Origin of the sequence: Methylotenera mobilis 13, from assembly GCF_000384255.1 — a bacterium.
Taxonomy (GTDB): domain Bacteria; phylum Pseudomonadota; class Gammaproteobacteria; order Burkholderiales; family Methylophilaceae; genus Methylotenera; species Methylotenera mobilis_B.
Genome location: NZ_KB913035.1, coordinates 1454632 through 1569974 on the forward strand (window position 1 = coordinate 1454632; position 115343 = coordinate 1569974).

A 115343-nucleotide genomic window follows, 5' to 3' on the forward strand; every position below is an offset into this window, starting at 1 on the left:
TTTTTATTGGTGTCTCTTGTCATTACCTCGTTAGTGAAAAAACTTAGGTTTCAAACTGGCGAGTCTATGGCGGCATATAAGCGTGCAGATTTCGCAAAACGATTAGCCGAACACTTAGCGATTGCAGATGACATCAATACTCTTTTTCAAGAGAGTTGCCACCTTTTAAGTGCTGAGTTTGAAACAAAAGTTTTGATTGGCATGTTAGATAGTGAAAGCAAATTTGTCACCAATTCAGATCAAAATGAGATTACTTTGCCCACGCATAATGCGATGAGATGGGTTGCTGACAATGGAAAACCAATCGGTCCTTTTACTGGTAATTGGGAAGCATCTGAATATTGGGTGATTCCATTTAATCGATTACCCAGTAAAGATCCTGTTTTAATTGTAAGCAATGTTGGGGCAGGGGCTAGTTTAGCTACATTGAATGCGATTAAGTATTCGGTTGACCAGATTGCGATGGCTTATCAACGACTTAACAACTTAGAACGTGCAAAAAAGGCAGAGCTTATTGCACAGGAAGAGGCGATTCAAAATGCCTTACTTGCGTCAATAGCCCATGACATGAGAACGCCGTTAACCTCTATTTTAGGCGCCGCCACAGCGTTAGGCCAAAAGAACGTAAAGTTAAGTGAAAGTCAGAATGAGCATTTAACCGCACTAATTGCATCGCAAGCCCAGCATTTGGCAACGACTACTGAAAATATACTTTCATTAATACGCCTTGAATCAAGTACCTCAAACACCATTCCAATGGCGCTAGAATCCCCAGAGGAAATCATTGGGATCGTATTGAAGTTATATAAAGATCGTGGTGATGATTTAAACTTTAATGTGACGATCAACGAACAAGAGTTATTGATATATGCAAATGCTAATCTGTTGATTCAGGCATTAATCAATCTTATCGATAATGCGAAATTATCTAATCTGTCTTCAAATGTTCAAGATGCCATTCAAATTGAGGTTGGTAAAAAGGATCATCGTATTTACATCAGTATTTTGGATAGTGGGGAAGGCTTTAGTGATGATTTCAATATCACAAGGATTAAAAAATTCTCGTCAACTCGCAGTAAAGGGTTTGGCCTAGGTTTACCTATCGTTCAAGCAATTGCTAATGCACATCATGCCGATTTAATGATTAGTAACCGTGATATTCATGGTGCATGTGTCACATTGAGCTTTACCATACCAGAAATCGATACAATTTATGCTTGATAAAGAATTAATATTGATTGTAGAAGATGATTTACAAATCAGCGAGTTTTTACAATTTAGCTTGGATGCTCACGGTTTTAAAACAACGCATGCGGCTTTTCTTACAGATGCAATTGATTTATTTCAACACCAAAAACCTAAGCTGATTTTATTGGACTTAAACCTCCCCGATGGCGATGGTTTGAGTTTTATTCAACATGTCAGATTAAACTCAGACATACCGATAATCGTATTGTCTGCACGCCAATCTGAAGAAGAAAAAGTAGATTGTTTTAATGCAGGTGCTGACGATTATCTTGCAAAACCCTTTGGTGTTAACGAACTTATTGCTCGGATTAAAACGTCTCTAAAACGTTTATCGATGATGTATTTACGCGATGATGTTTTTAAAGTTGATGATTTGGAAATAGATGTATTTAATGCGAGTGTTTCTCTGAACTCACAACAGTTACATCTCACCCCAATTGAGTTTAAGCTGTTATTTATATTAGCTAAAAGGCCAGGTAAGGCATTTACGCACCGTCAGTTATTGACCGAGGTTTGGGGGGCTGAGTACGTGAATGATGTTCATTATTTGCGTATTCACATGGGTAGGCTTCGTGCGCGCTTGGAAGCTAACCCAGCCTCACCACGATATATTCTTACAGAGGCTGGTATCGGCTATAGATTAGCGGCTTCATAAATATTAGTTGTTTGTTTATGTGATTGATATGTGCTCAATGATGTAATGGTATTTCTTATCATCATTACATTACTATTTATTACTCACTATGACAACTCAATCTAAAAGTATTGGCGCACTAACACTAGGTGCAATTGGCGTGGTTTACGGGGATATTGGTACCAGCCCACTCTACACCATTAAAGAAATTTTTGGAGAGTCTACAGGCATCGCGCTTACACATCCAAACATAGTAGGTGCAATTTCTGCTGTGTTTTGGGCATTAATGTTTATTGTGACTTTGAAATACATCGTATTGGTGCTTCGCGCAGATAACAGGGGCGAAGGCGGTGTGATGGCGCTATTGGCACTAGCTGCCTCTTCAGCAAGAAACAAGCTAGGCAAAAAGACCTTTATGTTGGGGCTCGGTGTGATGGGCGCAGCGTTGTTTTATGGTGACAGTATATTAACCCCTGCAATTTCGGTACTATCCGCAGTTGAAGGTTTAGAAATTGTTGCACCAGGCTTATCACATTATGTTTTGCCAATTTCAATTACGATTCTAATCGCCTTATTTCTGTTTCAAAAACATGGAACAGAAATGGTAGGTAAGTTTTTTGGGCCAATTGTCATTTTATGGTTTGTTGTGCTGGGCAGTATTGGTGTATCAAACATTATTGATAATCCACAGATACTTCACGCGATTAATCCAATACATGCGTACGAATTTCTAACTTCACGCGGTGCAGGTATTTTTCTGGCAGTTGGGACTGTTGTCCTTGCGGTCACTGGTGCTGAGGCTCTATATGCTGATATGGGGCACTTTGGTAAGCCTGCAATTCGTTTCGCTTGGGTAGGGCTAGTGTTTCCAGGGCTAGCACTTAACTACTTAGGCCAAGGTGCATTATTGCTTACGACCCCATCTGCTGTCAGCAATCCATTTTATTTATCATTTCCTAGTGAATTGCTTATTCCAGCGGTAATCCTTTCGACGCTTGCTACGATTATTGCGTCACAAGCTGTTATTTCAGGTGCGTACTCTATTACAAGGCAAGCCATACAGCTTGGGTTTCTTCCTAGAATGAGAATCCTTCATACATCTGCAACAGAGTCTGGTCAGATCTATGTGCCAGCTGTTAACTGGGGATTGTTGGTTGCTGTCATACTCACGGTAATGTTCTTCCAGAACTCATCTGCAATTGCAGCAGCCTATGGGATAGCCGTGACAGGGACGATGTTAATTACCTCAATACTGACCTATTTTGTGGTGCGAAATATTTGGAAGTATCCTTTATGGCTTGCGGCTGGTGCGACAAGTATATTCATTGCGCTGGATGTGATGTTGCTAGCTTCGTGCTCGGTGAAGTTTTTCAAAGGTGGTTGGTTCCCAATTGCGCTTGCAGTGATCATGGTGGTCATCATGTGGACATGGAAGCAAGGAAGAGAAACGCTTTTAAGCAGCATTCATAATGATGATCCTAAACTAGATGATTTCATTAAAAGTATTGCTGGCAGCGATATTGCTCGTGTTGAAAGAACGGCCGTATATCTCTCTGCTAATGTCGATAATGTGCCACAAGCGCTGATGCATAATCTAAAGCATAATCAGGTGCTACATCAAACTAATTTAATTATTACAGTAGAGTTTACAGATGAGCCTAATGTACCAATGGAACAAAGGGTTGATATAAAAGCGTTAGAGGCTGGTTTTTGGCAATTTAAACTATATTTTGGGTTTATGGATACACCCGATGTACCGAAAGCTTTACTGGGTATTCACATTCCTAATGTATCGATTGATGCATTCACGACGTCTTATTTTCTTAGTCGCGAAACAATTATTTCTGGGCATGGTGGGGCAATGGCAAAATGGCGTGACGATCTTTTTGTGTTCATGTCTCGCAACTCAGGAAGTGCGGTCGATTTTTTTAATATACCAAGTAATAGCGTGATTGAATTGGGATCAAGAGTGCATATTTAAGATTAAAAGTAAGTTTAATGATTGGATGTCAACATGAGTGATAAACCAGACGTTACAGAATCTGAAATTAGTTGTTTAGAAATGGTTCGCAATGGCAACTATCTGAATGTTGCCTCAGCTTGTAATGAAGTAGAAACGTTAGTAGCAAAAGGATATGTTTCTAAAGTCGCTTTAGTTGGCATGCCGCTGATGCAACGCCATTATGATTATGTGTTGTCAGTTCCAGGCTTGATTGTGTTGAGACAATATAAACCATAGTTTCGAATGAGTAGGCCATCTTTAAAAACAGTATTAAATTTCTTTGGATAATGATGGGTTAACTAAAGCTTAAGATTTGATTGGCCGTGACTTAATCGCAATGATTGCACCAGACATAATAATGATGCACATGCCAACAATACTTAGTGTATCTGGTACATGATTAAATACCAGCCAACCAAGTACGCCAGCCCATATCAGTTGTAAGTAATTCATTGGTGCAAGTAGTGAGGCTGGCGAGTGGCGATAGGCTGCCGTATACAGAAAGTGGCCAATTCCTCCCGTCATGCCCATGCTAAGAAAGAGTAATGCGTCCCATAGGCTTGGTGTTGGGCCGTACCATGACCATGGCAGAAATATACCGTATGCAACAGAGCCAATGAATGCTGAGTAAAACAGCATTGCTACGGTTAGTTCTGTTGTGACGAGAACGCGCGAGAGTAGTTGATAGACGACCAGTGCGCCTACAACAACAAATGCATAAATTGTCCCAGTGGTATCTAATCCACTGTCTGGATGGACAATGAGTAGCACTCCCAAGAAACCAATCACGGCAGCAACCCAGCCAAACAAACGGATACGTTCACCTAGAAAAACCCCCGCAGATAGCACGACTAGCATCGGACCAAGAAACACAATCGCAGTTGTTTCAGCCACAGGCATGCGTTGCAAGGCCAACCCCATAAATAGCGATGCTATTGCGAGTGAGGCACCGCGTACTATGACTAAGCCCGTGTGTTTTGTTTGGAGAAGTTTCATGCCCTGGCTAGGCGCTAATAACACAATCATCAGTATGCAGTGTGTGATGTAACGAATTGCAATGACCAGTAGCACGTTGTAATGCGTAACCAGATACTTGGTTGTGGTATCCATGCATGCAAAGAGAAAGAGCGCTGATACAAACAGAAGTACACCTTGAAAAGGGTGGCTGACTTTATTCATTAAGTATTTCTAGAAAGTTATATTTTTAATTAAGCATCTAATCGTAGCATATAGATTAAATGAGGCGTGTTGTTACTGTAACTTAAGCTAGTACTTGCTTAGCATCATGACTTTGCTCATTAAAACTAGCACAGCCTACAGAGACGATTACTTAAAAGATTCCCCAAGTATTTTAATATATACGTGATTGATTTAGCTGTTATGAATAATGATTATTCGCTCAAATATGTATATTTACAGATTCAAAAAGATGCTAAATATAAATTGATAGAGTCCGATTAAACCTGATTATTTGAAGACAGCGCTAACGTCCTTACAACCGAAAAGTAGTATGATTAAACCGCAATATTTTCAATTAATTTGGAGAACAAAAATGAAAAAAATATTAATAGCCATGTTGATGACTGCCTTTTGTTTTGCGGTAAATGCAGAAACTCAGCAAGATAAAATGAAAACCTGTAATGCAGATGCGGGCAAAAAAGAATTGAAAGGCGACGAGCGTAAAGCCTTTATGAAAGACTGTTTATCTGCCAAGCCAGCACCAGCGCTGACATCACAACAAGATAAGATGAAAACTTGTAATGCAGATGCTGGGAAAAAGGAGTTAAAGGGTGATGAGCGTAAAGCTTTTATGAAAACTTGCTTATCTGCCAAGCAGGAGCAACCAGCCGTCTCTCAGCAAGATAAAATGAAAACTTGTAACGCAGATGCAGGCAAAAAAGCGTTAAAAGGTGATGAACGTAAAGCCTTCATGAAAACATGTCTTTCATCAAAATAGTCTTGTAATAAGTGGTTAATTAACTGGCCTTGATCAAAAGACTTACCCCAGAGAGTAACTAAGAAGCGCTTTCAGGGGGGCTATATTACTGAACCATTCAATTGTTGGGCACAGTTCAATTAATTATTGAACTGTGCTTAATGGAGGAGATTTTTTCGTTTTGGTAAATAGTCTGCTATAACAAAAAAAGCTGAAATTAAGGCAAAAATCCAACCTGTTTCCACATGTGCTGGGCTATTGCCTGCGGATGGAAGTTTGTTAATTGCAGCTAAAAATTTTGTTTGCAAGTCAGCCCTAACGTAATTTGCATTAATATCACTTACAACTTCTTTTAAATACTCTTCACGTAATGCGGATAGGTAGTATTCGTGAGGGTCGCTAGCAATTGAGTCATCTCGTTTTCCTACAGAGTCTTCGTTCACTATTTGGCTTGGTTCTATTTTAGTTGCGTATTGTGACCAGTAACCAATGATCTCATCTTTACTATTAAACTTAGGGATTGGAGACGGCTCTTGTGAACCTATACCAGCTAATAACCAACTAGTACTTCCTTGCATAGGCTGTAGATCAATTTTAGTAATGGCGTTTAATGGTGCTGCTTCATCACCATCCGTTAAAAAGATAATTTTAGTTGGTTCAGGGAGTGTTAAAGAAACGCTACCTGCATCGATTAAGCCTAATCTGAGATGGCTACTTCCACGCCATGCCATACGCCATTCAAGGTGTTTTAATGTATCTTGAATCACTCCAAAGTTCTCACATATTTCAATAGGCACATAGAGTGGGACAACTTCAGCGTTAGCAAACAATGCGATGCTCACTTTAGTACCACATGGAAGTTCTTTAAGACTCATGCTGATTAATTGTAAAGCGTAGTTTAATCTGCTTATTGGTCGTTTATTCATATGCATGTCTTTAACATTCATGCTCTGTGTGATATCAATGACAAACATGTAATTATTAACATTAAGCGAAAGTGGTATTTTAGGATTGACCATAGCAATTGCTAAGCCAATCAGAGCTAACCATAAATATAATCCACGGTGAATAAAATATAAGTGCAAGTAACTCATACATGCATCATGCTTTACTCTGAGTGCTCAATAGCGTCATCAGTATTTTTCAAAACGGATCGTTAAGTTTTTTGGAATGTAGCGCGAAAGATAAATACAGATGCTTTGCCAAATCCATAGCTGGTGGTAAGGATGCTGGCAAATAAGTAGTACTTGAATATATCTGGTGGAGGTGAGGTTGGGCTATCTAGTGATGGAAAAACTGCCATGAGAAAAAATAAACTAGAGTTAGTAAATGCTCCAATCACCATTGCCCAATTTACATGCCACGGTAAAGGCACCTTGGCTGCATATATCCCTAGTATTAAAGCTGTCATTAGCAAGAAGTCAATATGCGCCTGTAGTAAACGTGTGAACTTACCAACAAAAATATCTTGTAATGGATATACCCCAAAATTTAATCCAACCATACACCATGCCAATATTAATGCCATGATTAACCACATTGCAGCACCGCGGATTAGCACAATATTGCCAGCATGTTTGTCGTTCTGATAGTCCATCAAGTTCTCCTAAGTCATCAATTGATTCAGTGTGAAGATTAATCAAATTGCATTGATCAAACTTGATTTGAATGGATGAAAAACTTGACTGTAACGGTGTTTTGAAAATTTACACCGCTTAAGTAATAAGGTTATGATATTGAAGGGAGTGCACAATGGAGTAATTAAATGAGTCAGCCAGATTTAGATCTACAGCCTCTGGTTAATAGCCCAATTAGGTTATCAACAGAAGATATTCCTGCATCCAATAGGCAAGCGTGGCTTAGCGAAGTTATCGGCCGGGAGTATGCCAATGTAAAAATCACGCCGCCTAAAAAAGGTAAGCTGTTTAATGAAATGCTTATTTATCCTTGGCAGGACTTGCGGCTCTCTGTGATACACTCAAACAGCATCAACATCGAGCGACTACCCAAAGAGCCCCATTACAACAGCCAAGATAACTACTTTGGTGTTGTTTTGCTTTCAGGTAAATATCTACTGGAGCAAAATAATCGTGAAGTTTACCTACAGCCTGGTGAGATGACGATTTATGATGCAACACTTCCTCATCGCATTTATTGCCCCGAAAGCTTTTCTAAGCTCATCATATCGATTCCTCGCAAACAAATGCGAGAAAGGATGGCTGGCGTTGAGCATTGCACTGCATTAAAAATGAAATGTGATGTCGGTATAGGCGCAGTTACCTCACGTTATATTCAATCGGTTGCGGCGGAGGCGAGTTGTATGCCATCAGCAACTTTTAGTGCGGCCTCTGATAGTGCTTTAGACTTATTTACTCTCGCTTTAAATAGTGTCATCCCACAACATATACAGCTTTCCAGAAGTCGCTCATTATCGTTATATCGAGTTAAAGATTTCGTAAAACGTAACTTATCGAATCCGGCACTTGATAGTGTACGTATTGTTCAAGGTACAGGATTGTCTGAGCGATACATTAATGAGTTGTTTCATGATGAAGATACATCATTAATGCGTTATGTTTGGAAGCAGAGGTTAATGAATTGCTATCGAGATTTGGCTAATCCTAATTTTGTTACTAAACAAGTTTCTGAGATTGCATTACGTTGGGGATTTAATGATTTTTCTCATTTTAGTCGTGCGTTCAAGCAGCAGTATGGCGTCACACCAAGAAGTGTGAAAGTGCTTAATTAGTTAATATAAAAAATATAATAGTTTATATTAAACAATAATATATTTATTTTTATTAAAGTGTTTTATTTAGATTTTATTGTGGAAATGGTCACTATATATTGATTAATAGTTAAGCATGCTGAATTTAGCAGTGTTTATTATTGATGAGCAATTTTATTGGTGTTGACTAAGTTACTTTTGATATTGATATAAAAAAACGACCGCATATGCAGTCGTTTTTAGCAAGACTTTTTCAGTGGGTCAAGCCAAACTAGGAGGAAAGACGAGGGTTTCGTCTTACACTAGCTGTTAGGCTTGCTGAAGTTAACTATTAGTTAACTTTGTCTTTAAGTGTTTTGCCTGCTTTAAACACAGGAGCATTACGTGCAGCGATTTCAATCGCTGCGCCTGTAGAAGGATTGCGACCTGTACGAGCAGCTTTTTTAGTAACTTGGAATGTACCAAAACCTACAAGGGCAACATTGTCACCAGCTTTCAATGTGTCACCAACAGTGCTAATGATTGCATCTAGTACACGGTTTGCATCAGCTTGTGTTACACCAGCTTCTGCAGCTACTTTTGCTACTAATTCAGATTTGTTCATGTGAATATCCTAAATATGGTTAAGAAATTATCCCCAGCCCTTATTGGGCAAGGGGTAGGAGGGAATACATCGTAGCACTAATTTATATTAGTCGGCTAATTGCTTTGTAAAAAAAGATGAAAAAATAATGAAAAATTGAAGATTTGACACGATATTGCTACTTTCTGTGCTGGACTCTCAATTGAAAGTCACGATTTTAGTGCAATTATTACTCTCGCTTACTCTAAATCCCAGTATGGTTCAGTGCCGAAGCGTTCGATTAAAAAGTCTATCAGGACGCGAATTTTTAATGGCAAGTTCCGCTTTGGCAGATACAGTGCATATACGTGTTGATGCACAGGAATATATTCTGACAACACAGATTTTAAACGTTTGGCTTGAATGTCTTTACCAATAATAAACGTTGGTAGTAATGCTAAACCAAATCCGCCTAACACGACTTGCGATAAAGCTTCGTCATCATTGATACGTAATCTACCCGATACTGGCACAGAAACTTCACCCCCTGGTCCATTAAAGCGCCATAAGCCCTTATCTCCAGAGTGAATGTAATCTAGGCAGTTGTGGTTAACGAGGTCCTGTGGAAGAAGCGGGGTGCCGAACTCTTCAAAATAATCAGGCGTAGCGCATAATTTACGTCGTATCGGCGCTAACTTTCTGGCAACCAAAGCTTGTGGCAAGTCACGAGTAACACTGATGACAACGTCATAACCCTCTTCAGTTAAATCAACCACGCGGTCAGTAATCGTCATGTCAATATCAAGTTCTGGATAATGGCGCAGAAAATCACCTATCGCTGGCGCAATATGTAGCGTTCCGAATGCAACTGATGCAGCCACCTTAAGCACTCCGCGGGGTTGCGCGTTCAGACTGTCAATCATCTTATGGGCTTGATCTGCTTCGTAGCTAATGCGTGTGCAATAGTCAAAAAAAGCAGTGCCTACTTCAGTTAAGCTTAGGTGCCGTGTGCTTCGATTAAGCAAACTGGCCCCAAGCGATTGTTCTAGTTTTGAAACCGCTTTACTCACGGATGATCGTGAAACACCAAGCTTTCTAGCTGCAGCTGAAAAGCTTTGTTCGTTCACGACATGGGCAAAAGTAATCATCAGATTTAAATCATACATAGTGTCATTGTAGCGCTAAGGGAAACAATTATGTTCAATTGTATGGACTAATTTAATTGATACGTAAAGATTAATATTGAGCCTTGCCAATAGATGTGGCGTATTAATTTTGTATGGTATGGATATCACGATGGAACTAGAAAATTTAATCATTTCAGATAAGGATTTTGTTCGATTATCTAAGCTAGATAATCATGGATTGTTGAGCTATGAGTTGAGCCGGGCAGTTGTCGTGCCAGAAGACCAAGTGCCGCCAAATGTCGTAAGAATGAACACCCGAGTGGTCTATTTAGATGAAAGTAACGGCATTAGTCGAGAGGTGGAGTTAGTGTTTCCAGAAGACGTAGATTTAGATGTCGGGAAAATTTCAGTGCTGTCACCAGTGGGTTCAGCGTTGCTTGGGCTTGAGGAGGGGCAAACGATTGATTGGTCATTCCCTAACGATCCTTCTCGACGCCTGAGAGTCATGAGTGTTGCTAAAGTAAATACATAGGAGAATAAAATCATGAACAAAACATTAGATAACGCAGCAATATTTGTCACAACTTATATTGTTTTTATGTTGCCGACTTATGTTTTGCCGTACTTGCGGACGAGTCCAGCTTCGCTTCATGGTCTAGATGATGCTGGTGCTAATGTGTTTAGTTTTACGTTTTTTATCCATTTAGCCTCAATGATTTTGCTGTGTTGGGTATGTTTAGTAAGGGGAGCAATGGTAGGTAAAAACTGGTTGTTCTTATTACCAGTGGTTGCGTTTGCTTTTGAGTTTATTTCAAAACTGAGTGTTATCCCCTATATTCCAACGATGTATCACATATTGGCAATTATCGTTGGAGCGACTTCGGCTAATATTTCAGTGCCAGATAAATTAACCAGATACAGTAATGATTGAAGTTAAATGATTTAAGCTAGTAGATGACATCTTTGTTTAAGCGTTGCTCAATTTAATCATCAAATCGAGCAACGCTTAAGATTATTCAGTGTGATATGAAACTATGTATTGCATGATGCCTAGTTTTTATTAGGCAGATGCGTACATACTTTTCAGCTTAGTCTCGAACTCATTTACAGGCAAGGGTTGGCTAAACAAATACCCCTGACAGAGGTTACATTTATGTTTCTCTAAAAACGCACGCTGACTCTCTAATTCAACGCCTTCAGCTATTACTTCTATTCCTAAGTTGTTTGCCATACCAATGATGGTTTGTACTACAACAGCATCTCTTTCATTCATACTCATATTACGTATAAAAGATTGATCTATTTTTAACTGATCTAGCGGTAATTTTGTTAAGTAAGACAATGACGAGAATCCAGTCCCAAAGTCGTCCATTGAAAAGCGCACACCAACGTCTCTGAGCGCATGCATTTTAATAATCGCTTCTTCAACGTTATCTAGTACTAGGCTTTCAGTAAGTTCTAATTTAAGTTGGCTAGTTTTAATTTGATGGCGGGTTAACATTTCGCTTACTTGATAAACGAAATTAGGGTCATGAAATTGGCATGCGCTGACATTGACTGCTATTTGTAAATCACGTGTCATGGGCTCACTTTCCCATGATTTAATCTGTTTACATGCAGCCTCCATTACCCATTGCCCAATTGGGATAATGAGACCAGTTTCTTCGGTTAATGGAATAAATTGCAAAGGGGGCACTAATCCTTTTTGAGGATGTTGCCAACGAATTAGCGCTTCTGCACCGTGTACCTTCCCAGCGTGATCTACTTGCATCTGATAGTAGAGTCTAAATTGATTTTCTTTAATCGCTAACCTTAAATCGTTTTCTAATGCTGTCCGTGCTTCTAATGCCGCCTGCATGGTCGGATCGTAAAAGCGCAATGTGTTCCGCCCAGCATTTTTTGCTTGGTACATGGCGATATCAGCCCGTTTCAGTAACTCATCTACTGTAATGGCTTGGTTGCAAAATAAGCAAATGCCAATGCTGGCGGAAGTGTGATGTAGGTAGCTGTCGAGATAATAAGGTAGATTAATCACTGAAATGATTTTGGCGGAGACTGTTTCCGCTTGGACGGCTGCTTGAGATGGGTCTTCACTGAGATCTTGTAAGATGACAACGAACTCATCACCACCTAATCTTGCAAGCGTGTCACCTTCACGCATACAGGTTTGTAGGCGTTTAGCGACTTCTATAAGTAACAGATCACCAACACTATGACCTTTAGTGTCGTTCAGAGTTTTAAAATGGTCTAAGTCGATAAATAACAATGCACCATGATTCTGATGTCTAGCACTTACTGCCAAAGTATGTTGCAGGCGGTCTATTAAAAGTAATCTATTAGGCAAGTTGGTGAGTAGGTCGTAGTAGGCTAGATGCTGAATTTTGTCTTCCGCTTCTTTTCTTCTGGCAATATCTTGCTGCAAAAATTGATTAGCTTCTTCTAATTGGAGTGTTTTTTCTTCAAGCTTACGTATCAGTATGACACTGTAGTCTTTAAGTGTGTCGCTATCATCCCCGTCGCTTGAGCTTACTTCGTCAGGAACAGCAACCACACCTTTAGATAGCACTTCACGAAAGCGGGCAATAAAATCCTCAGGCTCGGAAGGTTTTAAAATAAAGGCATCAGCGCCAAGATTAAGGGCTAGTTTTTCATCCTCAGGCTCTGTGTAGGTTGCTGTGTAAACAATGAACGGAATGGATTTAAGCCTTGCATCGCTTTTCCAGTGGCGCAATAACGTATAACCATCCATCACTGGCATGAGTAAGTCGGAGACGATAAGTTGAGGCGGATGTTGACGAGCTTTCGTTAAGGCCTCCGCGCCGTGCCGCGCAGACTCTACAAGGTAACCGTTACCAGTTAAAAGTGCTTGCAGGTAATAGAGGTTTTCTTCCTTGTCATCAACAATTAAAACATGCGTCATAAATCTCCCTGGCTCGCTCATCAAGACCGTAGGTAAGTTGAAATTTCTGCAACAAAAGTTTCTGGATTAATCGGCTTTTCAATATAACCAGTACAGCCAGCCGCAAGGCATTTTTCACGGTCGCCAACCATTGCGTATGAAGTGACAGCAATAATGGGAATAGGTTTCAGTGAATCTACTTCTCTTAACGCTTTAGCCACCGCATAACCATCCATCATAGGTAGTTGAATATCAAGGAGAATTAAGTCGGGTATTAGTTTTTTTGCTGTATCGATTCCTATGGAACCATCTGGCGCTGCAACTACATTAAAACCATGTGTTTCTAAAAGAAATGTAGTCAAATAACTATTTTGTTCATTATCTTCGATGAGCAGGATGGTTTTTTTCATGATTTGATAGCACCTTGTAAAGGTAGTAGGACGATAAACTCACTGCCTTTTGACCACTCACTCACCGCAAAAATTTGTCCGCCCATCAGTTCTAAAAGGCGCCTGCAAATTGCCAATCCCAATCCGGTGCCATCATGCGTGCGTGAAAGGCCGCTATCTATTTGACGAAATGGCTGAAATAGCAAATCTAAATCTTCAGGTTTTATGCCGATACCTGTGTCAGCGATGCTGAGTTTTAAAAACGGTGTAGGTGGGGCATTAAACGAAGGTTTGAAATCGTTTAGCAACTCTGCGGTGACCGTCACGCTTCCTTCTTCAGTAAACTTGATTGCGTTATTGATTAGGTTGATTAATATCTGCTCTAGACGTCTGCGGTCACTATTAATGTGACCTAAATCGTTACTGATGTATGTGTAAAGTTGTAATCCCTTTTTTTCTATGGCTGGTCTTAGTCCATTGACGACTCTATCAATCAAATCAACCAAATCAAATCTTTCAGCACTTACTTCCAATTGGCCAGCTTCTATTTTGGAAATATCAAGGACATCGTTAATTAGTTCTAGCAAGTGTTTTGCACTACCTCTTACCATGCCGAGCTGCTTAGATTGTTCGGCATTCAATGGACCAGCCATCCCCTGTAAAATGATGCCAGTAAACCCGATAATAGAGTTCAATGGAGTTCTAAGCTCATGTGACATGGTGGCCAAAAAAGCTGATTTTATTTTATCAGCAGCTTCAGCTCTCACTAGCGCCTTTTGTAGTTCTTCTGTTCTCTCTATTACTCGTTTTTCTAGGGTGGCGTTTAATTGTCTAATCTCTTTTTCAGCCTTTAATCTTTCTGTGATATCGTTCCCAATACTCAGAATCTCCAGTACTTGGCCATGGGGGTCAAGCACCACTTTATTTGTCCACGATATCCATACACTTTCACCATTTCTTCGTATATTTTCATTCACATTCTGTTCAAACACCTTGGTATCTAAACAGATCTGCTGCATTAGGTTTTGAAGGTCTCTGCCGGCGCTGTCTGTGGATGGTACAATCGTGCCAATCACGTGTTGACCAATAATTTCCTCAAATGAGTATCCGAAAAACTGCAGACCGAATGAGTTCAGAAATGTAATGTAGCCCTGTGCGTTCCAGCGCAGGATAATACTGTTGGCCGACTCCACAAGCTCACCGTATTTTTGCTCACTTTCATCTAATTTAGATTCAGCATTTTTACGTTCGCTGATATCAATCCCCATGCCGACTAGGCAGTCTGTACCTTTAAAATTAACGTTTCTGCCTGTAAATAAATAAGGTGTCTTTGTTCCGTTTTTAGACAGTAGGTTAGCCTCAATAAAGGCTTGGCCATGCTTGAATACTTCCGAAATTTTTTCAGCAAGCGCTGATTTTTCTTCATTGGCAAAAAAGTCCAATGGGTGCATTTTTGCAATTTCTTTGTTTGAATAACCAGAAACCGTTTGGAAGTTGTTATTCCAACGTAGAAATCTTCCTTCATGATTATAAAAATAGAGAATCCCTGGCATGCTTTCTATCATCATGTCTGAAAAAAGTGATTCATTTTCAGCGATGCTTTCTGCTTCCTTTCGTTTCTCTTCACGTTCTAGATTTTCTAAAGAAAAAGAAATGTTGCCAGTAGCCTCGGTTAGTAATGCAATTTCTTTATCATGAAAAAACATGGCTTGATCTGTATAAACGCTTAGCGTGCCACCAATTTTGTCTTTTAATTGAATTGGAAAGACTGCCGATGCTCGGAAGCCAAGATGTACTAATTCGTCTCGCCATGAGTCAGTGATCGACTCATCGAGCATATCGTTAAAAATATAGGGCTCACCAGAGATAAATGCAGCGTTAGTTAAGCCCAATCCTTCGTGGCTATCGTCAGAGTAGATTTTAATATTTTTCAGATGATTGTTTTTTTCACCCCAAGATGCCACTGGAATCAGTTGGTTGGTTTCATCGTCATTCCAGCCAATCCAAGCCATATGAAAGCCACCTTCATCTACAAGAATTTGGCATACCTTCTTGAATAAATCTTCTCGGGTAGGGAGCCAAATGATGGCTCGATTGATTTTGGTTAAAGCTGCATAAAGACGAGAAAGCTGAGAAATTTCGCGTTGCTGCTCTTTGAGTACTGTGATGTCACGTATCACACCAAGCAGATTGCCATCAGGCATTGTGGTAGCGATAATTTCAGCACTAAATACGGAGCCATCTTTGCGCTTTAATTGCCACTCGCGCATATAGTCAGAGTCCGCTTTAATAGCATCTAATGCTGGTTGAATATATTGCACTTCAGTTTGCACAATAATGTCAGATGCGTGCATGCAGACCAGTTCGTCCCGCGTATAGCCTAACATCTTGCAAATACTAGGATTGGCATCCAGATAGTGGCTCTGAGAATCAGCAATAAGTATTCCGTCGGGCGCATACTCAAAGAGCGCTCGATACCTCGCTTCACCAGTTTGACGCCCCGTATCTTCCCCTGCGTCATTGGTTGATTGATTCTTAACACTAAGTTTTGTCAAGATAGCTCATTCTGTAGGATTTTTTTATTCTTCAATTTTATAATCGTTAAGAAAATAATATTCCGTACGATTAGTAATCTACTCTCAATTTTATTGAAGCGGAATATAAAAGTTGAAATAAATCGTTTAATTGCATGCAATTAGCTGACATTAGTTCAGTCATTTAGTAAATTGAAACGCAATAAAACTATTGGGCGAACCATCGCAGATAAACTTGCTCCAAGACATGAGTGCTAAAAAATAAATCGATGAATTGCACTCATATTGTGCAATATTAACTAAAGATACATTTGGCACATTTTTGGTGCTTTATGTATACTGTAATTGGCTGAATAAAATAATGTTTTTTAAGTTTGAGTGTAATCAAGGCTATCTTGCCTATAACTTTTGGTGCTTTAAGAAAGAAGGTTTTTCTGTTCTTAATTACTGAGGCTTATTATTACCACTAATCTAAATTACAGAAAGCAGATTTTACTGCCGCCGATAGTTGCGTCAATCATCCTGTTGATTGCAATGTCGTGGGTGTTTTTTAGCGCACAAACTTTGATGGCACTCACTAATCGTAAAGTGGAAATTTCAGATACACGTTACGAAATAGTGAAGCTGATGAACACTATTGTCGATTCTGAGACTGGGCTAAGAGGCTATCTAATGACAGGTAGTGTGCAATTTCTTGAGCCGTACAAGCGCTCCGCTAAAGAAACCTCATTACTATTTTCCAAAATAAAAAGTCGTGAAGAAGATTTCACTCGCTTCAAACCTTCGCTGATTACGCTAGATAAGCTGATACAAGAAAAATCCAACATTATTAAATCCACACTTAGAATTCAGCTCACTGCTGGTTCATACTCTCCGCATCTAACGCTTTCGGCTGATGCCAGTAAAACGCTGATAGATAAAATTGGTCTAGAAATTAATCAGTTAGACAAGATTATGCAGGAAGAGGCTGAGTTGGTTGATGTGAAGCTGAGTCTCACTATTAACCGCTTGAAGTTAGGCTCATTAATCGTTGTAATTCTAATTATTACTATATTGTTGATTAACTATAAAAGAACAATTTGGCTATTTGAACATGCATCGTCAAGCCAAGAGCTGGCTGAAGAGTTTGGTTACCTTGCGATGCATGATGCATTAACGCATTTACCTAACAGAAGAAATTTTGAGCAGTATCTTAAAAAATCAATTTCACAGGCAAACCGACATTGGCAAAAAGTTGGCTTGTTATATATGGATCTTGATGGATTTAAGTTAATTAATGACCAATATGGGCATGACGTTGGAGATGATGCTTTGATTGGATCTGTTGCTAAAATTAACGAAGTACTACGTGACTCTGATTTTCTTGCAAGAATAGGCGGGGACGAGTTTGCACTTGTTGTGCATAATTTTAATGACCCTAAAGAGCTGTTAGTGTTGGCTAATCGAATTATTCAGGCACTTAAAACACCAGTGATGACGATTGAAGAAAATGATGTATTGATGGGTATTAGTATTGGTATTGCTATTTACCCTGATCAAGTTAAAAATGTTAAAGAGTTAATTACTGCTGCAGATGAAGCTATGTATAAAGCAAAGGCGACGGGTAAGAATCAGGCTGTGTTTCATGCTTAGCTGCAATCAGCTTAATCCATACATTTTAACGTTTGATTAAATACTCTCCCATGTATGAGGGATAGACGTCATGATATGACTAACAAACGCCTTTACTTTCAGGGTCATTGCATGATGGTCGCGAAAGCAGGCATAAAATTCTAATGGTTCGTTATCTGAACGAACAGTAGCGTCGTTTGCTATTTCTTGTTCAAATAACGCAACTAGTTTTCCATCTTTGATGAGCGGGTTTGCAATAAATGCGGAAAGCCTTGTGATGCCTGCGCCTGCAATTGCTAACTCTGCTAGTGAGTTGATGTCATTACTGATGATGGATGGTTTAATGTCTGCTTCAAATCGCAATTCATCACGTAAAAATCCCCAACTTAACAGCCGCCCGTTGGTTGGCATGCGGAACATTAAACAGTCATGAAGTTGTAAGTCTTCAGGTGTCTGTGGCTGGCCTTTACGTGCGATGTAAGTGGGGGACGCGCAAAATAAAACAGGAACAGTAGCGATTTTTCTCGCGACTAAGCCAAGTTCCAATTGTTGTTTAAATCGAATACTGATGTCGATATCTTCTTTGACATGGTCAATATTTTGATCTGTGAGTATTAACTCAATAAATAGTTTTGGGTATAGCGCAGTAAATGACGGAATGATAGAAGATAGTACGTGCCGACCAAATGCTGCTGATGATGCTATTCTTAGTTTACCTTGAGGTTCGCCATGAAACTCTGTTACTAGGGATTTTGCATTTTCAATATCACTCGCGACATGGCGCACTTTCGCATAGTAAATTTCACCTGCTTCGGTGAGTGCTAAGCTGCGTGTTGTGCGCGTAAGTAAGCGCGCGTTTAATGATGCCTCAAGCCTTTGAATGTTCTGGCTTGCTGCCGCTGGAGTGATGCCTTGCATACGAGCACCAGCGGCGATACTGCCACCTTCAATGGCTTTAACAAAACTTTCAATGCTTCTTAAAGTGTCCATAATAGCTATCGAATTAAACTAATTATTCGATAGTTTATATTGATACTGGTGTTAGCGTTAGTCTACTATCACTTTATTTACTTAATGTATAAAGTAGCATGATGATTCTCTAATTTGGAAGTATTTAATGAATATAAAAATACCTAAACGTCATTCCCATGTCGTATTTGCATTTTTTATGGCTGGCATCATGGCGATTTTGATGTCTGCAATCATCGTTGCCGTTAGTAGTGGCATTGACACTGGCTATTTAAAGCGAGTAATTCATGCTTACACGCTAGCAATGCCTTCCGCATTTATTTGCGTACTTTTTGTCAGGCCTATCGTGGTTAAATTAGTTTCGTTAGTGGTTGCGACGGATTAGCAAACAACTTAATAAATAATGGCTAGCTTAATCGCTAAATTGAAATACCACGACCAGATTAGTCGTGGTATTTATTTTATGGAACAAGCTTAGTGTTATGTATAGATTAGCTGAGTTATTTTAATCTTTTTTTCAGTTCCTCCGCTGCTTGCGTCATGGCAGATTGTGTAGCCGTTAGCTGGCTTAAAATGTTAAGTAGTCCAAAATCATGAATCATGCCGTTATAACGTGTAGATACAACATTTACTCCCGCTGTATCTAGTTTTCTGGCATAAGCCTCACCTTCATCACGCAGTACGTCTTTCTCAGCAGTTTGCACTAGTGCAGGAGGTAAATCTTTAAGTTGCTCAGGTGTTGCCAATAGTGGAGAGGCGTAAATATTCTGGCGTTGTAACGCGTCTGTTGTGTAGTTATTCCAAAACCATTTCATCATGCCTGTGGTTAAGAAGTGACCGGTGCCGAACTCATCGTAAGAAGCGTTTTCAAAGTTCGCGTTCGTCACTGGCCAAAATAATACTTGGCTACGAATGCTAGGTGTACCTTTATTCTTAGCCATCAAGGCAACTACTGCTGCCATGTTTCCACCCACACTGTTGCCAGCCACAGCCAAACGTTTTCCATCTACATTAATTTCTGCACCGTTTTCAGATACCCATTTGGTGGCAGCATAGGCTTCATTAATCGCAACAGGATAGCGTGCTTCGGGGGATGGGCTGTAGTTGACAAAAACGGCAACTGCACCAGAGCCTACCACTAGATCACGAACGAAGCGTTCGTGTGTTGGAAAATCGCCCAATACCCATCCTCCACCGTGGAAAAACATAAATACAGGTAATGTGCCACTGACGCCTGCTGGACGTACGATATGAAGTTTGATGTCGTGACCATCCGCCTTAATAGTCTTAGTGCTGATATCAACTTTTGGTAAATTTAATTGTGGGCTAGCTTGTACGCTTGATAGTACAGCTCTAGCCTCAGTTGGTGACAATTGCTCGAGTGGCTTACCACCTCCTGCCTCAACTGCGTTTAGAAATTCTTGTACATTATGCTCTACACCATAGCTTCCTGCAGCCAAAGTAAGTTGTGAAACTAGAGCCATTGTTATAGCGACCAATATTTTTTTATAACTATTCATGATTAATTTCCTTTATATAAATGATGTTGGTTGGTAATAAATTAGATAATAGTGAGATGTACATCAATATTTCCACGAGTTGCATTTGAGTAGCGACAAACAATGTGAGCTTTAGCAACCAACGCTTCAGCTATTTCGTGTGATAGTCCAGGTAGTGATATCTTTAAATCAACTTCTATAATGCCGAAACCGTTTGGAATTGCACCAATACCTGCGCTACATTCTATTGACACATCATCTGGTATTGTTATTTTGTCTCGCTCTGCTACGAATTGCAGTGCGCCTAGAAAGCATGCGCTGTAGCCTGCAGCAAATAACTGTTCTGGACTTGTAGTATCACCTTCGTTGCCCTCTATTTCTTTTGGTGAGGTTACTTTTAACTCTATATTTCCCGCGATGATGCTGACTTGGCGATTACTATTACTAGTAGCGCTTGCGTTAGCTCGGTACAAAACTTTTTTTATTGACACAGTAGAGCTCCTATAAAAATAAAGTTATTACTTTGCGTTATTTAATAAATTACATTTACCCTATATATTGTGTGCTATTTAATAGTGCGCTATATATAGGATGAAAAAAAAGAGCTCTCATTTGCTCATTTAGTATTTCTAAACAATCTATCGCGAAGCTGAATTAGGTTTTCGCGAATAGAGGATAACTCATCTGGGGTACATTCAGTAGCGCAGAAAACTCCATTTGGGACTTCCTTGGCAACTTGTTGCAAAATACGACCTTGTTCAGTAAGGTTAATGATCACTTGACGTTCATCAGATTTAGCACGAATTCTCAATAACAAACCCTGTGTTTCCATGCGTTTAAGTAACGGTGTCAGCGTTGCAGAGTCTAGAAAAAGGCGCTCACCAATTTCTGATACTGTTAACGTATCTTGTTCCCACAAAACTAAAAGTACTAAATATTGAGAATAGGTAACCCCTAATTTTTTTAGAAGTTTGCGATAAACCTTGTTTATTCCCAACATTGTCGAATAAAGTGCAAAGCACAGTTGCTCATCTAGTAGCAATGATGCATTGTTTGTAGAAAGTTGCTTTTGTGTTGACATGTTTGACATAATACATAGTGCGCTATTTAATAGCAAGATTTTTTAAGTTATGTATCGTTAATGATAAAAGTGATGCATGATGAACAAAATTGATTGCCTATAGCAATCTTTAAAGGTTATTCTGATATTAGATATTAATACTATTTAAAAGCTTAATTCCTTTAAGATGAGCCGCGCAGGTGTTTTTAATAATGTTAACTAAATCGATAGTGTAGGGTAGCGTGATTGTTTCTGCTGAGCCTGTAGCATGTAGTTCTGACCATAGCCCCTTTTTTCCTATTGATTTTGCAATCACATATTCATGGTCGACATAATTTTGGATGCCCCAGCTTGGTAGCGCAGCTATTCCTCTGCGACTAGCAACCAGTTGCATAATCGCAATGGTTAGCTCAGCGGTGCGTCTTCCAAAGTTGATATTAGCTGGTTTGAGCACATGACGAATGATGTCGATTCGTTCTTCAGGTACTGGGTAAGTAATCAAGGTTTCGTTGGTAAAGTCTTCCGCTACAAATCTAGCTTTCTTATGTTTGCTATGATTTGGAGGAATGACCGCCATAATTTCAAACTTAAATAGTGGCTGGTGGGCCAGCGTGCCTATTTTTTCTGGTAAGCCACCAATTACTAAGTCAGCTTTGCCCTCATGCAATAAATGCCAGGGGTCGCTGTGAAACCCTGCGACTAAATCAATTTCCACCTCTGGCCATGCTCTTCTAAAAACATCCATTACTGGCGTTAACCAATCGAAGCAAGTGTGACACTCTAGTACGATTCTTAGTTCACCAGACTGTTTGCTTTTTAGGCGGACTAAATCACGTTCCGATTTGTCGATGAGCGGTAATAGTTCATTGGCTAAATCTAACAATCGCTGCCCAGCAGGTGTGAAGCGAAGGCCGTGAGCACCTCGCTTGAATAGTGTAATTTCGTAATGCATTTCTAATGCGCGAATTTGGTGAGATAGCGCTGACTGTGTCAAAAATATGCGCTCAGCCGCAAGGCCAAGCTTGCCTGTTTCTGCGATAGCTTTCAGTGATTTTAGGTGACGAATTTCTAGCATGATCTTTTAATATCTGGCTTTGATATGAATTTAATTCAAATTTATCACAAAAACTTTCGCTTTATTAAATTATTTTCGCAGCACAAAATGCACAACTTGCTTTTCGATGAGAATAAAAAATGAAAGAAAATAAAATTAAGAGCCATATTCTAGGATACCCACGGATAGGTGATAAACGTGAATTAAAGTTCGCACAAGAGTCATTTTGGCGTGGTGAGTCTTCACCAGATGATCTGCAAACAACAGCACGAAAACTACGTGTTGAAAATTGGAAAAAACAACAAAGTGCTGGTTTGAGCTTTATCACAAGTAACGATTTCTCGCTTTATGACCATGTGCTTGATCACAGCGTGTTGTTTGGAGCATCACCTAGCCGTTTTAGTAAGCTTCCTTTTGGTGCAAAAAACGTATCTGCTGAAACTGCCTATTTTGCAATGGCACGCGGCAATATTGAGCAACCAGCGATGGAAATGACTAAATGGTTGGATACTAACTATCATTATATTGTCCCTGAGCTTAATGAAGACACAACATTTTTGATTAATGCACATGATTATTTAGTGCAGCTTGATGAAGCACAAAAGCTAGATAAACAAGTGAAACCTGTGTTGTTAGGCCCTGTGAGCTTTTTGTATTTAAGTAAAGCACGCAACGTGAATAAGCTTGATTTGTTAGATACGTTATCACAGCAATATGCACATCTGTTACAAGAGTTACGTGCTAGAAAAATAGAGTGGGTGCAGATTGACGAGCCTATTTTTGCGTTAGATTTAGAGGATATTTGGTTAAAAGCCTTTGAGCGTGCATATGCATGGTTTAGAGCTTCGCGCCCCAAATTGTTACTGACTACTTATTTTGGAAATGTGTCACGTTACCAAGCGTATATATCAACTTTACCTGTCGATGGCATTCATATCGATTTAGCAAGGGCGCCTGAGCAGCTAGGGCCTTGGGTCAATGCAATCCCTAGCCATTGGGTGTTGTCTGCTGGTGTCGTAGATGGTCGTAATATATGGCGTAATGATTTAGACAAAACGATAACCTTATTGACACCTTGGGTTCAGCGCCTTGGTGAGCGCTTGTGGGTGGCACCTAGCTGTTCATTGCTACATACGCCGGTGACGTTGGCGCATGAGGTAAAGCTTGATGCGGCGATTAAACCATGGCTGGCTTTTGCCGATGAAAAAATTGCTGAGTTAAGTATTATCGCTAAGGCTTTGAATCATGGGGTCGAGTCAGTAGCCAATGAGTTGGCGCTATCACGTGCTGCTATCGCTACACGTCATCAATCTACATTGGTACATTCTGCCAGTGTTAAAGAGCGTGTTGATTCGATTAGTACAATAAACGAACACCGCGATAGTCCTTTTTCTATAAGAAAAGTTGCACAAAAGGCACGTTTGAATTTACCGCTATTACCCACCACCACAATTGGTTCTTTCCCGCAAACGCGTGACATACGTGCAGCGCGTGCGGCACTTAAAAGGGGCGAGATATCTTTAGTTGAGTATGAAGTGGAAATTAGGTCGCATATCACACATGCTATTCGTGAGCAGGAGTCTTTAGACCTCGATGTACTTGTTCATGGTGAGGCAGAGCGCAATGATATGGTGGAGTTCTTTGGCGAACAATTGTCTGGCTACGCATTTACTGAAAATGGCTGGGTACAAAGCTACGGTTCTCGTTGCGTAAAGCCGCCAGTGATTTATGGAGATGTTTATAGACCTAAACCGATGACAGTTGATTTAGCACGCTTTGCACAGTCGTTATCTGACAGGCCTGTCAAAGGCATGCTCACTGGTCCAATTACGATGCTGCAATGGTCTTTTGTCCGTGATGATCAGCCACGTTCGACGACGGCTATGCAATTAGCATTGGCGATACGTGACGAGGTGGATGATTTGCAAAAAGCTGGTATTGCGATTATTCAAATAGATGAGCCAGCATTACGTGAGGGCTTGCCTTTGCAAAAGACTGTATGGGAACATTATTTGGCTTGGGCAGTACGTGCATTTAAGCTGAGTGCCAGTGTGGCAGATGATAGTACGCAGATACACACTCACATGTGTTATGCCGAGTTTAACGACATTTTGCCAGCTATTGCTGCCATGGATGCTGATGTGATTACGATAGAAACGTCGAGATCAGCTATGGAGTTGCTAGATGCGTTTGGTGAATTTGACTACCCCAATGAAATTGGCCCTGGTGTTTATGATATTCACTCACCGCGTGTGCCTAGTGTTGATGCAATGGAACATCTGATGTATCACGCGATTAGGGTGGTACCTGTCGAGCGACTTTGGATTAACCCAGATTGCGGACTTAAAACTCGTGGCTGGGATGAGACAAGGCAGGCGTTACAGAACATGGTCAATGTCGCAAAGTCATTAAGAAAGCAATTCAGCCTAACCACTGCACTCGATTCATAATATTTGCTAATAAATAATATCTTGTAAAACATATGTATAGCTATTTATATTAAATATTTAGCTATATATTGTGTTTTTAAGTTGAAATAACACGCCATATTGCGTTATAGTGAGCGAGTACGGTTCTTAAATTTTAATCTTAATTTAAGATAATAGGGAATACGGTGCGCAATTTCTATCGTTGAAATTGCAATGCCGAAGCTGCCCCCGCAACTGTAATCAGCGAGTATTTTGTCTGATACGCCACTGCCTTTTAATTAAGGTGGGAAGGCTGACAAACTATATTGACCTGAAAGCCAGGAGACCTGCCGTAGACATTTTTTACATGGTTTAACTTTGAGTAGTTTGATTGTGTAAAAGTATTTTATAACGTTTGAGGCGGGGTGTCCTCGGCAGATGGAGTGGTTTGTCTTTGCGCATTCACTCCGCCATGCTGGTTTTTATTTAAGCAAGTAGTCTTTTCTCAGCTTTCTGGAAATGATTTGCGCTGAATAAAAAGTGTCCTGCCCTTTGAAAAAAGGGAAATAAAAATGGATGATGCAGTTTCACATCTTATCAATACATCTAATAACAATGGCTCTAGTCATACTATTGGCTTAGGCTCTGATTCGTTACCTACACTGCAGGTCATTCGCCGTAATGGTGATGTTGTTGCCTATCACCTTGATAAAATCTCAATAGCCATTACCAAAGCATTTTTGGCGGTAGAGGGCAATCAAAGCGCAGCTTCACAGCGCGTGCGCGAGCAAGTCGCTATTTTGAGTCAGTTGGTGAACAACGCACTATTACGCAGATTGCCTGCTGGCGGTGCGATTCATATTGAAGATATTCAAGATCAGGTTGAGCTTGCCCTGATGCGTAATGGTAACCATGATGTTGCACGCGCTTATGTGCTATATCGTGAAAAGCGTAATGCTGAGCGTGCAACTGATAAGCAAAATCACACTGCGCCAGCATCAAGCCACACACTCAATATTAATGTGAATGGCAAGCTTATCCCTTTAGATATCAATCTATTAAATTCGATGGTAGCAGAGGCATGCCAAGACCTAGGTGCAGAAGTTAATCCTGATATTGTCGTCGAGCAAGCGATACGCGATCTGTATGACGGGATTCCATTTGATGAAGTCCGTAAAGCGCTGATCTTATCAGCACGTAGCCTGATTGAAACTGAACCAGCATACAATTATGTAACCGCACGACTCCAGTTAGATTTAATCCGTACCGAAGTGCTAGGGGAGAGTGTACGCCAAACGGAAATGAAAAGCCGTTATGTCGAGTATTTCCCGCGTTATATCAAAATGGGGGTGGAAGCCGGCTTGTTGGATGCTAAATTAGCGCAGTTTGATTTAAGTAAATTAAGCGCAGTATTTGTGGCAGAGCGTGACTTTCAGTTTGGCTATTTAGGTCTGCAAACTTTGTATGACCGCTATTTTTTACATATTGAAGAACGCCGTATTGAATTGCCACAAATATTCTTTATGCGTGTTGCGATGGGTTTAGCGATTAACGAGATTGACCGTGAAGACCGCGCAATTGAGTTCTATCACGTGCTATCCAGCTTTGATTTTATGAGCTCAACACCTACATTATTCAATAGCGGAACTTTGCATTCTCAACTTTCTTCTTGTTACCTGACTACGGTAAGCGATGACTTGGATGGTATTTATCAAGGTATTAAAGAGAATGCATTGCTACAGAAGTACGCGGGTGGTTTGGGTAACGATTGGACGCCAGTACGCTCTTTAGGCTCACGGATTAAAGGGACCAATGGTAAGAGCCAAGGCGTGATTCCCTTCCTGAAAGTCGTGAATGACACTGCTGTTGCGGTCAACCAAGGTGGCAAGCGTAAAGGGGCGGTGTGTGGATACTTAGAAACTTGGCATTTAGATATTGAAGAGTTTCTGGATTTACGCAAAAACACTGGCGATGACCGTCGCCGTACACATGATATGAACACCGCGCACTGGATCCCTGATTTATTCATGCGCCGTGTCACTGAAAATGGGGAGTGGACATTATTCTCGCCGTCAGACGTGCCTGACCTGCATGACAAATATGGCCAAGCGTTTGAAGCGGCTTATGTTGAATATGAGCGCCGTGCAGATAATGGCGAAATCAAATTGTTTAAACGTATTCCTGCATTGCAAATGTGGCGCAAGATGCTTTCTATGCTGTTTGAAACAGGTCATCCTTGGATTACTTTCAAAGACCCATGCAACATTCGTTCACCACAGCAGCATGTAGGTGTGGTGCATAGCTCTAACCTTTGTACAGAAATTACACTGAATACGTCAGATACGGAAATTGCCGTGTGTAACTTAGGCTCTGTCAACTTATTGCAGCACCTGAAAGAAGTGGATGGCCAGCTAGTATTAGATAACGATAAGCTACAGGCGACCATTAAAGTGGGCATGCGTATGCTGGACAACGTGGTTGATATTAACTTCTACGCAGTGGGAAAAGCGCGCAACTCTAACTACCGTCATCGCCCAGTCGGCATGGGTATTATGGGTTTTCAGAACTGCCTGCATGCAATGCGTATCCCCTATGCAAGCAATGAAGCGGTCGAGTTTGCTGACCGCGCCATGGAAACCGTGTGTTACAACGCTTATTGGGCGTCGACGGTGTTAGCGGAAGAGCGTGGTGCATATTCAAGCTTTAAAGGCAGCTTGTGGGATCAAGGCATTCTGCCACTGGATACATTAGATTTACTATCGAATGAACGCGGCGGCAACGTAGAGGTAGATAGAAGCAAAACGCTAGATTGGGATGCATTGCGTACACGCATTCAAACAGTGGGTATGCGTAACTCTAACTGCGTAGCGATTGCACCTACTGCGACTATCTCTAATATCGTCGGTGTTTCTGCCAGTATTGAGCCTGAATATCAAAACCTTTACGTTAAATCTAATCTTTCAGGTGAGTTTACGATTGTGAATGAGCAGTTGGTGATTGATCTTAAAAACCGTGGTTTGTGGGATGCTGTCATGGTCTATGACTTGAAGTATTTTGATGGCTCACTCGCACCGATTGACCGTGTACCTGCAGACTTGAAACAGCTGTATGCAACCGCTTTTGATGTTGACCCAAGTTGGTTGATTGAAGCTGCCGCGCGCCGTCAAAAATGGATAGACCAAGCACAATCACTTAACCTGTATTTTGCTGTTCCATCAGGCAAGAAGCTCAATGATACCTACATGCTGGCTTGGAAGCGTGGCCTGAAAACGACGTACTACCTGCGCTCATTAGGTGCAACAGCAGCGGAGAAATCAACTGGCAGCGGCGGTGAGTTGAATGCGGTCGCATCGAGTGCCTCAGAACCAGCGCCGAAGATGTGCAGTATAGACAACCCAGAGTGCGAATCTTGCCAATAGAAAATTAAAAGTTCGAAACCTGTCATTCCCGCGAAAGCGGGAATCCATTTTTGGAACGATTTAATCGTATTAAATATATAAACGTTTAGCTTCTAAACTCAATATAACACTGACTTTTAAACCACTAGCCTATAGATTAAATACAATGAAGTATCAGTGCGATCGATGTAGGGGTGACTTAGTTAAGCCGTAAATTAGAAGCTGAACTATTAAGGAAAAAACATGCTTTCATTTGAAGATGAAGTTTACGAAGCACCAGTTTCACCAAAGCTTGTGCCAGTACCAACAACACACACAGAAACTACAACACCGCTAGCCGCCAATCAACCTTCTATTTCAGGCCGTGTCAACGCCTCTGATAAACGTATGATTAACGGCCAAACCGACGTGAATCAACTGGTGCCGTTTAAGTATCACTGGGCATGGGATAAATATTTAGCGGGTTGCGCCAACCACTGGATGCCGCAAGAAGTATCCATGAGCCGCGATATTGCACAGTGGAAAGATAGCACTGCACTCACGGATGATGAGCGCTTGATTGTGAAGCGTAACTTAGGTTTTTTTACCACGGCAGACTCACTTGCCGCAAACAACATCGTGTTAGGCACCTATCGGCACATTACGGCACCAGAGTGCCGCCAATACTTACTACGCCAAGGTTTTGAAGAGGCGATTCACACCCATGCCTATCAATACATCGTTGAAAGCCTAGGTTTAGACGAAGCAGAAGTCTTTAATGCTTACCAAGAGATACCGAGCATTAAAGCAAAAGATGACTTTTTGATACCTTTTATCAATACGCTAACAGACCCAGAGTTTAAAACGGGTACACCAGAAGCTGATCAGCAACTGTTGCGCTCACTCATCGTTTTCGCCTGCATTATGGAGGGGTTATTTTTCTATGTAGGTTTTGTACAGATTCTAGCATTGGGCCGCCAAAACAAGATGCAAGGTGCGGCCGAGCAGTATCAATATATTCTGCGTGATGAATCGATGCATTGCAATTTTGGTATTGATGTTATCAATACCATTAAGCTAGAGAACCCACATTTATGGACGTCTGAATTTAGAGATGAGATTAAATCCTTAATGCGGCATGGGGTAGAGCTTGAGTATCACTATGCTGAAGCCACGATGCCTCGTGGTGTACTTGGGCTTAATTCAGCCATGTTTAAAGAATACCTACGCTTTATTGCTAATCGTCGTTGTCAGCAGATTGGTTTAGAAGCGCTTTATCCCGGCGCGAATAACCCATTCCCCTGGATGAGTGAAATGATGGACCTGAAAAAAGAGAAAAACTTTTTTGAGACACGGGTCACTGAGTATCAAACTGGTGGTGCATTAAGTTGGGATTAGTGTCTTAGTACTTAGCTTAAGGTGCCATATTCATCTCACCTTAACTCAGTCATTAACCTTGGTGGGGTGATTTTGGTGAATTAATCTTAGTTTCATGTCTGTACATTTTAATGGCTACTTGATTTAACAGATGTGTCACTGGAGTGCTTAGCACCTCTCAGTTGCCTTGAGATGATGAACTTTATGTCCCGTCTAAGTTTAGGTTGATGTTTATTCACCTATTTTAGAACGGGGCAGCTTTGTTGATTGCCTCTTTCGTGTAGGGTTAATCAAATTTTTTTAGATGATTGTTGCATAAATAAAAAAATACATAAAAACAGGAACGTATCAGATTAAATAAGTGTCTTTGTAGGAGATCAATTAAAACAGAGCGCTAAAATGAATACTAACCAAACGATTGAAAAACAGTTGGAAGTTTTGAGTGAGAAGTTATCCCAAATTAATCACAATATGCTGAAAGTTTTTTGGATTGTTGCAATCTTTGCATTACTGTATTTTGGCCTAATGATTTATATGCTTTTTTTAAGATAAGTGAATCAGCTATCATGAATAAATTCGGTGTGTTATTTCTTTTGATGGCGAGCACGTCTTACGCCGAGCATATGCCAGCGCCCACAGATGAGTTTTTATACCAACTTAAACAGTCATTAGTCAAAGTAGCCACTACCACCAAGTCTGGTGGTCACGGTTTTGGCACCGGTGTGGCAATCAGCAAAGATCATGTGGTGACCAATTGTCATGTGCTGACAAATGCAAATGGTATCAGCATTAGTAAATGGGGGGTTGAATATGCCCCCTTATCGTTGCAGGCGGACTGGAAGCACGATTTATGTATTTTAAAGTTTGAGTGGGCAGATCTTAAGCCTGTTGCAATGTCTGACAACGATAGCCTGCAATACGAACAACCTGTGATTTCTATTTCAATGCCAACGGATTCTCCAGCACCTTATGTTGCATTGAGTAACATTAAAGCTTTATATCCGATGGATGATGCAGAGGTGGTCAGAACGGAAGCAGCGTTTTCTATAGGAGCTAGTGGAAGCCCCATTTTTGACTATGCAGGTAAACTGATTGGTATTAGTACGTTTAAAAGCCCTGGACGTAAGGCTTATTACTACAATATGCCAGTGAAGTGGATTAAAGCGCTATTGACGCATGAGTCCACAGACTTAAATGCATTACACGATTTACCTTTTTGGGATGCCCCCGAAGATAAGCGTCCGTTTTTTTATGCGTATTGTGATGCCTTTTCAAAATAACCGATGGCTTGATGTACAAAAAGTAGCGATGGATTGGGTTGTCGATCAGCCAAAAAATGCAGAAGCGTGGTACTACTTAGGTGCATCATTCCAACATTTAGGAGATATGGCAAATGCCATACAAAACTACAAAAAGGCGCTTTCATTTCACCAGTTACACCCAGCAAGCCTAAGTGCGTTAGCTCTGATTGCTCAATCTCAGGGCGATTCAGTAGCACTAAGTAAGATTAAATCTCAAGTAAAAGGTATTAGCCATGAGGCGTTAGAGGGGTTAAACGACATACTCAGTGCCAATCAATCGCCTGTTAATCATTAATTGATATCATCAAAAGTAATGAAAAAATATTTTAAATATGGCTTGCTAGCAGTCTCGTTACTTTTAGTATTGTTTTATTGCTTAGTGGATGGAAGTAAATTATCTCCCAGAAACCAACCCAGCGAGATTTCTAGCAAATTAGTACATTCAATTAACAACTGTCAGGGGATAGCAGCCAAATCTGTAGCCAATTTAAATGCGTTTTTAGAATTTCAAAAGCTTGAGATTGAAGGGCGAAAAATGCATGTTTTTCAACGGTGTATGAATGACCAAGGCTACATGGAAAATCCTGAGTGGGTCAAGTTTGCCGAGCCAATTTCTCAAAAAGAGGCTAAAACTTCAGGTGTTTCATTGAATGAAGCATATGAAAAATTTAGGCGCACACAGATGGTGTTAATTAGGGTGCCTCATCATCACCCCTTGTATTGGAAGACATCTAGGGAAAGCAAATGACAATTGAATATAGGCAAATTAGGTATTTATTCGGTTGATAGTTTGTTTCTACCTGTGTGGATACATCACACAGGTACGTTAAGCATATGAATATGACGAATGATATTCTCTTCCCCCATTTTTTGCGCAATACCGGCGCGTTCCATTTTTTCTAAGATATTAGGTCTTACCTGACAAAGTATCAGGCGAGTATGGTTACGTTCGCATTTCTTCATGAGGTCCCAAAAGGTTTGCAGGCCAGTCGCATCAATAATCGGCACATTCTCCATACGTAATACCAATATATCTGCATGTGTATGTGCTGTTTCTAGCGCAATCATTAAGCGCTCTGTGACGCCAAAGAAAAAAGGCCCTTCCATGGTGAAGATAGCCACGTTATCTGGCAATATTAGGCTTTTATTGCCAGTTTCCTGAATCAGTTCTTCAATACTTTGCTGTTTGATGCTGACGGCTTCGCTCATGCGTTTCATAAACAAAAGTGCGGCCAACATTACCCCAATATTTACTGCAAGAACTAAGTCAGTCAATATAGTCAGTAGAAAAGTAATGATAAGCACTACCACATCTGCTTTAGGTGCGGTGCGTACCATGTGTGAGAAACGGTGCATTTCACTCATGTTATAGGCGACAATAAATAATATTGCAGATAATGTACACAATGGAATGTGTGCTGCCAAAGGTGCAAACACCAGCACAATGAAGACTAATGTGATGGTGTGAACAATACCAGCCAATGGGCCTGTAGCGCCGTTTCGGATGTTGGTTGCTGTTCGAGCAATGGCGCCAGTAGAAGCAAAACCGCCAAACAAAGGTGAGAAAATGTTGGCAACCCCTTGACCAATAAGCTCTTGGTTTGAATCATGTTTAGTATTGGTCATGCTATCCGCGACTACAGCAGAAAGTAGTGATTCAATGGCGCCAAGTAATGCAATGGTAAAAGCTGGACCAATGAGTTGCAACACTTGTGAAAAGCGAATTGGTAAAAATTCAAACTCAGGTAAGCTTTGCGGTATACCGCCAAATGCCGAGCCAATGGTGGCTACCCCTTTAAAGTTAAAACTTGCCTGAATCGCTGTTACCACAACCATGGCTATTAAAGGGGAGGGGATGCGTTTAAATACTCTGGGGGAGTAAATCACTATTAGCAAGGTTAATAGCGCTAGTAATGTCGTTTGAAGATGCACGCTAGGAAATGCTACTATTAAATCCCATACTTTCTCATGAAAATGCGCTGCGCCTAACGTTGGGTTTAAGCCAAAAAAGTCTTTCCATTGACCTACCCAGATAATAATAGCGATACCGCTAGTAAAGCCGACAATCACAGGGTCTGGAATATATTTGATTACCGCGCCAAACCGCACCAACCCCATCATCAGCAATATAAATCCAGCCATGAGCGTGGCCATTTGTAAGCCAGCAATCCCATATTCTGCGGTAATACCAGCAAGGATGACGATAAAAGCCCCTGTAGGCCCTGAGATTTGTAAACGGCTACCACCCAGTAGTGAGCTTATGCCGCCAGCGACTATCGCAGTATAGATACCTTGCTCAGGTTTTGCGCCAGATGCAATGGCAAATGCCATGGCTAGAGGGAGCGCCACAATGCCCACAATGATGCCAGCAAGTAGATTATTAGCCCAATGTGGTTTTTTAAATAAACCAGCGCGTTTGGCTTCTAGGTAGGCAATCATTTTTTATGAGAGGCTTATGGGTAATGGTAATTAATAGTAGCACGCTGCATATGGTTATTTCAAATGGCCAAGCGCATCAATCATCTTAATTAAATAATAGATTATTGATGCTTTTGCATGATTCACTCAAGCAGACGGGCGCGGCATGATAAAATTTACGTCTATGAATGTGAGTAAACCTGATAATTTAATTCCTGCTAACTTTGATCAAGCGCTACAAAGCTGCATACTGGTAGATCGGCATGCTTTGCGGCGTAAAGTGCAGGAGATCAAAGTATTGCAAAAAGCGACGGATGAGAAGTCCTTAGCAAGAGCACAACGCATGGTGAATGAAGTAGTGCAAAAGTTGCACGCTTCACAGCAAAAGTATCAACAACGGCTAAAACATCTACCCAAGCCGGAATATCCACCAGAACTGCCAGTCAGCGGTAAACGAGATGAAATCTCCAAAGCCATTAGCAAGCACCAAGTAGTGATTGTGTGTGGTGAAACTGGCTCTGGTAAAACAACGCAGTTACCTAAAATTTGTTTAGAACTTGGCCGTGGTGTCTCAGGGTTGATTGGGCATACACAACCAAGGCGTATCGCAGCAAGGTCTGTTGCCAGCCGTATTGCACAAGAGCTGAAAACGCCGCTGGGTGAGGCTGTTGGTTATAAGGTGCGGTTCAACGATAAATTGTCAGAGTCCAGCTATGTTAAGTTGATGACGGATGGTATTTTGCTCGCAGAAACGCAGGGTGATAAGTTTCTTAATGCTTATGACACGATTATCATTGATGAGGCGCATGAACGTAGTCTGAATATCGATTTTCTACTTGGATATCTCAAGCAACTTTTACCCAAGCGCCCAGATTTGAAAATCATCGTCACTTCAGCCACCATTGATGCTGATCGATTCTCACAACATTTTAACGGCGCACCTGTGATAGAGGTCTCAGGTCGTACTTTCCCTGTAGAGATTCGCTATCGTCCGCTAGGTGCAGCAGGTTTCCGTGCTAAGGAAATTGCCGAGGCAGAAAACGCTCAGTTTGATTTAGATGATGACACCATCTTTGGCATTGCACGTAAAGCCAAAACAGAAGCGCGTTGGCTAGAAGAAGATGACGAAGAAGAGGCGATTGAAGAAGCCATTTTAGATGCTGCCGATGATTTGCTACGTCAAGGTGATGGCGATATTTTAGTATTTTTACCAGGTGAGCGAGAGATTCGTGATGTTGCTGACCATTTGCGCAAATACCAAGGGCGTTCTGCCAAACTAAAGCATATAGAGGTATTGCCTTTATTTGCACGCCTAAGTATTGAAGATCAGCAAAAGATTTTCAAAAGCCATAGTAGTCGGCGCATTGTGCTGGCGACTAACGTAGCAGAAACGTCATTGACAGTGCCTGGTATTAAGTATGTGATTGATGCTGGCTTAGCGCGGGTCAATCGATACAGTACTCGTGCAAAAGTTGAGCAGTTACAGATTGAAAAAATTAGTCAGGCTGCCGCCAAGCAGCGAGCAGGGCGTTGCGGCCGAGTTTCAAACGGTATTTGCGTCAGACTTTACTCTGAGCAGGACTTTAATGGACGCCCAGCGTTTACCGAGCCCGAAATCTTACGCAGTTCACTAGCCGCTGTGATTTTACGCATGGCCGCATTACGTTTGGGCGATGTCACAGAGTTTCCTTTTATTGAAGCGCCATCATCCCGTTTAATTGCCGATGGTTATCTGTTGTTGCAAGAGCTTGGCGCGGTAGATGCACGTCGCCAGATTACTGAAACTGGCTTGCAACTGGCTAAGCTACCGCTAGACCCAAGGGTGGGGCGGATGATACTTGCCGCTAAGCGCGAGCATTGTTTAAAAGAAATCTTGATTATTGCCAGTGTGCTCAGCATACAAGACCCACGTGAACGCCCGATGGATAAACGTGAAGCGGCGGATAATGCACACGCCAAGTTTGCAGGTGAAGGCTCAGACTTTATGAGCTACCTTAAGTTATGGGATTTCTTTGACAGCGCATTAAAAACCAAAAAATCTAACAAAGACTTGCTTAATCAATGTCACAGTAATTTTTTATCTTTCTTACGTTTGAAAGAATGGCGTGAGTTACATGGGCAGTTGTTAGATATTATTTTAGAGATGGAATTTAAGCTCAATGAGAAAGAAGCTAACTTTGAGCAGATTCACAAAGCGCTGTTGGCTGGCCTATTAGGTAACATTGGCTTTAAAGATGGAGATAGTGACTCATATGCGGGTGCGCGTAGTATCCGTTTCCACGTTGCGCCTGGTTCTACCCTTAAAAAGACACGTCCAAAATGGGTGATGGCGGCAGAACTGGTGGATACCACCAAATTATATGCGCGATGTGTCGCCAAAATTGAACCAGACTGGATTGAACCGCTAGCCAGAGGCCTAACAGAAAGCCATTATTCAGACCCGCGTTGGGATAGAAAAATGGGCATGGTCAACGCGTGGGAGCGTGTGAGCTTATATGGGCTGACGATTATTCCAAAGCGCCGCGTACATTACGGCCCCATTAATCCTGCTGAATCCCGTGAGATATTTATACGCGAGGCGCTGGCAAATGGCGAGTTTGATACCAAAGCTGCATTTTTCACAGCCAATGAGCGCTTAATAGCAGAAGTTGAAGAGCTAGAACATAAAGCGCGCCGACAAGACGTGTTAGTGGACGAGCATAAACTTTTTGCATTCTATGATGCCAAAATACCAGCGGATATTTTTAATGCTGCAAGTTTTGAAAAGTGGCGTGCAGATGCTGAAAAAATATCTCCACGGCTGCTATACCTGACGCGCGATGATTTAATGCGGCATGGTGCAGATGCGATTACGGCTGTGCAGTTTCCTGAAAAAATCATGTTAGATGGCGTTGAAACTACGTTGAAATATCGCTTTGAGCCAGGTCATGTATTAGATGGTGTGACTGCTACCGTGCCACTTGCTTTGCTGAACCAATTGAACCCTGTTCAAACCGAGTGGCTAGTACCTGGTATGTTGCGTGAGAAAATTACTTATCTGATTAAGGCATTACCTAAAACATTTCGTCGTGTATGTGTACCTGTGCCAGAGTTTGTCACGGGTTTTTTAGATGATGTGAATGATCGGTTTTCACAGCCTATGCTGGATACTTTAGCAGCGTATATACATCGCAAAACAACGCTAAAAATTAGTAAAGAAGATTGGACGCTTAGTGACATACCGCCACACCATTTAATGAATTTTAGCGTGTTGGATGATGATGGAAGAGAACTTGCAATGGGGCGCGATTGGAACGCGCTTAAAAAGCAGCTTGGGTCTGCGGCACAGCTCACTTTTAGAAACACTTCACCTGACATCGAAAAAACAGGGCTAAAACAATGGGATTTTGGCGACCTGCCACAGACGCTTAGTTTTGAGCGAGACGGCTTAAAAGTCACTGGATATCCAGCGCTTGAAGATGCTAATGACAGTATTGCCGTTAAGCTATTTGATACTGAACGTGAGGCTGAGTTGAGCCATCGTAAGGGCGTATGCCGCTTGATGCGTTTTGAGCTAAAAGAGCAAATGAAACAGTTGGAGAAAAGCCTACCAAACTTTAATCAATATGCGCTTACCCTACGTAATGTGATGTCAGCTGAAGACCTGCGAGAAGATATGATTTTGGCAATTGCAGACCGTGCATTTATTGGCGAAGATGATTTGCCACGCACTAATGCGGATTTTATGGTGTTGAAACAACGTGCCAGAACACGCTTGCCAGCAGTGACACAAGCTGTTGCGCGACAAGCGCAGGCCATTGCTACAGAGTATCAGTTGCTTGTACAAAAGCAGGGCCAAATGGCTGCAACCGTTAATCGCCTAAAGCGAGATTTAGAACAGCAAATTGGATTGTTAGTATACAAAGGATGTTTTAGCCAAACGCCTTGGGAGCAGTTACAGCATGTTCCACGTTATTTAAAAGCGCTAAGACTTCGGATAGAGAAGCATCCAGCCAACCCTGACCGTGACGGTAAAAACGCTGCTAGTGTTGGCTTGTTCTGGCAAAAGTGGCAAGACAAAGTAAATGCGCTGAATGCGGCACATTTGGATATTCCACAAAGCTTGCAGGATTTTAGATGGCTGATTGAAGAGTTGCGCGTATCTTTATTTGCACAGGAGCTTAAAACACCGTTTCCTGTGTCATTAAAGCGTCTTGAGAAAACATGGGCAGACCTTCGCCTGTAAACGTTATGCAGTCTAATCAAGCTAATATTAACCAGAGTAATGAGCAAAACTTTGATGAGTTTTTAGCGCAGGCATATCGTCTGCGTAGCGTTAATGATCAATCTATTAGCGTTAATATTAGCCGCAATACCATCATTGCGATTGTCCTTTCGCTATTGATTCATGCGATTTTTTTCTTTTTTGCACCCAATGTTAAATTTGATGAGCCGCCAGCAAGCCCACCGACCACCATTGAAGTAAGCTTGGCGCAACCAAAAGCTAAGCCAGTGGTTGAGGCATTGCAAGAGCCAACGCCAGAACTGGTGCCTGAACCAGTGCCTAAGCCAGAGAAGGCGCAGCCAGTTGTTAAACCTGTCAAGCAGCCTAAAGTGATAGCAAAGGCAGCTAAACCGTTAAGTAAACCAGAGTTTACGGTGCCAGAGCCTACCCCTGAACCTAAGCCGCCAACCAAAGAGCCTGTATTAGACCCAGCGAAATTTCCTGATATGGCATCCTATATGAAAGCAGTGCAAGCCAGTAGAAAGGGCACTGAATATGATGCAGCGAGACAAAATGCTGAGGCTGTCGCCAGTCAGCGTGGACCAAGTGAAGAGCAGCTCAGAGATGAACGTATTAAAAATAACTTTAAAAGTGGTACTAACGGAATTTTTGAGATTACGAGCAAAAGTTCTCGCCACGCCACTTTTGTATTTAAGGGGTGGACGAATGACTACAGTAACGCGAGGCTTCAATACTTTGAGGTTGAAGCTAGCACTGGTCAAGATATTCGGTTGTCAATAATAAAACGCATGATTACGCTTATTCGTGAACATTACCAGGGTGACTTTACTTGGGAATCACATCGACTTGGTCGCTCAGTAACGCAATCTGCAAGACTAGAAGATAACGCTGGCCTCGAAGACTTCTTAATGATGGAATTTTTTGGTAGTAATTACCGAAATACCCAGTAACTCTTAGCCTATTTGTTGATCGATTCTTGCCTAATTGGTATTGCTTATTTAACAACTTTTACTTTAGCTTTTCTTCGTTAAGTGCGCGACGGTATTGTTCTAATCTTTCCTGATAATTCTCGGCATCACCATATTCTATAAAACGTGAATAGCGTGAGTGGGCGCCTAATACTTTTCTTGCGTGTTTGATCGGGCAGAAGTATTGCTCTGTACGCGCGACAATCTCGCTGATGTAAGCAATCATGCCAGTGCCGTATGCGCAGTAGGTGCAGTGAAATTTTTCTATAAAATTGAGGTATTGCAGTTGTTGACGGTCATAGATGATGTAATCTGCTCTGCGCACTTTTTTAATACCGTATATAGGAAAGCAAGTCAGTTGGTAAAACGTGATGAAAATATCAGTAATCACCAACGGGATAATCATGGCGTATATGATAGGTCCCGTAATCAGATTTTGTGGTCGATTAGTGACCAGCCATGTAAAGAAGTTTCTTTTAAGTCGCTTGTGTGTCTCTTTCATGGACTTTTCAAACTCAACACGCTTGCCTTTAATCTGAAAAAATATCGTGGACTGTTGCTCATTAAGGACCGTGCGTAAATCATCTTCTAGTTCGGTAATCTGGTTCAGTAGCTGTTGAATACGATCATTCATGCAAACTCCTTGATTGATGTGATAATTGCATGGTCTAAGTCAATGAGATGTACTGTAAGCCTAAGCTGTACGCTATTAGTATAGCGTTATATTAAGTAATTGTTTTGTGGCTTAAATTAATTTTAGTCGTTAATTGGCAAAAGGTATACACATCTGTATACTTTAAAACAAATGTTATGCACTGATGACAAATATAAGGATGCTAGTGATGTATAAGTACTTGAACTTTCAACAGTTAAAATCTATTAGCGGGTATGTGATGCTTGTTGGCGCTATCGCTTCAACCGCTGCCTGTTCAGGGTTAAGCAAGCACTCATCTTCTACTGGTCATCACGATTGGCCGGTTTACGGAGGGGATTATACAAATCAGCGTTTATCGCCACTCACACAAATCAATACGAGTAATGTTAAGAATTTATCACTGGTATGGGAGTTTAAAACAGGTGTTTCTGCTAGCTTTCAGGCCACGCCAATTGTCAAAAGTGGTGTGATGTACGTCTCCTTGCCTTTTAACCATGTCGCAGCACTAGATGCAAAAACAGGCAAAGAGATCTGGCGTTATCAACATGCACGTAAAGCTGATTGGAAAATGTGTTGCGGCCCAGCTAATCGTGGTGTGGCAGTCAGTGACGGTAAAGTATTTATTGGTACTGTAGATGCTAGGTTAATTGCTTTAGATGCTAAATCTGGCGCAAAACTATGGGATATTAATGTCGCTGAAGATACCGCTTTAACTGAAAATACAGGTTTGTTAAGTAAGGCGGATGCTAAAAGTAAAAAAGAAATCTATGGTGGTACCGGTATTGGTATCGCGATGGCTCCAGTTGTTTATCGGGGCAAAGTGATTGTTGGTGTGACTGGGGTTGGTTATGGCTTGCATATTGATCAGCCAAGGATAGATGCACCCCTTGGAGCAGTGGTCGGCGTCAGTGGCCAATATGGTCGCCCTGGTTTCTTAGCTGCATATGATATTAAAAACGGTGAAAAAGTATGGCAGTTTGACACAATTCCATCCCAAGGATGGGAAGGGGTGTTTACTGAAACAACCTCAGATGGTTTAGTGTTAAACCGTGATATTGCAACAGAAAAAGAGAACCTCAAAACACATCAGGATGCTTGGAAGTATGGTGGCGGCTCTGCATGGACTACCCCAGCGATTGATACCAAGACCAACACATTGTTTTTTGGTACAGGAAATCCCTCTCCGCAAATGAATGATGTATCACGTCCTGGTGATAATTTATACACAGTGTCTCTAGTTGCTTTAAACACGGAAACAGGCAAGATTAAATGGCATTACCAGCAAGTGCCACATGATGTTTGGGGCTACGATGTAGCTAGTCCACCAGTATTGTTTGATTATGTCAAAGACGGTAAAACAATACCTGCAGTAGGGCAGGCTGGTAAAACAGGCTGGTACTACGTCAATGATAGAAAAACAGGCGTACTCTTAACAAAGTCAGATGCTTTTGTTCCACAGCATAATTTATTTGCTAAAGCCACAAAAGAGGGGACAGTCTTGTACCCAGGTATTTTAGGAGGTTCTAATTGGAGTCCAAGTGCATTAGACGAACGCAGTCAAACCAGCTTTGTTGCTGGCATTCATGCGCCAATTAAATATACTTTGGTCGATGAACCAGCGAAAGCAAACTTACCTGCTATTCAATATGTGTCCTCAGAACCTACTAAAGATGCACGCTGGGGTATATTGTCAGCAATTAACCTAACGACAGGAAAAATGCGTTGGCAAGTGAAAACAGAGCAGCCTCTGATGGGAGGCGTATTAGCTACGCGTGGCGACTTGGTGTTTATGGGTGAGGGTAGTGGTCGCTTTAATGCCTATAACAGCAAAACTGGCCAATTAATCTGGCAGACAAAGGTGACTGCTGGTGTCAATGCACCGCCTATCAGTTATGAAATTGACGGCGTACAATATGTAGCAGTAGTTGCTGGCGGCAATGCAATTTTTGGCTTCCCGTCTGGCGACCAAGTGCTTGTTTACGCGCTTCCTTAATTAATACAATCCTCATAGGACACTGAATGGTCAGAAGATTTTTTCTCGGTATCATCGTCGTTTTATTTGCATCATGTGATTCTGGACATCAATATACGACGCTTTCTCCTAATGCAAACGTTGTGGTGTTAGGTGATAGCCTCACTTACGGTACTGGTGCCGCAGATGGTGAAGATTACGTGAGCCTTTTAAGCGCAGATACTGGCTGGAAAATCAAAAATGCTGGTGTGCCCGGTAATACATCTGCTGATGGGTTAAGTCGGTTGGATGGTTTGTTAGCATTGCATGACGATGGTATTCAGAAAATTGATTTATTGATTGTAGAGTTAGGCGGTAATGACTTTCTGAAACATGTACCTGAAACAGAGACCATGCGTAATCTAAATGAGATACTAGTGCAAACTAAAGCGCGGAATATTCAGACTGTATTGATCGCAATACCAAGGTTTAGTCCGATAGGTGCAGCGTTCGGTAATCTGGAAGATCATCCCTTGTATGAGAGGCTGGCAGATGAAACAAACACACCTCTGGTTGATAGTGTATTTTCTGACGTCTTAGCAAAAAATAGCTTGAAGGCCGATCCGATACATCCAAACGCAGATGGCTATCGGATTGTGGCTGCTGACTTAAAAAGTGCTTTGTCGGACTTCGGCTTTCTGAAAAACTAGTGGTTTATATACACTAATCTTTATGCGTGATTTTTAAGTATAACACTACACATGCGAGCATGAAGGTGACGCTGTTGGCGACAATAATAGGCCAGCTCATAATCATGATGCCATAAATTAGCCAGCCAAACACACCTAGACTAAATAGGCTATACATAGGCAGAGAAACGCCAGATAAATCTCTTGTTTTCCAAGAATGTAGTGCCTGCGGCACAAATGCAAATGTTGTTAAAAACGCTGAAAAATAACCAACTAAATCCGTCATATCTAACTTTATTTCACTTTAATTATCTTTAATAGTTTTTTAGCAGCTAGCATCACCATCAGTACAGCAATTCCTGCAATAACGCCAAATACGCCATCCAACAGTGTTGGCAAGACGGTTTGTAAGAACCCGTTATTTATTCCATTGCTTATATGCTGAATTGTATGGTGCACCATTGGGATGCCATGTACTAAAATTGCACCACCTACTAAGAACATCGCAGCGGTACCGACTACTGATAAAGTTTTCATCATATGCGGTGCAAACCATAGGATGCCAAAGCCTAGCTTGCGCTTTAGCGCGGCAACCAAGTTTTTACCTTTGCAACTGGCTAGATATAAGCCACCATCGTCTAGTTTAACGATACCAGCAACTAATCCATAAACGCCAACTGTCATCACTGCAGCAATACCTGTTAATACTAATATTTGCTGTGTAAAAGCGGCGGTTGCTACAGTTCCTAACGTGATGACAATAATTTCTGCAGAAAGCACAAAATCTGTGCGGATGGCTCCTTTGACTTTTTCTTTTTCTAATACTTCTAGTGTTTTACTCTCATCCTGGCCAATCAACTTTTTAGGGTCATGATGGATATGTTCTTCAGCATGAAAAAACTTATGAAACAATTTTTCAACACCTTCAAAACATAGAAATAATCCTCCCAGCATAAGTAGTGGCGTCACTAACCAATTAGCTAAACCGCTAATCACTAAAGCTAAAGGTACTAGGATGATTTTGTTAATGGCAGAGCCCTTGGCCACAGCCCAAACAACGGGGAGCTCTCTATCGGCATTGACACCTGATACCTGCTGTGCATTCAGCGCCAGATCATCCCCCAATACGCCTGCTGTTTTTTTAGCCGCCACTTTAGTCATGACAGATACATCATCTAAAATAGTTGCTATATCATCAATAAGTGTTAAAAGACTTGCACCGGCCATGATTGCTCGTTTCTAAACAAAAGTTATCTAAATAAAACTAGATAGGTTTAATTACAATGACGAGGATTATAATGGATTACCATCACAATCATCTTTATCGATATTAAAAAATCATGACTAATCAAGTAAGTAATGAGTGGACTTTAGCGATTAAGGGCATGACCTGTGCGTCTTGTGCTGGTCGTGTTGAGAAGGCACTACTGAATGTGTCTGGTGTAGTGACTGCTGAGATTAATCTTGCTTTAGAAACGGCAAAGGTTTCTGGTGTAGATAAAGTGACCACAAAGCAGTTAATTGCTGCAGTGGATGCTGCTGGTTACCAAGCACAGTTATTAACTGCGCAAAACGATAGTGCTGAGCATCTTGCTGACTCTTACAGACGGAATCAGTGGTGGCCAAGTGCGCTTGCTGCTGTGTTGTCATTGCCCTTAGTGATTGCAATGGTTGCTGAGTGGTTAGGTTGGCAAGGTCAACTTTCTGGCTGGTTGCAGTGGGCATTAGCAACACCTGTGCAGTTTTGGTTAGGCTGGCGTTTTTATAAAGCGGGATGGCATGCGCTTAAAGCTGGCGCTGGGAATATGGACTTACTGGTTGCGATTGGTACCTCTGCGGCTTACGGCTTGAGCGTTTATTTGTTATTTAGCCCTTCTCATAGAGCAGGTGCACATCATTTATATTTTGAATCTTCCACGATAGTGATTACCTTAGTATTGTTCGGGAAATGGCTTGAAGGGCGTGCGAAGTCACAAACGACAGAAGCAATACGGGCGCTTAATACATTAAGGCCTGAGTTTGCTACAGTGGTAAAAAACGGACAGCCTGAACTAGTTTCTATCGCCTTGGTGAAGGTGGGGGATTTAGTTTTAGTGAAGCCTGGTGAGCGTATTGCTGTTGATGGAACAGTGCAGAATGGTGATAGCCAAGTGGATGAGTCCTTAATTACTGGTGAGAGCCTACCAGTGTCAAAAAAAGTAGGTGACAAAGTGACTGGCGGCGCCATGAATGGCGAGGGTCTTTTAACTATTATTACCAATGCAGTAGGTACTGAAACTGTACTTGCGCGTATTGTGCGCTTGGTAGAGTCTGCACAAGCGAAAAAAGCGCCAATTCAGCGATTGGTGGATAAAGTGAGTGCAGTTTTTGTGCCAGTGGTACTTGTGATTGCAACATTGACTTTGATTGTGTGGGGGCTGTTAAATGGAAATTGGGAGGCTGCCATCATTAATGCGGTCTCCGTTTTAGTGATTGCTTGCCCATGTGCGCTGGGTTTGGCTACGCCGGCTGCTATTATGGTTGGTACGGGCGTTGCTGCGCAACATGGTATTTTAATTAAAGATGCAGAGGCATTAGAGCTTGCGCATGCTATTAAAACGGTTGCCTTTGATAAGACTGGTACTTTAACAGAAGGTCATCCTAAGTTAATCACCATGCAATCGTCATCTAAAGACAGTGATGCTCGAGCTGCAGACGAGCTTCTCATGTTAGCTGCAAGCTTACAAGCAGGTAGCGAGCATCCCTTGGCCAAAGCCGTTACCAATGCCGCCAACGCTAAAGATTTACCGTTACAAGTCACGCAAAATTTACAGGCATTGGCAGGTAAGGGTGTAGTGGGCGAAGTGGGCGAAGTGGGAGTGCAAAGGTTATATTTTGGCAGCACCCGTCTCATGAATGACTTAAAAGTCAATCTGTCTAAATTCAAAGATGATGCTTTAGTGCTCGAGCAGGAAGGACGTAGTATTTCTTGGTTAGCACAAGCAAGAGCTCTTGATCATTTTGCACCTAAGCTATTAGGTATGTTTGCATTTGGTGACGCCATTAAAGCAACAGCTCATCAGGCAATTGATGATTTAGAGAAATTAGGCATTAAAACGGTATTAATATCAGGGGATAATCAAGGCAGTGCCTCCAGCGTTGCTAAGCAATTAGGGATTTCAGAGTTTTATGCCCAAGTCTTACCCGGTGAAAAAGCATCTATCGTGACACAGCTAAAACAAGATGGCTTAGTTGCTATGGTGGGAGACGGGTTGAATGATGCCCCGGCACTAGCCGTCGCGGATGTTGGGATTGCAATGTCTAGCGGCACCGATGTTGCGATGCACACATCAGGCATCACGTTAATGCGGGGCGACCCTGCTTTAGTTGCGCATGCGATTGATATTTCTAAACGTACTTATCAGAAGATTAGACAAAATTTATTTTGGGCATTTATCTATAACGTCGTGGGTATTCCACTGGCTTCTATGGGGATATTGAGTCCAGTATTAGCTGGGGCGGCAATGGCATTAAGTAGTGTAAGTGTGATTTCAAATGCGTTATTGCTTAAGCTATGGCGACCCTAAAATGCAACATACTTTTAGCGAATTAATTTCGTTGAATAGGATGTATTCAGACGGCATTTTGCCAGTATTTTTCTACATACTAACTAACATAACATTCTAGTTAGACGGTACTTGTTAACATGTATTTAGGTTAAGTTAGAATTTTTACTTGGCAATGCTTTGATTAATTTTCTTTAATTGCTGATCAACAAAGCTAGAAAGTGCTGGGCTGAGAGCGCCAGTTTGTTGCGCTTTAATGAATGCTTGTTGGGCGCTTTCGAGCTTGCCAACTGTTTGTAGAGAAATACCTAAACCAACTAGCGTATTTGTTTTTACACCTCCAGCATTTGTTTCAAGTGAAACAGCTTTCATGTAATGGTTAACGGCCTCTTCATGTCTGCCGCTACGTTGCAACAATGTAGCGAGAAAGGCTTGATAGTCGGCTTGGTTAGTCGCATATTGCAGCCCTTGTTCTAAGGTATTTAACGCCGTTGTTTGATCTCCAGCACTAATTTGCAAACGCGCTAGCGCAATACGAAACTCATTCTGCTCTGGACTAATTTGCAAGCCTGCATTCAGTACCTCTTTTGCATCATTCAGCCGTTTGTTATCAAGTAATAAGCTTGCAAGTGTCAGTCTAGCCTCATGATGCGCTGGGTTAAATTCAAGTGCTTTGGCCAAATTAGCCTGAGACTCTGCAACTCTACCTTGTTGTAAATAAATGAGAGCTTGCTGATAGTAACTATTGGCATTTTGTTCAGGACTTATTCTTTTGTTGATATTTGCCACGTGCTTGGTAGCAAACGCTGGTGAGGTACTTAGCTTGCTGTTCGTGTCGGTGGCAACCTCTCTTTTTGCAGGCTCACTTGATTCAATCAACGCTGTGGTTTTTTTTTCACTTTCAACGACTGGCTGCGTTGGTTTTTTTTTGGTGGTAGTTGCTGTTGTGCTTGCTTGCTGTTCAGAGTTGTTCTCTACGTTGTACTTAAGCGATGTTTCAAATAAGCTGTTAGGTTGAGCTAGTTGTTGTGTTTTGGTACTAAGACCTAATTCAATTGCGTCATTAGCCGACGTAATTGGAGTATCAGGCAAAGCTTCATTGGTGATTCCTTTGTCCTCAATTGCTTGGCCAAACTTTGCTGGTTGAGCACTGATTGTTTGGATTTCAGCTCTTTTTTCACTCGTCGTGTTGATTTCATCATTCTTATTTAAACCAAGCAAATCTTTGAAGTTGTTTTGCTGGTCTAACACAGAAAATAGCGTATACCCAAAAGCTAAAATTATGAGGACTAATCCAATGCTACCAATACGTCTACTGTTACTTTTTTTTGTGACTGCGCCAAACTGGGGAATAATTGATGGCTGAACATCAGTGGAATTCGCACCACGTTGTTCAAGGTCTTTTAGCATTTGATTGATTAAACTCATTGTTAGTCTTTTTATAATCGAGATTTAATATGGCTTTGGGTTATTAATCAACATCAATAAGATAATACCAAACAGCCCGAATAGCATTGTCACAGACAAGCTTTTTAATCCTATTTTCCGCCATGTAGTTTCAATCGACTGAGTATCTGATACTGCCGCTAGCACTTCGCGCATACCAACTTGATGCTTACCTTTGCCATAAGTGGCTAATAAAGCTTTGTGCGCTAGGATGTTAATCAGCCTTGGCACGCCTTTTGAATGAAAATACATCAGGAATAAAGCGATGCGCCCAAACATACGGCTACCATGATAACCCGCAATGCTGAGGCGATGGTTTAAGTAGTAAGCCATTTCATCACGGCTTAGCAAATCAAGCTGATAATTAAAAGTGATTCTTTGCTTAAGTTGCCTGATAGAGGGGTGGTTTAATTTATCTTCCAGTTCTGGTTGGCCAAAAATAACCACTTGTAGCAATTTTCTTTTTTCAGTCTCAAGATTGCTGAGTAAGCGTAGTGCCTCTAAAGTTTCTATCGGCATAGCCTGTACCTCATCAAGACATACCACTACTTTAATATTATCTCGCGCAAAGTTTAATAGGGCGTGTGTCAGAGCATTCAATATCAGATGTTGTGTTACTTGCGTATCAGATGGCAAACTAATATTTAGCTCTTCAGCCAAGACCATTAGAAGTGATTGTGGCTCAAGATATGGGTTGGGTACATATGCTATTTTGTAACTTTGGTCTAAGCTTGACATTAGCTTGCGGCATAACAAGGTTTTACCTGTACCGACTTCCCCCGTGACTTTAATAAAGCCCTCGCCAGTAGTCACTGCAAATATGACGGTATTTAATGCATCCTGATAGCTAGCCGATGCAAAATAATAGCTTGTATCTGGCGTAATACTGAAAGGAAACTCATTAAGCCCGAAATGTTGCAAGTACATGGGCTATTTATCCTCTGTAGGCACTGGTCTTTGCATTTCTTCGATGCGTTGCTTGCTAGATAGCATATCGTTTGCCCAATTTTCTTGGCCTTGAACAACGGATGCTTTAAGTAGAATCACTAACTCAGACTTAGTCTTAGAAGCACCTTGTTGGCGGAAGGCAGCACCTATACCTTTAACATCACCTAGTCCAGGTACTTTTGATTTTGAGCTAGTTGCACTTTCAGTCATTAGGCCGCCAATAACAATCACACGTCCATCACGTGTGCGTACAATGCTATCAGTTTCACTGATATTACTGGAAGCTAAAGGCAAGTTAATTTGACCGGCAGTACCACCTAAGGTTACTTGCTTGTTCACCGTAGATACTTGGCTAATAGAAGGGTGCATGTGCAAGATGATATTGTCATCTTTGTCAATTTGCGGTGTGACATCTAACGTAATGCCAGAAAAGAATGGTTGTAGTATGACTTCTGGCACTGTGGTCGTTGCACCAACAGATGCTGTGGTGTTGGATGAAATGCCCGTCACAAAAAACTCATCAGTACCCACTTTTAGCACAGCTTTCTGGTTGTTAATGGATGAAATGCGTGGGCTAGAAAGCACTTGTACATCGCCTTGCGTTTCTAAGAATGATAGCAAAGTTGAAAAATTAGCCCCTTGTAGTGCGATGGCAAACAATGGACCACCCAATGCTGTTGTCGCTGCATTGGCGATTACGTTGCCATTAGCAGCCGCTAAATCACCACTAATTAAGTTACCATTACCACTACTTGCCAGTTGTGTATTTGCGTTGATATTACCTACGATACCTGTGTTCGAGCCGCTACTGCCAAAAATAGACCAATTGACCCCACTTTGCGATAAATCATTAAGTTGAACATTGATGATTTTTGCTTCAAGAATTACTTGTCGTTCAATTGACACCTGCATTAAGCGTAAAAAAGATTCAACATTACGAATCTCATTTGGCATTGCACGTACAACAATCACGCCAGACTGAAGATTCACAATAATTCGGCGGCCATTTTCGTTACCGACAATTCCGTTAAGAGAGTCAGTTAAGTCTTGCCAGAAATCATTGTTGGAAGAGGTCGTAATACTAGTGCTAGTCAGTGGGCGGCTGTTATTGTTGCCGGAGCCACCGATATTGTTTGTTACTTGTGAAGTATTGCCAGTGTTATTAGCACCTTGTTGGTTGTTTTGCCCACCACTAATCGAGCCTGATGTAACACGTGTGTCTGAAGAGCCTCTACGTTGACCAACAATGTAATTCACTTGGAATACTCGTGTTTGCATTGACTGTTGCTCAATGAAAATGCGTGAACCATCCACTTTGTATTCGTAACCATACAGAGATCTTAGTGCGTCTAACGCCTCAAATACCGTCACATCTTTTAAGTTCACCGAGATATTGCCATTGATGTCTGGATGAACAAGCATGCTATAGCGAGTGCCGCCAACAATGCCCATTAATACTTGGTTGGCAGGTGCATTATTAATGACTAAATCAAAACGTTGCTCAAGCTTTTTAGCTGTTGTTTTTGGAATCTCAATTTTAAGTGGAGGTAAGAGTGCATCGTTGATTTCAACTGGCGTTGGTGCCACAGGTTTACTTTCTGCGCCAACGGTTAACTCATCTTTGATTGTATTAATCGTGCTTTGGTCATGAGCCTGCATAAACCCTGCACAGCTGGTAAGTAGCATTACAATCAATAGTGGAGATAGTCTTATTGCAATTGTCGGCATCTTGTTCTCGTTCAGTTCATTCTATCTATATGGAGCAATATTCTTTACTTGGATTGACTTCGTTGTTTAGACGGTATTGCCGAGCTTTTTGCCGGCAATATTTTTTTCTGTATTGAAAAATCCATCGTTAATGTTTTTAAGCTTCTATCAGGATTGCGTAACACGGCTTCACGTTCGTTAAGCTTAATTAACGTAGCACCATCGTATTTTTGCCCTAGCATAATTTTTTGCCCATTGATTATCGCTGCATGGTAATTCGAACCAAGGATAATCGATTGTAACACGGGGCCACTCAACAACTCACCACCTTGCCCGCTAGATGATTGATTATAAAAGGCTGCAGGGGGTTGCGTTGGGTCATTGAGAGTTTCAGCGAACACAGTATTTAGCGAAAATAAACACGCTGTACCAATTAGCCAATTTGACGTTATTTTTATCAAGTGTTTAAAAGTAATGAAGTGCGTGTTCATGCTTAAATACTCAACCATGCTTTATCTAAACTCAGCGTGTAAACTGTGAGTTTAAGTTGATTGTTAGGATACGCTTTTGTTGAAAGCTCAGCGTTGTTCCAAAGCACATGCCAATCCATTTTTTCTATCGTAGAGACATACTCTAGTAAATCTAAATAACGACCTTCTATTGTAATTTCTACAACATGTTTGAAGACTGGATTTTCCAGCTGCTCTTCCTGATTAGTGTTTAGTTCAGCAGTTGGCAGTTCAGTAGTATCAACAGGTTGCGCTAGTAAATTTTGTGTAGGCAACGTATTGAGTGCAATTAACTTCAGTTTGCCATTTTTAGCTAACAAATCTCTTAGCAACTCTGGCATTTTATCAGGGCTAATTAAGGTGATATCTAGTTGTTTTTTTGCTGTATCAATAGCAGCTAGCTCAATTTCTAAAGACGAAATACGTTGTTTGTTAGATGCATTTGGGTCAATAGGCTGTTTGTTTTTCAATATGCTAACTTGTTGCTGTAAATCTAAGATGACTGATTGATCTGTAGAGACTTCAGATAAGAATCTTTGTTTGCTAATTTCTAATGGGCTGATTAATAGCATGTTGATGGCTGTGTAAACTACTAATGCAGATGCTCCAAATACCATTAAACGTTCACGATTATTGAGCGCATCAAATTTACTAGAAAGAGATGACCATTTTTCTATCAGTGCAGCTTTCAAGATTTACCTCCAGTTGCTGGCGCTTGGCTAGCTGCATTTGATAGGGTGCTAATAGCCCGACTTGATGTGTTATCCAATTTTGACTCTAAAGAGAACTCAATGAAATTGGGGATATTGGTCGTCGTTGTTGGGTTTTGTTCATTAAGCCTCACATCGTTTAATTTATCTGATTGCGTTTGAGGTATAGCGGCAGGTATAGATGGACTATTGGATAACGTATCTGCTTTAGGTAAGCTAATATTCAACCCTGAGAATAGTTTTCCTTTTAACGCAGGCTCGTTGCTTAAGCGGTTTATGTACTGAGGGACTAAATCACCTTGTAGTGCTCTACCTTGAATATTAAGCGTATCTGTTTGGCTATCAACACTAAATCCTGTTAACCATAAGCCCTCAACACGTTGCCTAGCAAACGCGCGCATTAAGGCGGCGTAGCTGTTATCAGGAGTGTTTGTGCTGTGGCTGAGTAAAGTCAGTATTTGTTGTTGAACTTTTACTTTTTGCTCTAATTGGGTAATTTGTTTCTCAAGCGAAGTATCTTTATCATGAGGTGCGTGCAGTAGTGCTAAGGCTTTGAGTTCATTTTGCACGTTGATGAGATCATTCGCCATTTGCTCGCGTTGCAGACTGAGCGCTGAAACCTCTTTTTGCAGATAAGTATAGTAACCCAGCAGAATAAACGCCATTGCAACTATCATGGCAGCCATGCTGTTGAGTGTTAGAAACGGCTTTTGTTTGATTAAAGCAATATTGACGAGATTTATCTGTTGACTCACAGTTCATCTCCATCACGTAACGCAGCGCCTAGCGCAGGGAAGAACAGGGCTTGGGATTCTAAGGTATTAAGCTTTGCACTACCTTCAAAGTCAAAAATATCTGCTAAATCTAATCGCTCAACTTTAATGTACAAATAAGAGGTAAGGTAGTCATAAAAGTCTTCGCGACCAACGAACGGGGCCAATACCAGACGATTGATTGCAAGTTGAGGAAACTGACGTTCAAAGTTATCGAGTGAGCGCTGAATCTCTAAGGAAAATCTTTCGAATATGCTAGATTTTTGTTCACTGTTTTCACTCGAAATAGCGTCAGTGTTTAGTTCAATCTGCCTAGCATGATATAGCGCTTTATTGGCTGTGAATGTAAGTAACCCGCCGTTTTTGTTAATAGATAACAAAGCTAACCCACGGTTTTCTTCTTCAATATACGATGCTATATTTCTCTGTGCCATTTCAGGAATATCAATGACCTCTAGTCCTGATTTAGCAATATCAGTAAACTTTTGCATGAAGTCACCAATCAGCACATTTTTGGCAGATACGGCATAAACATAAGACTGTCGATTGGATTTACTATCATCAGCGGGAATGTTGATCACATCTATGGTTGCTTGCTCAACAGGATAGTCAATCATATCCTTTAGTTTCCAGCCAATCGCCTGCTTTAGTTCATTGTCAGGTACATTTGGTTTTTCAATCTGAAATATTTGGTATTCACCTTGCTTTATCAGCATGGTGCAATGATAGTTATCTAAATCAAGTTCAATGTCTGAAATGATAGACTCAATATCAAAAGGCTCTTTAGCATTTTTAACCTGAGAAAAAGTCATTTTAACCATAGGTTTTCTCCCATGGCTTTTTTCTATATGAGCTAATTGTGTGCTCTGTTCTGACGGCTCTATAGAAAGCCAACCTTGCAATTTTTTCTTGGTAAAAAATTTCATCTTGGGTATTTAATCGAAACCTAAGTCTCTTGTCGTTTACAAACAGTATATACTACATTAAGTTGTACGGTGTAACTTATTGTAATATATGTACTTGTTACCGTTAATTTGTAAAAAAATGCTATTTTTAACTATTAACAGATGGCTTTGATTCATCAAGCTAACAAAACATTACTGGCAAGTTTTGTAGATTAGTAGTTTTCACGAATGTAAATAATGGGGGTTTTGTAGATACCAAAAGTAGCCCGTGCACTTGGGTTCGTGATTCCAGACCCTGTCCAGTTATATTTTAGCCAATTAGGTACGGTTGCTGTAACGTTCATGGTGCCTGAGTTGCCACTGCCAGGTGCTTTTAAAGTTAAATTGAAATTGCCATTTTCTGGTGGTTCTTTAAATCTTTTGGCAACACTACCTGCAGTGCTACAACCTAAGCCGCTATTACCAGGGCTTCCTGTATCTAAGACGCATAGCTCGCTCGGAATCAGTCCGTCTCCTGTGTTTGGATCAGCAAATGCAAGACTAATACCTGTTGTACAGAGATCACTGCTATTAAGTACCCACGAACCATTACTCCAATATTGGGCAATCAATGACATAGGTAAATCTAATAACTCAGAGCCATAGGCATTTTGTAGTCGCATACGACCACTTCGCACTAGTGTGCTTCCCTCAATGCTACTTGAAACTACAGCTCTTAAAGAGCTGACAGCATCTGTATCAATCGCTCTTAATGTAATCGTTGAAGGAGAGGTGAGTGCGCTGCTGAATATAAAGCTTGGTGTAGCATTAGCTGTGCCCTGTGAGTAAGCAGCTGCAGCAACACTGTTATTTAATAACGAGCCACTTGTGACAGCATTACCATCACTAAGTGTGGTTGATTTAGAAAAATTAGGAGTGGTGTTTGCTGTGCCATCATAGTTTTGAGTGATATTGCCAGAGGCGTTCATTGCTTTAACTTGCAGATTAAAGGGTTGCGCAGAGTAGGTAAAGCCACCGGCATTACATCCTTGCGTCACGATGGTATCAAAATGGTCAGGGATAAATCTGCCAACATTGCCGGTCCCACTGCATACCGTACCACTTGTGCCAGTATTCCCTGTAACATTAATGCCCGAGCCTAAATAGCTACCACTATCTAAAGTTGCTGTGATGTCTCCGTTGCCAACTTCAGACCATTTGAGATTGCTGGCTGTCGCAACCCCATTTGTGAAAGATCCTAACGAACCTGTAAAACTACCACTGGCAGCATTAACGCCGGTGGGCTGACATTTACTAAAAGTAAGTTCAGCTGTTTCTGGAGTGCTTTCTCTGCCGAAATTAGGGGTGGTTGCGTTTAAGGCATTTCTTGCTGTTACTGTTGTGTTGAAGTTGTTACCAGCTTTGATAGGTGCAGTAGTGGTGTTGCTAAACACAAAGTCTTTAGGCGCTGAAGTGAAGTTATCGCTACCAGTCATACTCAATCCAGCATCTGTTCCTGCACCTGTATAAGTTGCATTGAGCAATATATCACCTGTATCAGCATACTGAAAGCTAGTGTTAGCAACGCCGGATGCGTTAAATGTTAGACTAATATTTCGACCTGTCATATCACATGCGGCTGAGGTGCTGTTGGCAGCATTCAGCGGCGTATTATTAATGCGAACAGGCAGTGTGCCTACAACTGGATTATTGTAGCTACATTTGAAGTTGACACTCTTACTAGTATTTGCAAAAGCTGGAGTGCATGCCAGTGTGTTGTTCGATTTTCTTACTGCACTAACATTAACGGTTTGAGTGGTTTCAGCGATATGATGAGGTACATCAAAGATAAAGCCGGAATCGTTATAAGTGTGGCTGCAACTTGAGGTGCTACCATTCCAGCAAGTCCATAAATTCGCTGGTGTCACTGATAGGTTGCTAGTTTCAAATGTGACGGTTTGTGCTGATGTAACAGGTACGTTGATGGTTGTGGCACTGCTACCTACAGGAATAGTAAATGGCACGGTTGTTAATATGGTTCCACTAGCACTTTTAGCAATAACACTACCGCTTAGTCCATTAGTATTCGCAGTGCAGCTATTTGCAGTGTCAAAGCTATTGCATGCATTAACGGTCACGATTGAAGCTGTACAGGTCAGACCACTTCCTGCGTGGCTTAGTCTTACATGGTCTAGCGTTGCGCATGCATTGGTATCTTGACGAACTGCGTTGAGCTGGCTGCTATTTAATGCGGATTGGAAGACTTTTAATTCATCAATATTGCCTGCAAAGCCAAAATTGTTATTACCTTCTCCCGAGGCGTTAGTTTCACCACCAATCGATGCAATCCCGTTATCTGAGCCAAAAGCACTTTCTGTCCATGTTGCACTTACGTTCGTTAGTAGTGTTCCAGATGTATTAAATATATAAATAAGTTTTCTTTTGTTAGGGATGTCCGCCACTGCGGCTACAAAATACCAAGTGTTATTTGCAATAACATTTCCAGTGTCTAAACTTAGTGCGGATGGAGTTCCTCGACTAAAAAAACGTAGTCTGCCAGTAGCGTTTTCATCGCCGATACTAAAACCAAAACCACCACTATTATTTTCATCATCAACAAAAATACGTTGGCCAGGAAGAGTGTTGTTTGTTGTTCTAATCCAAGCTGTAATGGTAAATGCATTGCCGTTCGCACCCATATTAGGAAAACTTGAGGGTAGAGCAACATAATCTTTGTTTGTGCGATTAAAAACGCCATAGCGACAGGTCCCAGGACTTCCAGTAATTGCTGGGGATGTGTTTGCTGTTGTTGGCTTTGTTGCACTTAAACTAGAAGCCCTGCTTGAGTAGCTTCCAATAGAATCGAGTACTTCCCCTGTTGTACCAGACCAAACCGATTCATTCATACGGAACTCTGCTATTTGCACAGGGGCAGGAGGTGCTGTACATTTGCTGTTGCTGGGAGAGCAATAACCCGTAACCGTAGTATTGTTGTTTAAATCTAGTCTATCTGCTGTTAAATTTCCAACGACACTTGCGTTATTGCCAAATCTAATTCTGTCGTTAGCGGTAAAGTTCACGTTTCCAGTAAAATTAGTACCGATATCTACATCTTCCCCATCATCTAGTACATTAATGTTGAATTCGTAACCGTTACTAGTAATCGTAAGGCCATTACCTGCATTGAACGAGCCTGAGGTAAGATTCAGCGTGACGGGGCTTGTAACGTTAATAGTGCCGTTATTCCCCAGAGATATGTCACCCGAACAGTTATAAGTAGTTCCACTTGAAAGACTGCAATTGTTAAAAGGTGAAGTTCCAATATTAGCAGGTAGATTGTATGCAAATGCATTTGGTATTGATAATAGCGTTGCAATAAACAGTAGAGTGCTTAGTTTTACACAAGGTTTTATCTGTAGAAGATTGATGATATTCATTACCCAGCTCTGTTTATTTGGCGGTTAAAATAAAGTTTTTAGACATTTATTATGTAGTGTATTTATCGGTTTTATTGGCACTCATAAGCTGGTGTTGCATCCGTAGCACGGCATTTGCTTACGGTTGCTTGTAATTGGCGCTCGCTGTAATCAATTGTACCAGCAACACCAAAACTTGCTCTGGATGTGATTTCAAATAAACGAATCGTACGATCTGTTCCTTGTTCGTTATAATCAACAGATTGAGTACAGGTAACATTGACTGTGAATCCTTCAATAGTCAAAGTCGTTGGAGTAGGGCAGTTGACAAGATTGGCAGTTCCTGGAGCGAGCACCTGAAATATAGCCCATTCCAGGCCGGCACGAGCAGCCTGATAAGCCCTTGAACCCTGAATATCTTGCTTAGAGGTTGCCTGTTGAGTGCTACTGATATTTAAAGCGTAAGCACCTAGTGCCGCTAAAATGACCAATAAGAAAATGGCGGCTGGCAGTAAAAAACCACGGCTAGTTTGTTTATTCATGGTGAGTTAGCCACATTGATTTGGTGCATCAAGGTTACCTTGGCGCTGTCTTCTATCATACTGATATTGATAAACACAATCCCTGATCTTTGTAAGATGCCAGCTGTGTAAGTGATCTGGCAACTAGACAAGTTGTTAGCTAGCTGGTGCCGCTGTACAGACGGCAAGCCATCCAGTGTAGCAATGCTTGCTGGCTGTGTTGCTTGAAAAGCATAGCCTTGATAGCGCCATAACACGCGATTGGTCATGTCACATGCATAGGTCACTGGATTTGATACCACATAAAACCTACTAGATGGAGAGCTCAATGGAAAGCTACTGCCAGTGAAACTGAGTGTATTACTATTGCTGGCACTATTCAATAAGCGCCGATTAGAGCCTTCATAAACATCGGCCCCAGCAATGCCTAAATTGTAGATAACCAGCGAATCGCTATTGGCGACAGTCATTGCCGAGCCTAATATATTAAAACTTGTATCAGCCGGATTAGAAAAGTCTAAAGGATTATCTGTTGCTGATGTACCAGCCTCCGCTCTATAGCGTCCTGCGTTAATGACTGGTGTAAATTCAAGTAAGCTGTCAGTGCCACTTGTGGTGATTCTGACGCTATTGGGTAATGCGTTTCTGATATCTCGTGCAATTCTACGTAGCGCAGTATCTGCACGGTCAGATAAATCAGCACGTCGCTCAGTATCAAAAAATGATTGCGTAGGCCTGCCAATAAATAGCGCCACACCGCCCGCGAGTATGCCCACAATCGTAATGACCATGACCAATTCAACGAGTGTGAACCCATGATGTGTAAGTATGCGCATCTGTGATTGCGAATCACGTAATCTTTTCGATGATAATTGACGGTTAAATGTTAGGTGCATATCGAACACGATAACCTGATAGCGTAACTGTAGTATTAGCAGGGCCGGTGACACTGACATTAATTCTAAGCGCAGCATCATTATTTAATCCTAAAACATTGCCGGCTCTGTTAATAGTCACCGAAGCGGCGTATCCATTTAAACCAGCAAGCGGGGTATTGTCGCCTGGAATACAAATGCCAGCGCATTGTGCATTAGGCATGGTAAAGCCTCCGTAATCAGCAACATTGTCATAAGAGGCTGTATTGCTGTAGCGACTTTCAGTATTAGGAAATGGGCCTGTCATTGCAGCTGTTCCAGCAGGGTCTGTATCTTGTGTTTGAGTTGCGCATCCCGCATTGCTTGTTGCGGATGATGCGTTAGCGTCCTCGGGGTCACAAAAGGTAAAGGACTGTTGTTCTATCTCTAGCAGTAATGATTCCGCTATTGATAACGCTTGCTTTCTGATGAGAGGGTCAGCACTATTGCGACTAGTGATTTCAAGTACTTTAAGCACGCCAGCCAGTGCAACCCCCATAATCACAATAAAAACAACTAACTCAACTAAAGTCACGCCAGCTTCAAATGTTCTATTCATTAAATATGGCTTACGATTATTAAGTGAACGCTGATTGATAAAGTTATCGAACATAGCCAGTTTCTGCTTCTACCGTAATGGTGCGTGTAGGTTCTGTAGGCACAACAGTATTTTGAATCTGAAAAGTCGCCTGAGTATTGGGAATTGGTCTACCCAAGCCATCAAAAGCAATATTAGGCGTAGTGGAAGCAAGAGACACACCATTCGGTAATGTTTTAGCGTAGGGCGCTTGTGTAGCAGGGTCAATGACTGCTGGATTGCAAGTATTTGTATAACCTAAGCAGATTGTCCTTGCGCCTAAGTCAACGTTGATAAATACATTGGTACGCTGCGCAATCGCTGTTTTTTGGGCATAACGTAACGAAGAAATAAGGGTGCCATAAGCACCCCTAGCATCAAAAGCATCTCGGCCAATAAAACGCGGAGCAGCAATTGCGGCAATGATTCCTGTAATCACAATGACTGCTACAAGTTCTACTACAGTAAAGCCACTATATCGGTGCATTTGTTAAGTTCAGTTTAAACGCATAGCATTTTCCAAACATCTTGTTGTTTGGACATGTGTTATTAACAACCTGTAGTTGTAACAGTTACTGCGCCAGTTGTGTCGTTATAACTCGCTTGGCAAGTGGCACTTCCGCCATTAGTGGGTCTGAAAGTCACTGCTGTTGTGGTAGTGTAATCTACGGTAAATCCATCCGTAGAGGTAATTGCACGACCAATACCAGTCGCTGCACCTGTAGGTATTCCTGAAGCAGCAGTAACAGTAACATTTGTACCAGCACCTGTAGCGCCAACCATATCAACTGTAGTAGCAGTTGTATCACCAGTTGCAAAATATCTCGCTTGTGCCACACCTACTGCAGAACGCAGACCTCCAGCCATACCATTTACAGCAGAAATACGTGCATCACCAGTTAAGTTAATAAATCTAGGCAATGCAGTCGCTGCCAAAATACCTAAAATCACAATTACCACTACTAACTCTACCAATGTAAAACCTGATTGTTGATGTTTCATTACAGATGACTCCTCAAACGTTAAATTAATACTTTAAATAAATCTGAAATTCCTAAATTACTTTTATACTATTTTGCAAATCTAACTTGATACTTAATTAAGTTAGCATCCTGTGGTTACAGCAGCGCTAATTGTAGGTGCGCCATTGGCAGCTGCCTCAGTGTAAGTAAATTGGCATGAACCAATAGTTGGAGCACCTTGAATTTGAAACGTTGCAACGTTACCTGTACTTGTATAGTTGTAACCATCAGCTCTTAATTGAACAAGAGTAGGATTAAAAGCGGTAGTTAGGCCAGCTGCTGAAAGGATACCCGCAGTAGTGCCTATAGCTGTTACATCAGGATATGCATTTACCAAGTTAACCAAACCATTTTCCGTACAGACTGTGCCAGTTGCCGCATTGCTGTTATTAGCGGTTCCGCCACCAGGACATGCGGTAATATCTGCAATATTAGCTCTAGCAAGAACAGTCGCATGCAGTAATGCTGCTGATGCCGCAACGCTACCTCTTGCCGCATTAAGCTTGGCAATACGTGCATCACGTTGTAAGTTCGTAAATCTAGGCAATGCAACCGCAGCTAAAATGCCAAGAATAATAATCACGACAATTAACTCAATGAGGGTGAAGCCTTTAACTTTATTATTCATTAGCATTTCCTTTATTTGATAAAACTATTGTCATTCTACCGGTGCTAAATCTAGACCGCCAGCACTGAGCAGAGAGCTGCTTTGTCTCATAGCTGTGTTGGTTAATGCGTATCTTACTTCGGTAGCATCACTGTATACGTATACTAACTGTTTTCTAAATGTATCGAAATACCATATACCATATAAATCTACTGGTTTGGCCGATTTCTCACCAATATAGTTGCTTGGTAGCTCGTTAATGAAGCGCATAGGGTTAGTGTTGACTAAATTTTTTACGTTCACAGACTCATGAGTAGCGTGTTTATGCACCCAACTTTCAGCAATCGCCAACCTAATATTGTTAAGTTCAGCTTCATGTGTCATCTTCTCAATATTACTTTGAATGCGATTTACACTATAAAGAAGCAGTGTCGCTAACACACTAATAATCATCAATGTAATAGCAAAATCAAATCGATGTAAGCCAATGTGATGCTTTTTTAAAAAAGCGGGCACTGTATTAACCTTTATTCAATGCAATACTGCCTAAATCCCATATTGGCAAGAATATACCTAAGGCCAGAATCAGCACCATTACGCCTAAAAACACGATTAAGATCGGTTCAATCTGTGCACCTAAAGTTTTAATTTCGTATTCAACATCACGTTGGTACATATCAGCGACTTCTTCCATCAGATCATCTAATGAGCCTGACTCTTCGCCTACTGCAATCATTTGTAGAACAATCGGGTTAAATACGCCGCTATTAGTGGCCGTGCGTAAAATACTCTCGCCACGCTCTACACCTTCTCGCATTTGGTCAATACGACTGCCTACATAATCGTTATCGGCAGTTTGGGCAACAAGCTTTAACCCATTGGTAATAGGAACACCACTTTTGCTTGCTAAGGCAAAACTTCTGGCAAAGCGTGCCATAGTAGCTTTATGAATAATTTTGCCGGCGATGGGGGTCTTTAATTTGAAACTATCCCAGTTATACTTGCCAATACTAGTAGCGACATAAGAGCGGAACATCAAGATTGCACCTATCCCTGCAACTAGCAAATAAGGCCATGAGGCTTGCATAAAGCCTGAGAATCCTAGTAACACTCTAGTCATTAATGGGAGTTCAGCTCCAAAGCTTTCAAACACTTTTGCAAATGCTGGAATCACAAATAAGTTCACGACGACAATTGCAATCGCCATCGCAATCACAACGAAAGTAGGGTAACGAAGTGCTGCCTTAATTTGATCACGCATAAACCGTTCAAATTCAAGATGTTCGAATAGCCTCAAGAATACGCTGTCTAGTAAGCCTGTACTTTCCCCAACACGCACCATACTGATATAAAAGCTTGAAAACACTTTAGGATGTTGTGCTAGTGCCACTGACAACTCTCGCCCCCCAGCAAGACTTTCGCGGATATTGCCTATTACTAAACCAAAGGTTTTGTTTTGTGTAGATGCTTGCAAGCCATTGAGCGCATTCATGATAGGAATGCCTGCTTTGAGCAAGGTATACATTTGCCGGCTAAACAACATCACATCCAGCGTGCTGATTTTCTCTTCAAAAAAATCTAAGCTTACTTCTTTAGTCATTGTTTTGGCTGTTTGCGGTTTTATTTCTATAGGGGTGATATTGAGGCTTGATAGCTGAGAAGCGACATTGCTACTGTCTGTGCTTTCTAAAGTGCCTTGTACTAGCGCACCTTGATTATCTCGACCTTTATATGCAAACAAAGGCATGCCACTTACTCCTCAAATTGGTTGCTAATGCGCATGGCCTCAGCAACCGTTGTGCGTTTAGCTAGCACGAGATCAATGGCGCTTTTTCGCAAGGTTTTGCCGGCCATAATTTGCCGACCTAATTTAATAAAATGGTTAGGGTCATGATGGCTTGCGGCATCTATCAATTCATTATTCATTTCTAGTAGTTCATAAACACCTAGTCGACCTTGGTAGCCAGTACCATTGCACAAGCTACAGCCTTTACCATGCGCATATTGATGTAGCTCTGTATCTTTTAGTTCATGCCTTAACCATGCTTGTTCAAATAGTTGTGGTTCATAAGGTTCTGAGCAACCATCGCAGATGAGGCGTACCAAGCGCTGTGCAATCACTGCTAATACTGAGGTTGCTACCATATAGCGCGGCGCACCCATGTCAATCATTCGAACTAGGGTGCTTGTTGCATCGTTGGTATGCAGTGTTGATAGCACTAAGTGACCAGTCATCGCCGCTCTTAAGCCGATTTGCGCCGTTTCCTGATCCCGCATTTCACCAACTAGAATGATATCTGGGTCTTGCCTTAAAGTTGAGCGTAGTACACGAGAGAAGTCCAAATCTATTTTTTCATTCACTTGCACTTGGTTGATGCCGGGTAATCGGTATTCAACAGGGTCTTCAACAGTGATGATTTTATTTGATGGTGAGTTAAGCTCATTTAAGGCTGCATATAGCGTCGTTGTTTTACCACTACCAGTTGGGCCTGTCACTAACACCATGCCACTTGGGCGATGTATCAGTTTGCGAAAACGCTCTAGCATGTCAGGGGGCATGCCTAGTTTTTCTAGTGAAAAATTACTGCTGTTTTGAATCAATAGACGCATCACTACAGATTCGCCGTATTGTGTTGGCATTGTTGATATACGCACATCAACTGGCTGCTGTTTAACTTTTAGTGCAAAGCGTCCATCTTGGGGTAGGCGTTTTTCTGAAATGTCTAGACTAGACATTAATTTGAGACGCAAAACCAATGCTGAAGCAATTTTTAATTCGGCCTCAGTTTGCAGGTGCATGACGCCATCGATTCTAAACCGAATAAACAGCTTGTTTTCTTGGGGCTCTATATGAATATCAGATGCGCGGACTTGTGCTGCATCCTCAAAAATAGTTTGTAGTAGTTTAACAACTGGAGCCTCTTCGCTATTGCCCGTAATGCCCAGTGCAGCAAAGTCGATAGCCGTGTCACCTAAATCTTGCCCAAGCTCCATGGCAAGGTTTGATATCTCGTCGGTGCGACGATAACTACGGTCAATTAACTGTAATAACGCATTTTCTTGTACAACAGCAAGCTCAATATCTTTATGTAATATGCGTACGATTTCATCGTAGGCAAACAGGTCGGTTGGGTCAACCATACCTACAAGGTAAGTGTTGCCTCGGTCTTCTAATACAGCACTACGAAAACGCCTTGCCTGTGCCTCAGGTAGCTTGTTAATGGTTTCAGTTTTGGTAGTGAATTGCTGGATGTTGATGTAAGGAATTTTTAGCTGATGCGCTAATGCTTCAGAAATTTGTGTCTCTGTGACATAGCCACTATCGACAAAAATTCGGCCAAGTTTACGGCCTGTACGTTTTTGTTCTTCAAGTGATTTGTTTAAATCTTCAGCAGAAATTAAATTCTGCTGAACCAATACTTCACCAAGGCGAATCTTTTCAGGACGTGCCATTTAAACCTCAAGCTTATTCATTTTTATTAGTATCTAGTGATTGAATGGTTAATTTTTATAATACTGAACATTACTCAGTGACGAGGCAACATTCTTGTTAGCGTATTGTCTTTGAGTATGTAATGATGAAATAACGCTGCAATTGCGTGAATGCCAATTAGGTAATAACCCAATACACCAATCGTTTCATGTAGCTCTTTGAGCGATGATGCCAACTCCTTATTCTTAGCAACTAGTGCCGGAAGCTCCAAACCGAAAAAAGGAATAGGTTTACCAGCAGCACTTAATATGAACCAGCCAAGCACGGGCATGCCAATCATTAGTGCATAAAGCGCTAGGTGCCCTAATTTTGCAGAGATCATTTGCCATTGTTTTGGTTGAGGATAGATGAGGGGGGTAGGTGAGGTGACTTTAAAGTACAAGCGCACCGCAACTAGAACTAGTATCGAGAGTCCAAGCATAAAGTGCCATACTTTTAGGGCCTCACGTGGGTCGCTTCCTTTAGGATAAAGCTCTCGTAGCTCAATGCAAGCGTATACGCCGATAAATACTAATGCCATTAACCAGTGCAAAATGATCGAAACACTTCCGTAGTGTGTGTTTGAATTTTTCCAGAGCATGCTTGCTTATACCTTAAGTTGAGACATACGTTATATATTGCACTGAACGTATTGAATGTGCAACAAGCTAAGCTGTATTTATGCTGATGAATATCAGCCTGTCGCTAAGTGTTGATGTTACGTTGATTGGAAGGGGATAACCTTAAAATGAAAAAGCCTTGCATTTCTGCAAGGCTTTATGTGTCTGGCTCCTCAACCTGGGCTCGAACCAGGGACCTACGGATTAACAGTCCGGCGCTCTACCAACTGAGCTATTGAGGAATATTGGGTATCACTCGACAAAAGTTCGCATCTGTATACGAAACAAAAAATTGGCTCCTCAACCTGGGCTCGAACCAGGGACCTACGGATTAACAGTCCGGCGCTCTACCGACTGAGCTATTGAGGAATCGGTGAAGGCGCTATAATACTTATCGAGCGCACTTTGGTCAATCACTACTCGCTAAATTCTAGGAAATTTTAATGAAAAAAAATAAAAAAATATTAATTGGAATTTTGGTTTTAATTAGCGTGTTGATTATTCTACCTTTTTTCATTCCAATCAGAACTTACCTAAATGAAGCGGAGAAGCTCGCTAGTGATCAGTTAGGAGTACCTGTCAGCATTTCTACTGGTCATTTTGTATTTTTCCCTAGTCCACGCGTTGTGATCAGCGGTCTGAAAGTGGGCAAGGATAGTGAGCTAGAAGTTGAGCAGCTTGCTGTTATTCCATCTTTAAGTACTATTTTTTCTGAAACTAGAGTGATTGATGTGGAGGTGACTAATCCAATCGTCAAAAAAACAGCGATAGGTATCGTATCTTCTATTCTGGATAAGCGTTCAGAATCACCCATTGAGACTGATGCCATCAATATACGGCACATTAATATAGATCAGCTTACCTTAGATTGGCCTGGTATCAAGCTGCCAGTGCTTACTATGGACATTAATTTAACTAAGGCTAATCAATTAGAGTCAGCGAAACTAGAGACTAAGGATGCTACTTTAACGTTAAATATTGCACCTAAGGCTGATGCGCATTTAATCTCAGTGAGCATGAAGAAATGGACTCTACCAATTGGATTGCCTTTGACTATTGAGAGTGCAGAGTTTGATATGCACTTAAAGTCAGACCATTTAGAAGTTCCTCGCGTTGATTTGGATATGTATGGCGGTAAAGTAACGGCTAACTTAAATGTGTTTTGGGGTAAAAATTGGCGTACTAATGGCAATGTAAAAGTTGTGAATCTTTCGGTCAAAAGTCCAAGTAGATTGGTGAGTAAGTCAGTTTATTTGAGTGGAAGTTTGTCTGGTAGCGGTCATTTCTCAGGATCCGCAAAAGATATTGGTACGTTAGCTGATCATATCAATGCAGATTTTAAATTTAAAGTGAATGATGGTGTGCTGCATGGATTAGATTTAATTAAAGTGGCTAGCATTCTAACCAAGCAGACTGTAGGTGGTGAAACAGCTTTTGATGAGTTTTCAGGAACATTGAATGCTAAAGGTCAACAATACGACTTAAATGACCTTAAAATGAGCTCAGGGTTATTATCAGGGTCAGGCAGAGTTAAGATTAATGCAAATAAAGAGTTGGATGGCACAGGAGAGGTGGCACTCAAGCGCAGTATAAGTCTAGTTGCAATACCACTTGATATTTCTGGCACTATTGAGAATCCAGTCGTTTTACCTTCTAAAGCAGCGCTTGCTGGCGCCGTCGCAGGGACTGCAATTTTAGGCCCAGGCTTAGGCACAAGTGTGGGAATAAAAGCCGCAGGGGCGATAGATAAATTTAAAGGCTTATTTCAAGACGATTAACTGTTCGAAATAAGCCTGATAGGGTGTTGTAAAGTAAAACTTATATCATGACAAGCACGGCTAAAATGTATTTTCATTAAAGCCGTGCTGTTATTAGTTTTAGTTTAGTGCTTTTTCAATGCGATCAAGTGCGTTACGTAGGTTGTCCATTGAGGTGGCAAATGAAATTCTAAAGTATCCTTCTGCACCAAATGCAGAGCCTGGCACAACCGCAACATCAAATTCTTCAAGCAAATATTCAGCTAATGCCATATCGGTCGCTGATTTGATTTTTCCAGCACTAAATAAGGTGTCAATTGCACCACGTGCGTCAGGGAATGCATAAAATGCACCGCCAGCCATTAGGCAGCTTAGCCCCGGCATACTGTTGAAGCGATTCACTACATAAGTGTGGCGCTCTTTGAATGCCGTTACCATCGGCACGATACACTCCTGAGAACCTTCAAGCGCTGCTTGCGCGGCTACTTGAGAGATTGACGTAGGGTTGCTAGTTGATTGAGACTGTAAGATCTCCATCGCTTTGATGATGTAAGCTGGTCCTGCTGCATAGCCAATTCGCCAGCCTGTCATGGAGTACGCTTTAGATACGCCATTAAGTACAATGCAACGGTCTTTTAGTGCTGGCGTTGCATTCAGAATGTTGTAAAACTTGTTGCCAGTTAAATTGACATGTTCATACATATCATCTGTTGCTACTAAAACATGTGGATGTTTAAGTAACACTTCCCCAAGTGCTTGTAGTTCAGCAAGTGTGTAAACAGCACCAGTCGGGTTTGACGGTGAATTGATCATAAACAACTTTGTTTTAGGGGTGATGGCTGCCTCTAATTGTGCAGATGTTAGCTTGAATCCTTGCTCAATGCCACATTCCAAAATGATTGGATTAGCTTCAGCTACGAGTGCGATATCCGCGTAAGAGACCCAGTAAGGTGCTGGAATAATCACTTCGTCACCTTTGTTTAATACGGCTAAGCAAAGGTTGAAAATAGTTTGTTTGCCACCAACCCCTACAATCACTTCATTGAGTGCGTAGTCGAAACCATTCTCGTTCTTAAATTTTGCAACAATTGCTTTTTTAAGTCCTGGAATACCAGCAACTGGCGTGTACTTTGTAAAACCAGCATCAATCGCGGCTTTGGCTGCATCTTTAATATGTTGAGGCGTGTCAAAGTCTGGCTCTCCAGCAGCTAAGCCGATAATGTCTCGACCTTCAGCTTTGTATTTTCCTGCTTTAGCAGTAATGGCTAATGTAGGAGACTCTTTGATTGATAAAACGCGTTGAGATAATACGGAGTGTGACAAGGTCTGTTCCTTAAGACAAATTTGTATGTAACCGGTTGAATTGCCGCCATTTTACGCATAAATATGTTTATTAGGAATAGCACTGCATCTAAAAAGTTAAAGAAGGCAACATGTAATAGCATGCTGCCGTGAGCCGTGATGCTAAGGCTTTGTTAGCATTGAATATTGCAGCCTAGCATTTCACTAAATTCTTTTGCTAGATTTTCATCAATTTTGGCAATCGTTGAATTGATTTTGCTCATGCTGTCCTGGTCTCCTGCCGACTGTGCAATAGCACCGAGCCTAAACAGTGCATTGGTGTTATTTGCATCAACGGCAACTGATTGTAAGTATGATTTTTTTGCATCGTCTATTTTATTTAACTTTTCTTGGGCCACACCAAGCTCATACCATCCTTCAGTATCTTTAGGGTAGGTTTCTGTCCATTTAGTGGCAACTTGCATTAGTTTTGGCCAGTCTTGGTTAATTTCAGGAATGGCCATCTGCATGAAAAATGGTTTGTTATTATCATCCTCTTCCCAAAATGCTTTGCCTGTAATGGGGAATGTTGTTTCAACAGGTAATTTTTCTAAGTTTGCAAGCCATTCGATAGGAAGTGAGTAAAAGTAGGCCGGTCGACCAGGTGTTTTAAAAGTATTAATACCTAAAAGATTGCCTTCAAGATCAAATATGCCGCTACCGCTTGCCCCCATTAAAAACTTAGCACTACTGCGAATAACCATGCCACCATCAAAATGATAAGTGGTTTTAATCACTCCAGATGAAGTGAGTGGGGCAAGAACGCCGTTAGAATGACCAATAGATAATATCTCCTGACCTCTTTTGATATTTGAGCTGCTGCCAATTGGTGCTGGAATGAATGGAAGTTTTGCTGTGACCAAACACAAGTCATGCCAACGATCTGCCTGAACTGAATCTATTTCGTAAGTGTCTTCGCCACGGGCAACCCAAGGAGACTTGGTGCTGCGGAATATATGACAATTGGTAATCACTTTATTTTCAGCAACAACAACACCAGAGCCGTAAGCGAGACCGCCGCTACTGTTGTATCCACGTATCATTACAACTGATTGTAAAGATTTAAGTACTTTAGCTTGGTCTAAAGCCATGGCTGACTGCACAAGGCTCATCAGGGCTGCTAGCAGAATAAATCTACGCATGAGTGACTCCAAAAAATAATTGTTACTTATTGATAATAGATGCTGAATAAAACCGGTAGTTACTAACCACTTAAGATGATTGATATTTTTGTCATCTGTTGGCCTGATGTTTGTTTAATGACTATGCATCATTAGCAAAGTTCGAGTCATTATTAAATTTAAGAAATTTCTAGCTGAGATTAGTTGGCAGTTGTTATTGAAATTTCTGTTAAAATTTAAGTGTTTATATCAATACAAAGCATAACGTGTTCGTTACATTTCCTAATAGTAAATATCAACTCCATCAACCTTTTCCTCCTGCCGGTGATCAACCGCAGGCGATTGATAAATTAACGCAAGGCGTTAATGATGGGCTTAAGTTTCAAACACTGCTTGGTGTGACTGGCTCTGGCAAAACTTTTACGATGGCTAACGTGATAGCACGTACTGGCCGTCCTGCGATTGTGATGGCCCCGAATAAAACCTTGGCAGCACAGTTATATAGTGAGTTTCGAGAGTTTTTTCCGAACAATTCAGTGGAGTATTTCGTGAGTTATTACGATTACTATCAGCCTGAGGCTTACGTACCATCGCGTGATTTGTTTATTGAAAAAGATTCCAGCATCAATGAGCATATTGAACAGATGCGGCTTTCAGCCACCAAAGCGTTGCTAGAGCGTGAAGATAGTATTATTGTGGCGACTGTATCAGCCATTTACGGTATTGGTGACCCAACTGACTACCACGGCATGGTGTTGCATGTGCAGCAGGGTGAGAAAATAGCTCAGCGTGACATGATTACACGCTTGGTAGGTATGCAATACGATCGTAATGAGTTTGATTTCTCGCGTGGCACTTTCCGAGTGCGCGGAGATGTTATCGATGTGTTCCCAGCAGAAAATAATGAAACTGCGGTTCGCATCTCTATGTTTGATGATGAAATTGAGTCAATCACCTTATTTGACCCGTTAACAGGCCAGATTTTTAATAAAATCCCTCGTTATACGGTTTATCCATCAAGCCACTATGTTACGCCTCGCGAAACTACGATTCGTGCGATGGAAAAAATCAAGCATGAACTTAAAGACCGTGTGAGTTTTTATATTCAAAACAATAAGCTAGTAGAAGCCGCCAGAATAGAACAGCGTACAAGATTTGATCTTGAAATGCTTAATGAAATCGGCTTTTGTAAGGGCATTGAAAATTATTCACGTCATTTATCAGGGCGCAACCCTGGTGATCCGCCACCTACATTGATTGATTATTTGCCAGAAAATGCGTTAATGATTATTGATGAAAGCCATGTGACCGTACCGCAAGTAGGTGGCATGTATAAAGGTGACCGTTCGCGTAAAGAAAACTTGGTGGATTATGGTTGGCGTTTACCATCTGCATTGGATAACAGACCTTTAAAGTTTGAAGAGTTCGAGCACATTATGCGTCAATGTGTATTTGTTTCTGCTACGCCTGCGGACTATGAAAAAAATCACCAGCAACAAGTAGTTGAGATGATTGCACGTCCAACAGGGCTAATTGACCCAGAAATTATCGTTAAACCGGCAGATACGCAAGTGGATGACCTGTTAGGAGAGATTAAAAAACGTGTTGAGATTGGTGAGCGCGTTTTAGCAACTACGCTTACTAAGCGTATGGCCGAGGATTTAACTGACTACTTAAGTGAGCATGGCGTTAAAACGCGCTATTTACATAGCGATATTGATACCGTAGAGCGTGTGGAAATTATCCGCGATTTGCGTCTTGGTGAATTTGATGTATTGGTTGGTATTAACTTGTTGCGTGAAGGTTTGGATATTCCTGAAGTATCTTTGGTTGCGGTATTGGATGCCGATAAAGAAGGTTTTCTGCGGTCTGAACGTAGCTTGATTCAAACGGCAGGGCGTGCGGCACGTAATTTAAATGGCCAAGTAATCTTTTATGCCAATAAAATCACGCGCAGCATGAAGCTGGCGATGGATGAGACTGAGCGTAGGCGAGGTGTTCAGCGGGCGTTTAACGAAGCGCATGGAATTGTGCCTAGAGGCGTATCTAAACGCATTAAAGATATTATTGATGGTGTTTATGATAAAGATGAAGCATTGCGTGAGCGTAAAGCTTTGCAAGATCAAGCGAATTACGAATCTTTAAGTGAAAAACAAATCACAAAAGAAATGAAGCGTTTGGAAAAAGCGATGCACGATGCAGCCAAAAATCTAGAGTTTGAAAAAGCTGCAGACTTTAGAGATCAACTCAAAAAGCTCAGGATTAAGTTTTATGGCGCAGAGATGCCGGATCTTGTTTGAAAATTAGACCGTAGTTAGACATTAGATTGAATCTTAAAAAGTATTTGATAGCGTTCAGGTCACAAACCGGTTGATTTTATTAAATATAATTTGATTAGTCGTGTGCTTTTGTCTATAATCCTGCGCTTGCTCGGTAGTGATGTCGAGTAGTTTTTGTTTTTTTACCTTGTCACACTGCATAAAGCAGGTGGCTTTTATCCAAAAGGAGTGTCTATGAGACATTATGAAGTAGTATTTATCGTCCATCCGGACCAAAGCGAGCAAGTGCCAGCGATGATTGAGCGTTACCGCGCACTCATCACGACTAACGGTGGCGCAATTCACCGTTTAGAAGACTGGGGCCGTCGTCAATTGGCTTATCCAATCCAAAAAATTCACAAAGCACACTATGTGTTAATGAACATTGAATGTAACCAAACAGTGTTAGAAGAATTAGAGCATGGCTTTAAATTCAACGACGCAGTATTGCGTCACCTAACAATGGCTACAAAAACTGCTGTTACTGCACCATCACCAATGATGAAAGAAGAGAAATCTAAATCAGTGTTGAGTAAAGATGCAGCACCAGCTGCACCAACAGAGGCAGCTGCTGCTTAATTGAATAAATTGGTGATACAAGCTGAGGTGGTGCAAATTGAACCGCTTCGCTACACACCAGCAGGCATACCGTTGTTAAGTGTTGTATTGCGACATGTTTCAGAGCAAATTGAAGCTGGCATGAAGCGAAAAGTAGAATGTGAAGTTAATGCAGTGGTCTTAGGTGACTTAGCATTAAAAGGTTTAAAGCAGGGCGTTCAAATTTTGGCGCAAGGTTTTCTAGCTAAACGCAGTCTTAAAAGCACACAATTGGTTATGCATATTAATGACATAAAAACTATGTAAGCAGTGCTTACATAAATTAAAGAATTTAGGAGTTTAAGATGGCAAGAGATATGTACAAACGCCGCCGTTACTGCCGTTTTTCAGCAGAAGGCATCAAAGAAGTAGATTACAAAGATGTTGATCTTTTAAAAGACTTCATCTCTGAAAATGCAAAAATCATCCCAGCACGTATGACGGGTACTAAAGCTCGCTATCAACGTCAATTAACGTCAGCGGTTAAACGCGCTCGTTTCTTGGCATTGTTACCATACACTGACAAACACCCAGGCTAAGGAGATTTAAGATGCAAGTAATTTTATTAGAAAAAGTAGCTAACCTTGGTGTGTTAGGTGATGTTGTTAAAGTTAAAGACGGTTTCGGTCGTAACTTTTTGATCCCACAAGGCAAAGCTAAACGTGCAACCGAAGCTAACAAAGCTGAATTTGCGGCACGTCGTGCTGAATTAGAAAAGCAACAAGCTGCAATTTTAGCTGCATCACAAGCACGCGGCGAAAAACTAGCTGGTTTTGTTGTGACAATCGCTCAAAAAGCTGGTGTTGATGGTCGTTTGTTCGGTTCTGTAACAAACGGTGACATCGCTGAAGCTTTAGTTGCTCAAGGTCATGAAGTTGCTAAATCATTGGTTCGTTTACCAAACGGCCCGTTGAAAACAATTGGTGACCACGCGGTAACAGTAGCTTTACATCACGACGTTGTTGTAGATATCACTGTAACAGTAGTTGCTGAAGCATAACTAAGCAATTCGTTTCAAATAAAGCCGGCCTAAATGGTCGGCTTTTTGCATTTGGGTGCTAGGTTGTCAATTTTCCTTCAATAAGTAACGCTCAAGCATCAGTGAGCTATGATTCGTTGTTCTTGAATCAATTCATTTATCTCTTGCATCAAAAGCCATTAAGTAGCTGTCATTCCGTAAAAAGTAATAATAAAATTTTGATGATATAAACCCTTAGCGAGTTAATCCTGCACTGATATAATCATGGCTATGGCTGATAATCAATTAGATGCACTTAAAATCCCCCCACACTCTGTAGAAGCAGAGCAATCCGTTATTGGCGGCTTGCTACTTGAAAATGAAGCGCTTGATAAGATTGCTGATATTCTTAGCGGTAAAGATTTTTACCGCTACGACCATAAGCTTATTTTTGAGCATATTTCCAAACTGATTGAGCACAATAAGCCTGCTGATATTGTTACAGTGGCAGAGTCCCTGGAAAATTCCGCTGAACTTTCTGGCGTTGGTGGTATTGCCTACCTAGGATTATTGGCACAAAACACTCCAACTGCGGCTAATATTCGTCGGTATGCAGAGATTGTGCATGAGCGTTATGTGATGCGCCAACTGGTGGCGGTTGGTTCAGGCATTGCTGAAAGTGCATATGCGCCAAATGGCCGCGATGCGCAACAGTTGTTAGATGAGGCTGAAGCCAAGATATTTCAGATTGCTGAAGGTGGTAAGCGTAGCACTGAGGGTTTTATTGATATTAAAGTGCTGTTGCCGCAGGTAGCCGATCGTATCGATCAACTATTCTCACGTGACAATCAATCAGATGTCACTGGTATTCCAACTGGTTTTGCAGACTTAGATTCGATGACCTCAGGCCTTCAAGGCGGTGACTTGGTCATTGTTGCAGGTCGCCCATCTATGGGTAAGACAGCTTTCTCACTGAATATTGCAGAAAACGTGGCGCTTGATACAGGTTTGCCTGTTGCTGTGTTCTCAATGGAGATGGCAGGTACACAGCTTGCAATGCGTATGATTGGTTCTGTAGGTCGATTAGACCAGCATCGTATGCGGACAGGTCGGTTAGAGGATGAGGATTGGGAAAAGCTAACAACAGCGCTAGGTAAGTTAAACGAGGCACCTCTCTTCATTGATGAAGGAGCTGGTTTGAGCAGTTTTGATGTGCGCGCAAGGGCGAGAAGGCTGCATCGTCAGACTGGTAAGCTTGGCTTAATTGTCATCGATTACTTACAGTTAATGACAGCCCCATCAGGTAAACAGGGCGAAAATCGTGCAACAGAAATTTCTGAAATTTCACGGTCATTAAAAGCCTTGGCCAAAGAGCTTGATGTACCAGTGATTGCGCTTTCTCAGTTAAACCGTAGTCTGGAGCAACGACCGGATAAGCGTCCTGTGATGAGTGACCTGCGTGAATCAGGCGCGATTGAACAAGATGCTGACGTCATCTTGTTTATTTACCGTGATGAAGTTTATAACCCGGATTCTCCCGATAAAGGTACTGCTGAAATCATCATCGGTAAACAACGGAACGGTCCAATTGGTAGAGTTAGATTGACGTTCCTTGGTCAACATACACGCTTTGAGAATTTTGCTGGCAGTGGTCACATGGCTGATGAGTACTAGTTATCAGAATACTAGAGTGAAGAAATGCGTCCAATCCTAGCTACGGTTTCTCTTCTTGCATTACGGCATAATATAGCTGCTGTAAGAAAATTCGCACCTCGTTCAAAAGTGATGGCAGTCGTTAAAGCTAATGGCTACGGGCATGGTTTAATCAATGTTGCGCATGGATTAGGCTCTGCTGATGGCTTTGCAGTACTAGGTATTAATGAAGCCATTGATTTGCGTGATGCAGGTTTTCAGCAAACAATTTTATTATTAGAAGGTGTATTTTGTGAGCAAGAGCTCAATATTGCATCTAACTTTGCCCTTAATATTGTTGTTCATTCTTTACAGCAGCTTGTCATGTTGGAGGGTGCTACCTTAGCTAAGCCAATACATATTCACCTTAAAATGAATACAGGTATGAATCGTTTAGGGTTTAAGCCTGACGCTTTTATTTCAGCCTATGAAAGGTTGAAGGCTTGTAAAAATGTTGCTGATATTACGCTCATGACACATTTTGCAACTGCAGATGATGAGCTTGGTATTGAAAAGCCATTAAACATGTTTAAACAAGTCACTCATGAGCTAAATTCACCTATTTCTTTGGCTAACTCTGCCACTATTTTGCGACACTCTAATGCCCATGCAGATTGGGTGCGCCCCGGTATCATGCTTTATGGTGCTACTCCTGTTGGAAATGTTGCAGCTGCAGATTATGACTTAATGCCCGCGATGCAACTCACTTCAGAAATTATTGGCGTACAAGAAATCCAGGCCGGTGAAACAGTGGGTTATGGTAGCCGCTTTACAGCCACCAAAGCAACCCGTGTAGGTATTGTAGCTTGTGGATATGCTGATGGTTACCCGAGACATGCTGGTTTGGTAAGTGGCAATCAGAACGATGGCGCACCAATTGCAGTTGCTGGAAAACTAACCTCCACATTAGGGCGTGTTTCAATGGATATGTTGTTTTGTGATTTAACGAACATACCTGAGGCTAACATAGGCTCAACAGTCGAGCTTTGGGGTAAGCAAGTGTCTGTAGATGCTGTTGCAGCAGCTTCTGATACTGTGGGCTATGAATTACTCTGTGCTGTCGCTCCACGTGTGCCGATGAAGGTAGTTGATTGATGGCTAAAGCTAAAACTATTTACACTTGTACTGAATGTGGCGCAAGTGAGCCTAAGTGGCAGGGGCAGTGCCCAAGTTGCCATGCATGGAATACACTAGTCGAATCTATCGCAGAAATAACTAGCGTTAGTCGCTTCGCACCATTAGCAGAAACAGCTGGTTTACAAAAGCTAGCAGAAGTAGAAGCGGCAGAGGTTCCAAGGCAGCCAACTGGCGTGAGCGAGTTTGATCGTGTGTTAGGCGGTGGTTTAGTAGCTGGTGGGGTTGTGCTAATTGGTGGTGACCCTGGCATTGGTAAGTCTACTTTGTTGCTCCAGACCTTATGCCATATTGGTGGTGCAAGAAAAGCGATTTACGTCAGTGGTGAAGAGTCGCCGCAGCAAATAGCCATGCGCGCGAAGCGTCTTGGTTTAGATGCTAGCCCAATATCACTATTAGCTGAAATTAATCTAGAAAAAATTATCGGCATGCTGCAGAAGCATAAACCTGATATTGCAGTCATCGACTCTATTCAAACGGTTTACTCCGAGGCACTACAATCGGCTCCAGGGTCTGTTGCGCAAGTGCGCGAGTGCTCTGCACAATTGACGCGTTTGGCAAAGCAGGCAGGCATTACTGTGATATTGGTCGGGCATGTGACAAAAGAGGGGGCTTTGGCGGGCCCGCGCGTGTTGGAGCATATTGTCGATACTGTTCTTTACTTTGAAGGCGACCAAAGTTCTAGCTTCCGTCTGATTCGTGCATTTAAAAACCGTTTTGGCGCAGTGAATGAATTGGGTGTATTTGCGATGACTGAAAAGGGTTTGCGCGAAGTCACCAACCCTTCTGCATTATTTTTATCGCACCACAGCGAGCAAGTGGCTGGCTCTTGTATTACGGTCACCATGGAAGGTACGCGTCCTCTACTGATTGAAATTCAAGCATTGGTCGATGAGGCGCATGCGCCTAACCCAAAGCGGCTATGTGTTGGGTTGGAGCAAAACCGTCTTGCGATGTTGTTAGCTGTGTTGCATCGCCACGCCGGGGTAGCTTGTTTTGATCAAGATGTATTTATCAATGCGGTTGGTGGCGTTAAGATTTCAGAACCAGCGGTTGATTTAGCAGTGCTTCTTTCAATCACTTCTTCTTTAAAAAACAAACCATTAGATAATAAACTTATAGTGTTTGGTGAGGTTGGTTTGGCCGGGGAGGTTAGACCTGTACAGCGCGGACAAGAGCGATTAAAAGAAGCCGCAAAGCTTGGTTTTACCAAAGCAATTGTACCTAAAGCGAATGCACCAAAACAACGAATTGATGGAATAGAGGTTGTAGCAGTTGAGCGCTTAGAGCAGGCACTCAACTATGTAAAGAATTATTAACGATTAAAATTATTAATCCTTAGAAATCGCTGCGTTTTATGATGCGTTACTAATAAGGTTAGCACAATAAATGCCACTTCTAACTGCTCCCTCAATCGTTGCTGGATAGCTAGCATAAGTATAGTCTCCAGCTAGATAAAGGTTGCTTTGTGCTGTTCTGTTAGTTGGGCGTGCCAAATCAGGTAAGCATGAGAAAGTAGCGCGCTTTTCAGCAATCACTTTATGCCATAAGGGTTTAGGTAGTTGTGGAAAGGCTTGATTTAACTCTTTTGCTACTTTTAATGCAAGATCATCTTGTGTCAGTTTTTGGTGTTTTCCCTCTGCGCTCACAATAACAGCCAGTAGCCCTTTTTCTCCACAAAGCTCCCCTCGGTCAAATACCCACTGACTTATCGTATTGCTTAATCCACACATCACTTGTGGTAGTTTTGTTTCTATTGGGTATTGCAAGTAAATTGTGTAAATGGGCTGATATTGATAATGATCAGTTTTATCTCGACTAGTTTTTAATTTAGGGAGTTGTTCCAATAGCTTATCAGTCCTGGCTGGTGAGGTAGCAACTATCACGTGACTAAAATTAAATGTCCCTTGTCTGGTTTCTAAATTAAACCCATTGTCCACTTCTACTAGCGTGCGTATGCGATGATTTAACTTTATACTGCCGCCTCTAGCTTGTATGTAATGTGCTAATGGATGCGAGATAATCTTTGACAAATCTAGTTTAGGAATTAAAAAGTCGCTATTTTTTTTGTTTCCACTAAACGAATCTCGTAATACATTTAAAAATATTTTGCTGCTTGCTTTTGCAATAGGAGTATTAAGCGCAGCTAAGCACAGAGGCTCCCATAACATTTGGATTAACTTAGCTGATTGATGATGTAGCTTTAGAAATTTTACTAATGGTTTATCATTGATGATTTCATAGTTAGACGATTGTAAATGTCTCATGAATGTTAAAGCAGTTATTCGATCTTTAAATGACAAGCCTTTACAAAATATAAAACCGACGAGCATATTGAACGGGGCTGGTAAATAATTGACAGATTTTAATGAAAATATGGATTTAGCACTACTGGACACCATGTTGAGTTGTAACGGTAGCCGCAAAAATGCTTCATTTTCTTTAACACCAGCTTTTTCAAGTAGTGATAAAGTGGCGTGATAAGCACCTAATAAAATATGTTGACCATTATCTAGTAGCTGTAATAAATCTTTATTTTCAACGACTACCGTGCGAGCGCGCCCGCCTAGCTGAGAGCTAGCTTCAAATAATGTGACTGAGTAACCGCGCTCGGTTAAAGTTGCAGCGGCGCTCAACCCAGCACAACCACCACCAATAATTGCAATATTATGTTGATGCGTATTCAAATGTGTTCTCAGGAAATTATAGATACTTAAACCAAGTGCTAAAGGCAATCCATAGCTTACGAAGTGTGCCTAATGATATGCGTGCATTAAGGACTTTTTCTGCACCGTCAGCTTTTATTTCTCGTAGCAATGTTCGATAAATACCTGTCATGATTAAACCTACGCGTTGACTCTTTTTATCTTCTGCCGGCAGCTCGTTCAGTGCTTTATCGTAATACATCTCAGCGCGTTCAATTTGCGCATCCAGCAGTCTTTTTACCGCGTCAGATTCACGGCTTTTTAAAATATCGTCTTCTGTCACATTAAACTTAGCAAGTTCATCTAATGGAAGGTAAATGCGATTGCGGCGCGCATCTTCCCCAACATCTCTGATGATGTTAGTCAGTTGAAAAGCCATGCCAAGGTCATGTGCGAACTTGAGTGTTTTTCTATTCTCAAACCCAAATATCTGAGCTGAGAGAATACCAACTACGCTGGCAACGCGATAACAATATAGCTGTAGTTGCTTGAAGTCTTCATAGCGATTAAAATTTAAATCCATCTCCATGCCATCAATGATTTCATGGAAGTGCTCCTCATCTAATTGAAATTGTTGGATAACTGGCTCAAGTGCCTTTGTCACTGGGTGAATTGGTTTTTTTAGATATAAGTTGCGCACTTCATCTTTCCACCAGGCCAGTTTTACTTGAGCAACTTTTAATTCCGTAGATTCATCGACAACATCGTCAACTTCGCGGCAAAAAGCATACAGCGCAGTAATCGCCTCACGTTTCTGTTTTGGTAAAAACATAAAGCTGTAATAAAAACTAGAGCCGCTTTTTGCTGCCTTTTCTTGGCAATATTGCTTAGGTGTCATATGGAGTGGTCGAACCAAATAATGAATGTTTATAGCTTTAGCAGCGCTTTTGAAAAGACGATGGCCCAATCTAAGCAGTTTAGTGTTGGCCTATGGTTAAAAACATCGCCATTCACTGCACTTATCTTATGAATAATTCGCTCCCCGCCAGCAATAATCATGCGCATTTCAAAACCAATGCGTCCTTTTAAGATTTTACCCAAAGGCTTGCCCTTGTTAAGCAATGCATGGGTGCGACGTAAGTTAAAATGCATAAACTGATGCCAATGATCATCTGTCGCTTGCATTGCATTAACATAAGCCCTGATTGTTTGCTCTGATATACCAAAGGCCATCAGCTCATCTTGGCATAGATAAACTCTTTGTTTACCTTCATTTTTCTTAAAATCAATCGCTATATCTTGCAGAAAGTTAATTAATTGAAGTGCAGAGCATATATGATCTGAATACTGGATGTTTTCAGAAGTTGCTTGCTGGTACAAATGTAATAAAAGTCGACCGATAGGGTTTGCAGAGCGAGTGCAGTAGTCTAGTACATCTTCATAATCAGCATAACGTGTTTTCGTCACGTCCTGGCTAAACGCATCAAGTAAGTCATAAAATGGAGCTATTGGTAGCTTTCTCTCACGTATCATTTTCCCCAAGGTCACAAAAAAAGCTGTTTTTGGTTTTATGTACGCTTGTAACAAGTCAAGCTCATCGCGAAATTCGCTTAGCAAATTTAATCGTTGCTCAATAGTGAGGTCACCTTCATCAGCAAAATCATCGGCCTGTCTGGCAAAGCTATAAATTAAGGCAATAGGTTCGCGTAGGTGGTAGGGCAAAAAAAAGGAGGCTACTGGAAAATTCTCATAATGATGACTGGCTAAGTCTAGGCTTTGTTGAGCCACTGCCATTGATGTATCACCAAACTTTGAGCAATTATTTACCATGGCGTGAGTATGCCACAAAATTAAATCATTTTTGATGGCAAACTTTGCTATTTGTCATGAACATTTGCTTTTTTTTATTGCGTAAATTTTTTCAGAAAACAATTAAAGCTTTGTTAAAATAAAAAAGTATTCATAAAGAAAGCAATTATGTTAGCAATTATTGGTGGCACAGGTCTGACGCAACTAGACAACTTAAACATTACTAGACGTTTAATCGTACGAACACCTTATGGTGAGCCATCACAGCCACTGATTTTTGGTGAAATTTCTGGACGAGAAGTTATTTTCTTAGCGCGTCATGGAAATGGACACACAATCCCACCACATGAAGTTAATTACCGTGCCAATATTGCAGCCTTGCATTTGCAAGGTGTGACTGAAATTGCTGCGATTGCGACGGTAGGGGGCATTCATCCCGATTTGTCAGCAGGTAAAATAGTGATTCCTCATCAGATTATTGATTACACCTATGGAAGAAAAACAACTTTTCATGACGGAATTAGTAACCCTGTTAAACATATTGACTTTACAGAGCCATACTGTCCCATGCTGCGTGAAAAGTGGAAGAAAGCTGCTATCGCAGTAGGTGAGGAGTTGATTGATCAAGGTGTATACGCAGCGACACAGGGGCCTAGACTTGAAACCGCCGCAGAGATCAATCGTTTGGAGCGTGATGGAGCTACCGTGGTAGGGATGACAGGGATGCCAGAAGCGGCATTGGCGCGTGAGTTGGGCATCAGCTATGCCACTATTTGTCCTGTAGCCAATTATGCAGCTGGACGAGGCGATAATTTACATGAAATTAAATATGAAGAAGTTATCTCCAACTTAAATCTCACGATGGTGCGAGTACGCAACATCATTGCCGAACTTGTAAAACAAAACGGGCATTAGTCGGCGTAATAGAAATCTGTGTAATGTGTGATTGAAAGACTCGGGTGAAAAATGGCAATTAAAACTGTATTAAGGATGGGAGAGCCATGCTTGTTGATGAAAGCAGCTCCAGTAGCTCAGTTTGATACACCGGAGCTGCATCAGTTGATACAAGACTTAGAGGATACAATGCAGCACATGAATGGTGCTGGTATTGCTGCACCTCAAATCGGTGTTAGCCTTCGCGTGGTGATTTTTGGGCAAAAAGAACCAATAGCAATCAATCCTCGATATCCCGATGCCGATACAGTACCTTACACGGTACTAATTAATCCGGAATTAAGATTTATTGGCGATAAAGTTGAAAATGATTGGGAAGGGTGCTTGTCAGTTCCTGGAATGCGAGGTATAGTGCCGCGTCATCTGAAACTGCATTACGCAGGATATGATCAATACGGAAATAAAGTCGATAGGTTAGTGAGCGGCTTTCACGCACGTGTCGTTCAGCATGAGTGTGACCATTTAGATGGTGTTTTATATCCAATGAGGATAAGTAATTTAAAAGATTTTGGATATTCTGATGTTTTTTTTCCAAATCAGGATTTTCAAGATGACTAATTTGTTGTTATAATGCTGACCTCGTAACGCAAGTAACGATTTAGATGGAAGAGTGGCAGAGCGGTTTAATGCTACAGTCTTGAAAACTGTCGTGGGTTCACGCCCACCGTGAGTTCGAATCTCACCTCTTCCGCCAAGAATTTTAAGCCGCTTAACTTTACAATTAAGCGGCTTTGTTTTTTAACGTTAGTATCATCAAACATTATCCTAGGAATCAACATGACTCAAATCATCGTAGAACACAATCCATCAGAAGAGAAATTAAAACAATTAGGCGTATCAAGCTGGTCTATCTGGGAAAAAGAAGTTTCTAAATTCCCATTAGATTTTGGTATGACTGAAAGTGCTTACTTGTTAGAAGGCGAAATTCACGTTACACCACAAGGTGGCGAAAAAGTAGTAATTAAAGCAGGTGATTTTGTTGTGTTCCCAAAAGGTATGAAGTCAATGTGGGAAGTGGTTCAACCATTACGTAAACACTACAAACATAGCTAATCAAAACTTAGTCAATATATAGTTGCTAGATTACTATATTAAGTTTTAAAATCAAAGCCTTGATAATTCAAGGCTTTTTTATTGGCTGTTGCTTATCATTTGATTCAATATCAGCACGATAATGGAGGATGTCATGAGTAAAATTACCGTAGAAAAACCAAGTCCTGAAAAGCTCGCTTCTTTAGGTGTGAAAAGTTGGCCTACTTGGGCTAAAGAGGTATCTCAATTTCCTTGGCGTTTTAGCACGCAGGAAATTGCCTATATTTTAGAAGGTGAGGTGACGGTTCAACCATCGGAAGGTGATCCAGTAAGTTTTACTGTAGGTGATCTGGTAACATTTCCTGCTGGATTATCATGCGTTTGGCATGTTAAAAAACCACTTAAAAAACATTATCAGCTTGGATAAGCCGCTTGCTCATGCTTAGTGGTTGATTTAAAGCTCATCGAGCAAAGCCATCTGCAATGAATTAACATGATTAAAATCTAAGCACTCACCATTTTTAGCTGAAATTAAGAAAGTATCCTCGGCTCGACTGCCTAAAGTGTTTATTTTTGCGTTATGAAGCTTAATGTTGTGTTTCAGAAACTGCTGGGCTAGTGTGGCCAGGAGTCCAGGCCTATCGTTGGCAACAATATCGAGCTTATGGTTGCTGTTTTCAGCTTCTTTGGTGATTGTGATTTGTGCTTGAATCGGCATGTGCTTAACCTGGCGACTAACGCGTCCCTTGAGCGGAGACTCCAGTTGATATTGATCATCTAGTTGATTGGCAAGCTCCAACTCAATAAACTTCAATAATCCACTATAGCTCACAGACTTGCCCGACTGGTCTAATACAATAAAGCTATTTAATGCGTAACCATGTTTGGTTGTGAAGATTTTTGCTTCAACTATGCCATAGCCCATGCGGTCGAAAAAGTTGCATATTCTAGCAAATAAGTCATTCTTGTCCTGAATGTAAATCATCACTTGAATGCCGTCCCCATATGGGCTAAGCCTTGCACGTACGATAGGATTTTCACTGTATAAATGAGGTGTTAATAAACGGCTGTGCCAAGCTATTTCATCGCTCTCATGACGAACAAAATAGTGCTCCCCGAACTGTTCCCAAAGTTGCTCGTAAGTGTGATTACTTAAACCAAATCGACTCAGCTTTTCGGATGCTTCTTTAATTCGTCGTTGTATCGTTTGTTTTGCATGGAATGTAGGATGGGATAATGCGCGACTGGTGGCGGAATACAGGTTTTCTAATAACCTAGCTTTCCAAGCGTTCCACACGACTGGGCTTGTGCCGCGAATATCTGCAACAGTTAGCAAGTATAGTGCGTTTAATCTACGTTTGTTTTCAACAAAATCAGCAAATGACTCAATGACACTTGGATCTGATAGATCAGTCTTTTGTGCAATTGATGACATTTTCAGATGCGCCTCAACTAACCAAGAAACTAAGGCACAATCGGCTTTAGGTAAGTGATGTAATTTGCAAAAATTGAATGCATCTATAGTACCTAATGCTGAATGATCTCCGCCACGGCCCTTAGCGATGTCGTGAAATAATGCAGCTAAGTATAGCAAGTGTGGCGAGTCAAACTCTGCAAAAATTTGGCTACAAAGGGGAAACTCGTGTTTAAGTTCAGGCTTTGCAAATCGACGTAAGTTGGCCAAAACATTAAGAATGTGCTCATCTACGGTATAAACGTGAAATAAATCATGTTGCATTTGACCAACAATTTTCCCAAAAGCAGGGATGTAGCTACCTAATATACCGTATCGATTCATTGCGCGTAGCGCACGGTTGACACCACTAGGCTGTGACAATATCTCTATGAACGTTTTCTTGTTTAAAGCACTTTGTCTGAAGTCTTTGTTGACCAATGGTTTAACGCGTTGTAGGGTGCGTAACAATGTTGCACTCATCCCAGATAGCTCTGGGTGCTGCTGCAGCAATAAAAAGGCTTCAAAAATTGCAGAGGGGTCTTGTTGCAACATATTCGCCGACTTTGCTTCAAGTAAATCATTACGTGCTTCAAATTTATCATTGATCTTACGCACTGTCGGCGGTGAAGCAACAATAATCTCTTCAAGCAATTTCAGTACAATCTCATTCATGAGTTCAATAAACTTAACGCTTCTGTAATAGCTTTGCATGAGCTGTTCACTTGCTCGCCGGCGCTGAGTGTTTGTATAGCCTATGGTAGCTGCAAGATCGTTCTGAAAATCAAACAGTAACCGATCTTCGCGACGGCTACTTAAAAAGTGTAGATGACTGCGTAATAGCTGTAGTTTTTTCTCATGATGGCGAATGCGTCTTGCTTCTGTCACGGAGATGATTTGATCTTTTGCAAGCGACAGCCAAGGATTGCTGGGCGCTGCATACTGGTGATTCTTGACTTGTAAGCTGCGTGTTATCCAAATAATCATGTGCAAATCACGTAGACCGCCTGGACTTTCTTTGATATTTGGTTCTAAGTTATAAGCAGTGTCGTTGAATTTTGCGTGACGTAACTCTTGTTCTTTTAACTTGGCTTTTAGGAAGTCAATCGGGCTGATATTTTTCGCAATATTAAACAAGAAGTTTTGATACATCGTATTGTTGCCAGACAATAAGCGAGATTCAAGCACATTTGTTTGTACCGTAATATCTTTTTGAGCTTCGCTAATACACTCTTCAAGATTTCTGACGCTATGCCCAATGTTTAGTCCAAGATCCCACATGAGGCCGATGAGGTACTCAATACTTTTGTTTAATTGGCTGTTCTCTTGAGACTCTGTCGGTATTAAAACCAGTAGGTCAATGTCAGAGTAAGGGAAGAGCTCACCACGACCATACCCACCAACCGCAATAAGGCAACAGGCTGGTTCAATGTGCAAGTCTGACCACAGTTCTATGAGCAGATGGTCAATAAATTTACAGTGCTGTTTAAATAGACGAGTGGTGTTAGGGTGTTGTGCGAACTCTTCTTTTAATGCCAAGAATTGCTTTTTTAAAGTGGTACGTAAAAAAGCAATTCTATCTTTTGAAATTTCGATGGGTTCTAAAAGGTTATCTACTTGCATGATGCACCATCGTTAATTTAGAAGTTAGGCATTAAAAGCTTTATGAGTTGGTAATGAATGCTGGAGGAGGAGGTGAGCCCGCCGATAACGTCATCACTTCATAGCCTGTATCCGTTACTAAAATAGTGTGCTCCCATTGAGCTGATAAACTACGATCTTTAGTGACGATAGTCCAGCCGTCAGGCATTTGTTTGATATCGCGTTTTCCTGCATTAATCATAGGCTCAATCGTAAACATCATACCCGCTTGCAGCTTAAGTCCTGCACCAGGTCTTCCATAATGAAGTACTTGAGGTTCTTCATGAAACACTTTGCCGATACCGTGACCGCAAAATTCACGTACTACACTGTAACCACTTTTTTCAGCAAATGTTTGTATAGCAAACCCGATGTCACCTAAAGTCGCGCCTGGTTTAACTTTATTAATGCCTAACCACATTGCTTGATAGGTGATTTCACATAAGCGCTTTGCCTGTATTGAGGTTTCACCCACGTAAAACATGCGGCTAGTGTCACCGTGGTAGCCGTCTTTAATCACGGTAATGTCAATATTGACGATGTCGCCATTTTTTAGTGCTTTGTCACTAGGAACACCATGACAAATTTGCTGGTTAATGGAGGTACAAATAGACTTCGGGTAAGGTTTATGGCCGTCCGGCGCATAATTTAACGGTGCCGGAATCGCTTTTTGTATGTCTACAATATAGTCATGGCAAAGTTTATCAAGTGCATCTGTGGTAATGCCATGCACGACGTGAGGTGTAATGAAGTCCAGCACTTCTGAGGCTAGCTTGCCTGCGATGCGCATCTTTTCGATATCTTGTTGATTCTTAATTGAGATTGCCATGAGTTTTATTGAAAATTACTAATATGTCATTTTATCATAGCATATCGAATCTTAACTGTTGCGCTTGCAGCAATTTGAAAGAGATTGTTTGATCTTTTGTGGCGGCTGGCATAACAGTAAGACGATGTTACTTATATTTTATAAATATTGTTTCAGATTAAAAATGTAAGATGTAATATAGCTCAGTAAAAAGGAGGTTGGTACATGGCAGCGATACCTGTAGATTTAGCGGCAAGAGACTTAAGTGCATGGGTGAATTTTTTGAGAACTGCGGAGATACCAGTGCTTAAACAAACCGCTCGAGAAATTGGTCGCTTACAAGAAGATGAGGATAACCTTAGTGCACGTGCTATAACAAATGTAGTCCTTAACGACCCAATGATGGTTTTTAAAGTGTTGAGCTACGCACAAAAGCATAAGTCGCGCAGCCAGTTACAAGATCTTGCGCAAGTGGAGCAAGCTATCATGATGATGGGCACTGGTACCTTTTTTAGAAACATTCCACCAGTGCCGCTAGTGGAAGATGCACTTAAAGCTAATTTAACTGCGTTAATGCAGCTGCTTAAATTGATTAAACGAGCACACAGAGCTGCAAACTTTGCCGTTGAATGGGCTGCACATCTAAACGATTTACATGCAGAAGAGGTGCTTATCGCTGCATTGTTACATGACTTGTCCGAAATGCTGATGTGGTGTTATGTGCCTGAAAAGATGAATCTGATTCATGCCATGCAAGTTGCGGATAAGGCGCTGCGTAGCAAGGCTGTTCAGCAAGAAGTGTTGGGGTTTGTATTGCATGATTTGCAAGTCCAGTTGGTTGAAGTTTTTCAGTTGCCGCCATTACTCGGTAAGCTTATGCAAGATGGCGCTTCAGATGAACAGCGGGTTAAGAACGTTACACTTGCCGTGAATCTGGCAAGGCATTCAGCTAATGGTTGGAATGATGCAGCGTTACCAGACGATTATCGTGATATAGCAGAGTTGCTTCGCATTGATGTGGATAAAGTAATGCGTGTGGTTGGTGTGCCTGATGTACAATAAACCCTAAATAATATTCAATAAACCCTAGCGTGCTCAACTGCTTGGTGTTATTATCTCGCCTTTGCAATTTATGCAAAACATTTCCTATTGATTTAGTAAGTGACTAATTTACATACAGCCCACTCTAGGGTGCTCAGATTTAGTCTGGGTGTTTCTGGTGCTGTGTGAATTGATAACCCTTTAGAAGAGAGATTTAACATGTCTGTTACCATGCGTCAAATGCTGGAAGCTGGAGTTCACTTCGGCCATCAAACTCGTTACTGGAATCCAAAAATGGCACCGTTCATTTTCGGTGACCGCAACAAAATTCATATCGTAAACCTTGAAAAAACATTGCCAATGTTTGAAGATGCGCTAAAGCACGTGCGTACATTGGCTGCAAACAAGGGTCGTATTCTATTTGTGGGTACTAAACGCCAAGCACGCGACATTGTAAAAGAAGAAGCGACTCGTGCAGGTTGTGCTTACGTAAATCACCGTTGGTTAGGCGGTATGCTGACTAACTTCAAAACAGTTAAGCAATCTATCAAGCGCTTGCAAGACTTTGAAACTATGTTGCAAGATGGCAGCCTTGAAAAATTCGGTAAAAAAGAAGCTTTGGGCTACAAGCGTGAAGTTGAAAAACTTGAGCGTTCAATCGGTGGCATTAAGGAAATGGGCGGCTTGCCAGATGCAATTTTCATTATCGACGTTGGTCATGAAAGTGGTGCGATTACTGAGGCTGCTAAGTTAGGCATTCCAGTGATTGGTGTTGTAGATACAAACAACTCACCTGATGGCGTTGCTTATGTAATTCCAGGTAACGATGACTCTAGCCGTGCAATTCGTTTGTATGCACGCGGTATCGCTGATGCGGTATTGGAAGGTCGTAGCTCAGTAATTACTGAAATTGTTAAATCAGCTACTGAAGAAGTTGCTGAAACAGCTGCAGAATAATTAATTCTGTTTGAAAAAGGGGCTTTTAGCCCCTTTTTAATTTAATAATTTAAATATTAAAAATACAATTATATCAAACTGTTAAATTGCATTTTTAATGCAATTTATGAATATTAAGGAGCTTAAAATGGCTGAAATTACCGCAGGTATGGTAAAAGAATTACGTGAGCGCACAGATGCGCCGATGATGGACTGTAAAAAAGCATTAACTGAAGCTGAAGGCGATATGACACGTGCAGAAGAGATCTTGCGCGTACGTTTTGGTAACAAAGCAAGTAAAGCTGCTGGCCGTGTTGCTGCTGAAGGTACAGTTGGTATTAGCATTAGTGCTGATGGCAAAACAGGTGCGATGGTTGAAGTTAACTCTGAAACAGACTTTTGTGCTAAAAATGAAGACTTCTTGAAGTTTGTAAACGAGTTAGCTAGTGTTGTTGCTGCTAGCAATGCAGGCGATATCGCTGAAGTTGGTGCATTAGCAATGGCTGGTTCAACTGTTGAAGAAACACGTGCGCAATTGGTAGGTAAAATTGGTGAAAATATCACGCCGCGTCGCTTTGTTCGTCCAACAGTGCAAGGCAAGCTGACTAGTTACGTACATGGCAGCCGTATCGGTGTTTTAGTGGATATCGTTGGTGGTGATGATGCTTTGGCTAAAGATGTAGCAATGCATATTGCTGCAGCAAAGCCTAAATCATTAGATGCATCTGGTATTGATGCGAGTCTAATCGAAGCGGAGCGTCGTGTAGCAATTGAAAAAGCTAAAGAAGCTGGCAAGCCTGAAGCAATGTTGGAAAAAATTGCAGATGGTACAGTGCAAAAATTCTTAAAAGAAGTGACTTTGTTAAGCCAAGTTTTTGTTAAAGATGACAAAATGACGATTGAGCAATTGCTTAAATCAAAAGGTGCAACAATCGCTTCATTCACAATGTACACAGTTGGTGAAGGTATTGAGAAAGCAGTTGTTGACTACGCAGCAGAGGTTGCAGCAGCAGCTAAAGTGTAATTAACGATAAGGTTAAATACCTTACAAAATTAAAATGGATTAAGCGAATAGCTTAGTCCATTTTTTTTAGTAAAAATAAGCATCCAATTTGTGTCACTAGGGCTTAATTTTATGCCTAAGTGCGTTATTTTATGCTTAAATAAGCAAACTTAAAATTTGAGGAGTCCTCGTGTCTGTACCAGCTTACAAGCGCATTTTACTTAAACTTTCAGGTGAGGCATTAATGGGCGATGATGCTTATGGCATCAATCGTGCAACGATCACCAGAATTGTGAATGAAGTTAAAGAAGTAGTAGATTTAGGCGTGCAAGTTGCAGTGGTCATTGGTGGGGGAAACATCTTCCGCGGTGTAGCACCGGCAGCAGAGGGCATGGATAGGGCAACCGCCGACTACATGGGTATGTTAGCAACCGTAATGAATGCAATGGCTTTGCAAGATGCCATGAAAAATATTGGTTTAAATGCTCGTGTACAATCCGCATTAAGTATTGAGCAAGTTGCTGAGCCTTATATTCGTGGCAAGGCTATTCGCTATTTGGAAGAAGGGCGCGTAGTAATCTTTGGCGCAGGAACAGGTAATCCGTTCTTTACAACAGATACGGCTGCAGCTTTACGAGGCATGGAAATTAATGCAGAAATTGTAATCAAGGCTACAAAGGTTGATGGTGTATATACCGATGATCCTAAAACTAATCCAGAAGCAATGCGTTATAAAACGATTAGTTTTGATGAAGCAATTTCAAAAAATTTAAAAGTGATGGATGCGACTGCGTTGACGTTGTGTCGCGATCAAAAGCTGCCAATCTCTGTGTTCAGTATATTTAAGCAAGGCGCCTTGAAAAAAGTAGTAATGGGTGAGGATGAAGGAACAATGGTCTTACCATAGGCTTTGTTACATATAATTAGTACCAAATGTATGCTTTTGACAGCTTTGTCATGAAATTGATGTTAGTAAATTATTAGGGTGAAGTTGAAGTAAGGTTAATATATAAATCAGCTTTATTGTATGAAGGCTGTGTTGGAGAAATAAATGCTAGAAGATGTTAAAAAAAATGCTGAATTAAAAATGCAAAAATCATTAGAGTCTCTAAAAAATGATTTAGCTAAAGTTCGTACAGGTCGTGCTCATGTGGGCTTATTAGACCATGTCATGGTGGAGTATTACGGCTCAATGGTTGCTGTTAACCAAGTGGCAAACGTAAACCTGGGTGACTCACGTACTATTAATGTACAACCATATGAAAAAAATATGATTGCTAAAGTAGAAAAAGCAATTCGTGATAGTGATCTAGGTTTGAATCCAGCCACTAATGGTGATTTGATTCGCGTACCGATGCCGATGCTAACAGAAGAGCGTCGTCGTGATTTAACGAAAATCGTTCGTACAGAGGGAGAGGGCGCTAAAGTGGCTATTCGCAATGTTCGTCGTGACGCGAATGATGCGCTTAAGAAGTTAGTTAAAGATAAAGCAATTTCTGAGGATGACGAGCGTCGCGCACAAGATGAGGTTCAAAAAGCAACAGATAAAGCGGTCGCTGAAGTAGATAAAATGTTGCAAGTTAAAGAAACTGATTTAATGGCAGTTTAATGCTGTAAATGGTTAAGATAATGGCACATTTTCATTGTAATCTTTTTGTACGTTTAGCCTTGGGTCGCTAAGTGGCTTTGTTCTCAAGTGCAACACAAGGTGTGCCTCCGGTTGCTGAGGTACCCAAACATGTAGCCGTTATTATGGATGGTAATGGGCGCTGGGCAAGAAAACGCTTTTTACCTCGCATTGCTGGACATAAACGTGGCGTAGAAACTGTGCGCGATTTAGTGAAAAAGTGTATAGAAATTAAAGTGGAGTACCTCACTTTATTTGCCTTCAGCAGTGAGAACTGGCGGCGCCCCCCAGAAGAGGTTTCTTTCTTGATGGGCCTTTTTATGGAGGCGCTTAAACGTGAAGTCAGTAAGCTACACCAGAATAATATTAAGTTGATAATGATTGGTGATCGAAGTCGATTTGATGCTGGATTAATTGAAAAAATTGAATCATCTGAGCAGTTGACAGCCAATAATACTGGCTTGGTGTTAACGATAGCAGCTAATTACGGCGGGCGTTGGGATGTGCTTCAGGCAGTTAATAAGCTATATAGGGCAGAACCGGCTCTAGCTGGGAGCTATAACGAAGATCATATTACACCTTATTTATCGATGAGTTATGCACCAGAACCTGATTTATTTATTCGTACAGGTGGAGAAAAGCGAATTAGTAATTTTCTATTATGGCAACTGGCGTATACAGAGCTTTACTTTACCGATACGTTATGGCCAGACTTCAATGAGGCTGCTTTTAATTCAGCTATCCAATCTTATCAACAACGTGAGCGTCGCTTTGGACGCACTAGCGAGCAACTTTCAGAGCTTCCTCGTTAAAAGTTCTCCGAACTCCAATTAATAAAATGATATAAAAATGCTAAAAACTCGTGTGATTACCGCAATTTTGTTGGTTACAGGTCTATTGGTGACTGTATTTTTAGCATCCAAGCAGGTGTGGGCATTACTTACACTGGCTATTTCATTGCTTGCTGTTTCTGAATGGGCTAATTTAATCAGGCTTAGTCGTGTTCAGTCTTTTGGCTATATTGCGCTGGCTATCTTGGTTGGTGTTTTACTGATGCTACCGTTTCCCATATTAATAACATATCAGAATCTTGCTGTTTTAGTTTTGCTGATGCTTTCTGCGCTATTTTGGATATTTGTAGCACCCATATGGTTACATCAGCGGAAATCTTGTCAAAACACTTTCATGATGAGTCTTGTGGGTATTCTGCTGATTACAGCTACTTGGCTTGCATTGGTTGGTCTACGCGAAATTAATCCGTGGTTGTTACTTGCTGTGCTGGGTACAGTTAGTTTGGCTGACAGTGCTGCATATTTTGCAGGAAAGCGTTTTGGTCGTAATAAGCTGGCACCCAATATTAGCCCAGGCAAAACATGGGAGGGAGTGTTAGGCGCCCTAATTGCAGTCACTGTTTATGGAGGGTTTCTTTGTTTTTATCAACAACTGAATCTTTGGTTAATACCAGCATTGTGGTTGGTTGTTGGATTTAGCATCATGGGCGACTTGCTAGAGTCTTTAATGAAGCGCCAAGCTGGCCTAAAAGACAGTGGACAGTTGTTGCCCGGGCATGGTGGTGTTTTAGATAGAATTGATGGTTTCGTTCCAACATTGCCTATGGTTCTGCTATTTATTTATGGTTTACAATTTTCAGGATTAAATGTGCATGGTTAATGCATCCGCAGTTGATGGTAAGGGTGAAGACACTCAAGATGTGATACAGCAAGTAACTATACTTGGTGCAACTGGCACAATAGGCACACAAACTTTAGATGTGATTAGCCAGCATCGAGAGCGATTTAAGGTGTTTGCTTTAACAGCCAGTACAAATGTGAATGGCTTGTTTGAACTGTGCCTCATACATAAGCCTCGCTATGCCGTAATGCTGTCATCTGAAGCTGCTTCGGCGTTATCTAGCCAGTTAAAACAGGCTGGTTTAGCCACGGAAGTCCTTCAAGGAGAAGATGCACTCAGCGATGTTGCTTCGCATCAGGATGTTGATGTGGTTATGGCAGCCATTGTGGGTGCTGCAGGTTTACATCCAGCAATGGCAGCTGCGCGAGCGGGTAAACGTATTTTATTGGCAAACAAAGAAACGTTAGTGTTGGCTGGCAATTTATTCATGCAAGCAGTGATTGATGGTGGTGCGACTCTGTTGCCTATTGATAGTGAGCATAATGCAATATTTCAAGTGATGCCTCACCAACGCACGCGAATTTTAGCTGATATGGGAGTAAAGCGTATTTTACTCACAGCATCTGGTGGCCCATTTCGTAACGCAAGTATTGAGCAATTACATAACGTCACACGTGCCCAAGCGTTAAATCATCCAAATTGGGTGATGGGTCCAAAGATTACGATTGATTCTGCCACAATGATGAACAAGGGCTTAGAGGTGATTGAAGCCCATTGGTTATTTAACGCAAGTTCTGCCCAAATTGAGGTAGTTGTACATCCTCAAAGTGTCATACACTCGATGGTGGAATATAACGACGGAAGTGTACTCGCGCAGTTAGGTAATCCAGATATGCGTACACCAATTGCCTATGGGTTAGGCTACCCTCAAAGATTAACAAGCGGTGTAAGCAGTTTAGATTTGTTAAAAATAGGGCGCTTAGATTTTTGTGCGCCAGATCGTAAGATGTTTCCTTGTTTGCGTCTTGCATATGAAGCATTAGATGCAGGTGGAACAGCACCAGCTATTTTAAATGCCGCCAATGAAGTTGCTGTCGAGGCTTTCCTCGCTGATCAAATTGGATTTATGGATATTCCTGCTTTAATTGAATCCGTTTTAACGGCATCAAGTATTGAGGCTGTGACATCGATACCACAGTTGGTCGATGTCGACACGAGAGCAAGATTGTCTGCAAAGTCATGGCTCAAGTCTCTATCTATGGTGAATGAATGATATGACACTTTTTTTGACAACCATACACACACTTCCATGTTAACAGCGTTCGCTTTCATACTGACCCTTGGTATCGTCGTGACTGTTCATGAGTATGGACATTTCCAAGTCGCAAGATGGTGCGGTGTAAAAGTACTTAAATTCTCCATCGGCTTTGGACAGCCGCTTTGGCGTAAGAAGTTTGGTAAAGATCAAACCGAGTATGTGATTGCTGCAATTCCACTAGGTGGGTATGTAAAAATGCTGGGAGAAGACACCTCTTCTGACGAGCCTGATTTGAGTGATGAAGACATGTCACGTGCTCTGAACAGGCAAAGTGTAGGAAAGCGGATTGCCATCGTGTTAGCTGGTCCACTTGCAAACCTTCTGCTTGCGATTTTTCTGTACTGGATTTTATTCATGACTGGTGTTGTGGGTATCAAGCCAATTGTAGGTAAGTTTGTTGAGAATAGCCCAGTTGCTATGTTGAATATCACTTCAGGTGAGATCATCCAAGAGGTTGGTAATCAAAGCGTCAGTAGTTGGCAAGATGTTCGTTGGGTGTTGTTGAAAGAAACGTTAAAAAAATCAGATGTTGCAATACAAACCGTGACTCCTCAGCTTGAGATTAAGTCTTATCAACTAAATGTAACCAAAGTTGACTTTGATGACGAGAAACTGGATATTTTAGAAAAAATCGGCTTTATTATTGATATGCCTAAAATTGCGCCTAAAATTGGCGAGGTAATTAAAGGTAGTCCTGCAGAGCAGGCTGGTTTAAAAGCAAATGATATCGTGCTCGAACTCAATCAAACCAAAGTAAGTGATTGGGATGCATTCGTAAAAGAAATCAAATCCCACCCTGAAGTAGCAGTGACATTGTTAGTTAAACGAGGCACTCAGTTAGTTAATCTGAGCATTACGCCAGAAGCTATTATTGAGAAAGATAAGAAAATAGGTCGTATTGGTGCTGGATTTAGTATGCAACAAAGTGAGCTAGACAAGTTTTTTACTACAACACACTATTCTGTTGCGGGCGCATTCTTAAAAGCAGTAGGGAAAACTTGGGATACTGCAACGTTTAGTTTAAAAATGCTGGGAAATATGGTGCTGGGTAATGTTTCATGGAAAGGTATGAGTGGGCCTGTTACTATCGCTAACTATGCTGGACAAAGCGCTAATATGGGTTTAAAAGTCTTTATTGGATTTCTGGCGCTAATCAGTATTAGTATCGGTGTGCTGAATCTCTTACCAATTCCCGTATTAGATGGCGGGCATTTGATGTATTATATGTTTGAATTTTTTACAGGCCGTCCTGTACCGGAAGCGGCAATGAATGTAGGGCAAAGAATAGGCGTTTTTTTACTTGCATGTATGATGGTTTTAGCGCTTTATAATGACATAAACAGATTGATAACAGGCTGATTGAATGGCAATTCAAAATTTGAAACACCCAAAACAAAAACTTAAGTCCATGTTGTTACTTGTATCTAGCTTATATGCTGGATCAGTGATGGCACTTGAACCATTTCAAGTGAAAGACATTCGTGTAGAAGGTATTCAGAGAACTGAAGCAGGCACAGTTTTTAGCCACCTACCTGTTAAAGTTGGTGAGATCATGGATGATGATCTTGCTTCGCAAGCCATTAAGTCTTTATACAATACCGGCTTCTTCAAGGATGTGCGAATTGAAGCTGAAAATGATGTGCTGATCGTTACTGTGCAGGAGCGCGCTGCGATTGCGCAAATTGACTTCAGTGGTAACAAATCATTCCCTACTGATAAAATGAAAGAGGGTTTGAAGCAGGTTGGCATCTCAGAAAGTCAAATTTTCGATAAATCACAGTTAGATCGTGCAGAGCAAGAAATCAAACGTCAATATCTGTCACAAGGCAAATACGGTGCTTCTGTGAAAACAGTTGTCACGCCGCTTGAGCGTAATCGTGTTGCAGTCAGGTTTGATATCGAAGAGGGTGCTGTCTCAAAGATTCGTGATATTAATATCGTTGGTAATAAAGCGTATTCAATAGAGGATCTTCGTGCACAATTTCTACTGACTACGCCTAACTGGATGAGTTGGTGGAACAAAGATGACCAATATTCAAAGCAAAAATTAAATGCAGATATAGAAACCTTACGTTCTTTTTACATGAACAAAGGATACCTTGAGTTTAATGTTGACTCGACGCAAGTATCAATTACGCCAGATAAAAAAGATATCTACATTACAATTAACATTACTGAAGGTGAGAAGTACACCATTTCAGAGGTGAAATTAGCAGGTGAGACTTTGGTGCCCGAAGATGAATTGCGCCAATTGATACAGGTGCAAGCTGGTGACACTTTCAGCCGTGAAAAAGTAACTCAAACAAGCAAGGCGATTAGTGACCGATTGAGTAACGATGGTTATGCATTCTCTAATGTCAATCCAGTCCCAGAAATTAATAAAGAGAAACATACTGCAGCTTTTACTTTTTTTGTAGACCCAGGTAAGCGCGTCTATGTACGACGTATTAATGTCGTCGGTAATACACGTACCCGTGATGAAGTAATTCGCCGTGAAGTACGTCAATTAGAGTCTGCTTGGTATGCCTCTAATAAAATCGACCGTTCAAAAGAACGTATTGTGCGTACTGACTTTTTCTCAGATGTGAATGTGGAAACGCCAGCAGTACCAGGCACTGCAGATCAGGTTGATTTGAATATCAGTGTGACAGAAAAATCGACAGGTAGTGTGCAGTTTGGTGCGGGCTTATCTAGTAATGAGGGGGTTGTTTTCGGTATCACCGTGAACCAAAATAACTTTTTGGGAACGGGTAATCGTGTCAGTGCGCAAGTGAACACTGGTAAAGTAAATACAACTTATTCACTTTCTTATACTGATCCATATTTCACTCCAGATGGTGTTAGTCGTGGGATTGATGTGTATCGCCGTGATGTTAATACAAGCTCTCTTAATATTGGTACTTACAACACATCATCTTATGGTGGTGGCGTAAGGTTCGGTATTCCTTTAAACGAAAGAGACGGCCTCAATTTTGGCCTTTCAGCTGACTTTACCTCTGTTGATTTGACTGATGAGAGTCCGCAGCAATATAAAGACTTTTGTGAAAAAGCAAGTGGTTGTACTAGTAACTCTCTAGTAACTACGGCTGGATGGACGCATGACTCACGTGACAGTATTATGTTTACGACTAAAGGTGTCTTGCAAAGATTATCAGGTGAGCTTGCGCTTCCAGTGCTTGATTTAGAGTACTATAAAATAGACTACAAGCACGCATGGTTTAAAGAGTTGTTCACAGGTTACACCTTAATGTTAAATGGTGAAATTGGTTATGCTGATTCTTACGGCGACCGTAAATACCCATTCTTTAAAAACTTTTATATGGGTGGTGTGAATACAGTAAGAGGCTATGATAATGGTTCTTTAGGGCCTAGAAGTATTGATGCTGTGACTGGTAATGATTTTGCATTAGGAGGTACTAAGCGCCTGCTGGGTAATGCAGAGTTGTATATTCCAATTCCTGGATTGAAAGAGTCTAAACAATTTAGACTAAGTGCATTTCTTGATGCAGGTAATGTGTTTGGAACAGATGCTTCTTACGACTTTGGTGAATTGCGTTACTCAACAGGTGTTGGTTTGAGCTGGATATCACCGTTTGGCCCTTTAAAGTTAGTCTTTGCTAAACCATTAAATAGCAAGACTGGTGATGATACACAAGCGATTCAGTTTCAGTTAGGTCAACAGTTCTAAAAAGTCCTTTATAAGACAATCCTCTCGAAATATAGTGCTGGTCACTTATTTGATTGGGTGTCTTATGGCATAATGATGCAAATATTCGCTGTACAGGGTTAGGAGAAATTAAGTGAGTCATTTTTTTAAAAGTATATTAGTTGCAAGTTTGATGACATTTGCAATGAGCGCTCAATCAGCAGACTTGAAAGTTGGTTACGTACAAGTAGATAAAATTTTACAAGATGCACCACAAACTGCTGAGAGTGGAAAAAAATTAGAAAAAGAATTTAGCCCACGCTCACAAGAGCTTGATCGTATGGCTAAACAAATTAAAGATTTGGAAACAATCTTAGATAAAGAAGGACTTACGCTTTCAGAGTCTGAGCGTCGCACAAAAGAACGTGATGCGCAAAATATTAAGATTGAGTTTCAACGTAAACAACGTGAATTGCGTGAAGATATAAACTTACGTAAGAATGAAGAGTTAGGATCTTTGCAAGATCGTATTAACAAAGCTGTTCAATCAGTGTCTGAAGCTGAGGGTTACGACTTAGTGGTGTACAGTGGCGTTGCTTACGCGAGCAAGAAAATTGACATTACAGACAAAGTATTAAAAATGTTAGGTAAGAAATAAGTAGTTTGTTTGATAACGTTACATTCTTCGAGTTAAAGCATGAGTCATGAATACTCACTTAACGATATCGTCAGTGCGCTAGGTGGTCATATAGTAGGTGATGGCAATGTGTTAATCAATAGAGTATCTTCTATTGCAAATGCCAAAGCAGGATCCATTAGTTTCTTTAATGATAGCAAGTATCAAAAAGCGCTAGTTGCAAGTGAGGCTAGTGCTTTTATTATGCGTGATGCGCACGTTAACTTAAGTGCGCGGCCTAAGATCATTGTAGATAATCCGTATGCATATTTTGCAAAACTGTCTGCTTTTCTGAATCCGCTAGCAGACATCTCTCAGGGAACACATGAAACTGCGGTCATTCATCCAACTGCTCACATTCCTGACACATGCAGTATAGGACCGATGGTTGTGATTGGTGAGAATGTTACTCTTGGAGAACATGTCGTCATCACTAGTGGTTGCGTGATCGAAAACGATGTATCCATAGCAAGTGGTACACGATTAGAGCCTAATGTTGTGATCAAACACCATTGTGAAATTGGCGAAAACTGCCATTTGTTTTCAGGTGTAGTGATTGGTTCAGATGGCTTTGGTTATGCTGAAGAGTCTGGAGTATGGCTTAAAATTCCGCAAGTTGGGCGTGTCATTATTCAAGCTAATGTAGATATTGGCGCAAACACTACAGTTGATCGTGGCGCTATTGATGACACAATTCTCGAAGAGGGTGTAAAGCTCGACAACTTAATTCAAATAGGACATAACTGTGTAATAGGTGCGCATACAGTCATTGCTGGCTGTGTTGGTGTGGCAGGTAGCGCGCGTATTGGTAAGCACTGCAAGATAGGTGGCGCTGCAATGATACTAGGGCATTTAGAAGTAGCGGATCATGTCACGATTTCACCTGGCAGTATGATTACTCGCTCTTTGCCTGTAGCTGATACATACACTGCATTAATGCCTTTTCAGACACATAAAGCATGGTTAAGTACGGCGGCTAGAATTCGCCATCTAGATGATTTTGCAGATAGAATTAAACAGCTTGAACATGAGATTGCCTTGCTAAAAGCAAAGTAGTTGAATCACACAAAGATTAACAATAGAACTCTTTAAAAGAAGCAAATCGAGATTAATATGACTAATAATGCAACCTCTACTAGCAGTATGGATATTCACGAAATTTTAGAGCACTTGCCACATCGTTATCCATTCGTATTGGTTGATAGAGTGTTATCAATAGAGTTAGGTAAAGAAATAACAGCGATTAAAAACGTCAGCGTGAATGAACCTTACTTCCCTGGACACTTTCCTTATCATCCAGTCATGCCTGGTGTTTTGATTATTGAAGCAATGGCGCAAGCTGCTGCAATATTGTCTTTTAAAACAATGGATACTAAACCTACAGATGATTCCGTGTATTATTTTGCAGGTATTGATAGTGCCCGCTTTAAAAAACCAGTCTCTCCTGGGGATCAAATTGTACTGAATGTTAAAATTGATCGAATCCTTAAAGGTATTTGGAAATACTCAGGTGTTGCCACTGTAGATGGAACTGTTGTCGCTGAAGCGCAAATGATGTGCATATTAAAAGCAATTGAAAAATAAGTAATTTGTCAGCGTCGTACCACGCATAAAGAATAAGTGAAGTTAAAATGCATAATGCAAAAATTCATCCAACAGCACTCATCGATCCTTCAGCAGAGCTTGACTCTAGCGTTGAAGTAGGTGCATTTTCTGTGATTGGGCCGCATGTAAAAATTGATGCTGGTACGAGAGTCGCTAGCCATGTTGCAATTAATGGCCCTACAACTATTGGTAAAAATAACCAAATTTTTCAGTTCTCATCTTTGGGTGAGGCACCTCAGGATAAAAAGTACAAAGGTGAGCCGACTTTATTAGAAATTGGTGACAACAATACTATTCGCGAATTTTGTACTTTTAATCGTGGCACTGTCCAAGATAAAGGTACAACAAAAGTTGGTAACGACAACTGGATTATGGCTTATGTGCACATTGCGCATGATTGCCAAGTTGGTAATCATACAATTTTAGCAAATAACTCATCTCTAGCTGGTCATGTTGATATGTATGACTATGCAATATTAGGTGGCTTCACGTTGGTACATCAATTTTGTAAAATTGGTTCCCATGTAATTACCGCGGTAGGCTCTGTTGTTTTTAAAGACATTCCGCCCTATGTGACAGCCGCTGGATATGATGCTAAACCCCATGGAATTAACTCTGAAGGACTGAAGCGTCGTGGCTTTTCACCTGAAAGTATTTTACAGATTAAGCGTGCCTATAAAACACTCTATCGTAAAGGCTTAACTTTAGAAGAGTCTAAAGTCGAATTAGAAGCTATGTTATCAAAAACACCTGAAATCGGACTTTTGACTGATTTTCTAAATGTATCTACTCGCGGTATTGTCCGTTAATCACACGCTATGGTCAGAATTGGTATCGTGGCTGGAGAAGCCTCAGGTGATTTACTCGGTAGTCACTTAATACAAGCGCTTAAGCAAAAGCGTCCAGATATTGAGTTTGTTGGGGTTGCTGGGCCGAAAATGATTAGCGAAGGGGCTAAATCACTTTTCCCAATAGAGCGGCTGTCTGTACGCGGATATCTTGAGGTGATTAAGCACTTATGGGGGTTACTAAAACTACGTAGAGAGTTGCTGAATCACTTTTTAAGTAATCCTCCAGATCTGTTTATTGGCATCGATGCACCAGACTTTAATTTTTGGTTAGAAAAGAAACTTAAGAGTAAAGGTATTAAAACGATTCATTATGTGAGTCCATCTATTTGGGCATGGCGTAAGAATCGGATCAAAAAGATTAAAAAAGCAGTCACCCAAGTTTTGGCGCTGTTTCCTTTTGAGCCAGCTTTATATAAAGAAAAAGGCGTTCCTGTCGCTTATGTTGGGCATCCATTAGCTGATATGCTACCGATGGAACCTGATGTCGCTGGCGCACGTGAAATCTTAAAAATAGAAACGTCTTCCTTAGTTGTAGCCATGTTGCCGGGCAGTCGACAAAGTGAGGTTGAGCAACATGCGGATTTATTTGTACAAACAGCTAAAAATATTTTCGCACAACAACCTAACGCTATATTTTTAGTACCATTAATTACACGCGAAACACGTCGTATTTTTGAGTTAGCTATATTTAATGAGCCAGAACAACTGCCTATTCAACTATTGTTTGGTCATGCACATGATGCAATGGAGGCTGCAAATGTAGTGATTGTTGCATCTGGAACCGCTACGCTAGAGGCCGCATTACTTAAAAAGCCAATGGTTATTACATACCGAATGTCTAATCTGAGTTGGCAGCTACTCAAACGCATGCGCTTGCAACCATATGTAGGTTTGCCAAACATTTTGGCAGAAAAATTTGTGGTTCCAGAGTTATTACAAGACGATGCAACTCCCGAAAAACTTGCCCAAGCTACGCTTGATCTTATCAATAACAAAGAAATTCTGGCTGAGATAAAAAAAGAGTTTACTAATATTCACTTTCAATTGAAGCAAAATACAGCAGAAAAAGCAGCAATTGCTATACTCTCCCATTTGAAATGAATCAAAATCAGTTAATCTGTGGCGTAGATGAAGCTGGGCGAGGCCCATTGGCTGGTGCTGTTTATGCTGCGGCAGTGATACTTAATCCAGAAAAATCTATTATGGGTTTGGCTGACTCTAAAAAACTCAGTGAAAAAAGACGCGACGCATTAGCGCTTGAAATTAAAGAACATGCTTTTGCATGGGCGATTGCGTACAGCACTGTCGAGGAAATTGACGAGCTTAATATTTTGCAGGCTAGCTTACTCGCGATGAAGCGTGCGGTTGAGTCTGTTCAAGCAAGCTTGGTTGAGATTGCCCCATTAAACTTACTTGTACAGGTGGATGGTAACCAACGGCCAAAAATTAGTTTACCATGTGAAGCCATAGTTAAAGGCGATAGTAAAGTACAAGCGATATCTGCCGCATCTATTTTAGCCAAAACAGCGCGTGATGCTGCCTTGTATGATCTTGATCGGCAATATCCAATGTATGGATTTGCACAGCATAAAGGCTATCCGACGGCTGCACACATTGCACTATTACGTCAGCATGGTGTTTCACCAGTGCACAGGCGTAGCTATGCGCCTGTTAAAGCATTAATTTAAACAACTAAGCCAACAATAAAAATACCGTTGGTTTTTTATGTAGGTCTGGTAAGACTGACGCTTTCCATTCCTTTATGCGTTTAGTCACGATAAATTCATCAGCTAAACTAATATTACATGCAACACATAATCTTGTTTCCCCATTACAGTTACTAATAATATCTTCTAACATGTGCTGGTTACGGTAGGGTGTTTCTATAAACACTTGTGTTTCTTGCTGTTTTGAACGCTTCTCAAGTTCTTTGAGCTGATTAATCCTTGCAGCTTTGTCACTAGGTAAGTAACCCAAGAAAGTAAATCGCTGTCCATTGAGGCCGCTTGCCATCAGGCTGAGTAAAATAGATGAGGGGCCTACTAGTGGTGCTACGCGAATGCCTTTTTGATGCGCCAGTGCTGCAAGTTTTGCACCCGGGTCTGCAATACCCGGGCAACCTGCCTCACTCATCAACCCAACATCTTTTCCTGCGATTAGTGAGTTAAGCAGTGCTGGTAATTCTCTGTCACTGGTATGCTCGTTTAATGTTTTAAATACAAGCTCACGTATAGGCTTGGCATGCTGAATTGCGCCTAGAAAATGGCGTGCGGTTTTTTCATTCTCTACAATAAACTCATCTAGTTGTTGGGCAATCTTTACAACCTCTGTGGGTAACACCTTAGTGATATTATCCTCACCAAGCGTGACCGGAATAAAATATAGGGTCCCTGTCTTTTTGTTAGCCATTAATATTTCACTTGTACACGGTAATTGAGTGTGATTTTACCTTCTGCAGGTACGTCAATTTTCCAAACCGCAGTATTACTAGTCGCTTTTTGGCTAGGATGACTCTCTTTGATGATTTTCCAATCTGCAGGAATCGGCTCCTGTACTGTGACGGAGACGCGCTCTTTTTTTGCATTTTTAATAACAATCTCGTAAGCACTTTCAAACATGCTGCTAGCTTTAGACGGGCGAGGTAATATTTTAAAATCAGACTGTTTTTTATCAGCCGTGACGTCAAATGCTTCGCCAAGTTTTAAGCGTACAGTTTCATTTTTTGGCGTATGGTCAATACGGTCTTCACCTACAAACTGAGCATTACCTTGACTATCTTTTTTGTAAACACGCATAATGCCTTTAGGTAATGGCATACCTAATTTTGCAGCTTCTTTATTATCGAAATCTACAAACACACTTACTTTTAACTTTTGACCTAAGTCACCATAACTTGAGTTGTAGTAGTAGTCTGAGCCACGCAACACTAGCTCTTTGCGAGCCGGCACTTGCGAAGCAGAGAGTAGGGCTACTTGCTTGGTTTGGTTCTCTTCAATGGTAGTTTGACGATCTAAGCTATATAGATGATATTCAAGCAACGACTCTTCAGCCATTGGTGCAACTGCTTCTGCAGCCATGGCCAGCCCTTTTCTCATAGTCATCGCACGAGAGTGATCTTCTTGCACACGGTTAACATCACCAGCTACCAGCTGTAATTTAGAATTCTGATAGCGAGTGCCACTGGTATTGGTCAGGGTTACCCAACCAGATAAGTCAAGGCTGTCTTCTTTAGGACTTAGTTCAGCCACGTAATCCGCTTTCCAGTCTAGACCACCTGTTAGGTAGCTCAACTCAACGGATTGCTCACCGACTGTTTTATTAATAACTTTAGTAATTAAAGTAGGGCGGTCACGCAGATTTTCTGGGACATTGTCATACACAATGCGCCCTGGCACCCCTGTTTCGATACGGTTACCGATTTTCATCACAACGCCATTGTTTGCAGACAATACAGAAGCTTGTTCGCTCGTTTCTATGCCAGTCGCAGGATTTGTGCTAATGACTCGAACCGTTTTACCTACGTATTTTTCGAGTAGCTTCTGTGGGGTAAGTAAGTCGAAATCAAAGTTCTGCTCTAGAGTATCAAAGCTTCCCTTATGGCTAATACTACGCAATAACGCTGTTTCAGGCCTGATTTGTGCACTTACATCACGTAATGCTAAGTGATTAAGACCACTGTTTAATTTAACTTTACGTTGATCTTTGATTAAAGCTAGATTGTTGTTATAAATGGTGACTGCTATAGATTGCTGATCATGTAAGCTACTTGTGATTTCATCTGAGTCTGCGGATAGTACATTAGTTGATAGGACAGAGAGTACACAAAGTACGATAAACTTGTATTGATTAGGCATGACAAACTCCTTCTTGGTGAGAGTGGGTAAATCTGGCAACAGTTAAGAACATTTATTCATTTATATCACTGACACGCCTTCTTGGTTAAGCATATTGATTAAAGCAATCAAAGGTAAGCCAATCAATGCATTGGGATCCTCACCTGTCATTTTTTCGATTATTGCAATGCCCAGTCCTTCTGATTTTGCACTGCCAGCGCAGTGATAAGGCTGTTCTTTTAAAAGATAACTTTCAATTTGCGCATCGGTTAGGTTTCTAAATTGCACAATGTAAGGCACAACGGTCGCTTGCATATGTTTTGTTCTTGCATTGTATAGACATAATGCGCTATGAAAGATAACTTCTCTGCCACGCATTAATCGTAGTTGCTTGGTTGCATTATCATGATTCAATGGCTTACCTAATTGTATGTTATCGAGTGTTGCCACTTGATCGCATCCAATAATAAGAGCATCTGCATGGGTAGCGCCTATCTTTATTGCCTTATCTTTAGCTAGTCTTAAGGCGGTATCTTGGGGCAATTCACCTTCTAGTTGTGTTTCATCAACATCTGGTGAAATGCAATTAAAGGGAATTTGTAAACGTGTTAATAGCTCACGTCTGTAGATTGAAGATGAGGCTAATATCAAATTATTTTGCATGGTCAATAAAGCTAATAAAAAAGCCGACAGTAGATATCCGTCGGCTTGGTTTGTTAATTAATACATTCGTTATTCTGGTTGAATTTCAAGTAAAGATTCATCAGGAGTCACTGTATCACCTTTCACAGCGTGCACGGCAACGACAACGCCGGTAGTCGATGCTTGAATTTCGTTTTCCATTTTCATGGCCTCAATTACCAGTACTCCATCGCCAGCTTTTACCTTGTCGCCAACTTTTACCTTAACAGCAACAATTGTACCTGGCATTGATGTTGTCACATGGCCAGCATGTGATGGACGAGGGCGACCGCTACTTGTATTGTTAGCAAGTTTCTTTTTGCTACCACTACTTGCTGAGCCATCGTTAGAAATCTCAATTTCACTGAGTGTTTCTACAATCACTTCTTCCGCGATACCATCAATCGACACAAAGTAAGGGCGCTGCTCTTCACCTGCATGGCCACTGCCTGTAACGTTAATATGGAATGTTTCACCATGCAAGGTCACTTTAAACTCATTCGGCGCAAATCTTGGACCACTAGATTGAATAGTATTTTTATCTAACAACACTTCAGGCGTTAATGAACCAGCATTGCGCTCTTGTAGATAAGTTTGGCCAATATCTGGGAACATAGCATAAGTCAGCACATCCTCTTCTGATTTAGCAAAACGTTCGGCTTCATTAGTCAGCCTAGCCATTTCTGGCTTTAACAAATCAGCTGGTCTACAGTTTACTACTTCTGCGTCACCAACCGCTTGTTGCTTAATAACTTCATTAACAGCTGCCGGTGCTTTTCCGTATTGCCCGAGGAAGTAGTTTTTAACTTCATTCGTGATTGATTTATAACGCCCGCCAGTCATGACGTTAAGTACAGCTTGCGTGCCTACAATTTGAGAAGTTGGCGTCACCAATGGAGGATAGCCTAAGTCCTCACGTACTCTTGGTATTTCTAGCAATACCTCATCCATTTTATTCAGAGCACCTTGCTCTTTTAATTGGTTAGATAAGTTTGAAATCATGCCCCCAGGAATTTGGTTCACTAAGACTCGGGTATCAACGCCAGTGAATTCACTTTCAAACTGCCAGTATTTCTTACGTACTTCCCTAAAGTAAGCTGTGATCTCTTGTAGCGCACCCAAGTCTAGGCCCGTGTCGTATTCTGTGCCTTGTAATGCAGCTACTAAACTTTCTGTAGAAGAGTGGCTCGCACCTTCACCAAAAGAAGAGTTACATGTATCAATAATGCTTGCACCGGCTTCAATACCTTTTAGCAGGCTCATTGCAGATAAGCCAGAAGTTGCATGGCTGTGTAATTGAATTGGCAGGTTCACTGAGCTACGCAAAGCTTTGACTAAGTCACCTGTACTTTGAGGTGTTAGTAAACCGGCCATGTCTTTAATCGCAATCGTGTCGCAACCCATCGCTTCGAGTTCTTTTGCCAAGCCTACAAAGTAAGTAACATCATGTACTGGGCTAGTTGTATAAGCAATAGCACCTTCGGCATGTTTGCCAAGCTGCTTAACAGCTTCTACAGATGTTTTGATATTACGTAAATCATTCATTGCGTCAAAAATGCGGAAAACATCAACACCATTGTCTGCAGACTTCTGAACAAATGCACGCACAACATCATCTGAGTAGTGACGGTAACCTAGTAAATTTTGACCGCGCAATAACATTTTAATGCGGCTATTTGGAAGTGCTTTACGTAATTTAGCCAAGCGCTCCCAAGGATCTTCCCTGAGAAAGCGTACACATGCATCGAATGTTGCACCACCCCAAGCTTCAAGCGACCAAAAACCGATCGCATCAAGCTTTGCACAAATCGGTAGCATATCGTCAGTACGCATGCGAGTTGCAATAAGCGACTGATGCCCATCGCGTAAAACTAGTTCAGTAACAGATACTTTTGCCATATTTTTAATCTATCAATTCAAAGGTTAAAATTAATTTTTAATACTTGGAAATCTTGTTAAATACCTTCATGCGCAGCAATCACCGCTGAAATCGCTGCCGCAATCAGTTCGGGCGGGATTTCATTAGCATAGTTCGCTAATTCAGGGTGTGCTTCTACAAAACTGGTATTAAACTCTGCAGCCCTAAACTCAGGATGCTTAAGAATCTCTTGGTAATAAGGAATAGTGGTTTTGACACCATAAATAATCATATCGTCTAGCGCTCGACGACCACGTTCAATAACACCTTCCCATGTGAGTGCCCATACTGTCAGTTTTGCACACATAGAGTCATAGTATGGCGGTATCACATAACCGCTAAATATCGCTGCATCCATACGCACACCAGGGCCGCCTGGCGCATAATACCTTGTAATTTTACCAAAACTTGGCAGGAATCCATTTTTTGGATCTTCCGCATTAATGCGGAACTCCATTGCGTAACCCCTAAAGGACACGTCTTTTTGTTTGTACTGCAAAGGCAAGCCATAAGCAACACGAATTTGCTCCTGAACAATATCAATACCTGTGATCGTTTCCGTCACAGTATGTTCCACTTGCAAGCGTGTATTCATTTCCATGAAATAGAAGGTATTGTCAGAATCAAGCAGAAACTCAACAGTGCCTGCATTTTCGTATCCAACTGCCTTAGCTGCTTTTACTGCCAATCCACCAATATATTCACGCTGCGCTTGAGAGAGTTGAGGTGATGGTGCAATTTCAATTAATTTTTGGTTACGGCGCTGTATTGAGCAGTCACGTTCAAATAAATGAATGGCGTTGCCTTGTGAGTCAGCCAACACTTGAACTTCAATATGACGCGGGGAAACTACGCACTTTTCAATAAACACCTCAGGTTTACCAAAAGCTTTACTTGCCTCACTAATCACCCGATCGTAATTACCTAATAATTCTTTTTCACTATCACAGCGACGAATACCACGACCACCACCACCATTCGTTGCTTTAAGCATAATTGGATAACCAATTTTATTGGCTAGCGTAACCGCTTCTTCAAGGTCTTTTAAATTGCCATTGCTACCAGGTGTGCATGGAATGCCAGCCTTGGTCATTGCGTTACGTGCTTGAATCTTGTCACCCATTTGACGAATTACATCAGCGTTTGGGCCAATAAATTTAACGCCACGACGTTCACAAATCTCAGCTAATTCTGGGTTTTCTGACAAAAATCCATAGCCAGGATGTAATGCATCACAGCCCGCAGCAACGGCTAGATTCACAATATTATGTGCATTGAGGTAGCCTGCAACAGGGTCTGCACCAATATGATATGCTTCATCTGCTTTTTTAACATGTAAAGCTTGGCGGTCTGCATCTGTATAAATCGCAACTGATTTGATGCCCATTTCAGAGCATGCGCGCACAATACGCACTGCAATTTCACCGCGGTTAGCAACTAGAATTTTTTTGAACACGTAGGTAAGCCTTAATTTTATTAAATAACGTTACAAAATCGATGCAATTGTAACATGGGAGCCTTGATTGCTAAATCCCTAGCGCAAATTTTAGCGCCGAATTAAGCGCTAAAAGTGATTTTCATTGTCTTTAGATCTTTATACTGGTTAAAGCCTTGTCAAATTTTATATGGATTTATTCTGACGAGTTGTAAATGCAGATGCTCTGAGCGCTTGATATCCGCTGTTTAATTGCGCTCGATACTATAATAGTTAACATCTATTGCAAATTATCTAGGATAATTTTACAAACTTTAATCTTACTCATTAACTCAAGAACAGAAATATGACTAATCAAACCTTTATAATTGACAACCTTGCTTTTGCAGCACGTGGTGAGCGCTTGGAGGTTAGTCTTCCGCTAACGGATTTCCCTAGATTGAGTGAGCTAATTGAGTCTCAGTTTGCAGAGGCCGGTGCGATTAAAAAGCATGCCGATGTTGCTAGCGATAATGAAGAGAGGCATGTGAGCTTTACTTTAACTGGTGAGAAAAATGTACTGGGTCAGTGTTATTTGCACTTGGCGTTAAATGCAAGCCTAATCACCTCTTGTCAGCGTTGCTTATCACCTATGCCTTTAAGTCTTGCACTCAACTTTCACTATTTAGTCAGTGATGTAGAGGCTAGTCCGCTGGATGATGTAGAAGCGTCAATTGGTGATGATTTTGATCTGCAAGAAGCGAGTCAGGAAATGGATGTGAAACTGCTTGTCGAAGATGAGGTGATACTGGCACTACCAATAGCACCTGTCCACGACAATGACTGCGCTCCAGTCACAATGCAAAGTGGTGAGAAACCTAATCCATTTGCCGCATTAAAGGGTTTAATTAAATCGTAAAATATACATTATTGGCTGACAAAACTTATGTTTTGTATTATCATTACGGGTTAGTTATTTAGTGTAATCTTAAATTAGTGATGCGTTATTCATTTTATTGCATCGATTTACAAGTAATTGAGATGATGTTTTAATCATTTTATTGGAGTTTATTATGGCAGTTCAGCAAAACAAAAAGACACCTTCAAAGCGCGGTATGCACCGTTCGCACGACTTTTTGACAAATCCACCATTAGCAGTTGAGCCAACTACAGGCGAGACACACTTGCGTCACCATATTAGTCCTAATGGCTACTACCGTGGCCGTAAAGTATTGCCATCAAAAGGCGAGTAATTTTACTCGGCTAACAATCTCACTAACAATGTTGGTTTAGATTGATTTCTTAGGCAGTACAGGAAACATAACGCCGCTCCATTTGTTTGGAGCGGCGTTATGTTTTAATGGTTTAGCCATATTAATCTTGTTGTCAAATCGGCAACATATGTCAATTAAAACCTTACTATTTAAGTCGAGAAAAAAGTAATGGATATTACAATTGCAATTGACGCAATGGGTGGTGATCATGGCCCCCACGTCACAGTGCCAGCAGCATTAAGAGCATTGGATTCAGATCCTCAGCTAAATGTTGTGCTGGTCGGATTGACTGATGCAATTGAAGCTGAACTCAAAGCACATAAAGCAGCAGTTAACCCTCGTTTGCGCATTCATCATGCAACAGAAGTTGTCACCATGGATGAATCTCCACAAAGTGCGCTAAAAAATAAGAAAGACTCGTCTATGCGAGTTGCCATTAATTTAGTGAAAAGTGGTGAAGCTAATGCGTGCGTGAGTGCCGGTAACACAGGTGCACTCATGGCAACAGCTCGTTTTGTATTAAAAACTTTACCAGGTATTGATCGTCCAGCAATCGCTTCGGCGTTACCTAGTGAAAAGGGTAACACCTATATGCTAGATTTAGGTGCAAATGCTGATTGTACCGCTGAGCATCTTTATCAGTTTGCAATTATGGGAGCAATGCTGGTAAGTTGCGTAGAGCATAAAGAGCGTCCGACGGTAGGCTTACTCAATATCGGCTCAGAAGACATTAAAGGTAATGAGGTTGCTAAGCAGGCAGGTGAGTTACTTAAAGCAAGTCACTTAAACTTTTATGGCAATGTTGAAGGTGATGATATCTTTAAGGGCACTACAGATTTAGTGGTTTGTGATGGATTTGTTGGTAACGTATCATTAAAAACCACGGAAGGCCTAGCTCACATGATGGGTAAGTTCTTAACTCAAGAGTTCAAAAAAAGCTGGTTGACTAAACTAATGGCGCTTTGCGCGATGCCTGTACTCAAAGCTTTTAAAAAGCGCTTAGATCCACGTCGTTACAATGGTGCAAGCTTCTTAGGCTTGCGCGGCATTGTGGTAAAGAGTCATGGTGGCGCAGATCAAGTTGCCTTTTTCTCAGCAATTCATGTAGCGATAGAAGAGGCTCGTAGTGGGGTGTTGCGCCGCATTACAGAGCAGCTGGAAATTGAACATTTACAACCGAGTGCTGCTGTAAAAGGCTCGGCTGTAAAACACTCTCAGGATATGCAATGATATTTTCTCGTATAGCAGGTACCGGTAGTTATTTGCCAACCAAAGTGCTTACCAATGCTGATTTAGAGCGTATGGTAGATACCACCGATGAATGGATTTTTACACGCACTGGCATCCGTGAGCGCCACATTGCCGCAAAAGATGAGTTTACAAGTGACTTGGCGTTTCAAGCAGCGAAAAATGCGATAGCAAGTGCTGGAGTTACTGCAAGCGATATTGACCTAATTATTGTTGCAACTACCACACCAGATAAGGTCTTTCCAAGTGTAGCTACGATGGTGCAAAAGAAATTAGATATTTCTGGATGCCCCGCATTTGATATTCAAGCCGTTTGCAGTGGCTTTGTTTACGCGCTTGCAACCGCTGATAATTTCATTAAAGCTGGTGGTGTTAAATGTGCGTTAGTGATTGGTGCCGAAACGTTCTCGCGCATCACTGATTATACGGATCGTGGCAATTGTATTCTTTGGGGTGATGGAGCTGGAGCTGTGATTTTACAGGCATCTAACGAGCAGGGTGTTATCTCTACGCATTTACATGCGGATGGAAGATACGAAAACATGCTCCATGTACCGCGTAATGAAGATAAGCCTGATACTGTCGTAATGGAAGGAAATTCCGTATTTAAAATGGCAGTCAATACTTTGGATCAGATTGTTGATGAGACACTTGCTGCGAATAATATGCAAAAGTCTGATATCGACTGGCTAGTGCCACATCAAGCTAATATTCGTATATTACAGGCGACTGCTAAAAAGTTAGACATGAGTATGGATCGTGTAGTGGTGACTGTAGATAAGCACGGTAATACCTCAGCAGCTTCTATTCCTTTAGCACTAGATACAGCAGTAAAAGATGGTCGCATCAAGCGCGGAGACGTGATACTGATGGAAGCTTTTGGTGGAGGATTCACCTGGGGCTCTGCACTAATTAAGTACTAATATTCAATTAACTATATAGATAATATAAAGTAATTTATGAAAAAAACAGCATTCTTTTTTCCAGGCCAAGGCTCACAGTCAGTAGGTATGATGAGCGGTTTTGGTGATAATAAAATTATCCGTGATACATTCCAGGAAGCATCCGATGTTTTAGGTGTGGATTTTTGGGCAATGGCAACTGAAGCCAATGAGCTGATTAACGATACCACTAACACTCAGCCTATTATGCTTACAGCAGGTGTAGCTGCATGGCGTGCATGGCAGGCTGTATCAGATCAAATGCCATCAGTAGTAGCGGGGCATAGCTTGGGTGAGTACACGGCATTAGTAGCCGCTGGCGTGCTGTCATTTAAAGATGCATTGCCGCTAGTAAGATATCGCGCAGAAGTGATGCAAAGCGCTGTTCCTGCAGGCGTCGGTGCAATGGCTGCAATTTTAGGGCTAGATGATGATGCTGTGCGTGCCGTTTGTTCTGAAGCTGCACAAGGCGACGTACTGGAAGCGGTTAACCTAAACTCACCAGGACAAGTTGTGATTGCAGGTAACAAAGCCGCCGTAGAGCGCGGCATGGAGGTCGCTAAAGCTAAAGGCGCCAAGCGTGCACTAGCTTTACCAGTAAGTGTACCGTCTCACTGTGCGCTAATGCGCCCGGCCGCACTTAGACTGGCTGACTATTTAGCGAGTGTGACGATTAACGCACCGCAAATTCCCGTAGTACACAATGCCGATGTTGTGGCTTACAATGATGGTGATAAAATAAAAGACGCGTTGGTGCGTCAGTTGTATAGCCCAGTACGCTGGGTTGAAACCGTGCAGTATATCGCAGCACAAGGCATTACACAATCAGCAGAGTGTGGTCCTGGCAAAGTGTTGGCTGGGCTAACTAAACGCATCGTTACCGAATTGCCATGCGTTGCTTTAACAAGTAACGACGCATTAATTGAATTCAAAAATACACTTTAAAAAATTATAAGAGGTCGCTTATGTTAGCTGGTCAAATTGCATTAGTCACAGGCGCAAGCCGCGGCATTGGTGCTGCTATTGCTTTAGAGTTGGGTAAGCAAGGCGCAATCGTCATCGGTACCGCAACTTCAGAGAAAGGTGCGTCAGCCATTAGTGAGACATTAACTGCTGCCGGTATTCAAGGCGAGGGAATGTCTTTAGATGTGAATGATGCAGCGCAAGTGGAGGCCACGTTAAAAGCGGTTGGCGAAAAATATGGTGATGTGAGCGTACTTGTTAACAATGCCGGCATTACGCGCGACACTTTACTTATGCGCATGAAAGATGATGACTGGGATGCGGTTATCAGCACCAATTTAACTTCTGTATTTCGCATGAGTCAGGCAGTGTTGCGCCCAATGATGAAGGCGCGCGTAGGGCGTATTATTAGCATTTCATCTGTGGTTGGTCACATGGGTAATGCCGGTCAAACTAACTATGCTGCGGCCAAAGCAGGCATGACTGGCTTTACGAAATCATTAGCGGCAGAGGTTGGAAGTCGTGGAATTACTGTAAACTGTGTGGCGCCAGGTTTTATTGAAACGGATATGACAGCAGAGCTATCTGAGGATATCACCAATAAAATGCTTGCACGCATTCCATTAGGGAGATTAGGCTCAGTAAAAGAAATTGCAGCAACTGTTGCGTTCCTGGCTTCACCTAGTGCAGCTTATATTACTGGCGAAACAATCCATGTAAATGGTGGGATGTTAATGGTTTAATGATCTTTTTATATAAAGACGCCAGTAGATTTGCTACTATTAATTAAGTTTTTTGTATTATCGTTGAGTTTTGGTAGAATGCTGCCTTAGCTGAACTATTTTTTATATTTAAGCTATTTTTTATATTAAGGGGTATTTAGATGTCTGACATCGAACAACGTGTTAAAAAAATTGTTGCTGAACAACTAGGTGCAAATGAAGCTGATGTTAAAAATGCATCATCATTTGTAGATGACTTAGGTGCTGATTCACTTGATACAGTGGAGTTGGTAATGGCGCTAGAAGAAGAGTTTGACTGCGAAATTCCTGATGAAGAAGCAGAAAAAATCACTACAGTTCAATTAGCGATTGATTACATCAATACTAACCTCAAATAAATTCACAATTAGGCAGTTTGCTCATTCCGAGCTTGCTGCCTTTTGCCTTTTTGTTTCCTAAACCTCGTCTTAAAACGCTTTTTTAAAAGTGGCCTTATACTTCAATGGATAAGTGACTTCGGAAGACGCAGGTAATATAGAAACCGAGATAGTCCTTGTTGTAAAGTGTGGCCGTGGCTGGTTGGCGGCTAATGTAATACACATAGTAAAGAATTCTTAGAGGTATCCTGTATGTCTAAACGTAGAGTTGTAGTAACTGGTCTTGGTGTTGTTTCGCCTGTTGGTATTGGTGTTAAAACTGCTTGGGATAATTTAGTTGCCGGTAAATCTGGCATTACGCAAATTACTAAGTTTGACGCGAGTGCATTTTCATCAACCGTCGCAGGTGAGGTGAAAAATTTCAACCCTGAAGACTTTATCACTGCAAAAGATGCGAGACGTATGGATACTTTCATTCAATACGGCCTCGCTGCCGCTATTGAGGCAGTTAAAGACTCGGGCATAGTTGCTACCGAAGAAAATGCTGAACGTATTGGTGTTTCAATAGGCTCTGGCATTGGTGGTATGCAACTTATTGAAGACACTGATGTGCTTTACAAAGAGTCTGGACCGCGCAAAATATCGCCATTTTTCATCCCAGGTACTATCATTAACATGATTTCAGGCAATCTGAGTATCATGTTTGGCTTTAAAGGCCCTAACGTTTCTATCGTCACTGCATGTACTACTGGTACGCATTCGATTGGTGATGCTTCACGTATGATTGAGTACGGTGATGCAGATGTAATGATTGCTGGTGGTGCAGAAGCTGCAATCACACGTTTAAGCGTAGGTGGTTTTGCCGCTGCACGCGCACTTTCAACACGAAATGATGATCCTGCAACTGCAAGTCGCCCTTGGGATAAGGATCGTGATGGTTTTGTCATTGGTGAGGGTGCCGGCGTCATGGTGCTGGAAGAGTACGAGCATGCGAAAAAACGCGGCGCGAAAATTTATGCAGAGCTAAGCGGTTATGGTATGAGTGCGGATGCTTATCATATGACGGCCCCAAATATGGACGGTCCACGCCGTTCTATGCGCAATGCAATGCAGAACGCAGGAATTAACCCAGATGCCGTGCAGTATGTAAACGCGCACGGCACATCAACACCACTTGGTGATACTAATGAAACTAACGCAATTAAAGCTGCATTCGGTGACCATGCTTACAAGTTTGTAGTGAACTCGACTAAATCGATGACAGGTCATTTACTTGGCGGCGCTGGTGGTTTGGAGTCCGTGTTTACCGTACTCGCAATCCATCATCAGTTATCTCCACCTACTATTAACATTTTTAACCAAGATCCAGATTGCGATTTAGATTATTGTGCGAACACTGCACGTGATATGAAGATTGAATACGCACTGAAAAACAACTTTGGCTTTGGTGGAACCAACGGTAGTTTGGTGTTTAAAAAAGTGTAACTTTCTATTAACTTGCTGATATCTAAGCCCGCATTGGTGATCACTGCGGGCTTTTTATTCACTGTTTTAGGTAGTGTATTTATGGCCCGTATGGTTTAATTACAACTTATGATCCATCAGCACACATCTTTAATAAACGGCAGTTTTGATCAAGTAATCTCAGCTGCAGACCGTGGCTTTACCTACGGTGACGGTGTATTTAGGACCATGAAAATTAGAGATGGTCAACCAATTAGCTGGCCTTTTCATTATCAAAAATTAGTGGCGGATTGTGCTGTGATTGGGATTGTTTGCCCGAGTGCAGAGTTGTTAATGTCTGATATTCAGCAACTATTTCCGATAGAAGAATTTGATAATGGCGAAGTCTCTGTTGCTAAAATCATTATTACTAGAGGTGAGGGTGAGCGCGGCTATGCGCCACCTGCAGTCACCATTCCGACCCGCGTATTGATTAAATCATCCATGCCGACTTATCTGGATGCCCACTATTTAAGTGGTGTACGTCTGCATTTGTGTGACACTCGTTTAGCCTTACAACCAAAACTTGCTGGCATTAAACATCTTAACCGCCTGGAAAATATATTGGCGCGTATGGAGTGGCGTGAGGAATCTATTTTTGATGGTCTCATGATGGATATGCAAAGCAATGTGATTGAATGCACAATGAGTAATATTTTTGCCCGTGTAGGTAGCCATTTATACACGCCAGATTTAAGCCAGTGCGGTGTTGCTGGTATCACTAGGCAAAGAATACTTGGTTTAGAAAGCCTACTCGGTTTGAATTGCAGCGAAGTAACAATAACATTGCCGGAGCTATTGAGTGCAGACGAGGTGATTGTCTGTAATAGCCTATATGGCGCATTTCAGGTAACGGCAATAGGTAATCAAACATGGGAGCAGCAATCGTTGGCTTCTACAATTAGAAATATACTGACTCATGGTTAAACGCATTAAAAAATGGCTTCTGATCTGCTTAATTGCTGCTTTATTGATGGTCGGCTGGTTGGTGTACTACGCTATTGCTCCTTTAAAGTTGCAACCTAGTAGCCAGGAGGTTGTGATTGCGCCAAATAGCGGGCTCCGAAGTATTGCGAACCAGTTGGTAGCACAAGGCGTATTACGTGAGCCATGGCGATTTGTGTTGATTGCCAAGCTTTTAAATAAAGAACAATATTTACAAGCGGGTAGTTACACCTTAAATAAAAATATTTCACCTTATCAACTGTTACTCTCGCTCAATTACGGCAAGGCTACACAAGGAAGCGTCACTTTTATTGAAGGACGTACGTTTGCGCAGATGCGCGAGAAGCTGGCAAATAATGATGCAGTAAAGCAAACTATTACCAGCTTATCTGACCGTGAGATTATGCAATTACTTGGCTCGACATACAATGCGCCAGAGGGGCTATTTTTCCCTGATACTTTTTATTTCAATCGCCATACGACAGATATAGCATTATTGAAAATCAGTTACGATGCGATGCAGGCTAAGCTTGATAAAGCATGGCAAAACCGAGAAGAAAATTTACCGTATAAAAATAGCTATGAGGCTTTGATTATGGCTTCAATTGTTGAAAAAGAGACAGGTAAAGCCAGTGAG

Annotated in this window: 107 protein-coding genes, 3 tRNA genes and 1 riboswitch (2 of these 111 only partly in view); of the genes, 61 read left to right on the forward strand and 49 right to left on the reverse strand. The window is 41.4% G+C overall.

What is annotated here, in order from left to right; translation table 11 throughout:
• The 4 genes from A391_RS0106885 to A391_RS0106900 all read left to right on the forward strand — a co-directional run.
• Positions 1-1221, forward strand: partial view of a DUF4118 domain-containing protein gene (locus A391_RS0106885; protein ID WP_019898316.1) — the 3' portion only. 267 nt of this gene lie to the left of the window's left edge; only the last 1221 of its 1488 coding nucleotides appear in the window; its start codon lies off the left edge, out of view; its stop codon occupies positions 1219-1221.
• A complete protein-coding gene (locus A391_RS0106890; RefSeq protein WP_019898317.1) occupies positions 1214-1903 on the forward strand; it encodes a response regulator in 690 nt (229 codons plus the stop codon). Before A391_RS0106885 ends, A391_RS0106890 begins: the two co-directional genes overlap by 8 nt.
• 88 nt (positions 1904-1991) lie before the next feature.
• The gene (locus A391_RS0106895; protein WP_019898318.1) at positions 1992-3863 is read left to right on the forward strand and encodes a potassium transporter Kup; all 1872 of its coding nucleotides are present in this window, start codon (positions 1992-1994) and stop codon (positions 3861-3863) included.
• Between the two features lie 33 nt (positions 3864-3896).
• Entirely contained in the window at positions 3897-4121 is a 225-nt protein-coding gene (locus A391_RS0106900) for a hypothetical protein (RefSeq protein WP_019898319.1), read from the forward strand.
• 69 nt (positions 4122-4190) lie between these two features.
• On the opposite strand, the gene A391_RS0106905 is transcribed toward A391_RS0106900, so the two are convergent.
• Positions 4191-5063, reverse strand: a complete 873-nt coding sequence (locus A391_RS0106905) for a DMT family transporter (protein WP_019898320.1) — start codon at positions 5061-5063, stop codon at positions 4191-4193.
• A gap of 373 nt (positions 5064-5436) precedes the next feature.
• On the opposite strand from A391_RS0106905, the gene A391_RS0106910 reads away from it, so the two are divergent.
• Entirely contained in the window at positions 5437-5841 is a 405-nt protein-coding gene (locus A391_RS0106910; RefSeq protein WP_019898321.1) for a PsiF family protein, read from the forward strand.
• A gap of 137 nt (positions 5842-5978) precedes the next feature.
• On the opposite strand, the gene A391_RS0106915 is transcribed toward A391_RS0106910, so the two are convergent.
• Together A391_RS0106915 and A391_RS0106920 are read right to left on the reverse strand one after the other, a co-directional pair.
• Positions 5979-6914 carry a VWA domain-containing protein gene (locus tag A391_RS0106915; RefSeq protein WP_019898322.1) on the reverse strand — a complete coding sequence of 312 codons (936 nt, stop codon included), beginning with the start codon at positions 6912-6914 and terminating at the stop codon, positions 5979-5981.
• Positions 6915-6976: 62 nt separating this feature from the next.
• Entirely contained in the window at positions 6977-7417 is a 441-nt protein-coding gene (locus tag A391_RS0106920) for a hypothetical protein (RefSeq protein ID WP_019898323.1), read from the reverse strand.
• Between the two features lie 168 nt (positions 7418-7585).
• Here A391_RS0106920 and A391_RS0106925 point away from each other — a divergent pair, with 168 nt between their 5' ends.
• Positions 7586-8569, forward strand: a complete 984-nt coding sequence (locus tag A391_RS0106925; protein WP_019898324.1) for a helix-turn-helix domain-containing protein — start codon at positions 7586-7588, stop codon at positions 8567-8569.
• A 310-nt stretch (positions 8570-8879) separates the two neighbouring features.
• Here the strand turns inward: A391_RS0106925 and A391_RS0106930 are convergent, their stop codons facing one another.
• Together A391_RS0106930 and A391_RS0106935 are read right to left on the reverse strand one after the other, a co-directional pair.
• Complete coding sequence (locus tag A391_RS0106930) at positions 8880-9152, reverse strand: HU family DNA-binding protein (protein WP_019898325.1); 273 nt, start codon at positions 9150-9152, stop codon at positions 8880-8882.
• Positions 9153-9370: 218 nt separating this feature from the next.
• The gene (locus tag A391_RS0106935) at positions 9371-10276 is read right to left on the reverse strand and encodes a LysR family transcriptional regulator (protein WP_019898326.1); all 906 of its coding nucleotides are present in this window, start codon (positions 10274-10276) and stop codon (positions 9371-9373) included.
• Between the two features lie 130 nt (positions 10277-10406).
• Between A391_RS0106935 and A391_RS0106940 the strand changes: the two genes are divergently transcribed.
• Together A391_RS0106940 and A391_RS0106945 are read left to right on the forward strand one after the other, a co-directional pair.
• The gene (locus A391_RS0106940) at positions 10407-10769 is read left to right on the forward strand and encodes a GreA/GreB family elongation factor (protein WP_019898327.1); all 363 of its coding nucleotides are present in this window, start codon (positions 10407-10409) and stop codon (positions 10767-10769) included.
• Positions 10770-10781: 12 nt separating this feature from the next.
• Entirely contained in the window at positions 10782-11168 is a 387-nt protein-coding gene (locus tag A391_RS0106945; protein ID WP_019898328.1) for a hypothetical protein, read from the forward strand.
• Positions 11169-11297: 129 nt separating this feature from the next.
• On the opposite strand, the gene A391_RS0106950 is transcribed toward A391_RS0106945, so the two are convergent.
• From A391_RS0106950 to A391_RS0106960, 3 genes are read right to left on the reverse strand one after another with little or no spacing between them, the layout of a single operon-like run.
• Entirely contained in the window at positions 11298-13157 is a 1860-nt protein-coding gene (locus tag A391_RS0106950; protein ID WP_157261335.1) for a two-component system response regulator, read from the reverse strand.
• Positions 13158-13177: 20 nt separating this feature from the next.
• Complete coding sequence (locus A391_RS0106955; RefSeq protein WP_019898330.1) at positions 13178-13546, reverse strand: response regulator; 369 nt, start codon at positions 13544-13546, stop codon at positions 13178-13180.
• Positions 13543-16080, reverse strand: coding sequence for a PAS domain S-box protein (locus tag A391_RS0106960; RefSeq protein WP_029144045.1), 2538 nt, complete (start codon positions 16078-16080; stop codon positions 13543-13545). The genes A391_RS0106955 and A391_RS0106960 overlap by 4 nt, the downstream gene beginning before the upstream one ends.
• A gap of 513 nt (positions 16081-16593) precedes the next feature.
• Between A391_RS0106960 and A391_RS0106965 the strand changes: the two genes are divergently transcribed.
• Positions 16594-17691: a diguanylate cyclase domain-containing protein gene (locus tag A391_RS0106965; protein WP_036316701.1), complete on the forward strand. Its 1098-nt coding sequence runs from the start codon at positions 16594-16596 to the stop codon at positions 17689-17691.
• Between the two features lie 36 nt (positions 17692-17727).
• Here A391_RS0106965 and A391_RS0106970 read toward each other — a convergent pair whose 3' ends face one another.
• Positions 17728-18660, reverse strand: a complete 933-nt coding sequence (locus A391_RS0106970; protein ID WP_019898333.1) for a LysR family transcriptional regulator — start codon at positions 18658-18660, stop codon at positions 17728-17730.
• Between the two features lie 127 nt (positions 18661-18787).
• Here A391_RS0106970 and A391_RS0106975 point away from each other — a divergent pair, with 127 nt between their 5' ends.
• Positions 18788-19024, forward strand: coding sequence for a DUF2798 domain-containing protein (locus A391_RS0106975; RefSeq protein WP_019898334.1), 237 nt, complete (start codon positions 18788-18790; stop codon positions 19022-19024).
• Between the two features lie 115 nt (positions 19025-19139).
• Here the strand turns inward: A391_RS0106975 and A391_RS0106980 are convergent, their stop codons facing one another.
• The 4 genes from A391_RS0106980 to A391_RS0106995 form a co-directional block, all read right to left on the reverse strand.
• Entirely contained in the window at positions 19140-20159 is a 1020-nt protein-coding gene (locus A391_RS0106980; protein WP_019898335.1) for an alpha/beta hydrolase, read from the reverse strand.
• A gap of 41 nt (positions 20160-20200) precedes the next feature.
• Entirely contained in the window at positions 20201-20629 is a 429-nt protein-coding gene (locus A391_RS0106985) for an organic hydroperoxide resistance protein (protein ID WP_019898336.1), read from the reverse strand.
• A 125-nt stretch (positions 20630-20754) separates the two neighbouring features.
• Complete coding sequence (locus A391_RS0106990) at positions 20755-21228, reverse strand: MarR family transcriptional regulator (protein WP_019898337.1); 474 nt, start codon at positions 21226-21228, stop codon at positions 20755-20757.
• A 118-nt stretch (positions 21229-21346) separates the two neighbouring features.
• Positions 21347-22273, reverse strand: coding sequence for a LysR family transcriptional regulator (locus A391_RS0106995; RefSeq protein ID WP_019898338.1), 927 nt, complete (start codon positions 22271-22273; stop codon positions 21347-21349).
• A 119-nt stretch (positions 22274-22392) separates the two neighbouring features.
• On the opposite strand from A391_RS0106995, the gene metE reads away from it, so the two are divergent.
• The 6 genes from metE to A391_RS14155 all read left to right on the forward strand — a co-directional run bounded on the left by metE (position 22393) and on the right by A391_RS14155 (position 31463).
• Positions 22393-24702 (forward strand): 5-methyltetrahydropteroyltriglutamate--homocysteine S-methyltransferase, encoded by a 2310-nt coding sequence (gene metE / locus A391_RS0107005; protein ID WP_019898340.1) that lies wholly within the window; start codon positions 22393-22395, stop codon positions 24700-24702.
• A gap of 103 nt (positions 24703-24805) precedes the next feature.
• A riboswitch (cobalamin riboswitch) is annotated at positions 24806-25029 on the forward strand.
• Between the two features lie 203 nt (positions 25030-25232).
• Positions 25233-28079 (forward strand): ribonucleoside-diphosphate reductase subunit alpha, encoded by a 2847-nt coding sequence (locus A391_RS0107010; RefSeq protein ID WP_019898341.1) that lies wholly within the window; start codon positions 25233-25235, stop codon positions 28077-28079.
• A gap of 222 nt (positions 28080-28301) precedes the next feature.
• Entirely contained in the window at positions 28302-29435 is a 1134-nt protein-coding gene (locus A391_RS0107015; RefSeq protein WP_019898342.1) for a ribonucleotide-diphosphate reductase subunit beta, read from the forward strand.
• Between the two features lie 545 nt (positions 29436-29980).
• Positions 29981-30694 (forward strand): S1 family peptidase, encoded by a 714-nt coding sequence (locus A391_RS13785; protein WP_051089071.1) that lies wholly within the window; start codon positions 29981-29983, stop codon positions 30692-30694.
• Positions 30678-31010 (forward strand): tetratricopeptide repeat protein, encoded by a 333-nt coding sequence (locus A391_RS14615; RefSeq protein WP_232416152.1) that lies wholly within the window; start codon positions 30678-30680, stop codon positions 31008-31010. The genes A391_RS13785 and A391_RS14615 overlap by 17 nt, the downstream gene beginning before the upstream one ends.
• 18 nt (positions 31011-31028) lie before the next feature.
• Entirely contained in the window at positions 31029-31463 is a 435-nt protein-coding gene (locus tag A391_RS14155; protein WP_019898344.1) for a hypothetical protein, read from the forward strand.
• A 65-nt stretch (positions 31464-31528) separates the two neighbouring features.
• Here A391_RS14155 and A391_RS0107035 read toward each other — a convergent pair whose 3' ends face one another.
• Positions 31529-33154, reverse strand: a complete 1626-nt coding sequence (locus A391_RS0107035; protein WP_019898345.1) for a SulP family inorganic anion transporter — start codon at positions 33152-33154, stop codon at positions 31529-31531.
• Positions 33155-33299: 145 nt separating this feature from the next.
• Here A391_RS0107035 and hrpA point away from each other — a divergent pair, with 145 nt between their 5' ends.
• Both hrpA and A391_RS0107045 read left to right on the forward strand, forming a co-directional pair.
• On the forward strand, positions 33300-37358 hold the full coding sequence (gene hrpA / locus A391_RS0107040; RefSeq protein ID WP_019898346.1) for an ATP-dependent RNA helicase HrpA: 4059 nt from the start codon (positions 33300-33302) through the stop codon (positions 37356-37358).
• Between the two features lie 5 nt (positions 37359-37363).
• The gene (locus A391_RS0107045; protein WP_036317110.1) at positions 37364-38308 is read left to right on the forward strand and encodes a hypothetical protein; all 945 of its coding nucleotides are present in this window, start codon (positions 37364-37366) and stop codon (positions 38306-38308) included.
• Between the two features lie 58 nt (positions 38309-38366).
• On the opposite strand, the gene A391_RS0107050 is transcribed toward A391_RS0107045, so the two are convergent.
• Positions 38367-38960, reverse strand: coding sequence for a hypothetical protein (locus A391_RS0107050; RefSeq protein ID WP_019898348.1), 594 nt, complete (start codon positions 38958-38960; stop codon positions 38367-38369).
• 208 nt (positions 38961-39168) lie between these two features.
• Between A391_RS0107050 and A391_RS0107055 the strand changes: the two genes are divergently transcribed.
• Together A391_RS0107055 and A391_RS0107060 are read left to right on the forward strand one after the other, a co-directional pair.
• Complete coding sequence (locus A391_RS0107055; protein ID WP_019898349.1) at positions 39169-40974, forward strand: pyrroloquinoline quinone-dependent dehydrogenase; 1806 nt, start codon at positions 39169-39171, stop codon at positions 40972-40974.
• Positions 40975-41000: 26 nt separating this feature from the next.
• On the forward strand, positions 41001-41642 hold the full coding sequence (locus A391_RS0107060; protein WP_019898350.1) for a GDSL-type esterase/lipase family protein: 642 nt from the start codon (positions 41001-41003) through the stop codon (positions 41640-41642).
• Between the two features lie 13 nt (positions 41643-41655).
• Here the strand turns inward: A391_RS0107060 and A391_RS0107065 are convergent, their stop codons facing one another.
• Together A391_RS0107065 and A391_RS0107070 are read right to left on the reverse strand one after the other, a co-directional pair.
• The gene (locus tag A391_RS0107065) at positions 41656-41907 is read right to left on the reverse strand and encodes a SemiSWEET transporter (protein ID WP_019898351.1); all 252 of its coding nucleotides are present in this window, start codon (positions 41905-41907) and stop codon (positions 41656-41658) included.
• A gap of 8 nt (positions 41908-41915) precedes the next feature.
• On the reverse strand, positions 41916-42848 hold the full coding sequence (locus A391_RS0107070) for a DUF808 domain-containing protein (protein ID WP_019898352.1): 933 nt from the start codon (positions 42846-42848) through the stop codon (positions 41916-41918).
• A gap of 113 nt (positions 42849-42961) precedes the next feature.
• Here A391_RS0107070 and A391_RS0107075 point away from each other — a divergent pair, with 113 nt between their 5' ends.
• Positions 42962-45187: a heavy metal translocating P-type ATPase gene (locus A391_RS0107075; RefSeq protein ID WP_019898353.1), complete on the forward strand. Its 2226-nt coding sequence runs from the start codon at positions 42962-42964 to the stop codon at positions 45185-45187.
• A gap of 144 nt (positions 45188-45331) precedes the next feature.
• Here the strand turns inward: A391_RS0107075 and A391_RS0107080 are convergent, their stop codons facing one another.
• The 20 genes from A391_RS0107080 to A391_RS0107175 form a co-directional block, all read right to left on the reverse strand.
• Positions 45332-46594: a tetratricopeptide repeat protein gene (locus A391_RS0107080; protein WP_019898354.1), complete on the reverse strand. Its 1263-nt coding sequence runs from the start codon at positions 46592-46594 to the stop codon at positions 45332-45334.
• Between the two features lie 24 nt (positions 46595-46618).
• The gene (locus tag A391_RS0107085; RefSeq protein WP_019898355.1) at positions 46619-47539 is read right to left on the reverse strand and encodes an ExeA family protein; all 921 of its coding nucleotides are present in this window, start codon (positions 47537-47539) and stop codon (positions 46619-46621) included.
• 3 nt (positions 47540-47542) lie between these two features.
• Positions 47543-49288, reverse strand: coding sequence for a pilus (MSHA type) biogenesis protein MshL (gene mshL, locus A391_RS0107090; protein ID WP_019898356.1), 1746 nt, complete (start codon positions 49286-49288; stop codon positions 47543-47545).
• A 44-nt stretch (positions 49289-49332) separates the two neighbouring features.
• Positions 49333-49668: a hypothetical protein gene (locus A391_RS0107095; RefSeq protein ID WP_232416153.1), complete on the reverse strand. Its 336-nt coding sequence runs from the start codon at positions 49666-49668 to the stop codon at positions 49333-49335.
• A 92-nt stretch (positions 49669-49760) separates the two neighbouring features.
• On the reverse strand, positions 49761-50468 hold the full coding sequence (locus tag A391_RS0107100) for a hypothetical protein (RefSeq protein ID WP_019898358.1): 708 nt from the start codon (positions 50466-50468) through the stop codon (positions 49761-49763).
• Positions 50465-51241: a PilN domain-containing protein gene (locus A391_RS0107105; RefSeq protein WP_019898359.1), complete on the reverse strand. Its 777-nt coding sequence runs from the start codon at positions 51239-51241 to the stop codon at positions 50465-50467. The genes A391_RS0107100 and A391_RS0107105 overlap by 4 nt, the downstream gene beginning before the upstream one ends.
• Positions 51238-52080: an agglutinin biogenesis protein MshI gene (locus A391_RS0107110; protein ID WP_232416154.1), complete on the reverse strand. Its 843-nt coding sequence runs from the start codon at positions 52078-52080 to the stop codon at positions 51238-51240. The genes A391_RS0107105 and A391_RS0107110 overlap by 4 nt, the downstream gene beginning before the upstream one ends.
• A 296-nt stretch (positions 52081-52376) precedes the next feature.
• Complete coding sequence (locus A391_RS0107115; RefSeq protein WP_019898361.1) at positions 52377-55580, reverse strand: DUF6701 domain-containing protein; 3204 nt, start codon at positions 55578-55580, stop codon at positions 52377-52379.
• A gap of 71 nt (positions 55581-55651) precedes the next feature.
• Complete coding sequence (locus A391_RS0107120; protein ID WP_019898362.1) at positions 55652-56101, reverse strand: pilus assembly PilX family protein; 450 nt, start codon at positions 56099-56101, stop codon at positions 55652-55654.
• Positions 56098-56916, reverse strand: a complete 819-nt coding sequence (locus tag A391_RS0107125) for a type II secretion system protein (protein ID WP_029144050.1) — start codon at positions 56914-56916, stop codon at positions 56098-56100. The genes A391_RS0107120 and A391_RS0107125 overlap by 4 nt, the downstream gene beginning before the upstream one ends.
• A 43-nt stretch (positions 56917-56959) precedes the next feature.
• The gene (locus A391_RS0107130; protein ID WP_019898364.1) at positions 56960-57607 is read right to left on the reverse strand and encodes a type IV pilus modification PilV family protein; all 648 of its coding nucleotides are present in this window, start codon (positions 57605-57607) and stop codon (positions 56960-56962) included.
• Positions 57597-58058 carry a pilus assembly FimT family protein gene (locus A391_RS0107135; protein ID WP_019898365.1) on the reverse strand — a complete coding sequence of 154 codons (462 nt, stop codon included), beginning with the start codon at positions 58056-58058 and terminating at the stop codon, positions 57597-57599. Before A391_RS0107135 ends, A391_RS0107130 begins: the two co-directional genes overlap by 11 nt.
• A gap of 62 nt (positions 58059-58120) precedes the next feature.
• Positions 58121-58573: a prepilin-type N-terminal cleavage/methylation domain-containing protein gene (locus tag A391_RS0107140; RefSeq protein WP_019898366.1), complete on the reverse strand. Its 453-nt coding sequence runs from the start codon at positions 58571-58573 to the stop codon at positions 58121-58123.
• Positions 58574-58675: 102 nt separating this feature from the next.
• The gene (locus A391_RS0107145) at positions 58676-59221 is read right to left on the reverse strand and encodes a prepilin-type N-terminal cleavage/methylation domain-containing protein (RefSeq protein WP_019898367.1); all 546 of its coding nucleotides are present in this window, start codon (positions 59219-59221) and stop codon (positions 58676-58678) included.
• 30 nt (positions 59222-59251) lie between these two features.
• On the reverse strand, positions 59252-59716 hold the full coding sequence (locus A391_RS0107150) for a hypothetical protein (protein ID WP_019898368.1): 465 nt from the start codon (positions 59714-59716) through the stop codon (positions 59252-59254).
• Positions 59717-59720: 4 nt separating this feature from the next.
• Positions 59721-60947 carry a type II secretion system F family protein gene (locus A391_RS0107155; protein ID WP_019898369.1) on the reverse strand — a complete coding sequence of 409 codons (1227 nt, stop codon included), beginning with the start codon at positions 60945-60947 and terminating at the stop codon, positions 59721-59723.
• A gap of 5 nt (positions 60948-60952) precedes the next feature.
• Positions 60953-62653, reverse strand: coding sequence for a GspE/PulE family protein (locus A391_RS0107160; protein ID WP_019898370.1), 1701 nt, complete (start codon positions 62651-62653; stop codon positions 60953-60955).
• Positions 62654-62727: 74 nt separating this feature from the next.
• Positions 62728-63273 carry a cytochrome b gene (locus A391_RS0107165; RefSeq protein WP_019898371.1) on the reverse strand — a complete coding sequence of 182 codons (546 nt, stop codon included), beginning with the start codon at positions 63271-63273 and terminating at the stop codon, positions 62728-62730.
• 185 nt (positions 63274-63458) lie between these two features.
• Positions 63459-63534 (reverse strand) — tRNA-Asn (locus A391_RS0107170).
• 51 nt (positions 63535-63585) lie between these two features.
• Positions 63586-63661: transfer RNA gene (locus tag A391_RS0107175), tRNA-Asn, on the reverse strand.
• 74 nt (positions 63662-63735) lie between these two features.
• Between A391_RS0107175 and A391_RS0107180 the strand changes: the two genes are divergently transcribed.
• Entirely contained in the window at positions 63736-65070 is a 1335-nt protein-coding gene (locus A391_RS0107180; RefSeq protein WP_019898372.1) for an AsmA family protein, read from the forward strand.
• Between the two features lie 99 nt (positions 65071-65169).
• Here A391_RS0107180 and A391_RS0107185 read toward each other — a convergent pair whose 3' ends face one another.
• Both A391_RS0107185 and A391_RS0107190 read right to left on the reverse strand, forming a co-directional pair.
• Entirely contained in the window at positions 65170-66372 is a 1203-nt protein-coding gene (locus tag A391_RS0107185) for a pyridoxal phosphate-dependent aminotransferase (RefSeq protein WP_019898373.1), read from the reverse strand.
• A 152-nt stretch (positions 66373-66524) separates the two neighbouring features.
• Positions 66525-67532, reverse strand: coding sequence for a trypsin-like peptidase domain-containing protein (locus tag A391_RS0107190; protein WP_019898374.1), 1008 nt, complete (start codon positions 67530-67532; stop codon positions 66525-66527).
• A 245-nt stretch (positions 67533-67777) separates the two neighbouring features.
• Between A391_RS0107190 and uvrB the strand changes: the two genes are divergently transcribed.
• From uvrB to radA, 8 genes are all read left to right on the forward strand, one after another.
• The gene (uvrB, locus tag A391_RS0107195) at positions 67778-69811 is read left to right on the forward strand and encodes an excinuclease ABC subunit UvrB (RefSeq protein ID WP_019898375.1); all 2034 of its coding nucleotides are present in this window, start codon (positions 67778-67780) and stop codon (positions 69809-69811) included.
• 213 nt (positions 69812-70024) lie between these two features.
• Positions 70025-70408 carry a 30S ribosomal protein S6 gene (gene rpsF, locus A391_RS0107205; RefSeq protein WP_019898377.1) on the forward strand — a complete coding sequence of 128 codons (384 nt, stop codon included), beginning with the start codon at positions 70025-70027 and terminating at the stop codon, positions 70406-70408.
• Complete coding sequence (gene priB / locus A391_RS0107210) at positions 70409-70693, forward strand: primosomal replication protein N (protein ID WP_019898378.1); 285 nt, start codon at positions 70409-70411, stop codon at positions 70691-70693.
• Between the two features lie 38 nt (positions 70694-70731).
• Positions 70732-70965, forward strand: a complete 234-nt coding sequence (gene rpsR, locus A391_RS0107215) for a 30S ribosomal protein S18 (protein WP_015832124.1) — start codon at positions 70732-70734, stop codon at positions 70963-70965.
• 11 nt (positions 70966-70976) lie between these two features.
• Complete coding sequence (rplI, locus tag A391_RS0107220; RefSeq protein ID WP_019898379.1) at positions 70977-71426, forward strand: 50S ribosomal protein L9; 450 nt, start codon at positions 70977-70979, stop codon at positions 71424-71426.
• A gap of 249 nt (positions 71427-71675) precedes the next feature.
• Complete coding sequence (dnaB, locus tag A391_RS0107225) at positions 71676-73058, forward strand: replicative DNA helicase (RefSeq protein WP_029144052.1); 1383 nt, start codon at positions 71676-71678, stop codon at positions 73056-73058.
• A 24-nt stretch (positions 73059-73082) separates the two neighbouring features.
• Positions 73083-74171 carry an alanine racemase gene (alr, locus tag A391_RS0107230; RefSeq protein ID WP_019898382.1) on the forward strand — a complete coding sequence of 363 codons (1089 nt, stop codon included), beginning with the start codon at positions 73083-73085 and terminating at the stop codon, positions 74169-74171.
• A complete protein-coding gene (radA, locus tag A391_RS0107235; RefSeq protein WP_019898384.1) occupies positions 74171-75529 on the forward strand; it encodes a DNA repair protein RadA in 1359 nt (452 codons plus the stop codon). The genes alr and radA overlap by 1 nt, the downstream gene beginning before the upstream one ends.
• A 36-nt stretch (positions 75530-75565) precedes the next feature.
• Here the strand turns inward: radA and hpnE are convergent, their stop codons facing one another.
• The 3 genes from hpnE to hpnC are packed head-to-tail and all read right to left on the reverse strand — an operon-like array spanning position 75566 to position 78649.
• A complete protein-coding gene (hpnE, locus tag A391_RS0107240) occupies positions 75566-76897 on the reverse strand; it encodes a hydroxysqualene dehydroxylase HpnE (RefSeq protein ID WP_029144053.1) in 1332 nt (443 codons plus the stop codon).
• 16 nt (positions 76898-76913) lie between these two features.
• Positions 76914-77753, reverse strand: a complete 840-nt coding sequence (gene hpnD / locus A391_RS0107245) for a presqualene diphosphate synthase HpnD (protein ID WP_019898388.1) — start codon at positions 77751-77753, stop codon at positions 76914-76916.
• Positions 77754-77782: 29 nt separating this feature from the next.
• Positions 77783-78649, reverse strand: coding sequence for a squalene synthase HpnC (hpnC, locus tag A391_RS0107250; protein ID WP_036317113.1), 867 nt, complete (start codon positions 78647-78649; stop codon positions 77783-77785).
• Positions 78650-78832: 183 nt separating this feature from the next.
• On the opposite strand from hpnC, the gene A391_RS0107255 reads away from it, so the two are divergent.
• From A391_RS0107255 to A391_RS0107275, 5 genes are all read left to right on the forward strand, one after another.
• Positions 78833-79579, forward strand: coding sequence for an S-methyl-5'-thioinosine phosphorylase (locus A391_RS0107255; RefSeq protein ID WP_019898390.1), 747 nt, complete (start codon positions 78833-78835; stop codon positions 79577-79579).
• 51 nt (positions 79580-79630) lie between these two features.
• The gene (gene def, locus A391_RS0107260; protein WP_019898391.1) at positions 79631-80176 is read left to right on the forward strand and encodes a peptide deformylase; all 546 of its coding nucleotides are present in this window, start codon (positions 79631-79633) and stop codon (positions 80174-80176) included.
• Between the two features lie 46 nt (positions 80177-80222).
• A tRNA-Ser gene (locus tag A391_RS0107265) sits at positions 80223-80312 on the forward strand.
• An 83-nt stretch (positions 80313-80395) separates the two neighbouring features.
• Entirely contained in the window at positions 80396-80671 is a 276-nt protein-coding gene (locus A391_RS0107270) for a cupin domain-containing protein (protein WP_019898392.1), read from the forward strand.
• Between the two features lie 133 nt (positions 80672-80804).
• Positions 80805-81077: a cupin domain-containing protein gene (locus A391_RS0107275; RefSeq protein WP_019898393.1), complete on the forward strand. Its 273-nt coding sequence runs from the start codon at positions 80805-80807 to the stop codon at positions 81075-81077.
• 27 nt (positions 81078-81104) lie between these two features.
• On the opposite strand, the gene A391_RS0107280 is transcribed toward A391_RS0107275, so the two are convergent.
• Positions 81105-83726, reverse strand: a complete 2622-nt coding sequence (locus A391_RS0107280) for a [protein-PII] uridylyltransferase (protein ID WP_019898394.1) — start codon at positions 83724-83726, stop codon at positions 81105-81107.
• A gap of 40 nt (positions 83727-83766) precedes the next feature.
• Positions 83767-84573, reverse strand: coding sequence for a type I methionyl aminopeptidase (gene map, locus A391_RS0107285; protein ID WP_019898396.1), 807 nt, complete (start codon positions 84571-84573; stop codon positions 83767-83769).
• A 204-nt stretch (positions 84574-84777) separates the two neighbouring features.
• Between map and A391_RS0107290 the strand changes: the two genes are divergently transcribed.
• From A391_RS0107290 to rnhB, 16 genes are all read left to right on the forward strand, one after another.
• Positions 84778-85614 (forward strand): HDOD domain-containing protein, encoded by an 837-nt coding sequence (locus A391_RS0107290; RefSeq protein ID WP_019898399.1) that lies wholly within the window; start codon positions 84778-84780, stop codon positions 85612-85614.
• A 198-nt stretch (positions 85615-85812) separates the two neighbouring features.
• Positions 85813-86550: a 30S ribosomal protein S2 gene (rpsB, locus tag A391_RS0107295; protein ID WP_019898401.1), complete on the forward strand. Its 738-nt coding sequence runs from the start codon at positions 85813-85815 to the stop codon at positions 86548-86550.
• A 127-nt stretch (positions 86551-86677) separates the two neighbouring features.
• Positions 86678-87553 carry a translation elongation factor Ts gene (gene tsf, locus A391_RS0107300; protein WP_029144055.1) on the forward strand — a complete coding sequence of 292 codons (876 nt, stop codon included), beginning with the start codon at positions 86678-86680 and terminating at the stop codon, positions 87551-87553.
• Positions 87554-87722: 169 nt separating this feature from the next.
• Entirely contained in the window at positions 87723-88439 is a 717-nt protein-coding gene (gene pyrH, locus A391_RS0107305; RefSeq protein WP_019898403.1) for a UMP kinase, read from the forward strand.
• 144 nt (positions 88440-88583) lie between these two features.
• Positions 88584-89141 carry a ribosome recycling factor gene (gene frr, locus A391_RS0107310; protein ID WP_019898404.1) on the forward strand — a complete coding sequence of 186 codons (558 nt, stop codon included), beginning with the start codon at positions 88584-88586 and terminating at the stop codon, positions 89139-89141.
• Positions 89142-89212: 71 nt separating this feature from the next.
• Positions 89213-89971, forward strand: coding sequence for an isoprenyl transferase (locus A391_RS0107315; RefSeq protein WP_019898405.1), 759 nt, complete (start codon positions 89213-89215; stop codon positions 89969-89971).
• A 37-nt stretch (positions 89972-90008) separates the two neighbouring features.
• Complete coding sequence (locus A391_RS0107320) at positions 90009-90830, forward strand: phosphatidate cytidylyltransferase (protein WP_019898406.1); 822 nt, start codon at positions 90009-90011, stop codon at positions 90828-90830.
• Positions 90823-92064 carry a 1-deoxy-D-xylulose-5-phosphate reductoisomerase gene (ispC, locus tag A391_RS0107325; RefSeq protein ID WP_019898407.1) on the forward strand — a complete coding sequence of 414 codons (1242 nt, stop codon included), beginning with the start codon at positions 90823-90825 and terminating at the stop codon, positions 92062-92064. The genes A391_RS0107320 and ispC overlap by 8 nt, the downstream gene beginning before the upstream one ends.
• Positions 92065-92100: 36 nt before the next feature.
• Positions 92101-93468 carry an RIP metalloprotease RseP gene (rseP, locus tag A391_RS0107330; protein ID WP_019898408.1) on the forward strand — a complete coding sequence of 456 codons (1368 nt, stop codon included), beginning with the start codon at positions 92101-92103 and terminating at the stop codon, positions 93466-93468.
• Between the two features lie 4 nt (positions 93469-93472).
• Positions 93473-95797 (forward strand): outer membrane protein assembly factor BamA, encoded by a 2325-nt coding sequence (gene bamA, locus A391_RS0107335; protein ID WP_019898409.1) that lies wholly within the window; start codon positions 93473-93475, stop codon positions 95795-95797.
• Between the two features lie 151 nt (positions 95798-95948).
• Complete coding sequence (locus A391_RS0107340; RefSeq protein ID WP_157261388.1) at positions 95949-96413, forward strand: OmpH family outer membrane protein; 465 nt, start codon at positions 95949-95951, stop codon at positions 96411-96413.
• A 39-nt stretch (positions 96414-96452) separates the two neighbouring features.
• Positions 96453-97487 carry a UDP-3-O-(3-hydroxymyristoyl)glucosamine N-acyltransferase gene (gene lpxD, locus A391_RS0107345; protein ID WP_019898413.1) on the forward strand — a complete coding sequence of 345 codons (1035 nt, stop codon included), beginning with the start codon at positions 96453-96455 and terminating at the stop codon, positions 97485-97487.
• Between the two features lie 57 nt (positions 97488-97544).
• On the forward strand, positions 97545-98015 hold the full coding sequence (gene fabZ, locus A391_RS0107350) for a 3-hydroxyacyl-ACP dehydratase FabZ (protein WP_019898414.1): 471 nt from the start codon (positions 97545-97547) through the stop codon (positions 98013-98015).
• A gap of 47 nt (positions 98016-98062) precedes the next feature.
• Positions 98063-98845 carry an acyl-ACP--UDP-N-acetylglucosamine O-acyltransferase gene (lpxA, locus tag A391_RS0107355; RefSeq protein WP_019898415.1) on the forward strand — a complete coding sequence of 261 codons (783 nt, stop codon included), beginning with the start codon at positions 98063-98065 and terminating at the stop codon, positions 98843-98845.
• A gap of 9 nt (positions 98846-98854) precedes the next feature.
• A complete protein-coding gene (lpxB, locus tag A391_RS0107360; protein WP_019898416.1) occupies positions 98855-99988 on the forward strand; it encodes a lipid-A-disaccharide synthase in 1134 nt (377 codons plus the stop codon).
• A complete protein-coding gene (gene rnhB / locus A391_RS0107365; RefSeq protein ID WP_019898417.1) occupies positions 99985-100575 on the forward strand; it encodes a ribonuclease HII in 591 nt (196 codons plus the stop codon). The genes lpxB and rnhB overlap by 4 nt, the downstream gene beginning before the upstream one ends.
• 4 nt (positions 100576-100579) lie before the next feature.
• Here rnhB and A391_RS0107370 read toward each other — a convergent pair whose 3' ends face one another.
• The 5 genes from A391_RS0107370 to A391_RS0107390 all read right to left on the reverse strand — a co-directional run bounded on the left by A391_RS0107370 (position 100580) and on the right by A391_RS0107390 (position 106775).
• Positions 100580-101296, reverse strand: a complete 717-nt coding sequence (locus A391_RS0107370) for an SAM-dependent methyltransferase (protein WP_019898419.1) — start codon at positions 101294-101296, stop codon at positions 100580-100582.
• Positions 101296-102741 carry a DUF4139 domain-containing protein gene (locus A391_RS0107375; protein WP_019898421.1) on the reverse strand — a complete coding sequence of 482 codons (1446 nt, stop codon included), beginning with the start codon at positions 102739-102741 and terminating at the stop codon, positions 101296-101298. The genes A391_RS0107370 and A391_RS0107375 overlap by 1 nt, the downstream gene beginning before the upstream one ends.
• A gap of 60 nt (positions 102742-102801) precedes the next feature.
• Positions 102802-103383: a Maf family nucleotide pyrophosphatase gene (locus tag A391_RS0107380; RefSeq protein ID WP_019898423.1), complete on the reverse strand. Its 582-nt coding sequence runs from the start codon at positions 103381-103383 to the stop codon at positions 102802-102804.
• Positions 103384-103452: 69 nt separating this feature from the next.
• Positions 103453-105300, reverse strand: a complete 1848-nt coding sequence (gene oadA / locus A391_RS0107385; RefSeq protein ID WP_019898425.1) for a sodium-extruding oxaloacetate decarboxylase subunit alpha — start codon at positions 105298-105300, stop codon at positions 103453-103455.
• 56 nt (positions 105301-105356) lie between these two features.
• Positions 105357-106775, reverse strand: coding sequence for an acetyl-CoA carboxylase biotin carboxylase subunit (locus tag A391_RS0107390; protein WP_019898427.1), 1419 nt, complete (start codon positions 106773-106775; stop codon positions 105357-105359).
• A 325-nt stretch (positions 106776-107100) separates the two neighbouring features.
• On the opposite strand from A391_RS0107390, the gene A391_RS0107395 reads away from it, so the two are divergent.
• The 10 genes from A391_RS0107395 to mltG all read left to right on the forward strand — a co-directional run.
• Complete coding sequence (locus A391_RS0107395) at positions 107101-107652, forward strand: YceD family protein (protein WP_019898429.1); 552 nt, start codon at positions 107101-107103, stop codon at positions 107650-107652.
• Positions 107653-107806: 154 nt separating this feature from the next.
• Positions 107807-107986, forward strand: a complete 180-nt coding sequence (gene rpmF, locus A391_RS0107400; protein WP_015832088.1) for a 50S ribosomal protein L32 — start codon at positions 107807-107809, stop codon at positions 107984-107986.
• 189 nt (positions 107987-108175) lie between these two features.
• On the forward strand, positions 108176-109237 hold the full coding sequence (gene plsX / locus A391_RS0107405) for a phosphate acyltransferase PlsX (RefSeq protein ID WP_019898430.1): 1062 nt from the start codon (positions 108176-108178) through the stop codon (positions 109235-109237).
• On the forward strand, positions 109234-110178 hold the full coding sequence (locus tag A391_RS0107410) for a beta-ketoacyl-ACP synthase III (protein WP_019898431.1): 945 nt from the start codon (positions 109234-109236) through the stop codon (positions 110176-110178). The genes plsX and A391_RS0107410 overlap by 4 nt, the downstream gene beginning before the upstream one ends.
• A gap of 36 nt (positions 110179-110214) precedes the next feature.
• On the forward strand, positions 110215-111141 hold the full coding sequence (gene fabD, locus A391_RS0107415; protein WP_019898432.1) for an ACP S-malonyltransferase: 927 nt from the start codon (positions 110215-110217) through the stop codon (positions 111139-111141).
• A 20-nt stretch (positions 111142-111161) separates the two neighbouring features.
• Positions 111162-111902 carry a 3-oxoacyl-ACP reductase FabG gene (gene fabG, locus A391_RS0107420; RefSeq protein ID WP_019898433.1) on the forward strand — a complete coding sequence of 247 codons (741 nt, stop codon included), beginning with the start codon at positions 111162-111164 and terminating at the stop codon, positions 111900-111902.
• A gap of 140 nt (positions 111903-112042) precedes the next feature.
• Complete coding sequence (acpP, locus tag A391_RS0107425) at positions 112043-112279, forward strand: acyl carrier protein (RefSeq protein WP_015832083.1); 237 nt, start codon at positions 112043-112045, stop codon at positions 112277-112279.
• Positions 112280-112510: 231 nt separating this feature from the next.
• A complete protein-coding gene (fabF, locus tag A391_RS0107430) occupies positions 112511-113743 on the forward strand; it encodes a beta-ketoacyl-ACP synthase II (RefSeq protein WP_019898434.1) in 1233 nt (410 codons plus the stop codon).
• Between the two features lie 108 nt (positions 113744-113851).
• Positions 113852-114688 (forward strand): aminodeoxychorismate lyase, encoded by an 837-nt coding sequence (gene pabC, locus A391_RS0107435; protein ID WP_019898436.1) that lies wholly within the window; start codon positions 113852-113854, stop codon positions 114686-114688.
• A protein-coding gene (gene mltG / locus A391_RS0107440) for an endolytic transglycosylase MltG (RefSeq protein WP_019898438.1) crosses the window boundary here: on the forward strand, positions 114681-115343 show its 5' portion. The gene runs 333 nt beyond the window's last position; only the first 663 of its 996 coding nucleotides appear in the window; it begins with the start codon at positions 114681-114683; the stop codon falls past the right edge of the window. The genes pabC and mltG overlap by 8 nt, the downstream gene beginning before the upstream one ends.

Coding starts and splice junctions, on each gene's coding strand:
- bamA (WP_019898409.1), top strand. CDS start 93,473: ATGGCAATTCAAAATTTGAAACACCCAAAACAAAAACTTAAGTCCATG.
- oadA (WP_019898425.1), bottom strand. CDS start 105,300: ATGGCAAAAGTATCTGTTACTGAACTAGTTTTACGCGATGGGCATCAG.
- A391_RS0106930 (WP_019898325.1), bottom strand. CDS start 9,152: ATGAACAAATCTGAATTAGTAGCAAAAGTAGCTGCAGAAGCTGGTGTA.
- A391_RS0107275 (WP_019898393.1), top strand. CDS start 80,805: ATGAGTAAAATTACCGTAGAAAAACCAAGTCCTGAAAAGCTCGCTTCT.
- A391_RS0107055 (WP_019898349.1), top strand. CDS start 39,169: ATGTATAAGTACTTGAACTTTCAACAGTTAAAATCTATTAGCGGGTAT.
- map (WP_019898396.1), bottom strand. CDS start 84,573: ATGGCAATCTCAATTAAGAATCAACAAGATATCGAAAAGATGCGCATC.
- A391_RS0106955 (WP_019898330.1), bottom strand. CDS start 13,546: ATGAAAAAAACCATCCTGCTCATCGAAGATAATGAACAAAATAGTTAT.
- rseP (WP_019898408.1), top strand. CDS start 92,101: ATGTTAACAGCGTTCGCTTTCATACTGACCCTTGGTATCGTCGTGACT.
- A391_RS0107070 (WP_019898352.1), bottom strand. CDS start 42,848: ATGGCCGGTGCAAGTCTTTTAACACTTATTGATGATATAGCAACTATT.
- acpP (WP_015832083.1), top strand. CDS start 112,043: ATGTCTGACATCGAACAACGTGTTAAAAAAATTGTTGCTGAACAACTA.
- A391_RS0106995 (WP_019898338.1), bottom strand. CDS start 22,273: ATGCTAGAAATTCGTCACCTAAAATCACTGAAAGCTATCGCAGAAACA.
- A391_RS0107145 (WP_019898367.1), bottom strand. CDS start 59,221: ATGAATAATAAAGTTAAAGGCTTCACCCTCATTGAGTTAATTGTCGTG.
- A391_RS0106925 (WP_019898324.1), top strand. CDS start 7,586: ATGAGTCAGCCAGATTTAGATCTACAGCCTCTGGTTAATAGCCCAATT.
- A391_RS0106970 (WP_019898333.1), bottom strand. CDS start 18,660: ATGGACACTTTAAGAAGCATTGAAAGTTTTGTTAAAGCCATTGAAGGT.
- dnaB (WP_029144052.1), top strand. CDS start 71,676: ATGGCTGATAATCAATTAGATGCACTTAAAATCCCCCCACACTCTGTA.
- A391_RS0107015 (WP_019898342.1), top strand. CDS start 28,302: ATGCTTTCATTTGAAGATGAAGTTTACGAAGCACCAGTTTCACCAAAG.
- fabD (WP_019898432.1), top strand. CDS start 110,215: ATGAAAAAAACAGCATTCTTTTTTCCAGGCCAAGGCTCACAGTCAGTA.
- A391_RS0107375 (WP_019898421.1), bottom strand. CDS start 102,741: ATGCCTAATCAATACAAGTTTATCGTACTTTGTGTACTCTCTGTCCTA.
- A391_RS0107190 (WP_019898374.1), bottom strand. CDS start 67,532: ATGCGTAGATTTATTCTGCTAGCAGCCCTGATGAGCCTTGTGCAGTCA.
- A391_RS0106915 (WP_019898322.1), bottom strand. CDS start 6,914: ATGAGTTACTTGCACTTATATTTTATTCACCGTGGATTATATTTATGG.
- A391_RS0107045 (WP_036317110.1), top strand. CDS start 37,364: ATGCAGTCTAATCAAGCTAATATTAACCAGAGTAATGAGCAAAACTTT.
- rplI (WP_019898379.1), top strand. CDS start 70,977: ATGCAAGTAATTTTATTAGAAAAAGTAGCTAACCTTGGTGTGTTAGGT.
- A391_RS0107160 (WP_019898370.1), bottom strand. CDS start 62,653: ATGGCACGTCCTGAAAAGATTCGCCTTGGTGAAGTATTGGTTCAGCAG.
- A391_RS0107085 (WP_019898355.1), bottom strand. CDS start 47,539: ATGTACTTGCAACATTTCGGGCTTAATGAGTTTCCTTTCAGTATTACG.
- A391_RS0107165 (WP_019898371.1), bottom strand. CDS start 63,273: ATGCTCTGGAAAAATTCAAACACACACTACGGAAGTGTTTCGATCATT.
- pabC (WP_019898436.1), top strand. CDS start 113,852: ATGATCCATCAGCACACATCTTTAATAAACGGCAGTTTTGATCAAGTA.
- A391_RS0107340 (WP_157261388.1), top strand. CDS start 95,949: ATGACATTTGCAATGAGCGCTCAATCAGCAGACTTGAAAGTTGGTTAC.
- tsf (WP_029144055.1), top strand. CDS start 86,678: ATGGCTGAAATTACCGCAGGTATGGTAAAAGAATTACGTGAGCGCACA.
- A391_RS0106905 (WP_019898320.1), bottom strand. CDS start 5,063: ATGAATAAAGTCAGCCACCCTTTTCAAGGTGTACTTCTGTTTGTATCA.
- A391_RS0107050 (WP_019898348.1), bottom strand. CDS start 38,960: ATGAATGATCGTATTCAACAGCTACTGAACCAGATTACCGAACTAGAA.
- A391_RS0107080 (WP_019898354.1), bottom strand. CDS start 46,594: ATGAGTTTAATCAATCAAATGCTAAAAGACCTTGAACAACGTGGTGCG.
- hrpA (WP_019898346.1), top strand. CDS start 33,300: ATGATAAAATTTACGTCTATGAATGTGAGTAAACCTGATAATTTAATT.
- A391_RS0107180 (WP_019898372.1), top strand. CDS start 63,736: ATGAAAAAAAATAAAAAAATATTAATTGGAATTTTGGTTTTAATTAGC.
- A391_RS0107320 (WP_019898406.1), top strand. CDS start 90,009: ATGCTAAAAACTCGTGTGATTACCGCAATTTTGTTGGTTACAGGTCTA.
- A391_RS0106990 (WP_019898337.1), bottom strand. CDS start 21,228: ATGTCAAACATGTCAACACAAAAGCAACTTTCTACAAACAATGCATCA.
- lpxA (WP_019898415.1), top strand. CDS start 98,063: ATGCATAATGCAAAAATTCATCCAACAGCACTCATCGATCCTTCAGCA.
- A391_RS0107130 (WP_019898364.1), bottom strand. CDS start 57,607: ATGTTCGATAACTTTATCAATCAGCGTTCACTTAATAATCGTAAGCCA.
- lpxB (WP_019898416.1), top strand. CDS start 98,855: ATGGTCAGAATTGGTATCGTGGCTGGAGAAGCCTCAGGTGATTTACTC.
- A391_RS0106945 (WP_019898328.1), top strand. CDS start 10,782: ATGAACAAAACATTAGATAACGCAGCAATATTTGTCACAACTTATATT.
- hpnC (WP_036317113.1), bottom strand. CDS start 78,649: ATGGCAGTGGCTCAACAAAGCCTAGACTTAGCCAGTCATCATTATGAG.
- A391_RS0107060 (WP_019898350.1), top strand. CDS start 41,001: ATGGTCAGAAGATTTTTTCTCGGTATCATCGTCGTTTTATTTGCATCA.
- A391_RS0106920 (WP_019898323.1), bottom strand. CDS start 7,417: ATGGACTATCAGAACGACAAACATGCTGGCAATATTGTGCTAATCCGC.
- A391_RS0107110 (WP_232416154.1), bottom strand. CDS start 52,080: ATGGTTAAAATGACTTTTTCTCAGGTTAAAAATGCTAAAGAGCCTTTT.
- A391_RS14155 (WP_019898344.1), top strand. CDS start 31,029: ATGAAAAAATATTTTAAATATGGCTTGCTAGCAGTCTCGTTACTTTTA.
- A391_RS0106935 (WP_019898326.1), bottom strand. CDS start 10,276: ATGTATGATTTAAATCTGATGATTACTTTTGCCCATGTCGTGAACGAA.
- rpsF (WP_019898377.1), top strand. CDS start 70,025: ATGAGACATTATGAAGTAGTATTTATCGTCCATCCGGACCAAAGCGAG.
- A391_RS0107255 (WP_019898390.1), top strand. CDS start 78,833: ATGTTAGCAATTATTGGTGGCACAGGTCTGACGCAACTAGACAACTTA.
- A391_RS14615 (WP_232416152.1), top strand. CDS start 30,678: ATGCCTTTTCAAAATAACCGATGGCTTGATGTACAAAAAGTAGCGATG.
- A391_RS0107270 (WP_019898392.1), top strand. CDS start 80,396: ATGACTCAAATCATCGTAGAACACAATCCATCAGAAGAGAAATTAAAA.
- A391_RS0107280 (WP_019898394.1), bottom strand. CDS start 83,726: ATGCAAGTAGATAACCTTTTAGAACCCATCGAAATTTCAAAAGATAGA.
- plsX (WP_019898430.1), top strand. CDS start 108,176: ATGGATATTACAATTGCAATTGACGCAATGGGTGGTGATCATGGCCCC.
- A391_RS0107075 (WP_019898353.1), top strand. CDS start 42,962: ATGACTAATCAAGTAAGTAATGAGTGGACTTTAGCGATTAAGGGCATG.
- A391_RS0107120 (WP_019898362.1), bottom strand. CDS start 56,101: ATGAATAAACAAACTAGCCGTGGTTTTTTACTGCCAGCCGCCATTTTC.
- A391_RS0107065 (WP_019898351.1), bottom strand. CDS start 41,907: ATGACGGATTTAGTTGGTTATTTTTCAGCGTTTTTAACAACATTTGCA.
- A391_RS0106975 (WP_019898334.1), top strand. CDS start 18,788: ATGAATATAAAAATACCTAAACGTCATTCCCATGTCGTATTTGCATTT.
- A391_RS0107410 (WP_019898431.1), top strand. CDS start 109,234: ATGATATTTTCTCGTATAGCAGGTACCGGTAGTTATTTGCCAACCAAA.
- radA (WP_019898384.1), top strand. CDS start 74,171: ATGGCTAAAGCTAAAACTATTTACACTTGTACTGAATGTGGCGCAAGT.
- metE (WP_019898340.1), top strand. CDS start 22,393: ATGAAAGAAAATAAAATTAAGAGCCATATTCTAGGATACCCACGGATA.
- A391_RS0106890 (WP_019898317.1), top strand. CDS start 1,214: ATGCTTGATAAAGAATTAATATTGATTGTAGAAGATGATTTACAAATC.
- frr (WP_019898404.1), top strand. CDS start 88,584: ATGCTAGAAGATGTTAAAAAAAATGCTGAATTAAAAATGCAAAAATCA.
- mshL (WP_019898356.1), bottom strand. CDS start 49,288: ATGCCGACAATTGCAATAAGACTATCTCCACTATTGATTGTAATGCTA.
- A391_RS0107125 (WP_029144050.1), bottom strand. CDS start 56,916: ATGCGCATACTTACACATCATGGGTTCACACTCGTTGAATTGGTCATG.
- A391_RS0107035 (WP_019898345.1), bottom strand. CDS start 33,154: ATGATTGCCTACCTAGAAGCCAAACGCGCTGGTTTATTTAAAAAACCA.
- A391_RS0106910 (WP_019898321.1), top strand. CDS start 5,437: ATGAAAAAAATATTAATAGCCATGTTGATGACTGCCTTTTGTTTTGCG.
- fabF (WP_019898434.1), top strand. CDS start 112,511: ATGTCTAAACGTAGAGTTGTAGTAACTGGTCTTGGTGTTGTTTCGCCT.
- A391_RS13785 (WP_051089071.1), top strand. CDS start 29,981: ATGAATAAATTCGGTGTGTTATTTCTTTTGATGGCGAGCACGTCTTAC.
- A391_RS0107370 (WP_019898419.1), bottom strand. CDS start 101,296: ATGGCTAACAAAAAGACAGGGACCCTATATTTTATTCCGGTCACGCTT.
- rpsB (WP_019898401.1), top strand. CDS start 85,813: ATGTCTGTTACCATGCGTCAAATGCTGGAAGCTGGAGTTCACTTCGGC.
- rnhB (WP_019898417.1), top strand. CDS start 99,985: ATGAATCAAAATCAGTTAATCTGTGGCGTAGATGAAGCTGGGCGAGGC.
- hpnD (WP_019898388.1), bottom strand. CDS start 77,753: ATGACACCTAAGCAATATTGCCAAGAAAAGGCAGCAAAAAGCGGCTCT.
- A391_RS0107140 (WP_019898366.1), bottom strand. CDS start 58,573: ATGAAACATCAACAATCAGGTTTTACATTGGTAGAGTTAGTAGTGGTA.
- A391_RS0107395 (WP_019898429.1), top strand. CDS start 107,101: ATGACTAATCAAACCTTTATAATTGACAACCTTGCTTTTGCAGCACGT.
- def (WP_019898391.1), top strand. CDS start 79,631: ATGGCAATTAAAACTGTATTAAGGATGGGAGAGCCATGCTTGTTGATG.
- A391_RS0106940 (WP_019898327.1), top strand. CDS start 10,407: ATGGAACTAGAAAATTTAATCATTTCAGATAAGGATTTTGTTCGATTA.
- alr (WP_019898382.1), top strand. CDS start 73,083: ATGCGTCCAATCCTAGCTACGGTTTCTCTTCTTGCATTACGGCATAAT.
- A391_RS0106900 (WP_019898319.1), top strand. CDS start 3,897: ATGAGTGATAAACCAGACGTTACAGAATCTGAAATTAGTTGTTTAGAA.
- rpmF (WP_015832088.1), top strand. CDS start 107,807: ATGGCAGTTCAGCAAAACAAAAAGACACCTTCAAAGCGCGGTATGCAC.
- A391_RS0107135 (WP_019898365.1), bottom strand. CDS start 58,058: ATGCACCGATATAGTGGCTTTACTGTAGTAGAACTTGTAGCAGTCATT.
- rpsR (WP_015832124.1), top strand. CDS start 70,732: ATGGCAAGAGATATGTACAAACGCCGCCGTTACTGCCGTTTTTCAGCA.
- lpxD (WP_019898413.1), top strand. CDS start 96,453: ATGAGTCATGAATACTCACTTAACGATATCGTCAGTGCGCTAGGTGGT.
- fabG (WP_019898433.1), top strand. CDS start 111,162: ATGTTAGCTGGTCAAATTGCATTAGTCACAGGCGCAAGCCGCGGCATT.
- A391_RS0106895 (WP_019898318.1), top strand. CDS start 1,992: ATGACAACTCAATCTAAAAGTATTGGCGCACTAACACTAGGTGCAATT.
- fabZ (WP_019898414.1), top strand. CDS start 97,545: ATGACTAATAATGCAACCTCTACTAGCAGTATGGATATTCACGAAATT.
- A391_RS0107115 (WP_019898361.1), bottom strand. CDS start 55,580: ATGAATATCATCAATCTTCTACAGATAAAACCTTGTGTAAAACTAAGC.
- A391_RS0106980 (WP_019898335.1), bottom strand. CDS start 20,159: ATGAATAGTTATAAAAAAATATTGGTCGCTATAACAATGGCTCTAGTT.
- A391_RS0106965 (WP_036316701.1), top strand. CDS start 16,594: ATGTCGTGGGTGTTTTTTAGCGCACAAACTTTGATGGCACTCACTAAT.
- A391_RS0107380 (WP_019898423.1), bottom strand. CDS start 103,383: ATGCAAAATAATTTGATATTAGCCTCATCTTCAATCTACAGACGTGAG.
- A391_RS0107290 (WP_019898399.1), top strand. CDS start 84,778: ATGGCAGCGATACCTGTAGATTTAGCGGCAAGAGACTTAAGTGCATGG.
- ispC (WP_019898407.1), top strand. CDS start 90,823: ATGGTTAATGCATCCGCAGTTGATGGTAAGGGTGAAGACACTCAAGAT.
- A391_RS0107010 (WP_019898341.1), top strand. CDS start 25,233: ATGGATGATGCAGTTTCACATCTTATCAATACATCTAATAACAATGGC.
- A391_RS0107155 (WP_019898369.1), bottom strand. CDS start 60,947: ATGCCTTTGTTTGCATATAAAGGTCGAGATAATCAAGGTGCGCTAGTA.
- A391_RS0106950 (WP_157261335.1), bottom strand. CDS start 13,157: ATGACGCATGTTTTAATTGTTGATGACAAGGAAGAAAACCTCTATTAC.